89 protein-coding genes, 4 tRNA genes and 2 pseudogenes are annotated in these 90,953 nt (G+C 49.7%); 39 read left to right on the forward strand and 56 right to left on the reverse strand.

What is annotated here, in order from left to right; genetic code table 11:
- Positions 1 to 93: IS3 family transposase (locus tag CSQ88_RS04380; protein ID WP_143449410.1), on the forward strand; the 93-nt coding region annotated here is incomplete at its 5' end.
- Between the two features lie 199 nt (positions 94 to 292).
- A complete protein-coding gene (locus CSQ88_RS04385; RefSeq protein WP_180273523.1) occupies positions 293 to 1,354 on the forward strand; it encodes a GGDEF domain-containing protein in 1,062 nt (353 codons plus the stop codon).
- Positions 1,355 to 1,429: 75 nt separating this feature from the next.
- Here the strand turns inward: CSQ88_RS04385 and dut are convergent, their stop codons facing one another.
- The 4 genes from dut to CSQ88_RS04405 form a co-directional block, all read right to left on the reverse strand.
- Positions 1,430 to 1,879, reverse strand: coding sequence for a dUTP diphosphatase (gene dut / locus CSQ88_RS04390; protein WP_099396890.1), 450 nt, complete (start codon positions 1,877 to 1,879; stop codon positions 1,430 to 1,432).
- A gap of 4 nt (positions 1,880 to 1,883) precedes the next feature.
- The gene (coaBC, locus tag CSQ88_RS04395; RefSeq protein ID WP_099396891.1) at positions 1,884 to 3,065 is read right to left on the reverse strand and encodes a bifunctional phosphopantothenoylcysteine decarboxylase/phosphopantothenate--cysteine ligase CoaBC; all 1,182 of its coding nucleotides are present in this window, start codon (positions 3,063 to 3,065) and stop codon (positions 1,884 to 1,886) included.
- 236 nt (positions 3,066 to 3,301) lie between these two features.
- Complete coding sequence (locus CSQ88_RS04400) at positions 3,302 to 4,411, reverse strand: agmatine/peptidylarginine deiminase (RefSeq protein WP_099396892.1); 1,110 nt, start codon at positions 4,409 to 4,411, stop codon at positions 3,302 to 3,304.
- Positions 4,412 to 4,433: 22 nt separating this feature from the next.
- Positions 4,434 to 5,576 (reverse strand): agmatine/peptidylarginine deiminase, encoded by a 1,143-nt coding sequence (locus CSQ88_RS04405; RefSeq protein ID WP_099396893.1) that lies wholly within the window; start codon positions 5,574 to 5,576, stop codon positions 4,434 to 4,436.
- Between the two features lie 171 nt (positions 5,577 to 5,747).
- Between CSQ88_RS04405 and CSQ88_RS04410 the strand changes: the two genes are divergently transcribed.
- From CSQ88_RS04410 to CSQ88_RS04420, 3 genes are all read left to right on the forward strand, one after another.
- Complete coding sequence (locus CSQ88_RS04410) at positions 5,748 to 6,647, forward strand: LysR family transcriptional regulator (protein ID WP_099396894.1); 900 nt, start codon at positions 5,748 to 5,750, stop codon at positions 6,645 to 6,647.
- A gap of 92 nt (positions 6,648 to 6,739) precedes the next feature.
- Positions 6,740 to 9,460, forward strand: a complete 2,721-nt coding sequence (locus CSQ88_RS04415) for a phosphocholine-specific phospholipase C (RefSeq protein WP_099396895.1) — start codon at positions 6,740 to 6,742, stop codon at positions 9,458 to 9,460.
- A gap of 60 nt (positions 9,461 to 9,520) precedes the next feature.
- On the forward strand, positions 9,521 to 10,168 hold the full coding sequence (locus CSQ88_RS04420) for a PEP-CTERM sorting domain-containing protein (protein WP_099396896.1): 648 nt from the start codon (positions 9,521 to 9,523) through the stop codon (positions 10,166 to 10,168).
- Positions 10,169 to 10,231: 63 nt separating this feature from the next.
- Here the strand turns inward: CSQ88_RS04420 and CSQ88_RS04425 are convergent, their stop codons facing one another.
- The 3 genes from CSQ88_RS04425 to CSQ88_RS04435 form a co-directional block, all read right to left on the reverse strand.
- Positions 10,232 to 10,645, reverse strand: coding sequence for a protein YgfX (locus tag CSQ88_RS04425; RefSeq protein ID WP_099396897.1), 414 nt, complete (start codon positions 10,643 to 10,645; stop codon positions 10,232 to 10,234).
- Positions 10,642 to 11,352 (reverse strand): SIMPL domain-containing protein, encoded by a 711-nt coding sequence (locus tag CSQ88_RS04430; protein WP_099396898.1) that lies wholly within the window; start codon positions 11,350 to 11,352, stop codon positions 10,642 to 10,644. The genes CSQ88_RS04425 and CSQ88_RS04430 overlap by 4 nt, the downstream gene beginning before the upstream one ends.
- 354 nt (positions 11,353 to 11,706) lie before the next feature.
- Positions 11,707 to 12,066: a hypothetical protein gene (locus CSQ88_RS04435; protein ID WP_099396899.1), complete on the reverse strand. Its 360-nt coding sequence runs from the start codon at positions 12,064 to 12,066 to the stop codon at positions 11,707 to 11,709.
- A 122-nt stretch (positions 12,067 to 12,188) separates the two neighbouring features.
- Between CSQ88_RS04435 and CSQ88_RS04440 the strand changes: the two genes are divergently transcribed.
- Positions 12,189 to 12,530 carry a hypothetical protein gene (locus CSQ88_RS04440; protein ID WP_099396900.1) on the forward strand — a complete coding sequence of 114 codons (342 nt, stop codon included), beginning with the start codon at positions 12,189 to 12,191 and terminating at the stop codon, positions 12,528 to 12,530.
- 493 nt (positions 12,531 to 13,023) lie between these two features.
- Here the strand turns inward: CSQ88_RS04440 and rnr are convergent.
- A pseudogene (rnr, locus tag CSQ88_RS04445) lies at positions 13,024 to 15,522 on the reverse strand (ribonuclease R); the annotation flags it as partial.
- A 136-nt stretch (positions 15,523 to 15,658) separates the two neighbouring features.
- On the opposite strand from rnr, the gene CSQ88_RS04450 reads away from it, so the two are divergent.
- From CSQ88_RS04450 to CSQ88_RS04485, 7 genes are all read left to right on the forward strand, one after another.
- Positions 15,659 to 15,743: transfer RNA gene (locus tag CSQ88_RS04450), tRNA-Leu, on the forward strand.
- 88 nt (positions 15,744 to 15,831) lie between these two features.
- Positions 15,832 to 15,916 (forward strand) — tRNA-Leu (locus CSQ88_RS04455).
- A gap of 70 nt (positions 15,917 to 15,986) precedes the next feature.
- Positions 15,987 to 16,071: transfer RNA gene (locus CSQ88_RS04460), tRNA-Leu, on the forward strand.
- A 70-nt stretch (positions 16,072 to 16,141) separates the two neighbouring features.
- Positions 16,142 to 16,226 (forward strand) — tRNA-Leu (locus CSQ88_RS04465).
- 268 nt (positions 16,227 to 16,494) lie between these two features.
- Positions 16,495 to 18,141 (forward strand): response regulator, encoded by a 1,647-nt coding sequence (locus tag CSQ88_RS04470; RefSeq protein WP_099396902.1) that lies wholly within the window; start codon positions 16,495 to 16,497, stop codon positions 18,139 to 18,141.
- A 104-nt stretch (positions 18,142 to 18,245) separates the two neighbouring features.
- Positions 18,246 to 19,373: a hypothetical protein gene (locus CSQ88_RS04475; RefSeq protein WP_099396903.1), complete on the forward strand. Its 1,128-nt coding sequence runs from the start codon at positions 18,246 to 18,248 to the stop codon at positions 19,371 to 19,373.
- Positions 19,374 to 19,863: 490 nt separating this feature from the next.
- Entirely contained in the window at positions 19,864 to 21,471 is a 1,608-nt protein-coding gene (locus CSQ88_RS04485; RefSeq protein ID WP_099396905.1) for a methyl-accepting chemotaxis protein, read from the forward strand.
- Positions 21,472 to 21,562: 91 nt separating this feature from the next.
- Here the strand turns inward: CSQ88_RS04485 and CSQ88_RS04490 are convergent, their stop codons facing one another.
- The 3 genes from CSQ88_RS04490 to CSQ88_RS04500 form a co-directional block, all read right to left on the reverse strand.
- Positions 21,563 to 22,543, reverse strand: a complete 981-nt coding sequence (locus CSQ88_RS04490; protein ID WP_180273524.1) for an ankyrin repeat domain-containing protein — start codon at positions 22,541 to 22,543, stop codon at positions 21,563 to 21,565.
- Positions 22,544 to 22,711: 168 nt separating this feature from the next.
- Positions 22,712 to 24,013, reverse strand: a complete 1,302-nt coding sequence (locus CSQ88_RS04495) for an MFS transporter (RefSeq protein WP_218962996.1) — start codon at positions 24,011 to 24,013, stop codon at positions 22,712 to 22,714.
- Between the two features lie 193 nt (positions 24,014 to 24,206).
- Positions 24,207 to 24,701 carry an aminoacyl-tRNA deacylase gene (locus CSQ88_RS04500; protein WP_257212455.1) on the reverse strand — a complete coding sequence of 165 codons (495 nt, stop codon included), beginning with the start codon at positions 24,699 to 24,701 and terminating at the stop codon, positions 24,207 to 24,209.
- 121 nt (positions 24,702 to 24,822) lie between these two features.
- Here CSQ88_RS04500 and CSQ88_RS04505 point away from each other — a divergent pair, with 121 nt between their 5' ends.
- The gene (locus tag CSQ88_RS04505; RefSeq protein ID WP_099396908.1) at positions 24,823 to 26,271 is read left to right on the forward strand and encodes a YdiU family protein; all 1,449 of its coding nucleotides are present in this window, start codon (positions 24,823 to 24,825) and stop codon (positions 26,269 to 26,271) included.
- 159 nt (positions 26,272 to 26,430) lie between these two features.
- Complete coding sequence (locus CSQ88_RS04510; RefSeq protein WP_374700455.1) at positions 26,431 to 27,846, forward strand: inorganic phosphate transporter; 1,416 nt, start codon at positions 26,431 to 26,433, stop codon at positions 27,844 to 27,846.
- Positions 27,847 to 27,880: 34 nt separating this feature from the next.
- On the opposite strand, the gene CSQ88_RS04515 is transcribed toward CSQ88_RS04510, so the two are convergent.
- From CSQ88_RS04515 to CSQ88_RS04525, 3 genes are all read right to left on the reverse strand, one after another.
- Positions 27,881 to 29,908: a hypothetical protein gene (locus CSQ88_RS04515; protein WP_099396910.1), complete on the reverse strand. Its 2,028-nt coding sequence runs from the start codon at positions 29,906 to 29,908 to the stop codon at positions 27,881 to 27,883.
- Between the two features lie 124 nt (positions 29,909 to 30,032).
- A complete protein-coding gene (locus CSQ88_RS04520; protein ID WP_099396911.1) occupies positions 30,033 to 30,635 on the reverse strand; it encodes a hypothetical protein in 603 nt (200 codons plus the stop codon).
- Between the two features lie 107 nt (positions 30,636 to 30,742).
- The gene (locus CSQ88_RS04525) at positions 30,743 to 31,675 is read right to left on the reverse strand and encodes a histone deacetylase family protein (RefSeq protein WP_337680654.1); all 933 of its coding nucleotides are present in this window, start codon (positions 31,673 to 31,675) and stop codon (positions 30,743 to 30,745) included.
- Between the two features lie 205 nt (positions 31,676 to 31,880).
- Here CSQ88_RS04525 and CSQ88_RS04530 point away from each other — a divergent pair, with 205 nt between their 5' ends.
- The 6 genes from CSQ88_RS04530 to CSQ88_RS04555 all read left to right on the forward strand — a co-directional run bounded on the left by CSQ88_RS04530 (position 31,881) and on the right by CSQ88_RS04555 (position 38,973).
- On the forward strand, positions 31,881 to 32,792 hold the full coding sequence (locus tag CSQ88_RS04530; RefSeq protein WP_099396913.1) for a MoxR family ATPase: 912 nt from the start codon (positions 31,881 to 31,883) through the stop codon (positions 32,790 to 32,792).
- A 74-nt stretch (positions 32,793 to 32,866) separates the two neighbouring features.
- Positions 32,867 to 33,766 (forward strand): DUF58 domain-containing protein, encoded by a 900-nt coding sequence (locus tag CSQ88_RS04535; protein ID WP_180273525.1) that lies wholly within the window; start codon positions 32,867 to 32,869, stop codon positions 33,764 to 33,766.
- The gene (locus CSQ88_RS04540) at positions 33,763 to 35,703 is read left to right on the forward strand and encodes a DUF3488 and transglutaminase-like domain-containing protein (protein ID WP_099396915.1); all 1,941 of its coding nucleotides are present in this window, start codon (positions 33,763 to 33,765) and stop codon (positions 35,701 to 35,703) included. The genes CSQ88_RS04535 and CSQ88_RS04540 overlap by 4 nt, the downstream gene beginning before the upstream one ends.
- A gap of 28 nt (positions 35,704 to 35,731) precedes the next feature.
- The gene (gene hemH, locus CSQ88_RS04545; RefSeq protein ID WP_099396916.1) at positions 35,732 to 36,832 is read left to right on the forward strand and encodes a ferrochelatase; all 1,101 of its coding nucleotides are present in this window, start codon (positions 35,732 to 35,734) and stop codon (positions 36,830 to 36,832) included.
- Positions 36,833 to 36,899: 67 nt separating this feature from the next.
- Positions 36,900 to 37,598: a response regulator transcription factor gene (locus CSQ88_RS04550; protein WP_099396974.1), complete on the forward strand. Its 699-nt coding sequence runs from the start codon at positions 36,900 to 36,902 to the stop codon at positions 37,596 to 37,598.
- Positions 37,599 to 37,647: 49 nt separating this feature from the next.
- Positions 37,648 to 38,973 carry a sensor histidine kinase gene (locus CSQ88_RS04555; protein WP_257212456.1) on the forward strand — a complete coding sequence of 442 codons (1,326 nt, stop codon included), beginning with the start codon at positions 37,648 to 37,650 and terminating at the stop codon, positions 38,971 to 38,973.
- Between the two features lie 51 nt (positions 38,974 to 39,024).
- Here CSQ88_RS04555 and gspK read toward each other — a convergent pair whose 3' ends face one another.
- From gspK to CSQ88_RS04595, 8 genes are all read right to left on the reverse strand, one after another.
- On the reverse strand, positions 39,025 to 39,945 hold the full coding sequence (gene gspK, locus CSQ88_RS04560; RefSeq protein ID WP_099396918.1) for a type II secretion system minor pseudopilin GspK: 921 nt from the start codon (positions 39,943 to 39,945) through the stop codon (positions 39,025 to 39,027).
- Positions 39,942 to 40,541, reverse strand: a complete 600-nt coding sequence (gspJ, locus tag CSQ88_RS04565; RefSeq protein ID WP_099396919.1) for a type II secretion system minor pseudopilin GspJ — start codon at positions 40,539 to 40,541, stop codon at positions 39,942 to 39,944. Before gspJ ends, gspK begins: the two co-directional genes overlap by 4 nt.
- Positions 40,528 to 40,899 (reverse strand): type II secretion system minor pseudopilin GspI, encoded by a 372-nt coding sequence (gene gspI / locus CSQ88_RS04570; RefSeq protein ID WP_180273526.1) that lies wholly within the window; start codon positions 40,897 to 40,899, stop codon positions 40,528 to 40,530. The genes gspJ and gspI overlap by 14 nt, the downstream gene beginning before the upstream one ends.
- Positions 40,892 to 41,398, reverse strand: a complete 507-nt coding sequence (gspH, locus tag CSQ88_RS04575; protein WP_099396921.1) for a type II secretion system minor pseudopilin GspH — start codon at positions 41,396 to 41,398, stop codon at positions 40,892 to 40,894. The genes gspI and gspH overlap by 8 nt, the downstream gene beginning before the upstream one ends.
- Before the next feature lie 37 nt (positions 41,399 to 41,435).
- A complete protein-coding gene (gene gspG, locus CSQ88_RS04580) occupies positions 41,436 to 41,861 on the reverse strand; it encodes a type II secretion system major pseudopilin GspG (RefSeq protein WP_099396922.1) in 426 nt (141 codons plus the stop codon).
- Positions 41,862 to 41,911: 50 nt separating this feature from the next.
- A complete protein-coding gene (gene gspF / locus CSQ88_RS04585; RefSeq protein WP_099396923.1) occupies positions 41,912 to 43,108 on the reverse strand; it encodes a type II secretion system inner membrane protein GspF in 1,197 nt (398 codons plus the stop codon).
- A 155-nt stretch (positions 43,109 to 43,263) separates the two neighbouring features.
- Positions 43,264 to 44,115: a formyltetrahydrofolate deformylase gene (gene purU / locus CSQ88_RS04590; protein WP_099396924.1), complete on the reverse strand. Its 852-nt coding sequence runs from the start codon at positions 44,113 to 44,115 to the stop codon at positions 43,264 to 43,266.
- A gap of 82 nt (positions 44,116 to 44,197) precedes the next feature.
- A complete protein-coding gene (locus tag CSQ88_RS04595; RefSeq protein ID WP_099396925.1) occupies positions 44,198 to 44,560 on the reverse strand; it encodes a hypothetical protein in 363 nt (120 codons plus the stop codon).
- Positions 44,561 to 44,650: 90 nt separating this feature from the next.
- Here CSQ88_RS04595 and trmL point away from each other — a divergent pair, with 90 nt between their 5' ends.
- Positions 44,651 to 45,115 carry a tRNA (uridine(34)/cytosine(34)/5-carboxymethylaminomethyluridine(34)-2'-O)-methyltransferase TrmL gene (gene trmL, locus CSQ88_RS04600; RefSeq protein WP_099396926.1) on the forward strand — a complete coding sequence of 155 codons (465 nt, stop codon included), beginning with the start codon at positions 44,651 to 44,653 and terminating at the stop codon, positions 45,113 to 45,115.
- A gap of 70 nt (positions 45,116 to 45,185) precedes the next feature.
- Here trmL and oppF read toward each other — a convergent pair whose 3' ends face one another.
- The 23 genes from oppF to ndk all read right to left on the reverse strand — a co-directional run bounded on the left by oppF (position 45,186) and on the right by ndk (position 68,684).
- Complete coding sequence (gene oppF / locus CSQ88_RS04605) at positions 45,186 to 46,175, reverse strand: murein tripeptide/oligopeptide ABC transporter ATP binding protein OppF (protein ID WP_099396927.1); 990 nt, start codon at positions 46,173 to 46,175, stop codon at positions 45,186 to 45,188.
- The gene (locus CSQ88_RS04610) at positions 46,168 to 47,160 is read right to left on the reverse strand and encodes an oligopeptide/dipeptide ABC transporter ATP-binding protein (RefSeq protein ID WP_099396928.1); all 993 of its coding nucleotides are present in this window, start codon (positions 47,158 to 47,160) and stop codon (positions 46,168 to 46,170) included. Before CSQ88_RS04610 ends, oppF begins: the two co-directional genes overlap by 8 nt.
- Positions 47,161 to 47,252: 92 nt before the next feature.
- Positions 47,253 to 48,152: an ABC transporter permease subunit gene (locus CSQ88_RS04615; RefSeq protein WP_099396929.1), complete on the reverse strand. Its 900-nt coding sequence runs from the start codon at positions 48,150 to 48,152 to the stop codon at positions 47,253 to 47,255.
- Positions 48,153 to 48,166: 14 nt separating this feature from the next.
- On the reverse strand, positions 48,167 to 49,087 hold the full coding sequence (gene oppB, locus CSQ88_RS04620; protein ID WP_099396930.1) for an oligopeptide ABC transporter permease OppB: 921 nt from the start codon (positions 49,085 to 49,087) through the stop codon (positions 48,167 to 48,169).
- Positions 49,088 to 49,221: 134 nt separating this feature from the next.
- Positions 49,222 to 50,829, reverse strand: coding sequence for a peptide ABC transporter substrate-binding protein (locus CSQ88_RS04625; protein ID WP_099396931.1), 1,608 nt, complete (start codon positions 50,827 to 50,829; stop codon positions 49,222 to 49,224).
- Positions 50,830 to 50,952: 123 nt separating this feature from the next.
- The gene (locus CSQ88_RS04630) at positions 50,953 to 51,981 is read right to left on the reverse strand and encodes a porin (RefSeq protein ID WP_099396932.1); all 1,029 of its coding nucleotides are present in this window, start codon (positions 51,979 to 51,981) and stop codon (positions 50,953 to 50,955) included.
- A 2-nt stretch (positions 51,982 to 51,983) separates the two neighbouring features.
- Positions 51,984 to 52,130 (reverse strand): hypothetical protein, encoded by a 147-nt coding sequence (locus tag CSQ88_RS22905; protein ID WP_180273527.1) that lies wholly within the window; start codon positions 52,128 to 52,130, stop codon positions 51,984 to 51,986.
- Positions 52,131 to 52,741: 611 nt separating this feature from the next.
- Positions 52,742 to 54,037 (reverse strand): adenylosuccinate synthase, encoded by a 1,296-nt coding sequence (locus CSQ88_RS04635; protein WP_099396933.1) that lies wholly within the window; start codon positions 54,035 to 54,037, stop codon positions 52,742 to 52,744.
- 101 nt (positions 54,038 to 54,138) lie between these two features.
- Entirely contained in the window at positions 54,139 to 55,299 is a 1,161-nt protein-coding gene (locus CSQ88_RS04640) for an ATP phosphoribosyltransferase regulatory subunit (protein ID WP_099396934.1), read from the reverse strand.
- A gap of 90 nt (positions 55,300 to 55,389) precedes the next feature.
- The gene (locus CSQ88_RS04645; protein ID WP_099396935.1) at positions 55,390 to 55,575 is read right to left on the reverse strand and encodes a DUF2065 domain-containing protein; all 186 of its coding nucleotides are present in this window, start codon (positions 55,573 to 55,575) and stop codon (positions 55,390 to 55,392) included.
- Positions 55,572 to 56,441, reverse strand: a complete 870-nt coding sequence (gene hflC, locus CSQ88_RS04650; protein ID WP_099396936.1) for a protease modulator HflC — start codon at positions 56,439 to 56,441, stop codon at positions 55,572 to 55,574. The genes CSQ88_RS04645 and hflC overlap by 4 nt, the downstream gene beginning before the upstream one ends.
- Positions 56,442 to 56,453: 12 nt before the next feature.
- On the reverse strand, positions 56,454 to 57,617 hold the full coding sequence (gene hflK, locus CSQ88_RS04655) for an FtsH protease activity modulator HflK (protein ID WP_099396937.1): 1,164 nt from the start codon (positions 57,615 to 57,617) through the stop codon (positions 56,454 to 56,456).
- On the reverse strand, positions 57,604 to 58,728 hold the full coding sequence (hflX, locus tag CSQ88_RS04660; RefSeq protein WP_099396938.1) for a GTPase HflX: 1,125 nt from the start codon (positions 58,726 to 58,728) through the stop codon (positions 57,604 to 57,606). The genes hflK and hflX overlap by 14 nt, the downstream gene beginning before the upstream one ends.
- Positions 58,729 to 58,863: 135 nt before the next feature.
- Complete coding sequence (hfq, locus tag CSQ88_RS04665) at positions 58,864 to 59,133, reverse strand: RNA chaperone Hfq (protein WP_099396939.1); 270 nt, start codon at positions 59,131 to 59,133, stop codon at positions 58,864 to 58,866.
- A gap of 256 nt (positions 59,134 to 59,389) precedes the next feature.
- The gene (der, locus tag CSQ88_RS04670) at positions 59,390 to 60,781 is read right to left on the reverse strand and encodes a ribosome biogenesis GTPase Der (protein ID WP_099396940.1); all 1,392 of its coding nucleotides are present in this window, start codon (positions 60,779 to 60,781) and stop codon (positions 59,390 to 59,392) included.
- Positions 60,782 to 61,912, reverse strand: coding sequence for an outer membrane protein assembly factor BamB (bamB, locus tag CSQ88_RS04675; RefSeq protein ID WP_099396941.1), 1,131 nt, complete (start codon positions 61,910 to 61,912; stop codon positions 60,782 to 60,784). It abuts the gene before it with no gap.
- On the reverse strand, positions 61,912 to 62,544 hold the full coding sequence (locus CSQ88_RS04680; protein ID WP_099396942.1) for a tetratricopeptide repeat protein: 633 nt from the start codon (positions 62,542 to 62,544) through the stop codon (positions 61,912 to 61,914). Before CSQ88_RS04680 ends, bamB begins: the two co-directional genes overlap by 1 nt.
- A gap of 3 nt (positions 62,545 to 62,547) precedes the next feature.
- Positions 62,548 to 63,828 carry a histidine--tRNA ligase gene (gene hisS, locus CSQ88_RS04685; protein WP_099396943.1) on the reverse strand — a complete coding sequence of 427 codons (1,281 nt, stop codon included), beginning with the start codon at positions 63,826 to 63,828 and terminating at the stop codon, positions 62,548 to 62,550.
- Between the two features lie 188 nt (positions 63,829 to 64,016).
- A complete protein-coding gene (gene ispG, locus CSQ88_RS04690) occupies positions 64,017 to 65,294 on the reverse strand; it encodes a flavodoxin-dependent (E)-4-hydroxy-3-methylbut-2-enyl-diphosphate synthase (RefSeq protein ID WP_099396944.1) in 1,278 nt (425 codons plus the stop codon).
- 23 nt (positions 65,295 to 65,317) lie between these two features.
- Positions 65,318 to 66,208, reverse strand: coding sequence for a RodZ domain-containing protein (locus tag CSQ88_RS04695; RefSeq protein WP_099396945.1), 891 nt, complete (start codon positions 66,206 to 66,208; stop codon positions 65,318 to 65,320).
- Between the two features lie 13 nt (positions 66,209 to 66,221).
- Positions 66,222 to 66,959, reverse strand: a complete 738-nt coding sequence (gene pilW, locus CSQ88_RS04700; RefSeq protein ID WP_099396946.1) for a type IV pilus biogenesis/stability protein PilW — start codon at positions 66,957 to 66,959, stop codon at positions 66,222 to 66,224.
- Entirely contained in the window at positions 66,959 to 68,116 is a 1,158-nt protein-coding gene (rlmN, locus tag CSQ88_RS04705; RefSeq protein WP_099396947.1) for a 23S rRNA (adenine(2503)-C(2))-methyltransferase RlmN, read from the reverse strand. The genes pilW and rlmN overlap by 1 nt, the downstream gene beginning before the upstream one ends.
- Before the next feature lie 142 nt (positions 68,117 to 68,258).
- Positions 68,259 to 68,684 carry a nucleoside-diphosphate kinase gene (gene ndk, locus CSQ88_RS04710; RefSeq protein ID WP_099396948.1) on the reverse strand — a complete coding sequence of 142 codons (426 nt, stop codon included), beginning with the start codon at positions 68,682 to 68,684 and terminating at the stop codon, positions 68,259 to 68,261.
- A 358-nt stretch (positions 68,685 to 69,042) separates the two neighbouring features.
- On the opposite strand from ndk, the gene CSQ88_RS04715 reads away from it, so the two are divergent.
- Positions 69,043 to 69,789: an SPOR domain-containing protein gene (locus CSQ88_RS04715; protein WP_099396949.1), complete on the forward strand. Its 747-nt coding sequence runs from the start codon at positions 69,043 to 69,045 to the stop codon at positions 69,787 to 69,789.
- A 73-nt stretch (positions 69,790 to 69,862) separates the two neighbouring features.
- Here the strand turns inward: CSQ88_RS04715 and CSQ88_RS04720 are convergent, their stop codons facing one another.
- Positions 69,863 to 70,210, reverse strand: coding sequence for a GNAT family N-acetyltransferase (locus tag CSQ88_RS04720; RefSeq protein WP_099396950.1), 348 nt, complete (start codon positions 70,208 to 70,210; stop codon positions 69,863 to 69,865).
- Between the two features lie 226 nt (positions 70,211 to 70,436).
- Here CSQ88_RS04720 and CSQ88_RS04725 point away from each other — a divergent pair, with 226 nt between their 5' ends.
- The 3 genes from CSQ88_RS04725 to CSQ88_RS04735 are packed head-to-tail and all read left to right on the forward strand — an operon-like array spanning position 70,437 to position 73,346.
- Entirely contained in the window at positions 70,437 to 71,450 is a 1,014-nt protein-coding gene (locus CSQ88_RS04725) for a phospholipase (RefSeq protein WP_099396951.1), read from the forward strand.
- 53 nt (positions 71,451 to 71,503) lie between these two features.
- Complete coding sequence (locus CSQ88_RS04730; RefSeq protein WP_099396952.1) at positions 71,504 to 72,814, forward strand: peptidylprolyl isomerase; 1,311 nt, start codon at positions 71,504 to 71,506, stop codon at positions 72,812 to 72,814.
- A 1-nt stretch (position 72,815) separates the two neighbouring features.
- A complete protein-coding gene (locus CSQ88_RS04735) occupies positions 72,816 to 73,346 on the forward strand; it encodes a hypothetical protein (protein ID WP_099396953.1) in 531 nt (176 codons plus the stop codon).
- 10 nt (positions 73,347 to 73,356) lie between these two features.
- On the opposite strand, the gene CSQ88_RS04740 is transcribed toward CSQ88_RS04735, so the two are convergent.
- From CSQ88_RS04740 to CSQ88_RS04765, 6 genes are all read right to left on the reverse strand, one after another.
- A complete protein-coding gene (locus CSQ88_RS04740; protein ID WP_099396954.1) occupies positions 73,357 to 73,878 on the reverse strand; it encodes a GNAT family N-acetyltransferase in 522 nt (173 codons plus the stop codon).
- 53 nt (positions 73,879 to 73,931) lie between these two features.
- Positions 73,932 to 74,216 carry a YciI family protein gene (locus CSQ88_RS04745; RefSeq protein WP_099396955.1) on the reverse strand — a complete coding sequence of 95 codons (285 nt, stop codon included), beginning with the start codon at positions 74,214 to 74,216 and terminating at the stop codon, positions 73,932 to 73,934.
- 96 nt (positions 74,217 to 74,312) lie between these two features.
- Positions 74,313 to 75,086: an SDR family NAD(P)-dependent oxidoreductase gene (locus CSQ88_RS04750; protein ID WP_099396956.1), complete on the reverse strand. Its 774-nt coding sequence runs from the start codon at positions 75,084 to 75,086 to the stop codon at positions 74,313 to 74,315.
- Between the two features lie 79 nt (positions 75,087 to 75,165).
- Positions 75,166 to 76,203 carry an ABC transporter ATP-binding protein gene (locus tag CSQ88_RS04755; RefSeq protein ID WP_099396957.1) on the reverse strand — a complete coding sequence of 346 codons (1,038 nt, stop codon included), beginning with the start codon at positions 76,201 to 76,203 and terminating at the stop codon, positions 75,166 to 75,168.
- Between the two features lie 221 nt (positions 76,204 to 76,424).
- On the reverse strand, positions 76,425 to 78,020 hold the full coding sequence (locus CSQ88_RS04760; protein ID WP_099396958.1) for an iron ABC transporter permease: 1,596 nt from the start codon (positions 78,018 to 78,020) through the stop codon (positions 76,425 to 76,427).
- A gap of 251 nt (positions 78,021 to 78,271) precedes the next feature.
- Complete coding sequence (locus CSQ88_RS04765) at positions 78,272 to 79,258, reverse strand: extracellular solute-binding protein (protein WP_257212458.1); 987 nt, start codon at positions 79,256 to 79,258, stop codon at positions 78,272 to 78,274.
- A 518-nt stretch (positions 79,259 to 79,776) separates the two neighbouring features.
- Here CSQ88_RS04765 and CSQ88_RS04770 point away from each other — a divergent pair.
- From CSQ88_RS04770 to CSQ88_RS23300, 12 genes are all read left to right on the forward strand, one after another.
- Entirely contained in the window at positions 79,777 to 80,094 is a 318-nt protein-coding gene (locus CSQ88_RS04770; RefSeq protein WP_099396960.1) for a c-type cytochrome, read from the forward strand.
- Between the two features lie 47 nt (positions 80,095 to 80,141).
- Positions 80,142 to 81,383, forward strand: a complete 1,242-nt coding sequence (locus CSQ88_RS04775; protein ID WP_099396961.1) for a molybdopterin-dependent oxidoreductase — start codon at positions 80,142 to 80,144, stop codon at positions 81,381 to 81,383.
- 8 nt (positions 81,384 to 81,391) lie between these two features.
- Entirely contained in the window at positions 81,392 to 81,715 is a 324-nt protein-coding gene (locus tag CSQ88_RS04780; protein ID WP_099396962.1) for a hypothetical protein, read from the forward strand.
- A 96-nt stretch (positions 81,716 to 81,811) separates the two neighbouring features.
- Positions 81,812 to 82,831: a YncE family protein gene (locus CSQ88_RS04785; protein ID WP_099396963.1), complete on the forward strand. Its 1,020-nt coding sequence runs from the start codon at positions 81,812 to 81,814 to the stop codon at positions 82,829 to 82,831.
- A gap of 79 nt (positions 82,832 to 82,910) precedes the next feature.
- Positions 82,911 to 83,330, forward strand: coding sequence for a nuclear transport factor 2 family protein (locus tag CSQ88_RS04790; RefSeq protein WP_099396964.1), 420 nt, complete (start codon positions 82,911 to 82,913; stop codon positions 83,328 to 83,330).
- 9 nt (positions 83,331 to 83,339) lie between these two features.
- Positions 83,340 to 83,846: an RNA polymerase sigma factor gene (locus tag CSQ88_RS04795; RefSeq protein ID WP_099396965.1), complete on the forward strand. Its 507-nt coding sequence runs from the start codon at positions 83,340 to 83,342 to the stop codon at positions 83,844 to 83,846.
- Between the two features lie 8 nt (positions 83,847 to 83,854).
- Positions 83,855 to 84,670, forward strand: a complete 816-nt coding sequence (locus tag CSQ88_RS04800; RefSeq protein WP_099396966.1) for an anti-sigma factor — start codon at positions 83,855 to 83,857, stop codon at positions 84,668 to 84,670.
- Between the two features lie 244 nt (positions 84,671 to 84,914).
- A complete protein-coding gene (locus tag CSQ88_RS04805) occupies positions 84,915 to 85,823 on the forward strand; it encodes a recombination-associated protein RdgC (RefSeq protein ID WP_099396967.1) in 909 nt (302 codons plus the stop codon).
- A gap of 83 nt (positions 85,824 to 85,906) precedes the next feature.
- Complete coding sequence (locus tag CSQ88_RS04810) at positions 85,907 to 86,569, forward strand: DJ-1/PfpI family protein (RefSeq protein ID WP_099396968.1); 663 nt, start codon at positions 85,907 to 85,909, stop codon at positions 86,567 to 86,569.
- 71 nt (positions 86,570 to 86,640) lie between these two features.
- Positions 86,641 to 87,186, forward strand: coding sequence for a TonB-dependent receptor domain-containing protein (locus tag CSQ88_RS04815; protein ID WP_218962998.1), 546 nt, complete (start codon positions 86,641 to 86,643; stop codon positions 87,184 to 87,186).
- Positions 87,187 to 87,260: 74 nt separating this feature from the next.
- A complete protein-coding gene (locus CSQ88_RS04820) occupies positions 87,261 to 87,464 on the forward strand; it encodes a hypothetical protein (protein WP_099396969.1) in 204 nt (67 codons plus the stop codon).
- On the forward strand, positions 87,461 to 87,592 hold the full coding sequence (locus tag CSQ88_RS23300) for a hypothetical protein (protein ID WP_257212460.1): 132 nt from the start codon (positions 87,461 to 87,463) through the stop codon (positions 87,590 to 87,592). Before CSQ88_RS04820 ends, CSQ88_RS23300 begins: the two co-directional genes overlap by 4 nt.
- Positions 87,593 to 87,700: 108 nt before the next feature.
- Here CSQ88_RS23300 and CSQ88_RS04825 read toward each other — a convergent pair whose 3' ends face one another.
- Together CSQ88_RS04825 and CSQ88_RS04830 are read right to left on the reverse strand one after the other, a co-directional pair.
- Positions 87,701 to 88,774: a hypothetical protein gene (locus CSQ88_RS04825; RefSeq protein ID WP_099396970.1), complete on the reverse strand. Its 1,074-nt coding sequence runs from the start codon at positions 88,772 to 88,774 to the stop codon at positions 87,701 to 87,703.
- A 225-nt stretch (positions 88,775 to 88,999) separates the two neighbouring features.
- Positions 89,000 to 89,206: an N-acetyltransferase gene (locus CSQ88_RS04830; protein ID WP_099396971.1), complete on the reverse strand. Its 207-nt coding sequence runs from the start codon at positions 89,204 to 89,206 to the stop codon at positions 89,000 to 89,002.
- 607 nt (positions 89,207 to 89,813) lie between these two features.
- Here CSQ88_RS04830 and CSQ88_RS04835 point away from each other — a divergent pair.
- The gene (locus CSQ88_RS04835) at positions 89,814 to 90,311 is read left to right on the forward strand and encodes an NUDIX domain-containing protein (RefSeq protein ID WP_099396972.1); all 498 of its coding nucleotides are present in this window, start codon (positions 89,814 to 89,816) and stop codon (positions 90,309 to 90,311) included.
- 311 nt (positions 90,312 to 90,622) lie between these two features.
- Here the strand turns inward: CSQ88_RS04835 and CSQ88_RS23630 are convergent.
- Positions 90,623 to 90,787 (reverse strand): annotated as a pseudogene (locus CSQ88_RS23630) (linear amide C-N hydrolase); the annotation flags it as partial.
- A 44-nt stretch (positions 90,788 to 90,831) separates the two neighbouring features.
- Positions 90,832 to 90,953, reverse strand: a 122-nt coding sequence (locus CSQ88_RS04845) for a transposase domain-containing protein (RefSeq protein ID WP_143449411.1), incomplete at its 5' end; no start/stop codon positions are given.

A 90,953-nucleotide genomic window follows, 5' to 3' on the forward strand; every position in this document is an offset into this window, starting at 1 on the left:
GATTACATCCATTACTATAACCACGACCGAATCAAACTGAAGTTAAAAGGGCTGAGTCCTGTGCAATACAGAACCCAGCCCTTGAGCGCCTAGCTTTTATACTGTCCAACTAATTGGGGTCAGTTCACACTGCATCGCATGAGCGGCTTTTTTTTGCCATGCCGCCCAATCTGATAAATATTTCACCTTTCACCCGCCCCCATCCAACAAACTGACCATGCTGCATAAGCCGTCAGCTATAAAACAGAGCGCATTTTATACAAACGCTCATCCAACTCGCGGGAGTCTGCATATGCCCCTCAAGCCTTTTATTATGCTGGATGCGATGGCCGATCTCACCAGCTTGGATGACAGAGACGCGCTTTTAATCAGCCTTGGCATCAGCCTGCAAGAAATATTCGATTTAGAAAGGGTCGATTTTTATCATTGCCGCCCCAGTGCTGAGCACACGCAAGCCGTCTGGCAAATCAAAAAAACTCTGGGCCTTGCCAATGGAGAAATTCAGCAAGCATGGCAATGGCGGGCACAAAACACCCTGAACAGCGATTCTGCTGACTTTGATCCACTCCTTAAAAGCGCACTTTTCGGCTTAAGCACACCAGAGAGCATTCACTTTCGTCTGGTACGCACGCTTAAAATGAACGATCAGCCCCATGTTTTAATTGACTGCCAGGGCAAGCACCTCTTTAAGCAGCAGGATTTACGCGCCTTGCAAGGCATGAGCCGTATCTATGAAAACCATTTATCCCTGCTTAAATACAGCGAAACAGATACGCTCACAGGCTTACTTAATCGAAAAACATTGGAACGCCAGTTCCAAAAAATCATGGGCTTACAAGAAAACACGCCCGCCATCAGTATCGAAGACGCCCCTGCGGCAGAAGAAAGTAATCGCCGAAGCCAGCAAGAAGATGATTCCTATTTCTTAGCCGTGATGGACATTGACCACTTTAAGCGTATCAACGATCAGTTTGGTCATATCTATGGCGATGAAGTGCTGCTGCTGATTGCACAGCTGATGCAGGCAAGCTTTCGCAGTGGTGATTACCTGTTTCGTTTTGGCGGGGAGGAGTTTGTCATTCTGATGGGGCCGCAGGGTGAAAGCAGCGCCATTTTTGCAGTTGAACGCTTCAGGGAAAGAGTGGAGCAAACCACGTTCCCCCAGGTGGGCCAGGTGACCATCAGCATTGGTTTTACCCGGCTGCTGCATTCCGAAGTACTCAGCACAGTGCTGGGGCGCGCGGATGAAGCGCTGTACCAGTCAAAAAGTAATGGCCGCAATAAAGTCACCATTGCCCCGGTTGATGCACTCAATCTTCATCACCCCGTAAATGGAAGCATTGAGTTGTTTTAAGCCTCCGGCCTGATTTAATCAAAAAACGCAAAACGGAGGCCTCAGCCCCCGCTTTTTTGGCAACACTTAAGCAGCTTAATGTTTGCCTGTACTGCCAAAGCCACCTTCGCCACGGTCTGACCCGGCAAATTCATCGACCAGATTAAATTCTACCTGTACCACAGGCACAATCACCAGTTGAGCGATGCGCTCCATAGGCTGAATCGTGAACGGCACCTGGCTGCGATTCCATACCGAAACAAAAATTTGCCCCTGGTAATCCGAATCAATCAGGCCCACTAAATTGCCCAGCACAATGCCGTGCTTATGGCCAAGACCAGAGCGCGGCAAAATCATAGCGGCAAGGCCCGGATCATCTAAATGCAGCGCCATACCTGTTGGCACCAGCTGGGTCGCCCCTGGAGCCAGCTCCATTGGCACATCAAGGCAGGCGCGTAAATCAAGGCCAGCCGAGCCTTTGGTGGCGTATTGCGGCAAGTTTTCTTTCAACCTGCCATCTAAAATCTTTACATCAATCTGAGACATTTTCTTACCTTTTTTGATAAAGCCGCGCGATATGGGCAATTAAACGGCGTGCCACATCGAGCTTGGGGGCGCGAGTTAAACGGGTTTCGCCGTCATCATCAAGCAAAATAATTTCATTTTCATCCGCGCCCATTGCGTTCTGCACTAAATTTGCAGCCAGCAGCGGCAGTTTTTTGCGCTTACGCTTGGCTTCTGCATACTCCAGCAGGTTTTCAGATTCAGCAGCAAAGCCCACACAAAATGGCGGATTTTCCCTTGCCGTAATATTGGCCAGGATATCCGGATTCGGGCCAAGCTCCAGGGTAAGGATGTGTGCGTCTTTTTTGATTTTTTGCTCAGAAGGATTAAGCACATAGTAATCAGAAACGGCAGCTACACTGATAAAGATATCAGCTTCTTCTACTTCGGCATTCACCGCCTGCAGCATTTCCTCAGCGCTCACCACATCAATACGGCGGCATCCCATAGGCACAGGCAAGGCCGTTTCACCTGATACCAGCACCACATCCGCACCGGATTCCCAGGCCGCACGGGCAATAGCGTAGCCCATTTTCCCTGAGCTGCTGTTGGTAATGCCACGCACGGCGTCGATACGCTCAAAAGTTGGCCCGGCAGTAATCAACACGCGCTTGCCAGTCAATAATTTCAGCTGAAAAAATGCATCAATATGCTGCAGCAACGCTTCAGGCTCCAGCATCCGGCCAAGGCCCACTTCACCGCAGGCCTGCTCGCCCTCGCCAGGGCCCAGAATATGCACGCCATCTGAAATCAGCTGCGCCACATTGCGCTGATTAGGCGGGTTTTCCCACATCTGCCGGTTCATGGCAGGCGCCAATAACAGCGGGCAATCTCTGGCGGCCACCAAAGTAGACAGTAAATCATCGGCAAAGCCATTGGCCACTTTCGCCATAAAATCGGACGTTGCCGGTGCTACCACAATGGCATGTGCGCCACGGGTTAAATCAATATGCGCCATATTATTCGGCGCGCGACCATCCCACAGATCAACAAACACAGGGCGGCCCGATACCGCTTGAAAGGTCACCGGCCCGACAAATTTTGTTGCGGCCTCAGTCATCACCACTTGAACTTCGTAAGACGCTTTGATTAATAAGCGAACCAGTTCAACTGATTTATACGCGGCCACGCCACCGGTTACCCCAAGTACGATGCGTTTTTGGCTCATTGCTAAGCGCTCTCTCAATTAAGTCACAGACGATAGTTTAACTGAGGATAGACCATAAGTACTGTTGGATAGGAGTAAGCCGGTACAAGGCACATGGGGTAAAGAGGCTGAGTCTTCCTGACACATCACCAGAGCGGTCTTCAGCCAGCCCTGATAGTGTACTAAACCTCAAACCACAGAGTAAAACGTGGACACCTGGTCCACAGAGAAAACCATCACATGATTTATCTTTTTTCTTAAGCAGGCTGCTGCTGGGTGGTGCAATGAATGCCACCGCCGCCAGCGGCAATCGCATCAATATTAAGCTGCACTATTTCGCGTTTGGGGAATAAATCGCGCAGGTTATCGCGTGTATTTTTATCCGCCTTAGCATCGCCAAACTCAGGGGCGATCACGGCGTGGTTGCACACATAAAAATTAATATATCCTGCTGCAAAGTCTTTGTTTTCAAATTTCTTACGCACAGAAGACGGCCCTTGCAGCACCACTACATTTAGCTTGCGCCCTTTGGCGTCGGTGGCTTTACGCAGTATTTCTAGGTGGCGTTTGGTCACAGCATGATCATAAGAAGAAGGGTCGCTATCAAAACCCGCTACCACCACACCGGGGCTGGTAAAACGGGCGTAGAAATCGGTATGTCCATCGGTAATATCGCGCCCCGCAATGCCTGGCAACCAGATGATTTTACTGACGCCCAACAAGCGTTTTAGCTCAGTCTCGCACTGGGCCTTGCTCACGCGAGGATTGCGATTGGCGTTCAGCACACAACTTTCCGTAATAATGGCCGTGCCTTCGCCATCCACCTCAATACCACCGCCTTCTAAAATCAAGCGCGTTTCCAGCATTTTGGTATGGCTATATTGGCCAACAAAATCAGCCACTTCCGCATCTCGCTGATGCGCTTGTTTATTGCCCCAGCCATTAAAATTAAAATCAACGGCTGCGGCCTGCCCTTGTTTGTTCCGTACAAAAACCGGCCCTGAGTCACGGATCCATAGATCATCAATTGGCTGTACGATCAATTTAACTCGGCTACTGCATTTACTCACAGCCACATCGTAGTCTTCTTCACGCACTAGCATATTCACGGTTTCATAGACAGAAATCGCAGCAGCGATTGTGGCCAAATTATCCTGTGCGCCAGATTGCAAACGTTTACCCCAAACGTCTTCACTCGGACCAAATGCCATCCAAGTGGCCGCATGTGGCTCTCCTTCATCGGGCATATGCCAGCCGTTATCTGATGCGGCAAAGGCAAAAGAACTCAATGGGCCAGCTACCGCTCCAGCCATCAACAGCCCAGAACCCAATAAACTTTGCTTTAAAAAATTGCGTCGTGTTGTCATTTTTATTCCAATTCAAAAGGGTTTAAGCTGGCTCTTGTTGGGTGGAGCAATGAATGCCGCCACCCCCTGCCGCAATCGGATCAATATTAATTTGCACAATCACTCGGTTCGGAAAGAGCGCCTTCATTTGCAACCTGACCGTTTCATCCGCCTTAGCATCGCCAAATTCAGGAATTAACACCGCTCCGTTCACCACATAAAAATTGATATAGCCTGCGGCAAAATCTTTCCCTGCATATTGAGGCCGCATTTGAGCAGGGCCATTGAGCACATGCACTTGCAAGGGCTGATTATCTGCATCGGTGGCGGCGCGCAAGATCGCCAAATGTTGCTGCGTCACCGCATAGTCAAAAGAACTTGGGTCTGTTTCCAGCCCGCAAACCACCACACCCGGTTTGGTAAAGCGCGCATAAAAATCGGTGTGTCCATCAGTAATGTCTTTGCCCACAATACCCGGCAACCAAATTACCTTACGAATACCTAACAGCGTTTTAAGTTCGGCCTCGCAAGCGGCCTTGCTCAAGCCGGGGTTACGATTAGCATTCAATACACAGCTCTCAGTAATAATCGCCGTGCCTTTGCCGTCAACCTCAATCCCGCCGCCTTCCAGCACCAGCTTAGTACTTAGCATTCTGACGCCCGCCTGCCCTGTCACCACTGCAGCAACTTGGCTATCTCTACTAAATACCTGCTTCTTGCCCCAGCCATTAAAGTTAAAATTAACGCCTGCCCTTTCCCCCTGCTGATTACTCACAAAAACAGGGCCGGTATCCCGCAGCCATAAATCGTCCAAATCCTGCACAATCAGCCGCACTTTAGAGTCCATCTTCTGCTTGGCTAAGGCAAGATCCTGCTGACGTACCAGCATATTCACCGGCTCGTACTGCACAATAGCATTGGCGATACGGGCCAGCGCATCTTGCACAGGGCCTTGCAATGTGCGGCCCCAAATGGCTTCATCGGCAACAAATGCCATCCATGTGGCCTTATGCTGCGCACCCTCGTCTGGCATCAGCCAACTGGCAGCCATTGGGGGGAGCGTTGGCGCAATAGCAACATCGCTATTTTCTCCTCCGCCACCACCACAAGCACTTAGTAATGGCCCAAGTAAAATGAGGCCACCACCCTGAAAACAGCGATTCAAGAATAAACGACGGGTATTCATCTTTTACACTCCTTACTTTTTGCCAATATTTAAATACAAGGCTTAAAACAGCATGGACACAAGCACCAAGGGAGGGATAGCCGTGATCCGCTGGACAAGAATGGATTGTGCATCCATGTCATACTTGATGAATACTGATGTTTATTGCCATAACTAATTAGGTTTTCTCATATGTCTACCCAGCGTATTCCTTCGCTCAAACTGCTGATCGGCTTTGAAGCCGCCGCCCGCCTCGGGCATTTTTCGCGAGCAGCAGACGAGCTTTGCCTGTCGCAATCGGCAATCAGCCATCAGATCAGTGATTTAGAAACACAACTGGGCCAGCCGCTGTTTCATCGGGTAGGCCGTGGTGTGGAGCTGACCGTAGCGGGTAAAGTGCTGCAGCGCAGCGTGCGCCAATCGATCGATATGCTGCAAAACGGCTTAAGCAGCATCGCCACTTATCTTGATCCTGGCCTCGTCAGCCTTGTCTGCCCTGCGCCTCTTTTGCACGGCTGGCTGCAACCCAAACTGGATCTATTGCACGCGGCCCTACCCGATCTTTGCCTTGTGCTCTCTACCGATGAAACCGCGCGTTTTATTGATGAAGTGGATGTGGATATCGCACTGGGTAATCGACCGATTCAAGAAGCGGGCTTATTAGAGCGCCCTTTTTTGCAAGATGAATGGATCACCGTCGGCTCAGCGGCACTCGCCCAGCAGCTGGCTCAGCAGCCACGGGAACAGCACCATTTGCACACAGGCTTGCTGTGTTTAGAAGCCATGCTCACCGATGCTCGCACCGCAAAACTCTTCCGCGAACCACTCGGCCCCTTTCGTAAGCAAGCCATTTACGACGACCCTCGCCTGCTGCTCGACGCCGTACTGCGTGGCAGGGGCATCGCCTGCCTGCCACGCTTACTTGCCAATGACGATTTAGACCAAGGCCGCCTCGTGATACTGCCTGATTACCCACGTCTTGGCGGCCCAAGCTGGTGGATATCCAGAGTAGCAGGGCAGCCACGGGCAGACATTGTGCAGCAGGTGTTTGATTGGCTTTTAGTGCAAGCGTCCATTAGTGCAGAGGACTAAGCCATTTCAAGCAAGGAAAGCTGTCATATTTATGCAAAGCCCATGTCATCTTGACAATCTATGATCCCCAGCTTTTTATGTAAGGATCAAAAATGTTTTCAAAAGACAGGCGAAGTTTTCTAAGCTTTGCAGCGACAACGGCAGGCACTACCGTCGCAGGTGGCTGGCTGCCCGGCTTAATCCAGCAGGCACTGGCAATCCCTGCCAATAACGCCACAGGTACCATTGCCGATGTAGAGCATGTAGTCATTTTTATGCAGGAAAACCGCTCTTTTGACCATTATTTTGGCTCACTCTCTGGCGTACGCGGCTTTGATGATCCACGCGCCATTACCCTGCCAGGCGGAAAACCAGTCTGGTATCAGACTGATGCCAACGGCGGCCATGTTTTACCCTTTCATTTTGATGCTAAAAACACCAGCGCACTGTCTGTAGGAACCAATCACTCATGGAAAGGCTCGCAAGCCACATGGCAGGGCTGGGATGCCTGGGTGAAGCAAAAAACACCGCAAACCATGGGCTACTTTGATCGGGGAGACCTGCCTTTTTACTATGCGCTGGCCGATGCTTTTACCATTTGCGATGCATACCATTGCTCCATTTTTGGAGCAACCGATCCTAACCGTATGTACTCGCTAACAGGCACCAGCCAAGGCTGGCTGAGCAGCATGGGGAGCTTATATAACATCAACGCTGCTGGTTATTACCATGCAGACCCGAAGTACGACAACCTCACTCCGGGCGTCACTCAAAGCGCACCAAACTGGCGTACCTATGCAGAAACCTTAGAAGCCAACAATGTCAGCTGGAAGGTTTATCAGGAATGGGATAATTACGGCGACAATTATCTGGCTTACTTTAAAAATTTCCGTGTGAACGCCGATGGCAGTGCCCTTGGCAGCCAATCGCCCCTTTACCAGAAAGGCCGTGCATTAGCCGCAGGATCGGCTGAAAACAATGCCCCCGGCACGAAGGGCGACTGGCTGGTTAACGCTTTTGCCGATGATGTACGCAATAACCGTCTGCCGCAGGTCTCCTGGATTTGCGCCCCCAATGATTACACCGAGCACTCCCCTAACTCGCCCAATGCAGGTGAAAACCTCACCGCGCGCCTGTTAGCCGCTTTAGTGGCTAACCCGGATGTCTGGTCCAAAACCGTATTTATGCTGATGTACGACGAAAACGATGGCTTCTTTGACCACGTTCCTTCAGATCTGGCCCCGCTGAATGACAATATGGGCAAGACCACGCTCAATGATATTGGCCAGTATGAAAACTATCATGGCGAGCCGGTCGGCCTTGGCCCGCGTGTACCCATGCTGATTATCTCGCCATGGAGTAAAGGGGGCCGGGTGTGCTCACAACTCTTTGACCATACTTCCAAGATTCGCTTCCTTGAAGAATGGCTGGTAAGGGGCCTTGGTAAAAAACGCAGCGATGTACAGTGTGATCTGATTTCACCATGGCGCCGCGCCGTCTGCGGGGATTTAACCTCAGCCTTTGATTTCAAAAGACCCAATAGTGCATGGCCTGCAAGCGTGCCTAAAACGACTGCCTATCGTTTAGTCACAGGCAAGCCCTACCCGCAGCCGCCTGTCAATCAGACACTCCCCATACAAGAGCCTTGCCCAACAGCCACCGGAACCCGTTATGCCTGTGCCCTGCCTTATGAATTATCGGTGGAGGCTTATGTTAATCACAGCAGGCAAGTCGAGCTGACCTTTGGCAACACGGGCCATGCGGGGGCGGCTTATATTGTTTACTCAGGCATTCGCAGCGATGGCCCATGGTATTACACCGTTGAAGCAGGCAAGCGGATCGAAAAAGAAATCTGGAACTGGCAGGCTGATCTTTACGCCTTAAGTGTGCGTGGCGCGAATGGGTTTTTACGTGACTTTAAAGGCAGCCTGAGTGCGCTCTCTGGTAACGCGCAGCCTGAAATTCAAACCACCTATGATGCGCTGAACGGTAATCTGTGGCTGACACTATCCAACGCCAACGGAATAAAAGCCTGCCAGCTCACCATCAGCGACAACGCCTACGGCATCGCCAGCGTAAGCTACAGCCTTGCTCCCGGCCAGACACGTAAAGTGGAATGCAAACTGAAAGCCAGTTTTGGCTGGTATGACTTCAGTATCCGCAGCGATAGTGATGCTCAATACCTGCGCCGTGTGGCGGGCCATGTGGAAACGGGCAGCGCCAGCCGCACTGACCCCATCATTGGCACCAATCGGAATAAAACAGAGATCACTCCACTCACCACCGCGGCCCTCAATATCAGCCGGGGCTCAGCGATTGAATTCAACTACACCGCCCCCAATGGCCAGCTTGATCCACAAAACTGGATTGGCATTTACGCTAAGGGCACGTCGCCAGGCAATGGCAATGCACTGCAATGGCAATACGCTTCTTTAGTTCGCGGCGCAGTCACTTTCAGCAGCCAGGATCTGCCTGCAGGCGATTACACCGTTTGGTATTTATACAAAAACAGCCATGCTGTGCTGGGCGGGCCGGTCAGCTTCAGCGTTCATGCCCTTTCAAGCACAAACGCCAGCGTTAAACAAGGCACAGCGATCAGCTTTGATTACGCTGTGGCTCCCTCAAAACTCAGCAGTAAAAACTGGATCGGCATTTGGAAAAGCGGCATCACACCTGGCACGGTGGGATCAATCCTCTGGCAGTACACCGACAAAGCCAATGACAGTGCCCGCTTTGACACCAGCAAGCTGGCGCCTGGGCAGTATGCGGCGTGGTGCTTATACAACGATGGCTACACCCCGCTCAGTGGCCCCTGTCTGTTTACCGTCATTTAACCACCCGCCGCCCTTTATCAGCAAAGGGCGGCTTTTATCGCTGCCACACAGAGAACATCTATGCGTAATCAACTGAAACACATCACCTTAGGCTTACTGCTCAGCGTATTAAGTTTCGCCGCTTCGGCAGGTATCAGTACATTTAACAGCCGGGATTTGTTTAATGCCCAGGGAAGCATTCATTTCAACAGCAACTTCGATGATTATGCCGAGGGCTTTAATTACCCCGGCACCCCCTTCAGTCTTGGTGACATCACTTACTTCTCTGAAGAGAACCTCACCATAGGCCGTGGCACGCAATACTCTATCGGCAACAGCCAGACTGTTTTATCAAATGAATACTTTTCACCCATCAAAGGAGAAATAGCGTCGCTTACACACTACACCCTGTTTGGATTTGATGCGGCGCTCACACGCGGCCTTGCAAACATCGTTCTGGAAACCAACCTGAGCCGCTATACCTTCGCAGATCTGAGCCTGCCCGATGGCAATAATGGTCTGGGATTTAATGGCTTTAAAATCAATCAGGCAGGAGAGTACTTCACCGGATTCAGCTTTGCTGCTTTGGAATACCATGCTTTAGCCGGCATCAGCAATGTGGCCCTTGGCACCGTATCCCCCGTACCTGAACCAGAGAATATGGCCCTGATGTTGATCGGAATCACTGCCTTTATGGCCCGCAGAGCGTCAAAAAAAGCAAGCACATAACAGCCAGGGGCTCAGCCAGCAACGCCGGGCCCCGCTGATTATTACGTGACAGGCATAAATTCATCACCGCCTTGGTTTTTGCAAAACCGGCCACTGCCAGCGCAGCCAGACCCGCCACTGGCGCAGGCAATCAGCCGGTGCGCTGTCAGGCCAGAGCACCAGATTAATTCGCCGCCCATCCACCATAAGATGCAAAACAATCAGTACGCCCAGCACCCGGCTGGAAGGCAAAAGAGAGGCATCCATCTCTTTGCCATCCATCATAGTCAGCCTGAGCTGCCCGTCAGGCAAAGCCATCACGCTGCAAGGCGCAAGTGGCTTACGATAAAGGCTGCAATACAAAGAAAAGGCCACCACAAGTGTGATGGCCCATAACCATGGAGAAAAAACACAGGCGAGTGCTGCAGCTGCGTGGCTTATGTATATGCAGCGCCGCTCCCAAAGGGAGGCAGTCAGCACAAGCGGCGCGGGGTTCATTCGCTGATTTGAATACTGCCTGAAACATTGGCGGTTAAGCGGCTGTCACCCGACTCAATCGGCGCATCTGCCCTGCCGGACATTTCCATCATAGGGCTGCTTTTCATCATCATGACAGGCTGCGGGCGATGACCGCCTGAAGTATTCACATTCACATTTATCATCTTCCATGCCTTAGCAGAAAAACCCTTCTGAATCAGATCTGCACGTTGCTTAAACGCCTGCAGGCCTTCCGCAATCAAGCCTTCTTCAGCTTTTGCTCGTGCCTCATCCGAAACCCCATAGCTGACATTAGCCAGCTGCATCGGCAAGCCCCCGGCAAGCGGCTGCTGCAGCTGTGCCAATAATTTAGACAGCACAGCAAAATCGCGGGATGAAATACGCAATTCACCACGGCTGCGCCAGCCTTCTTGTTTATTGGTTTTGCCATAAAGCGGGTAAGTGGCATACGCCGTACCGCCGCTTTGTACCACACTTTGCTGCTTAACCAGTTTTAAGCCCGCACCCAGCGTTTGATTTACTTTCTCACTTAAACGAGCCGGATCAGTATCTGTAAATTCAACAAATAAAATGGCACTGGCCAAATCATTGGGTACTTCGCGCGTTACGCTGGCATCCAGATTGACAACATTAAAAACCGGCGCTTCGTTTGCCGCCATTGCGGATGTCATTGCAGCCAGCATTGCTGCAGAAAGAAAATATTTCATTTCAAACCCTCTTCATAACTTACAAGATCAACCCAAACTCTGAACTTTAATCAAAATAAACAAGAAAGGTATAAGTAAAAAATAACATCAAGACGATTATAGCTTGTCCTAAAAAACCAAGCCGCCCACAATACTTACTACATTATTTCTTAATCCGGTCATTCTGGCCTTAAGCACCATCCTTATACTCACACAGGCTTATTTGTAAACTTACTCGTTATAATTACTTTGCTTGCACCGGAACGAGGAAAACAAGGGCTTATTTAAATGCTGCTGCAAAATAAAAGGGCGATAATTCGCCCCTTTATTACACTCAATAAGTAAATATACCTAGCAAAAGCTTTATACTAGTGCCTAGTGGTAGCCATGATCTGTAGGGGTGTTGTGAATATCTTCTGCTACAGCATCCATAACACCCAGATGCACTTCAACATCAAACCATTCCCAGAATGTTTTGAGATTACGCTTCTCTGGCCAGTGCTGCTCTTCAGCAACCCAGGAAGCAAGCTCCATTTCAAATAGTTTTTCAGCAATTTCATCAATGAATGCGATGCCGTCTTCAGTTTCATTCGCTTCAGGGATCAAAATAGAGGTACAGTCACAACGCACTTCTTCTAAAGTCAGCTGGATGTCATTTCCAGGCAACTGATTGAGCCAATCGAGAAAAGGTTGCCGTGGCTTAATGATAGCAACCGAGCGATCGACGATAAACATGCAGAACTCCTTGGTTAAAAGTATATCTTTACCGCAGTGCGGTATTCAGGCACAAGGTTAGCACGACGAGTGCTACGCTGTATTTTCAACGGCAAATAAATCTGCCCATTTTGATAAGCATCATGAATCAAACAACTGATACTCGTTCTCGTAAAAAAGTAAGCTGGCGCGCGGCCATGGTCACGGCTCCCAGTGTTCCGCCTGTCTATGGTATTGCTGTAGAAGTGGCCGAACACAACCTCATTATCCTTGCAGATAAAGAAGTCAAAGTGGGGACTTCCTGCCATGTTTATCTGGATATTCCAGGCACACAAGTCAATAAAAAGAACTACGTCGACTTCACTGGCAATATCAGCTGCACCTCACTGATGGGGCAAGTCAGTATGTTCCGCCATATTGTGCAAATTAAAGAGATCAACACCATACAGCGTGAAAACTTACTTAAAGCACTTAAATCCACCTAAAAAGCCCCGCCAGTAAACAGCCCGCCGTCAGCGGGCTGTTTTACTTTTAGCGCATGACTTACTTTGGTTTGCGCTTATTTGGCGCAGCATCCACACCCTCTGCCGTCACCTCCTTAACAACAGCTGGCTTTGCCCTGGGAGCACGCGGTTTTCTTACAGCGGGTTTGACAACCTCAGGCGCAGAAGGCGGCGTTTTCTGAACCGCCTTAGCCACAGCGGGCTGAGTGACTGCGGGTGCTTTAACAACCTTAGGTACCGCTGCCTTTTTTACAGGCACAGCCTTTGCGGCTGCAGACTGATTGGCTACTGATGTTTTAGCAAGCTCAGGCGCTACTGCTTTTTTTACAGGCACTGCCTTTGCAGCTGCAGGCTGATTCGCTACGGATGTTTTAGCAACCTTAGGTGCAACTGCCTTTTTTACAGGCACTGCTTTCGCAGCAGCAGGAGCTGAAGAAGCCTGCAAATTACCCGGCCCGGAAATCTGACGTACCACTGCTTTTTTCCGCGCATTTTTTGCTGCAGGTTTCGCTACGGCCGTGCTTGAGGACGCTGCTTTCGGGGTAGCCGCTTTAGACCTAGTCACTGCAGTTTTTTTGGCAGACAAATCAGCGGCGGGCTTTGCAGCACTCTTGCTGGTTTTTTTAACAACAGCAGTGCGCTTTGCTTCTGTGACCGTTGTTTCGGCAGGTGAAGGCGGAGCAACCGGCTTACCACCGCGCCTTGGCGCCGGGCTGCGCGGTGGCGCATTACGACGACCTGCAGGCACTTCGGCCACAGGCTTATCACCCCACATGGGTTTTTCTTCAACCAGCATAAAATCAATCTTGCTGGTTTCCAGAGAAACACGCGCAACTTTGATTTTTACACGGCCAGTAATACGATAAACCTGCCCCGTGCGCTCGCCCTTCAGCTCTTTGCGGACTTCATCAAAGTGGAAGTAATCTGTGCCCAGCTCGGAAATATGCACCAAGCCTTCTACAAACACATTATCCAGCAGAACAAAGATCCCAAAGCCAGTGACAGCGGAAATCACACCTTCAAATTCTTCACCCACCTTATCCTGCATGTAATAGCACTTCAGCCAATTTTGCACATCGCGGCTGGCGTCATCCGCACGGCGCTCTGTCATTGAGCACTGCGTACCCAAAGCTTCCCACTTCATGGCTGGTGTGTATTTTTTACCTGCCAGAATAGCCTTAATCGCGCGGTGCACCAGTAAATCCGGGTAACGGCGGATCGGCGAAGTAAAGTGGGTATAGGCCTCGTACGATAAGCCAAAGTGCCCTTTATTATCAGGGCTGTATACGGCCTGAGAGAGCGATCTGAGCAGCATGGTTTGCAGCAGCGGCGCATCTTCGCGCAGCTTGATTTTCTCCAGCAGCACTGCGTAATCACCGGCCGTAGGGTCCTCTTCGCCATCCAGCGTTAAACCCACGCTCTTGATATAAGTGCGCAGATTTTCAAGCTTTTCCGGGGTTGGCCCTTCATGTACGCGGTAAACGCAGTCGTGCTCTTTTTTCAGCAAAATATCTGCCGCACACACATTCGCCGCCAGCATGCATTCTTCGATCAGCTTATGTGCGTCATTTCTGACAACAGGCACAATTTCACTGATTTTGCCCTTATCATCAAAACGCATTTCTGTTTCAACGGTTTCAAAATCAATGGCACCGCGTAAGGCACGTGCGGCAGAAAAAGCTTTAAACAGCGCATAAAGTGTATCGATCTGCGGCAATACATGCTGATATTGCTGAGCCATTTCACCTGCAGGGTGCTGAATCATATCCCACACTTTGGTGTAAGTCAGGCGCGCTTTTGAGTGCATCACAGCAGGATAAAAGCGATATTTTTTAATCTCGCCCTTAGCCGTAATCTGCATATCACACACCATGCAAAGGCGCTCTACATCCGGCATTAACGAGCAAATACCATTAGAGAGTGCCTCGGGCAGCATCGGAATAACCCGGCGCGGGAAATACACCGAATTACCGCGCTCGATTGCGCCCACATCCAGCGCATCTCCCGGCAAGACATAGTGGCTGACATCGGCAATGGCCACGATTAAGCGCCAGCCCTTACCTTTTTTCTCGGCATAAACGGCATCATCAAAGTCTTTGGCCGTTTCACCATCAATGGTGACCAGCGGCAAATCACGTAAATCTTCACGCTCTACCGTATCAAGTACTTTCTTCCAGTCTTTTTTCCGCACTTTGGTGGGTGTATCTTCGCCTTGCAAAATAGCCTCGGCAGAAAATTCATGCGGCAGATTATGCTTACGCAGGGCAATTTCGATTTCCATGCCCGGGTCAGCATAATTACCCAGCACCTGAACCACCCGGCCTACCGGCTGTGAATAGCGCGAAGGCTGGGTGACGAGTTCCACCATGACCACCTGGCCTGATTCCGCGCCCATCGTGCCATTAAGCTCTAATAAAATCTCATGACTAATGCGTTTGTCTTCGGCGGTGACCGTAAACACGCCGTGTTCACCATGTAAGCGCCCCACTAATTTTTCAGTGGATCTCACCAGCACTTCAACAATACTGCCTTCGCGCCGCCCCCGGCGATCCAGACCCATTGGGCGGACTAAAACCCGATCACCATGTAACACCTTGGCCATTTCCTTAGGACCAAGGTAAAGATCGCTACTGCCATCATCAGGCACTAAGAAACCAAAGCCATCGGCATGGCCTTGTACCCGCCCTTGTAAAAGATCGAGTTTATCCGGCAGGCACAGTGCGCCTTTTCGGTTAATCATCACCTGTCCTTCGCGCTCCATCGCAGCCATTCTGCGATGAAACTGTGTTTCTTCTTCTGGAAGGATGGCTAACATGCTCATTAATTCATCAACAAAAATCGGTGCGCCGTGCTCAGTGAGCACTTGCAACACAAATTCTCGTGAAGGAAGCGGAAATTCATAGCGTTCGCGTTCGCGCTCCAGAAATGGATCAGACGCGCGTATGCCTTTGATTTTTTTGGAACGGCCGCTCATAGACGGGGCCTCCTGTTTTGGGATAGTGGAAATTCTTAAAGATTTCTTAGGTTTATTTCTTGACATGGAGTCCGCTTTTAACAATAATCGCCTCCTCTTAAGTGAGGCGCAGCAACATTCTAACGCTTTATAGAGCGCCCAGGTGGCGGAATTGGTAGACGCGCATGGTTCAGGTCCATGTGCCTTCGGGTGTGGAGGTTCGAGTCCTCTCCTGGGCACCACGTTCTAATTGCATTAAATGTGTCTTAGCAAAAACGGTTAATCCGCAATAACTAAGCAGCAGTCACTTTTGAAAAAGCAGTGAGTATTGCCCAGATGGCGGAATTGGTAGACGCGCATGGTTCAGGTCCATGTGCCTTCGGGTGTGGAGGTTCGAGTCCTCTTCTGGGCACCAGTAATATGTAGTAAATGGGTCTGCTTTATAAATGATCCAGCAGTAAGTTATAAACTTTGCTTCAGGCATTGCCCAGATGGCGGAATTGGTAGACGCGCATGGTTCAGGTCCATGTGCCTTCGGGTGTGGAGGTTCGAGTCCTCTTCTGGGCACCAGTAATATATAGTAAATGGGTCTGCTTTATAAATGATCCAGCAGTAAATTGTAAACTTTGCTTCAGGCATTGCCCAGATGGCGGAATTGGTAGACGCGCATGGTTCAGGTCCATGTGCCTTCGGGTGTGGAGGTTCGAGTCCTCTTCTGGGCACCAGCAAGACCAGACCATTACTTAGCTTTAATAGCTCAGAAATTCTGGAAAAACGTACAGGTATCTTACTGGCAAACTCAAAACCAGCCGGTAGCAAAATAACCCAGCAAAGCTGGGTTTTTTTACGTCTGCCACCCCCTCTCTGCCCTATCCCTCATGCCCGGCAACCAGTTGGCGCTCAAAACCCCTTCTTTACATCCATTACGCCCACGCTTTCCCCATAATCAGGTAATGGTTAATATACACGTCAATTTCCTCTTGCCAAACTACGATGACCGACTTAATTAGCAACTCCCGGGCGCTTATCGCCGATGATGCGCCAACTGTTCGTCAGTCCTTACGCATGACACTTGCGCAAGTGGGCATCACCCGCGTAGACACTTCCAGCAGCGTAGGGGAAACCCGCCGCCGGCTGCGCAATGCTGAATACGACGTTATTTTGTGTGATTACGATTTTGGCGAAGGCATGAATGGCCAGGAGCTGCTCGAAGAAATCCGCAAAAATGGCGAGCTGCCGCTCAGCACAGTATGGTTTATGATCACCGCAGAAGCCTCTTATGAAAAAGTGGTGGCCGTTGCCGAAGTGGGCCCTGACGACTACCTGATCAAGCCTTTTTCCGGCTCTCAGCTGATAGAAAGGCTCAATATTGCATGGAAAAAAAAGAAAGCCCTGCAGCTTATTTATGACTGCATTGCGGAAGACAATATGCAGGGCGCCATTGAAGCCGCCCGCAGCCTTCTGGCCAAACCTGAAGTCCCTTATAAATCAGATCTTCTGCGTCTGCTGTCTACCCTTTTGCTGGAAACAAACCAGCTGGAAGAAGCACGCATTTTATTTGAAGAAATTCTGGCCAGCCGTCTTGTTCCATGGGCAAAGCTGGGGCTGGCCAAGGTTTACAATAAACAGGGCAACAAAACCAAAGCCGATCAGCTGCTGCAGGCATCTATTGTGCAGCACAGCCAATACGTTGACGCCTACGAAGAGCTGGCCAATATGTATATGAACGAAGGCCGCCTCGACGAAGCCATGGTGGTCTTTGATAAATGCCTTTCGATTACACCCAACAATATTAATCGCCTGCAAAAAGCAGGCAATTTAGCCAATATGCTGGGAGACAGCGCCAAGGCCAAAACACTGTTAAGCAGGGCGGTAAACTGCGGAGGTAACTCCACCGCCCTTTCTGCCAACACTATTTTGCAGCTGGCGATTGCAGCAAAAATTGAAGACTCACTTGCTGATGCCGAAAAATACCTGCGCATGGTCCAGGAAAGAGTGCGTAAAGACGACTCCCACCAGAACAGAATTTCCGCACAGCTCGCCTCGGCTATTTTTAGCGGCAAAACAGAAGACCTCAGCAAAATAGAAACCGCCATGGTGGATGACGAATTCAGCATGGAGCTGGCCATCAGCTTTATCATGACCGCCCATTTGATTTGCCCTCCAAGCAACGAAACTGAAACCGCCAACAGCAGTGCCCCGCCCTACCGCTGGCTGTCTATCCTCTCCAAACGCTTTGTAACAACCAAAAATATGTCCGGCATACTGGAAAGCACGGCCAACCAAAGACCTGCGTGGAAGCAATTTATTCAGACCACAGGCCAGGAAATTACCGATGTAAACAATACCGGCGTGCAACTCATGCTGAAATCGCGCTTTGATGAAGCGGTTGCCCTGCTCGTTCCGGAGGCACAAAACACCCGAAACTCGCGCCTCACCCTGTCTGCAGCCCACGCCTGTGTTAAGTACCTGAAAGCTGATGCCCCCGCCGAAATGCGGCCATCGCTGCTTAAAACCGCCAGCGAGCTCATCAGCAGGCTGCGCGGGCATGTCGATGAAAGCGTTTACCTCAGCCTGCGCAATGATCTGGATGAATTACTCAGCCCGCCCGGCAAGCCCGCCAAAGAAACCGCCGAATAGGGCGTAAAAACCCTCAATATCAGTGTATTTCAAACCATTGATGGACTCGTTTACCTATATCTATATAATTAAGACATGTTTAATTACTATAGACATTAATAAACATGAGCGAAAAAAGCGCACCCGACTGGCACTTTCAGCGCCCGGAGCTGGCTGACTACTACCTTAAAAGCTTTGCATTAAAGCTCAGCAACAGCCGGGCCTTGTTTGCACGGCGGCGCATGGGAAAAACCGAATTTTTACTGCAAGACCTTGCCCCGCTCGCCAGCAGGCAAGGCTATCGGGTGATTTATATTAATTTATGGGAGTGCCGGGACAACACCAGCGAGGGCGTTGCAACGGCCGTAATTCACAGCCTGCAAAGCAGTGATGGCTTACTTGATCGCCTGAAAAAAATCAGCAGCAAAAAAATTGGCTCCATCAAGCTTAACGCCAAAAGCCCGCTGGCCGAAGGCAGCCTGGAAACCCGCTTTGAGAGCGAAGCAGCCACGTCCAGCCTGATCAGTAAGATGTGGCAAAAAATAGACCAAACCGATGACACCATTTTGCTGCTTATCGACGAGGCGCAAATTTTAGCCAGCGCCAGCAATAACGATTTAGCCGCAGCGCTGCGCGCCGGGCTGGATATTCGCAAGCAAAGAATTCATGTGATATTTACAGGCAGCAGCGAGCACACTTTGCGCGATATGTTTGCCAAATCCAATCAGCCTTTTTACAACTGGGCCCCCGTAGAACCCTTCCCGCTGCTGGATAATTTATTTGTCCAATATATGATCAATGTAAGTAATCATATTCTGGACAGCAGCTACCACCTGAGTATTGAAGACGGCACTTCTGCATTTGATCAGCTCAAACAAACCCCCGAATTATTCCGGCGTTTTTTAGAAGAATATTTAATCCGTCCCTTTTATGGCTGCGAAGCGGCTATAGAAAGAGCGCTGGCTAAAACATATACCGATCAGGGTTTTGACAGTCTTTGGAATGAATTACTTCCTGTAGATCAAATCATTCTGCAATATATTGCAGCAAGACAAAGCGGATTAAGCAGCAAAAGTACACGGCAAAAATTAGGCGAACACTTAGGACTTGGCGAGCTTGCTAACCACACAGTCAATAATGCGCTGGCCCGCTTATTTGAAAAGCAGCATTTATCCAGAGAAGACCGTGGCATATACCGTTTTGAAGATGATCATTTTGAAGAATGGATACAAACCGAACACCCTTTTACATAAAATCAGCGGACTGAACGGCATATTTTTTTATCCATAATATCGGGGATTGCCATGCACACGGGCAATCCCCTCTTATATAAAATACTTACAACAAAATAAAACGATTATTTTAATTGCAAAAAGACTCAAAAAAAACCCCCTTCAATCTAAAATAATCTATTGCAAGAATAACGATGATGCGCAACAAAAAAACACATACACATCTAATTAAGCAATAAAACAAAACACAACCAAAAAAAACGGCCACTTCAAATCAAAAACCACACCCCCATGCCTGACCACAGCAAATACAGAAAAATCAATTCTTACTAAAAAACTTTCTAAAAATTTAAAAAGACAATCTGCCCCTCCTGCGTCAAAAACACATAATTTATTAAAAATACAACACAAAGCCATGCATTTTTTATTTCATGCAAAAAACAAATAGAAATAAATACTAATATATTTAAAAATACCTAACATAATATTTACAGAACAACTGGGGACAGCCATGTCATTACGCTTACGTTTAATCCTCATGAGTACTTTGGGAATCATTGCCATAATGATTACCTGCCTGATTGGGCTCAATGGTATTTACCAGGCAAACCAAACGATGAATAGTATTTACCAGGACCGCGTTGTGCCATTACGCGATCTTAAAAGCGTAGCAGATCTCTACGCGGTGAATATTGTGGATACAAGCCATAAAGTGCGAAATGGCAGCCTGACCGCAGAACAGGGCATTACCCTGATCAATACGGCAGAAGCAGGAATCAGCCGTGACTGGGGCAATTATATGGCCAGCAAAATGGATGGCAAAGAAAGCAACCTGGCTAAGGAAAACGAGCAGCTGATGAAGCTGGCCAATCAGGTCAGCGGCAAACTTAAACAGGCGATGCAAAACAAAGACACGGGCGCATTAGATCAATTGGTTGTTCGTGAAATGTATCCGGCAATAGAGCCGGTATCCGACAAAATATCAGAGCTCATTACCTTACAGCTTGATGTGGCCAAACAAGATCACGAGGCCTCTGAGCAGGCCTATCTGTCCACCCGCACGTATAACATCATGCTGCTTGCCGCAATCACCCTCATCCTGGTTGTGATATCAGCATGGCTGATTCGTGATATCAGCCATGCCGTGCGCAGCACCACACTCTTTGCCAGCATCATTGCCTCAGGCGATTTAAGCAAAGACAAGCCCAGCTCAGGCAAAGACGAGCTGGGCGCATTACTCGACAGCCTTGGAAATATGCAGAGCAGCCTGCGCAGCGCCGTGCAGGAAATCGCCAAAAGCTCCAAAGCCATTGGCAGTGCATCGAATGAGCTAAGCCAGGGCAGCACGCAAACATCTGCAGCCATTGATTTACAGAATCAGGCCTCCGCCTCTCTGGCCTCCTCTGTAGAAGAAATGACCGTCAGCGTATCCATCATCACCGACAATTCAGAGGACGTGAGCACCTCAACCAATATTGCACTGGCGGCCACCCACACCAGCAGCGAAGTGATTCGGGCCACGCAAACCGCACTATCACAAATGAGCGACACCATAGGCTCGGCAACGCAACGCATTCTGCAGCTGCAAGACCGCTCCAACGCAGTAGGCCAGATTGCGCGGGTGATTCGCGATATTGCAGATCAAACTAATTTGCTGGCGCTGAATGCGGCCATCGAAGCCGCACGCGCCGGGGACATGGGCCGGGGCTTTGCGGTTGTTGCAGACGAAGTCAGAAAACTGGCCGAACGCACGACCCAATCCACCCTGGAAATCAACGAAACGATTAACGCCATTCAGACCGGCACCACCGAAGCCGCCACCATCATGAATCAGGCACTTGGCGAAGTGCAGATTGGGGTGCAGCACGCAGGTGAGGCAGCACAATCCGTGCAAAACAGCCATGATGCGGCCCAATCCGTCCACACCGCCATTCATGCCATCGTGGATTCACTGCGCGAACAGCGCCAGGTCTGCAATCTGATCAGCCAGAATATCGAGCGTATTGCGCAGGCCAGTGAAGAAAACAATCTTGCTGTACAAGCCAACACAGATACCGCACAGGAGCTGGATAAACAAGCGCTGATGCTAAATACGGTGGTTGCCCGCTTCAATCTGTAAGCTTTCACTTTGATGCGTTGCAAGGGAATTAAATGGATACTTTTGCAAACAACGCCGCAACAGATTTGCGGCGTTTTGATTTGCAGGGCGGTCATTTACTCGCGGCATGACGATCGGCCCATTCGCTCAGTAAATCATACAAACGATGCTGATTTAATTCGAGCGCCAATGAGCAGGCGGATTCGCCACGCTGATTGCGTAAATAGGGATCGGCACCGTGCTCTGCAAGCCAGAGCGCCGCACTCACTTTTTTATTTACCGCCGCCTTATGCAGCGCCGTCCAACCCTCCTGACACTGAGCGTGAACAGCCAGCATGCCGCACTTTGCAACAAGGAGTTTCATCACCGCAACATGATCGCCTGCCGCTGCCTGCATCAGCGGGGTAATCCCTTTATTACTCGTTTGCTGCGGATTTAAATCGTAAGTCATTAAGAGCGTAACAAGATCAGCATTGCCATTCAGCGCAGCCCAATGCAGCAAAGTATATCCATAGCAATCTGTAACCAAGAGATTGGCATTGAGCTCAATCAGCTCAACGACGATATCAAGCCTGCCCGCAAAACAAGCGTGCATGACAGGCGTCCAGCCCGCATCGTCTGTCTGCTCCACCGGCATCCCCGCACGGACAAATTGTGGCAGCAAATTATAGTGGCGTTGCTCAATGGCCTGATGCAAACCTTTGGAGTTCACACTGAACCCGTATTGAGCCAGAATGACCTGCGCATCCCTGCGTACTTGGGCTTGCAAAGCGGCCTTAGACAGAGGATCAGCCTTTGCCTCCGGATTGACCTTGGCTTCCGGGATATCGCCCCATAACTCCAGCGTTTTCTTAGGAACAGCATCGAGCGCAACTTGCAGACGAAAAATCTCCAGAACGATTTCCCCGGGAAATTCATCCTGCTTTTGCTGACCCTGGAGCAGTAAATCATTAAAACAAGCATCGAGCTGATCCAGCTCCCAGCATTTCATTATTTGCGCTAAAACGCTTGGATAACGCGTCTCCAGCTGAATGGGGAAGTGCTCCGGACTTATATTTTTTCTGAGTTGGTCAATGAGAAACTGGGCATTCATGACACGGCACATTTAATTGTTAACACGACAACATTTAAACATTGATTACGCCGTTTTTACGCCAAAATAATACCAGCCGCACAACACAAAGACAGATTGACATTGTTTTCTAATATACGAGGAAAGGCGCGATACGCCGCAATGGCCAAAACACGCAGGCCTTATGCCTTAGCTGCATTTCCTTTCAAACCCGGAGGGATATTCTTTGCGATACCAATCATTGACTTGCTCGTGGTTGAGTTCAAAAAACTCTTTCGAGCGGGGGATAAATACGAAACAACAGGCGAAGACAGCGGCAATAAGGCTGAACACTGTGTAAACGACGGGTAACTGCCAATGTAATAAAGCAACTCCAGCCAGAGCGGGCCCAATTGCGCCGGCCACTTGTGTGCTCGTCTTATTGACCGAACTGATCCGCAGTCTGAATTCTTTAGGAATCGCCAATGTGCGGTGAGTCGCCCCCACCAGCACCATCAATGTATTTGCAAACCCTGCACACGCGAACGCCACAATAAGGGCCAGGGGCTCGTTGCACAGCCCAACAAAAGCAAGAATGAGGCCTTCTGAAACAGCAGCGAATACCCGTACCCGATAGCGCCCGAATCGATTAATTAAGCGTGTTGACAGGTTAAAACTCCCCAGCAGCATGCCGGTTGAAATGCTCGCTTCACATGCGCCCAGCCAGGCAGCCGATAAGCCAAGGGAATGTATTTTAAGAGGTATAAACAAAATAAATGCAGGGCCAATAAATATCCAGACCAGAAAATTAACTAATGTCCAGCCTCGCTCCAATGGCACAGCCCACTTTGCTCTCATCCCTGCGCGAAATTCACGCCACCATAATTCAATTCCATTTTTTTCAAGAGGAAACCCAATGGTATTTATGGGCAATGGGATTTTGCTCACACTGAATAAAGCAATAATCACCAGAGCTGAATAAACCCAAAGGGTGGCAACCACTCCAGCCGTAGCGAGCAATGCGCCACCTGCAACAGGGCCTGATAGACGACCTAAAGAGGCAGCTCTTTTACGAAGCTGTAATGCCGCAGCTAACTGCTCTGCAGGTACCAGCTCTGGCGTGATCGTCACCGAAGCGCCATCGATAAACGCATTTGCTAAAACAGCAAGCAGCCCTGCAATCGTTACGAGCCATAGCCCGTAACATCCAGCCGTCGCAATGACGCAAAAAAATAAACAGGAAAATACCAGTACCGCCGTGCCTTGCAGCAATTGCTTGCGCTTTGCATAGCGTTCGCACAGTGGTGCCATCAGAGGCTGAAAAAGAAAAGTGGCAATGGCCGTTATGCTTCCATAAACAGCTAAATCCTGCGCATTGCCTTTTTGAATAATCCACCAAGGAATGGTGATATACCCAACCATCAAGGCGCATGTCATGAGCACATCAAAAGCGAGCACCCCTTGTAATGCCGGGTCCACATTTGATAAATGTTTTTCTATTTTATTTTTCATTAAAAGGCCAAAACCAGACCGCAATTAAAAGCCTGATTATGCCTTTTATTCAAAAACATTATAAATATCACAAAGGAAAACTGCATTTTATGGCATGAATGCTACATTGCCCCGGGTTTAAACCTGATTTAATCAAGCTAAGGGTAAAACAGGATTGCTGCTGCAGACCAGACTGGCAGCGCCCTGCCTTAATTTACCGGAGTGCGGCTTCAACGATTTGTGCTTTAAGTATTCGCATTAATTCCGCAGGATTCAGCGAGACCAAATAGCCGCGACGCCCGCCGTTGATATAAATAAGCGGCAAATCAAGAATTGTTTTTTCAATATAAATTGGCATTTTTTTCTTAGTTCCAAATGGGCTTGTCCCCCCCACCAGAAAGCCAGTATGCCTGTTGGCCACCTCAGGTTTACATGGTTCAATTTTTTTACACCCCACCTGACGCGCTAATTCTTTGGTCGATACTTTGCAATCACCGTGCATAAGCACAATCAGAGGCTTTCCTGCTTCGTCTTCCATAATCAGCGTTTTTACTACACAGTTTTCTTCAACATCCAGCTCGCGCGCAGACACCTTCGTGCCCCCATGCTCTTCATAGGCATAGAGATGGCTGGCAAAAACCGCCGCCTGTTGCTTTAAAAACAGGGTTGCAGGGGTTTCAGGAAAATGTCGCATTTTTGTTTTCTCCAATATTTTTACGTCTGAGTAAGTCATCAGGCTGACTGGCGTTTTTCGCTGATTTCCCGCCTCAAAACGAGGTGTAAGCGTTATAATACCCGACTAAATTACTCAGGCTTAGCGCGGTTAATCCATGACAAAACTTACTTTTGACCAAATTTTACTCACACCGCGTTTTGGCCGTCTACCCGGACATTTTTACACTCGCATCCAGCCAACGCCTTTGCCCTCCCCATATCTGATTGCATGGAATGCCGAATTAGCCAGTGAGATGGGTCTTGCCAGTGAAGCAGAGCAAACAGCCAGCCTGGCGGATTATCTCTGCGGCAATCGCTTACCACAGGGCAGCGAGCCGATTGCCAGCGTGTATTCCGGCCATCAGTTTGGCGTCAATGCGGGCCAGCTGGGCGACGGGCGAGCCATTTTGATTGGCGAATATCTGGCGGGCAACGGCCAGCACTGGGAAATGCAGCTCAAGGGCGCAGGCCCTACGCCCTATTCCCGCCGCGCAGATGGCCGGGCCGTGCTCAGATCGTCGATTCGTGAATATTTATGCTCTGAGGCAATGCACGGGCTGGGTATTGCGACTACCCGTGCCTTAGGGATGGCCGGATCAGCGCAGGGTGTATGGCGGGAAAGCATGGAAACCGCCGCAGTTGTATTGCGGGTTGCGCCCACTTTTGTGCGTTTTGGTCATTTTGAGCACTATCGCAATGACATTGATTCACTCAGAGAGCTGGCCGATTGGGTGATACAACATCACTACCCGGCATGCGCCTTTGCCCCTAATCCTTATGTGGCCCTGCTTGAAAACGTCGCAGAGCGCACCGCTGTCATGATTGCAAAATGGCAGGCCACCGGCTTTTGCCATGGCGTCATGAATTCTGACAATATGAGCATTCTGGGGCTCACACTTGATTACGGCCCGTTTGGTTTTATGGATGGCTTTGATGCGGGGCATATTTGCAATCACTCCGACGACAGTGGCCGCTACGCTTACCAGCAGCAACCAGAGATAGGCCTGTGGAATTTGCAGGTATTGGCGCAGGCCTTACTTCCTCTGATGGACAGAGAATCAGCACTGCACGCCCTGCAGCAGTATCAGGGGCATTTTGAAAGCCACTTCGCCGATTTGCTGCGCCAGAAGCTGGGCCTGCTTTGCTGGCAGGAGAGCGACTGGGGGCTGATCACCACGCTGTTTGAGCTGATGCATCGCAGCCGCTGCGACTGGACTTACTTCTGGCGCAATCTGCCACAGCATGGCGCAAAGCTGCGTGACCATTTTCAGGACAGAGGCGCTTTTGATATTTGGTTTACTGATTATCAGATTCGCCTCAGCACCGAAAACCGCGATCCACACGAGCGGCAAGCCGCGATGAACCGGGTTAATCCCAAATATGTTTTACGCAATTATCTGGCCGAGATTGCCATCCGCAAAGCAAGAGACGAAGGGGACTTCAAAGAAATCAAAGCCTTACAGCAATGCCTGATGCACCCCTTTGATGAGCAAACCAATTTTGAACATTATGCAGAGCTGCCGCCAGAGTGGGCGGCACAGATTGGCGTTTCTTGCTCGTCCTAAAAGCAGTAAATATTTTATAAAGAATATTTACTGCAATACGGCTGAAATCAAAACAGGCCAGGGCCTTTTGGGGCATAATCGCGCCGTCATCACTCATTTACCCCTACCATGCCCGATATTTTTAGTGGCCTTGACTATGGCGTTGCCATCAGCCTGGTTCTGGCCCTTGGCTTTGTACTTACCTACGAATTTATTAACGGCTTTCACGATACGGCTAACGCCGTTGCCACCGTCATTTACACCAAAGCAATGCCTCCGCATCTTGCCGTGGTTGCGTCGGGCATCTGTAATTTCTTTGGTGTATTACTCAGTGGCTTAGGCGTTGCCTATGCCATTGTTCATCTGCTGCCTGTTGAGCTTTTACTGAATGTAGGATCGGGACAAGGCCTTGTGATGGTCTTTGCGCTGCTGGCCGCCGCCATCATCTGGAATCTGGGTACATGGTACCTGGGGCTACCCGCATCAAGCTCGCACACACTGATTGGCTCGATTCTGGGCGTGGGCATTGCCAATGCATGGATGACAGACATCCCCCTGCTTGAAGGCATCAACACCCAGAAAGCGATCGACATTATGCTCTCCCTCCTGATCTCCCCTACCGTGGGTTTTCTGGTGGCCGGGGGCCTGTTGCTGCTTCTGAAAAAATTTCGCGCTGATTCGCGCATGCACAACACCCCTGACGAACGCAAAGCACTGGATGGCAAAAAACATCCTCCGTTCTGGACCCGCGTTGCGCTGATTTTATCTGCACTGGGCATCAGTTTTGCACACGGCTCTAACGACGGGCAAAAAGGCATTGGCCTGTTAATGCTGGTTCTGATCGGCATTGTACCGGGTAAATTTGTGGTGGATATGAGCAGCACTACCTACCAAATTGAGCGTACTCACGACGCAGCATTGCATTTACAACAATTTTACAGCCGCAACAGCTACCGCCTGAACGACTACATTGATCAAAGCGCGCAAGACCCGCTGCCGCCACAATTTAAATGTGACTCCAAGCAAACCATGCCCGCCAGTAATGAGCTGGTGACCAAGCTGGCTGGCATTCATAACTACGAACAACTTTCTGAAACAGAACGTATCCGCGTTCGCCGTTTGCTGCTCTGCCTTGACGACACCGCCAAAAAAGTAAGCAAGCTGCCAAGCATCACCTCAACGGAAAAAGCCGATCTGGACCGCTTGCGTAAAGATTTATCCGCCACCACCGAATATGCACCGCAGTGGGTGATTATCGCCATTGCGATGGCACTTGGGCTGGGCACAATGATCGGCTGGAAGCGGATTGTCCTCACCGTTGGCGAGAAAATCGGCAATAAAGGCATGACTTACAGCCAGGGGATGGCCGCGCAAATCACCGCCGCATCTGCCATTGGTATTGCCAGCCTCACCGGCATGCCTGTTTCAACCACCCATGTCTTGTCTTCTGCAGTAGCGGGGACCATGGTGGCCAATCGCAGCGGCTTACAAAGCCAGACTGTAAAAAACATTCTGCTGGCATGGGTGCTGACCCTGCCGGTATCGATGGCGCTCTCTGGCGGGATGTTTATTGCCGCCAGTCACTGGATTAAATAGCAACAAGGCCATGTCTTCTGACATGGCCTTTTTTTTAATTCAAAGGCACACTTTGTGAGGCTTCAACCCCGCTGGGAAACTTCACTTTCACCACCAGTTGTGCATCAGCAGGAATCGGGCAGGCTACGACCGATAAAGTACCGGTAAACTGCGGAACAACCGCAGTACTTGGCACAGTAAAACTACTCAGGCCGCTTAACTGCGCGGGGTTATTAATTGCGTTCCCCAGTGCATCGACCAAAACTGTTTGCGTTATTTCCAAATCAAGCTGTGTTTTAGCCGGTAAAACATTGCCATTCGCATCCCTCAAAGCCAAAGCAAACTGACTGATCAGGCTGCCTGACGCACAAAGCCTGCCGGCACTCAGAGGGTATGTCAGCACATTGCTGCCAAGGGCGCTTGCCGACCAGATCACCACTCTGCTGCTTGATACATGAATCGTTTTAGCAACCGACCCCGGAATACTGACCGAGCGCAGCACGCCGTTATATTGCCCGTCCGGCCCGTTGTATACACCATCACCATTAAAATCAATAAAGGGCTCAACATAGCCAGCACCATCAACGGCCAGCAGTGTCATGGGCGCAGCATGTGCGGTTTCATCGGCGTTTAAAAAAGCCTCGCCCTGATCCGACCAGCTTTCCCCTGTATCAAACACCCCGTTGCCATTCAGATCATTAAAGCTCTCTTCCCCCACCATATGCGCCAGCACGGTCATTCGCCCGGCACCCACTAATTTTTGCCGGTTTCCCGAGCTGACCAGGGTGACACTGCAAGCCCCATTTGCCATGGTGCAGCGCGGCGTAATCGTCCCGATACCGCCCTCAGTCATAAAGCTCACAGCAGAGCCATCAGGCACAGGATTACCAAAGCGATCCGATGCCCTAGCCGTCAGCACAATGCTATTGCCATCAATGGTATAAAACTCCGGGTTCACAATATCTGCCGATAAACTAAAGCCGTTCTGATGCGGCAAACCAGTTGAAATCGTCAGCGCATTAGACTGGCTGCTGATTGCAGGGGCCCCCCGCAGCGTAGCCGTTACCCGCACCACCGTACTCACCGCCCCGGCATTCACCACCACTTGCACGAGTCCTGAGCCTGGCTGACTTTGCGCGGCACTTTGCACCAAGGTGATGCCACCAACCGTGGTATTCAAAGCAAAATCGACCCATTGCCCGCCCAGGGGACTGCCTTGTAAATCTTTCACCTTAAATTGCACCACGGCACTGGTATTGCCGCCTGTTCCGGGCAAAGAAATCAGCTCAGGAACAGCACTTACAAATTCGATATTGCCCGCCGAGGCAGCCAGCACAGACAGCGTGGTTTTGGCCGACCGGCTCACGCCCCCAAGCGTGGCTATTGCGGTAATTTCATCGCTTCCCGCACAGGATTTATCCTGATAAGTACTGGATGCTACCGCCGTTTTTACGCCATTAACCGTACTCACTACCGACAAAACCGGCGAAGACAGCAAGGCCTTGCCTGCATCAGCACAGGGCGAGCTGAAACTTACGCTCACAGGCGTTTCCAATGCCAGGCCTGTGTCACTATTGCTCAGATTGACCGACACCCCCACGCTGCCGCCTGCCGATATGGTACTCAGATCAAGTTTGGGCGTGCTCAGTGCAAAGTTAAGCGACCTGACACTGTAATTAAACGCGGCGCTATACGATTTGCCATCCACATCAATACTGGCATTAATCGAATCTGCACCGGTATTGTCGTTGCTTATCAGCTGAGACTGCGCCCGCCCTGATGCATCGGTTAACACCGTATCGGGGCTGATTTTACTGAGGGAAGATGTGCTTACGCCAAGTTTAACAACGCGGTTACTCAGGGGTTGCCCCTTCGCATCACTCAGCGTTACCACGAGGGCAGAGATGGAATTTGCATAAACCGTTGCGGAGGTCTGCCCGGTACTGTCTTGCAGCACCACAGAAAGCTGAGCCGCACCACTGGCCACAGCCACCGCACTGGCCGCCCCGCTGCTTACATCGCTCGCCCCGCCACCACAGGCGGCCAGCACAGCAAACAACAGAAGTAAAAGTAAGCCCCGCATCTTGCTGTCCACTTATTGTTATCTCAGTGGCATTTATAGCAAAGGTGGCGCACAGAAGCTTGTCAGATTATCGCAAGTAATAAATAAAGGCGCGCCCCTGCCCGGCTTCCGCTTACGGGTTTAATCACCAGCGGCAGTTTTTAATTCTTTTCAAGAGCTCCATATCCACCACAATCATCGGCACACCATCCGATATTTTGGCGATTTTCCTGCTCTCTGGCGGAGCCTCCTCAGCCAGCACATCACGACAATCACGCAAAGCTGATTTGGCGAGCGCCTGCCCGAATGGCGATTGATATTCCACAGCAGAGGCAGGTAAGGCACCACTTTTAAGCGCCTTTTGCCTGTCCTGCCGGTCAGCCGCTACCGCATCTTTCAACGCCTTTTGCGCGAAACTCTGCTCAGCGCCCTGCAGAGCCTCTGCCGAATCGATCACCAGCCCGGCCTCACTATCTTGTTTCCTGACATGCGTTCTGACCGCAGGCGGCGGATTATTTGCTGATAAGGCAGGAGGGGATTGTTGTTGCATCCGGGTAACAGGCGGTAAAAGCGCCTGACTCTTCACAGGCGGACTGAGCGTAACCGATACAGGCACCAGCACTGGCCCGGGCAAAGGCACGGCAACATGGGGGCGCCACAAAAGAAGAAGGCTGTGCAGCAGAATACTCAGCAGCAAAATGGCTGATCTGGATGAGCGCAATGAAGTTGAAAAACCAAACAAGGGCATGCAGCTCCAGCCTTAAGCGATACACGGGTTTACAGATTAATCAGCCTGCTGATGTCCACGGGTATGCTGACGCCCCGGCGCAATTGAGAATCAGATGCCAACAGCGCCTAGATATCCGCCAGTTCTTTAATATGCGCCGCCACACTGCGCCCCAAGGCCGAAAGATCATAGCCGCCTTCCAGAAAAGACACGATGCGCCCGTCGGCATATTGATCAGCCACCTTCATCAGCTGCTTAGTCACCCATGCATAATCGGCCTCCACGAGGCCCATGGTCGACATTTCGTCTTCTAAATGCGCATCAAAACCTGCGGAAATCAAAATTAACTGCGGGGAGAACTCATTTAAAACTGGCAGCCATTTCTCCAGAACCAAGTCACGGAACTGTGCACCCGTTGTGCCGCGCGGCATCGGAAAATTGCGCATATTCGCGCCACGGGGCACATCCCCTGAATAAGGGAAAAAAGGGTGCTGGAAAAAACTCACCATCATCACCCGGTCTTCTTCACAGAAAATATCTTCGGTGCCATTGCCGTGGTGCACATCAAAATCCACAATCACCACCCGCTCCAGACCATATTGATCAAGAGCATGGCGCGCAGCAACCGCCACATTATTAAAAAAGCAAAAACCCATCGCATTATTTTTTTCTGCGTGATGCCCTGGCGGGCGCACCCCGCAAAAAGCATTGCCAGCCTTGCCCTGCATCACTGCATCGACCGCCGCAATACCCGCCCCGGCCGCATGATAAGCCGCCCTCAGGGTAAAAGGATTCATCGCCGTATCCGGATCGGCATGCACAAAGCCATGCGTAGGAGAAATCAGCGCAAGGCGATCCAGGTATTCAGTGCCGTGCACCCGTGCCAGCTGCTCCCGCGTGGCAGCAGGTGCATCAATATGCCATAAAAAATCCCATATCCCTGCCGCCATCAAACGATCTTTAATGGCCTCTAAGCGCTCCGCGCACTCGGGATGCCCCTTGCCCATATTGTGCATCGCACAGGCGGGGTGACTAATATAAGCGCTTGGACCACTACTCACCGGCACTACCCCCTTCAAGTCAGGCTGCCTTCGCCACCTGTTTAATCCACCCTGATTCAGCCAGCAACTGGCCGCATCAATCCTTAGTACACGCTATTCTGACTGTTAGTTTACGCCTTGGGCAAATACACTGGCAACGAAAGCGAATAGACAGTTTGCGATTCATGGTCAACACTGAAGTGATAAATAAACAGGAAGCCATACCATGGCACCACGCCTGCCTGCGGTACTCAAGCAACTTGAAGCCATTATTCTGGGTAAACCTGTGCAAATCCGTCAGGCGCTTTCCTGCCTGCTGGCACAGGGTCATTTGCTGATTGAAGACCTTCCCGGTGTAGGCAAAACCACCTTGGCCCATGCACTTGCCCGCACGCTCGGACTAAAATTTCAAAGGGTTCAGTTCACCAGCGACCTGCTCCCTGCCGACCTGACGGGGGTTTCTATTTATGACAGAGAAAACCAGCGTTTTCAATTTCACCACGGCCCGCTTTTTACGCAGCTGCTGCTTGCAGATGAAATCAACCGGGCCTCACCCAAAACCCAGTCTGCCCTTTTAGAGGCCATGGAAGAAGGTCAGGTCACGGCCGATGGCACAACATGGCCCCTGCCCGAACCTTTTTTTGTAATTGCCACACAAAATCCATCGCATCAGATTGGTACATTTTTGCTTCCCGAATCCCAGTTGGACCGGTTCTTAATGCGAATTGAGCTGGGCTACCCCGATACGCAGGCCGAGCGCGCCATGCTAGCGGGTTCGGATCGCCGCCATTTAATCGAATCATTGGCAGAAGCAATCAGCAGCAGCGATTTACAAGCCAGCCAGCAAATCGTGCGGGATGTTTATATCGCGCCCGCGCTGCTTGATTATGTACAAACGCTGATCGCGGCATCGCGGCAGCCAGGGCGCTTTATGTGCGGCCTCTCACCCCGCGCCGCCTTAGGGCTGTTACATGCCGCCCAGGCATGGGCATGGCTGGATGGCCGTGATCTGGTTTTACCAGAAGATATTCAGGCCGTTTTTCTGCCGGTAAGCCAGCACAGGCTGGTGATGCCAGGCAGCGGCAAAGCGGCCATTGAAATGGTCAGGGCATTAATTTTAGAAACACCCATCCCTTAATAATGCTTAAGCGTCTGAGGCAAAGCCGGCAACGCTGGTTTAACAAACGGCACCCAGCCCAAAGCAGCGCGCTCGTGCTGAAGTATGATCGTATCTATATTTTACCCAGCGGCTTTGGTTACGCCTTTTGCTTTACGGCCATCCTGATTTTGATCGGGGCGATCAATTACCAGCTGAGTCTTGCCTATTTATTTGCTTTTACCCTGCTGGGGCTGGGGCATGCGGTACTACTGCGTACCTTCAGAAATTTACTTAAATTGCGATTACAGCTTTTTGATGCTCCGGCCGTTTTTGCCGGTGAAGTGGCCTCTTTTCCACTTCATATCAGCCACCACAGCAGCTTAAGCCGCCACGCCCTTATTTTTCAGTTTTCAAATCAAAATAAAGTCACCCTTAACATGCTTGAACAGGAAGCCGAGCTGGCCATTCCTCTGCTCAGCCATGAGCGCGGCTGGCTTCTTGCCCCTACTCTGCACTTATCCAGCTTTTATCCCGTGGGCTGGTGCCACGCATGGAGCTACCTCAACAGCCCAGCACGCTGCATTGTCTGGCCCCGCCCGGAAAACGATCCGCCCCCATGGCTTGCCGAAAACAATCAGGGCAGCAGCACAGGACGCAGCGAAGAAGACTTTGCAGGCCTGCGCCCCTACCAGACAGGCGATTCACTCCGCAGAATCGCATGGAAACAAGCCGCACACAGCGAATCGCTGCCTGTAAAATTTTTTGACTCGCAAGGCGCAGCCTCTCAGGTGTTTAGCTGGGGGCAGCTCGCCGGCATGGAAACAGAGGCGCGCTTATCCAGGCTATGCGCATGGATCTTAGTGGCCCAGCAGATGGGCACGCCTTTTGGCCTGTCACTACCGGGCGTGCACATCGCCCCGGCATTGGGTGAATCGCATCAAATCAATTGCCTGAATGCATTAGCCCTGTTTGATGAGCAGCCCCCCCGCAGCGCAGGCGCCGGGCCATCATGAATACGCCGCTTGCCCGCAAACCCATGCAATATCTGATTGCCACCCAGGCGCTGGTGCTGGTGCCGCACGGGATGCAATTCAGCCCATGGCTGACGCTGGCACTGGCGCTGCTTTTGCTGTGGCGCGCCTGGATTGCCTATAGCGGAAAAGCCCTGCCCCCGGCCTATTTTGGCCTAATTCTATCTGTGGGCTTATTTGCATTAATCTGGCTGGATTATCAAACCTTAATCGGCAGGCAAGGGGGCGTGGCCACGCTGGCCAGCCTTGCCACCGTCAAGCTTTTTGAAACCCGCACACCAAGAGACATCAAAGTAGTCAGCCTGTTAGCCTATTTTTTGGTGGGTGCAGGTTTTTTAAGTGTGGCATCCAGCTGGATATTGCTCTGGGCCAGCCTTTCCATGCTGGCCATCACCGGGCAATTAATGCAGTGGCAAAGCCTGCAATCACTACAGACACTCGCTAAACAGCTCTTTTATATGCTGTGTGAAGCACTGCCCTTTGCCATATTCTTATTTGTTTTTTTCCCACGGCTGCCCCCGCTCTGGAGCATGCCCGACGAGCAGCCCATTGCCCGCACGGGTTTAAGCGATGAAATGCGCCCAGGGGACTTCAGCAAACTGGCAAGAGACGAATCCGTTGCCTTCAGGGTAGAGTTTGAGGGCCCCGTACCTAAAGCTCAGGCAAGGTACTGGCGCGGCCCGGTCTTTGATCTCTTTGACGGAGAAGCTTGGCTGCAAGTGCCTGTCACGGTTGCCGGCGGCCCGGCCATCACGCCCCTAGGCCCGGCTATTGGCTACACCATGACCATGGAGCCGCATAATTTAAACTGGCTGCTGGCGCTGGATATCCCCGGCACACTTCCAGACAGCGCGCTGATGAGTAATCGCCTGCAGGCGGTTAACAGCGCCCCCGTCAGCCAGCGCCAGCGCTACCACTTAAGCAGCCATTTACTCTGGCGGACCAGCGAGGACGACACCGTACAAAGTGCATTGCAACTGCCACAGGCAGGTAATCCCCAAGCCCGTGCTCTGGCAGCAAGCTGGCGGGCGCTCCCCCCGCCAGAGCGCGTCAGGCAAGGCTTAAATTTTCTGAAAAATGGCGGTTTCAGCTACACCCTGCAGCCCCCGCTCAATAAAGGCCCCAATGCCATAGACACTTTTCTGTTTAAACATAAGCAAGGTTTTTGTGAACACTACGCCAGCAGTTTTACCTTTTTAATGCGCGCAGCAGGGATTCCCAGCCGGGTTGTGGGCGGCTATCAGGGCGGAGAATGGAATAACAACGGCAAATACCTGATTGTACGGCAAGCCAATGCACACGCATGGAGCGAAATATGGCTGGCGCAAGGAGGCTGGCAGCGTGCAGACCCCACCGCCATGATTTCGCCTTCGCGCATCAGTAACGGGCCGGATATCAGCCTCAATCAGGCCGACAGCCTGCCTTTTATGGAAGGCGCTCCACCCGAATGGATACACCATCTGCGCCTAAACTGGGACAGTCTGGTGAATGGCTGGAATCAGTGGGTGATGGGTTACGACTCACGCAAACAGATGCAGTTGTTCAAAAAGCTGGGGATACCCGATGTATTGTCCGGCGAATTTATCCTGCGCATGGCCCTGGGCAGCAGCATCGTGCTTGCTCTGCTCTTTTTTCTTGCCACCCGCAGCACCGCAGCCAGGCGTGATCCCGCCAGCCGTGCATGGCAAACTTTTTGCCGCCAGCTTGCCCGCAAAGGCTGCCGGCCCCTTCCCCATGAAGGCCCGCTTACATTTGGCCAGCGTGCCAGCTTGCAATTACCCCAGCATCACGAGCAGATTCATTACATCACCCAGCAATACATTGCGGCCCGTTACGGAAAGGATACTGATGCGCTATTAAAGCTGCAGAAAGCAGTGCGTTATTTCTCGTGTAATCAAATTAAACAGAGCCTGTTATGATTCAGAAAAACAATCCGAGCCCATTCCTATGTCTTCATTTCTGCCTGAACCACCCTTTCGCCACGATCAAGCCAGCCGGATCGGCGTACTGCTCGTCAATCTTGGCACTCCCGAGGCACCTGTTCCCGCCGCGATTCGCCCCTATTTACGCCAGTTTCTGTCTGACCCCCGCGTGGTAGAAATACCAAGACTGGTGTGGCTGACCATTCTGAATGCCTTTATTTTGCCTTTTCGCCCCAAAAAAACGGCCGCAAAATATGCAAGTGTATGGATGAGCGAAGGTTCCCCCCTGAAAGTCTGGACAACAAAACAGGCTAAGCTTTTAAAAGGCTGGCTGGGCGAGCAAGGTCACCCGGAGGTTTTAGTCGACTATGCCATGCGTTATGGGCAGCCTTCAATTGCAGCGCAGATGGATAAACTGAAAGCTGCAGGATGTGAAAAATTACTTGTTCTGCCGCTCTACCCCCAGTATTCAGCCAGCACCAGCGCCACCGTCATTGATGAAGTGGGCCGGGTGCTCGCCACCTACCGCAACCAGCCTGCGCTGCGGACTGTGCGCAGCTTTCATGATGACGAAGGCTATATTAAAGCGCTGGCTGGGCAGGTACGCGCTTACTGGCAAGCCAAAGGGCGCGGCGACCATTTACTGATGAGCTTTCACGGCGTGCCGCGCTACACATTGGATAAGGGTGATCCTTACCACTGCTATTGCCGCAAAACCGGCCGCCTGCTAGCAGAAGAGCTGGACCTTGCCGAATCTGAATACACCGTAGCCTTTCAATCCCGCTTTGGCCGTGCCGAATGGCTGCAACCTTATGTGACGGCCACCATAAAACAACTGGGCAAGGCAGGTACAGGCAGGCTGGATGTAGTCTGCCCTGGCTTTGTAGCTGACTGCTTAGAAACACTTGAAGAAATAGCCATCGAAGGAAAACAGGACTATTTACAGGCCGGCGGTAAGGAGTACCACTTCATTCCCTGCCTGAATGATTCCCCTCTTTGGATAGATGCTTTAACCGCGCTGACAAAAAAAGAACTTTCTGGCTGGCTACTTACTGACAACACTGCTATAGACAATACACAACAATGCACATTAAGCAGGGCCCGGGCTTTAGGTGCACAAAATTAACTTGGGTATTGAAGAAATTACAGTTAAACTGCCGGTAAGCTTATTCTTACAAAACGAGGTTCAGAACATGAGCACAAAGCTCTTTCTCGCTGAAGACGACCTAATTCTCGCTGACGCTCTGAAAACCAGCCTGTCTCAGGCTGACTTTCAAGTTGATTGTGTTAACGATGGCGCTCTAGCCTTACAAATTTTACTGCACAATGACTACGAAGTTGTGGTGTTGGACGTTGGCCTGCCAAACATGGATGGCCTGCAAGTTTTAAAAAACGTCCGTCAGCATAAACCTTCCCTGCCTATCCTGATCCTGACGGCTCTTGATGGTCTGGAAGATCGCGTAGCCGGTTTAGATGCAGGTGCCGATGATTATCTGGCTAAGCCTTTCGAGTTCTCCGAACTTGAAGCGCGTTTGCGCGCCCTGCTTCGCCGCAGCAAAATCTTACCGCAGTCCGTGCAGCAACTGGGCAATCTGCGTTTGGATCGCGCTGGCCAGCGTGCATGGTGCAATGACACACCGCTCGATTTATCTGCGCGTGAACTCACCGTATTGGAAATCTTAATGTCCAATATTGATCGTGTGGTCACCAAAGAACAAATCGTAGGTGAGCTGGGCTCAGAAAATGCTGAAGTTGGCCTGAATGCCATCGAAGTTTACGTACACCGCCTCCGCAAAAAACTGGATCCTTGCGGTGTAGTGATCCGTACTATTCGTGGCCTTGGCTATTTACTTGAGAAGCAACCTAGTCAAGCGCAGGATGTTGAGGGGTAAATTCTCAATCAAGCGTCAGCTCCTCCTGTGGTTACTCATACCGCAGGGGGTGCTTTGGCTTGCCGGTGCATTCTTAAGTTATAACGTAGCCCGGCATTATACCAATATGGCGATCGACGACAGCCTACTGCAAACAGCACGCTCGATTGGCCGGCAAATCAAGCCCCAGGACAATGGGCTGATTATTGATTTCCCCCATGCTCTGCAGCTTTTACTGGATGACGACTCAGACGAGCGCCTGTTTTATACGGTATCGCTCAATACAGGCGGCATTATCTTCAGTAATAGCGAGCTGCCCGCGCTGCAAAGCCATTTAAAGCCCGACAATCAAATTGTTTTTTATGATGCCCGCCTTCAAAATGAATCGCTGCGCATTGTTTCGCTCTATTTCCCGGTAGAAATTACCCAGCAAAAAAAGTGGATGCACGTACTGGTAGGCAAAAGCACCGAAGCACGCAGCCAGCTTTCTAAAGAAATCCTGATTGCCATTGCCGCACCGCTGGCCCTCTTGATTTTTGCCATGAGTTTTCTGGTCTGGTGGGGCATAAACCGCGGCCTGCGCCCATTAGCCCGCCTGCAGCGCAGGGTTGAAGAACACTCAGGCCAAGACCCATCCCCTCTGCAGCTGGATAATGAACCTGAAGAAGTGGGCGCGCTCACTTCCGCACTTAATCAGCTTTTAAGCAGTACCAATGAAAGTGTGGCCCGGCAACGCCGCTTTATTGCCGATGCTGCGCATCAGCTCCGCACGCCTCTTGCCGGCTTAAAATCGCAAACCGAGCTGGCCATGCGCGAAACCACGCCAGAAGGGCTAAGCAACCGCCTGACCATGGTACACACCAGCGCCAACCGCAGCATTCACCTTGTTAATCAGCTACTTACCCTTGCCAGATCCGAGCCGGACAGCGCAAAAGGTATGCCGCGCGTCCCGCTGGATTTAGCCAAACTAATACGCGAGCTGACGGCAGAATGCGTGCCACGCGCCTTGGCTGCCGGCATGGATCTGGGCTGTGACACCGATGTATCCGAAGCGCCCATGCACGGCAACTCCGCCCTGCTGCGGGAGCTGTTTACCAATCTGATTGAAAACGCCATCAAATATATCCCGCGCGGCTGTAATATCACCGCTCGCCTGAGCATCGAAGGCGAGAATTACGTGGTTGAAGTAGAAGACGATGGGGCCGGGATTCCAGATACCGATAAAGAGCGCGTATTCGAGCGCTTTTACCGCCGCGAGCAAACCGGTAACGGCTGTGGATTAGGGATGGCAATTGTCAAAGAAATCACCGAAAGGCATCGCGGCAGCATCCGCCTGCTTGATGCCAAGCCACACGGGCTGATTGTGCGCGTTCTGCTGCCGATTAAAGCTGAATAAACCCTCGCTCTCAGCACATTGCTTTATTCGCATTAAGCTCAGCCAGTGACATCAGCGCCTTCTCAGCCAGACAATCCTTGGAATCTGATCGCCCTTGCGCTCCAGCAACGCCTGAAAGCTCATATTAACCCGGCCAAAATGCGCGTCCACTTCGCTGATGAAATAACGGCTTTCTATGGATACGCCATCCAGTGATACGGTAGCTTGCAGGGTCTGGGGCAAGGCCAGTTTAAATTCTTCAATATTTTTAAAATACTTGCCTGAGCGTTTGGCCACAACACCTTGCGCGGCAGACACTGACAGGCCCGGAATAATCGCCGCCAATACTTCCGGCCCGGCAAAATTAACATTCACGGGCGTTGCCTGCGGTAAAACACTGATTAAGGGCTCCAGCCTGGCGATCACTTCGGGCGTGAAGCCGCGAATACGGGACAAGCCCTGAATATCCAGCAAAGCGCGGTTAGCTGCGCGGTAGGGTTCGCCCATCGCCAGATATTCAACATCTTCTGCCCCTCCCGGATAGCGGGTCAGATTATCTGCATCCAGCCAGTCGACCAGCGCATTAGCGATATCAGGCGGCAGGCCCAGCGTTTGTACAAGACGTTGAAAAGCCGCGAATGCGGACTCATTCAATACCCCGTTTTGCACTACATTGTTTAAATTAAAACGCCCCTGCTGCTCTAATAAACGCCCGCCTACCCGGCCTGTTTCAACCGGAATCGCCGGAATCGGAATATTCCATGGCTCAAGCTGATGATCAATCTGATTATTGCGGGCGTCATCCCTTAGGGTGAGCCTTGCCAGGTTAATGGAAGCGCGGGCTATGCCGCGTGCCTCGGCCAGATCAAACTGATTTTCCAGTTGCCGGAACCACAGCTGCTGGCGCCAGGCAATGGCCACCGCTAGGGTGGTCACCAGCGCAGCAGTCAGCACGGCGGTAATGATGGCAACGCCTTGTTGTTTGCGCATCATGGCAGGGTGTATATCCTTTCTACGGTGGTGTCATCGGCGAGCGTCAGCTTAATTTTCACACCCCGTGGCGGCACTTTACTATTGCCTGCGGGCGGCCAGCTGGGCTTCCACTGGCTGGAGGCATCTAAAAAATTCACTTCAAACCCGCGGATATTTTCCAGCAAGGTGTGCACCTGCGGCTCTTCACGCGGCCCCAAATCAAGCGCATTCCACAGCAGCAGCTCTAAGCGGCCATTATTCAAACGATAGGCTACATGAAAAGCATCCCGGTTGCGATCCAGGCGAATCAGTTCCAGTGGCTGATCATCTTTACGCTCCGGTTTATTCGTGCCACGCATTGCAGCCTGCTCTACCCCGCCCTGATCCCGCCAGGGGCGATCCACCGCCTGGCTGACATCCTCTTCCATGCGATCAAACACCAAAGATAAATCGCGCCAGCGCTTTGCCTCGGCATCCAGAGCAGAACGCGTTTGCGCCACCGATTCCAGGCCTTTATATGAAATCAAAGTCACCACGCTAAATACCGCCAGCGCGATTAAGATTTCCAGCAGGGTAAAGCCTGCATGCCTGGGTTTAAACACCTTAATGGGGAACATGAGCAAGATAACTTACCAGAGTCGCTGCCGCGTGCTGATCATCACCGGCAGAAAATACTTTTATTTCGATGCGCCGAAAGCTGCGGTTAGGGGATCCGCCAGTTTCTACGCGCCAGACAAAATCCATGCCCGCTTGTGATTCTTTACCCTCAGTTGAGCCAATATCGGGCCATGCGCCCAAGGCAGCCAGCTCGTTTAAGCGGTTTTGTGCCACCCAGCCTGCTGCCGTGCGGCTTTTCAGCTCTATCGCATTATTAGTGCTTGCCAGGGTTGCTTTCATCGCGGCCCCCATGGCAATGGCTATCACGGCCAGTGCAACCAGCACTTCAATCAGGGTAAAACCTGCATCTTTACGCATGAGGCAAGGCCGCAGGCGCCGAGGCATCCGGCTGGTGAACTTCAACCCGCCCCATCACATCTCCCTGCAATTCCAAGCGGCTGTTATTTAAGCGCAGCTGCAAGCGAAAAGGGGCATTCACACCCGAAGGCTCAAACACCAGACGTTCTCCCAAGCGCTGCTCACGCAAATTAACAGCAAACCCTTCCACCCTGACTTCTTCTAAAACATGCGGATTAAGCAAATCATGCGTGGCAATCGATTGCCAGTTATTTTGAGCATCTTGCAACCAGAACTGATACCCAAAACCATCCGATGACCATGCAATGGCCTGCCCGCTGGTAATGGCCTCATCCCGGGCGGATTCAAATAACGAAGCCAGGCGGCTGGCCTCGCGCTCCACCCTTTGCCCGTCTGATAAATCCAGACGCACCACGGCCAAACCCATAATGATGCCGATAATACTAAGCACCACAAGGATTTCGATCAGGGTAAAGCCACGCTGAACCATCGCTTTCATCGCCCAGCACAAGCCATGATCTGTTGCTTAAAGAGCATCAGTTATCCCAGGAGCCAATATCAGCGTCCGTACCTTCACCACCCTGCTGGCCATCAGCACCGTAGCTCATCACATCAATTTCACCCTTAATGCCCGGGCTGAGGTAAAGATAATCACCCCCCCATGGGTCTTTAGGCAGCTTTTCCAGGTAACCACCGGTTTTCCAGTTGTTTGGCACAGGAGCAGCACTTGGCTTTTCTACCAGCGCTTTTAAGCCCTGCTCGGTACTTGGGTAACGGCCGTTATCCAGCTTATAAAGTTTGAGCGCCTGGACCACAGAACGGATATCTTGTTTAGCGGCCACAACGCGCGCTTCATTCGGGCGATTCATAATCTTAGGCACTACTAAAGCACCCAAAATTGCCAGAATGGTAATCACCACCAAAATTTCAATCAGCGTAAAACCGCCTTGCCTGCGTTTCATTTCATACTCCCCTTTATGAAAGCCATTACGATTTGTTCGTATTCGGCTTTTTATTTAACCAATTGATTCATTTCAAAAACTGGCAATAGAATCGCCAATACAATCACAAGCACCACGCCGCCCATTAACAAGACCATCAGCGGGCCAAGCAGCCCGGTAAAAGTAGAAACGCGATTTTCTAATTCTTGCGTTTGCTGTGCAGCAGCTTTTTCCAGCATATGTTCAAGGCGCCCCGTTGCCTCACCGCTGCCGATCAGATGGATCAGCACGGGCGGAAACATTTTGCTTACCGCCAGCGCACGCGACAAGGTCATCCCTTCACGCACCTGCCTCGCGGCTTCAGCCACCGCATCGCGCAGGGGCAAGCTGCCCAGCACACCACTCACGGCCTGCAAAGCATTCAGAAGCGGCACGCCGCTCCCCACCAGAATCGCCAGAGTAGACGCCAGCTGAGCGGTATTTGCGGTGCGCTCAAAGCGCCCGATCAGGGGAAGCTTTAAACGCCATGCATCAAACTGCCGTCTTACCGCTTGTTTTTTAAGGGCATGCCAGCCTGCTGCCGAGGCAATTGCCAGCAGCACAAAGAAAATCAGCCCCCAATCGCGCACAAACTGGCTGGCCCAAAGCAAAAGACGAGTAAGCAGCGGCAGCGTTTGCTTGGCACTCTGAAACACCGTCACCATCTGCGGCACAACCCAGGTCAAAAGCCCGACAATCACCAGGGCAGAAACAAACATCACTACAGCGGGGTAAATAAAGGCCAGCCCGACTTTAGAGGCCAGAGACGCACGGGATTCAAGATAATCGGCCAGGCGCTGCATCACCGCAGCCGCTTTGCCTGATTCCTCTCCCGCACTGACAATCGTCCGGTAAAGCTCCGGGAAAACACGAGGATGGCGTGTAAGCGCCTGAGAAAGCGAGGAGCCAGCCAGAATCTCGCTGCGCAGCGCAGCAACCAGCTGCTTTTCGCGCTCGACTTCGCTTTGCTCAATCAAAACAGAGAGCGCCTGCTCAATAGGCAAGCCCGCATCTAGCAAGGTGGCCAGCTGGCGCGTGAGCAAGGAGAGCTTTGCCGTGCCTAAGCTGCGCTCACCTTTTGCTCCGGCAGAGGCGATTTCTTCCAGCTCGGAAACCCACAAGCCCTGCTGACGCAACAAACCCTTGGCTAAACGCGACGTTTCCGCCTCGATAACGCCACGCGCAGCTTTCCCGCCCTCGTTCACAGCACGGTAGCGAAAAGCGGTCATACGGAAATACCAGAGAGATAAAGTACCCAACAAATTATCATTTTTATTATTTTGTTCAGCAGTGGTTAATTAGACTAAAGATTTTATAATTCATACAAAAGCCGCCCCCGATTTTATACAATAAATCAAAGGCGGCCCTCATTCTCTTTAAATATTTAAGAGAAAATCACCGTTTTCTTTGCATAAACCAGAATCCGGTTTTCAAGATGGGCCCGTACCGCACGTGAAAGCACCATTCTTTCTAAATCACGGCCTTTCTGAATCAGCATATCTATATCGTCACGGTGCGAAATACGCATGACATCCTGTTCGATAATCGGACCATCGTCCAATACCTCGGTGACGTAGTGGCTGGTTGCACCAATAAGCTTGACCCCACGGGCGAATGCACGGTGATAAGGCTTTGCCCCTTCAAATGCCGGTAAAAATGAATGGTGAATATTAATGACACGCTGCGGATAAGACGCAGTAAATTCGTGACTTAATACCTGCATATACCGGGCAAGCACAATTAAATCAATCTGACTGGCTTCGAGCAATGCACGCTGGGCCTGTTCTGATTCGGCTTTATTGTCTTTAGTTACGGTAATCACATGATAAGGAATGCCATAGTAATCCGCCAGACCACGGCAATCTTCATGATTAGAAATAATCAGCGGAATATCACAGCGCAATTCGCCGCTTTTATGCCGGTGCAATAAATCAACCAGACAATGGTCATACTTAGAAACAAAAATAGCCACTTTGGGGCGGCGGGCAGATAAGGCCACCGACCATGTCATCTGGAAGCGATCCGCGATAGGCTGAAAAGCCGCGGCGAATGCGCTCATATCCAATGAAAAGTCGGTGACATCCCACTCTACCCGCATCAGGAAGAGATTTTCTGTCTCGTCCTGATGCTGATCAGCGTGAACAATATTGGCATTATAGGTATACAGAAAATTGGCAATCGCAGCAGATAAACCTTTTCGATCCGGACAACTAATCAGTAGTGTTGCGGTATTCATTCAGTGACTCTAGTAAAATCTATTCCTAATTCTAACAGCAACACCCGCCTTAAGGCATTAGTCCAGCCATGGCAAAATATGCTCAATGATGATTCTGCTCAGAGAGCCGGTCTTTTTGTTTCTGACGGCACAGCTCAACCATGCGCTCTCCATCTGTTAACAACTGCTCAAACGGGGTGCTGAAACGGTGTTTAGGTATTTTTGCCCGCCAGACATAGCCTTCTTCAGGCACGTCCAGCAGATCCACCGGATAATTAAACATGGCAGCATAAATTGCAGAACCCACACCAGAAATGCGTGCGGGGTTGAAAGATCGGCCATCTGGCCCCATCATCTCGTGATCGAGAGACCTTAATGTAACGGCAATGGTTTCTTCAGGAGACAACTGATCCTGTAAGGCCACACGTACAGCAGCAAGTAAAATTTCTTTTTGAATCAAGTCCATCACTCCCCCAAAATATTTACTATGTTGTTTTATTCTGGGTTTCTATCTGTTTAATACAAGGCGTTTCGCCTGCCACCTGTCAGCCCACATATGTTCCATATCGTCTTATTTCAGCCTGAAATCCCGCCTAACACAGGCAATGTTATCCGCCTCGCCGCCAATACGGGCTGCAGCCTGCATTTAGTCAAGCCACTGGGCTTTGAACTGGATGATAAGCGCATGCGTCGCGCCGGACTGGATTACCACGAGTTTTCCAGTATGCAGATCCACGAATCATGGGCAGATTGCCAGCAATCTTTAGCTGGCCATCGTTTTTTTGCCATGACTACAAAAGGATCGGCACGGCACGACCGCATTATCTACGAGAAAGGTGACGTTTTTGTGTTCGGCCCGGAAACACGAGGCCTGCCAGAGGAAATTCGCGCAGAATTTGCAGCAGACCGCCGCATTCGCCTGCCAATGATGCCGGATAATCGCAGCTTAAATTTATCCAACGCAGTGGCCATCACAGTATTTGAAGCATGGCGGCAAATGGATTTTGCCGGGGCAAGTTAAAAACTTCATCTCTAAAAAAAAGCAGCGCAGAAGAATAAATCTTCTGCGCTGCTTTTTTTTCAGCTGAGCATTAAGCCAGTATACATGCCGCCTGTGTTTGCTCTGTCAGCGCCCGCAACTGAGGAATATCTTTAGAACACTGATCTAATGCCTTAGGGCAACGGGTTCTGAATACACAGCCAGATGGCGGATTAATCGGGCTGGGCAAATCACCCTGCAAAATCTGAATCACCTTATTTTTTTCGCGCTCAGGATCAGGAATAGGAATCGCTGACAAAAGCGCCTGGGTATAAGGATGGCTTGGATGCGAATAAAGCGCGGCTTTTTTTGCCAGCTCCATTTCATGCCCAAGGTACATCACCAGAATCCGGTCGCTGATATGCTTAACCACAGCCAGATCATGGGCAATAAAAATAAGCGCCAAGCCCATTTCGCGCTGCAATTCTTTAAGCAGATTCACAATCTGCGCCTGAATCGACACATCCAGCGCTGAAACAGGCTCATCACAAACGATCAGCTTTGGCTTCATAATCAGCGCACGCGCAATACCAATACGCTGGCACTGCCCGCCCGAAAACTCATGCGGATAGCGATTAATTTGCTGCTCACGCAAACCAACCCGCACCATAATCGCTTTTACCTGAGCCATCACCTCGGCTTCAGAGATATTCGGGTAATGAGTCTTGAGCGGCTCGGCAATAATCTGCGCCACGGTCATCCGCGGATTTAAAGACGCCAGAGGATCCTGAAAAATCATCTGAATATCTTTGCGCGCCTCCAGCCAGTCTGCGCTGCTGGCACCGCTCATTTCCTTACCCATCCATACAATACTGCCGCTGGTGGCCGGAATTAAATTCAGCACAGCACGCGCCAGAGTCGACTTACCACAACCCGACTCACCCACCACGCCCAGCGTTTCACCCGCATAAAGATCAAGCGATACACCATCCACGGCTTTCAGGGTTTTACTTGCTTGCCACGGCCATTTCACGCCCTGACGCACAGAAAAATGAACTTTTAAATCACGAATAGACAGAATCGGTTGGCGTGTATCAGACATGAGCCTCCTCCAGCTTGGTTTCTGCTACCGGCTTATGACAAGCACGCAAAACACCACCTGCACCAACAGGCAGCAATAAAGGCAATTCGCTGTGGCAGCGCGCCACGGCATGGTTGCAGCGCTCACTGAACGGACAGCCAGGAGGCATATGCGCCATATTCGGCGGGTTACCCGGAATAGAAATCAGGCTTTCACTGTCGTCATGATCAAGGCGCGGCAGTGCCCCAAGTAGGCCCACAGTATAAGGATGCGTTGCGTGATAAAAGATATCACTGGCATTGCCCTGCTCCATGACACGGCCACCATACATCACCAGCACTTTCTCACAGAGGCCGGCCACCACACCCAAATCATGGGTAATCATCACAATGCCGGTACCAAAATCACGCTGCAAGTCTTTTAACAGCGCAATAATTTGTGCCTGCACCGTCACATCCAAAGCGGTTGTTGGCTCGTCTGCAATCAGCAGCTCCGGCTCGCACAAGAGCGCCATGGCAATCATCACCCGCTGGCGCATCCCGCCAGAAAACTCATGCGGATACATCATCACACGGCGTGCAGCTTCAGGGATTTTTACCGCATCGAGCAGCTCAATCGAGCGTTTTTTTGCATCGCGGCGACTCATACCCTTGTGCAACTCCAGCACTTCGGTCATTTGGCGCTCAACCGTAAGATATGGATTTAGGGACGTCATCGGGTCCTGAAAAATCATCGCCACACGGTTACCGCGAATCTTATTCAATTGCTGAGCAGGCATCGTCAGCAAATCCTGACCATCAAATAAGGCACGCCCTTGGGTCTTGCCATTTTTAGCCAACAACCCCATCAGGGCCAGTACAGTCTGGCTTTTACCCGAGCCCGACTCACCGACAATACCCAGCGTTTCACCGCGATTGAGCTCAAAAGATACGCCATTGACCGCGCTGACCGAGCCATCATTGGTGGCAAACTGCACACCGAGGTCTTTTACAGATAATAAACTCATGATGCTGCCTTTAATCCAATTTGGTCACGCAAATCATTGCCGCCCAAATAATGAACACCCACAGATAATAAACACACGATATTGGGCTCCGCTTACCGATCTTTCGGGTCAAGCGCATCACGCATGCCGTCACCGATATAATTGGCACAATACAAAGTGGCAGACAGCATGGCCGCAGGGAACAGCAATAACCACGACGTGGTTTCCATTACACTGGCGCCATCATGAATCAGCACACCCCAGCTGGTCATCGGCTCCTGAATACCCAAGCCTAAAAATGACAAGACCGACTCAGTCAGAATCACACCCGGCACGGTTACCGTCGTGTAAATCACCACAATACCAAGAAGATTGGGCACAACATGACGGAAAATGATTTTCCATGTTGGCACACCTATGGCGTGAGCCGCCTCAATGTATTCTTTTGACTTAATGGCTAAGGTTTGCCCGCGAACCACACGAGCCATATCCATCCAGCCAAATACCGTAATTGTTAAAACAACCAGATAAAATTCACGACCTAAAAGGGTAACCATTAAAATGGCAATCAGCAGATAAGGAATTGCATACATCATATCGACGATACGCATCATTACGGAATCTACTTTCCCGCCAAGAAAACCGGCAGTCGCTCCCCATATTACGCCAATCGCAACCGAAGTTAGGGTAGCTAGGACACCAATCATCAGAGAAATACGGCCACCAATTAAACTGCGGACTAATAAATCCCGGCCTAATTCATCCGTACCAAACAAATGCCAGTTTTGTAATGTGGGAGCTAAACCCATTGCACCAAAATCAGTATCTTCATAAGAATTGGGCAATACAAATGGGCCTAAAATACAGGCAATTGTAATCAGCATTAAAATAATGGCGCTGATCACTGCAGCCTTATTTTTAAAGAAACGCCGGCGTGCATCTGCCCAGGGGCTGCGGCCTTCAACAGGCAAGCTTTCCAGCGTAGCGGCGAGTTTTTTATTTCTGAATAACATGACAACCCCGCCTGTTAGTAACGAATTTTAGGATCGAGCAGCGCGTAGGCTAAATCGACTAATAAATTAAGCAATACTGCCACCACGGTCACCAATACAACCAGCCCCAAAACCAAGGTGTAATCGCGGTTACTCGCCCCATTGACGATTAATTTACCAATACCAGGCAAAGAAAATACCGATTCGGTGACAACCGCCGCAGTAATGGATGAAATAGCCAATGGCCCAAGTACAGATACAACAGGCAATAATGCCGGCTTTAAAGCGTGACGAAACACAATCGTTTTTAAAGGCAGACCTTTAGCGCGTGCTGTACGAATAAAATTGCTGCTCATCACTTCAATTAAGCTGCCACGCATCACTCGCGCAATGGTCGATACATTAATAAATGTCAGCAGGGAAAGGGGCAAAACAATAAAGCGAAGATTGAATTCATCCCAGCCACCAGCAGGTAAAATCGGGACCCAGATCGCAAAGATCAGGATCAATACCGGCCCTAATACAAAAGAAGGGATCGTGCTGCCAATATTGCCAATCAGCATCACAAAATAATCAATAAAGCTATTTTGCTTAAGTGCAGCGGTAATACCCAGGCCCACACCAATAATAATTGACAATAAAATAGCCCCGCCGCCAATTGTCAGGGATACAGGCAAAGCCGCAGCAACCAGATCATTAACACTCCAGTCTGCATAACGAAAAGACGCACCTAAATCACCGTGCAATAAACCTTTCAGATAATATAAATATTGCTGCCAAAGCGGCAAATCCAAATGGTATTTGGCTTGTAAATTAGCTAAAACAGCTTCAGACACCTTGCGCTCGGTATCAAACGGGCCGCCTGGTGTTAAATGCAGCAATAAATAGCAGATCGTAATTACTGCCAGCATTGTAGGTATCGTCGCCAAAATTCGGCGGAATGTATAAGCCCACATCGGCATTCCTTCCCTGGTTCTTATGTTTAATCAAACTGCTTTCAGTGTGAGCCGCTCTCTGGCTGCACTACACAGACAAAACAACGCCGCTTTGAGCAATAGCCCAAAGCGGCAACGCATCACAAATTTAAATCTTAATGCTTAATAATATAAAACTCTTTGCTCAGATAACGATCAACCGGGTTCTTGGTTGAATAGCCACCCACATAAGATTTAACCAGGCGTGGCAGGGTATATTGCAATAATGGAATCATTGGATAATCATCCATAATCATTTTTGCAGCCTGAGTCAGCAATGCTTTACGTTTTGCCACATCCTGCTGCTCATTGCCCTGCTTAATTAATTCCTCTGCTTTCGTATTGCAGTTTGCATTATCATTTTGTGAAGAACCACACTGAACCAAAGTCAGGAAAGTTGTGGCATCATTGTAATCAGCCAGCCAGCCATTACGTGCGATTTGGAAATCGCCATCGTGGCGTTTCTTTAATAGCACTTTAAATTCGAGGCTGTCTAATTCAGTATCCAGGCCAAGCTTTGTTTTCCATTCAGAAGAGGCAAACAAAGCCATTTTCTTATGGTAATCATCGGTGTTATAAGTAAATTTAATTTTTGCACCTGGTTTTACGCCTGCTTCAGCCAGTAATTTCTTAGCTTCTTCCACGCGTTTTGCCATTGGCCACTTAACCCAGTCGTAAGTGGTTACATCAGCACCTTCAAGGCCTTTAATCGTCACGCCATACGCAGGAATCTGGCCATCAACCGTTACTTTTTGTGCCAGAATATCGCGATCCAATACCATAGACAGCGCTTTACGCACGCGCACATCTTTCATCATTGGATCTTTATTGTTTAAAGAATAATAACGCAAGCCCAGGATAGGGCCATTCTGAATTTCCTTAGGGAAATCTTTTTTCAGCTTTTCGTACTGACCTGCAGGCAATTGGTAAACGAAGTCGTTATCGCCTGACTGATAGAGTTTTAATTCTGCATTGCCCGCTTCAACAGGCAAATAGGTTACACGAGTTAGCTGTGCATTTTTTGCATCCCAGTATTGGGCATTTTTTTCCAGCACAATCTTGCTGTTCACTTTCCAATCTTTTAATACATAAGCACCATTGCCAACCATATTGCCCGGCTTGGTCCAGTCTTTACCAAACTTATCCACCGTGGCTTTATGTACAGGCGCAAATTGCGAATTAGCCAATACACTTGGCAAATAAGCAATTGGATTAGGTGTTTTTACTTCAAGGGTATATTTATCAATGGCCTTAACACCCAAAGTACCAGGCGCTTTTTTTCCTTCTGCAATTTCTAAGCCATTCAATACAAAAATGCCATATACCGTGCCGTAGGTTGATGCAATTTTTGGGTCAAGGAAACGTTGCCAGCCATATACAAAATCAGCCGCTGTAATCGGGTCACCATTAGAAAACTTAGCGTCTTTACGCAAAGTAAATACCCAGGTCGTTGGGTCTTTTTGCTTCCAGCTTGTAGCTACACCTGGCTGTAAGCGCCCTTCATTATCACTAGTGGTTAAACCTTCAAACAAATCACGGGTAATGTTATTCGCACCAACAGATTCAGCAAGATGAGGATCCAGCGTTTCTACCTCAGACCCATTATTACGAATCATTTCTTGCTTGTCGCTAAGCTTAACGCCCGCAGGCACTGTTGCTGCGAATGCTGCTCCGCCTAAGGCAAGTGAAAGCGCGAATGTCACTGATTTCATAGTCCAGCTCATTGTGTCTCCTTAAAGGGCGATACCCGTTTATGATTTGATTAAATAAACCACTTCTCCGATAACGAAGAAGTGGTTTAACTTACGATACACCGCTTGGACAGTGTTACATAAAAAAACTAAAACTTAGAACAATAAGATCATGCCAGTGCTGATTACTTTGGCATTTGTTTTTAAACCCTTACTTACACTGGTAGAGAAAGTGTTTTCATCTTTATTCTGAATCAGAGCACCTTCAACATACAGCAATGATGATTTAGACAGGTTGTAATCTGTACCCAATTGGAATTGGCCAGCTTTAGCAACAACTTTCTTATCGCCTTGCTTACCTTCGCCTTGGTATACATAACCAATACGTGGAACCCATTTACCTACTTCATATTGCGCCATAACAATCGCGCTATCACGCTTAAATTCACCACCGGCAAACGCGGCATCTTGCTTCGTATTTTGGTAAAGCGCACCAATCTGAAGACCTTCAATCGGGAACACTTTAGCACCGAGTAAATACGAAGTTACTTTTGAATCTGACTTCTCAACCAAGCCACCTGTCACTGTTTCACGAGCAAGGTTTTTCAGGCTGTTGGTACCCGCATAAATGGCAAACTTAGGCTGAGTAAAGCTTACAGTCGCATCGTAGCCCTTTTGGCTGCTGCCAACTTTTGATGTGCTATCAATCACGGCATTTACCGTAGCCGAGAAACCACCCCAAGTTGGTGTTGTGTAAAACGCGGCATTTTCATGACGGGTGCTATAAGTTGCATCTTGGAAAGTGCTGGCTAAAGTCGTGTTGCTTTCAAACAAATCAAAGGTTTCAACCAGCAAATCATATGCACCTTTGCTCTTACCAAAACGCACAGTGCCCAGATCTTTTGTTTCAACACCAATCCATGCTTCACGGCTACCAAATGTGCTTAAACCAGATTCAATTTTCCACAGCAGATTCGCGCCATTATCAAGCTTGTCCGTGCCCTTAAAGCCAACACGGCTACCAATATCTTCAAGAGAGAATTTGTTAGCTTCACCAGTGCCGCTTACAGAATTGCCGTAATCAATCGATTTTTGTGCAATACCGTAAAGTGTTACGTCTGCCTGGGCATAAGAAACAACGCATAAACTTGCTACCGCTACAGCCAAAATTTTCTTAACAGTCATTTTTAATTCTCCTTAAGGTCAATAAGACCACCATATGTGTAAAGAACAATATGCTTTTTCTTTACCTGATGACTAGCCCCTGCCACGTCGCGCTTTTCATCTGCAGCACCAGAAAGAAAATTAAAAATGAAACCACTAATTGCAATCATCCTTATTTTCTAGTTATCAATACAACACCCAATTTAACTCGCACCAAAACAGTGCATAACGCAAACCGTAATCAAGACGCCCACACTACAAAGGCCCACTTTCTCGCATAGCTCACAAGGAACTATTCACATTAACACCACCTTAATGAAAAATTACATACCTATGGCAAAAACCAATAATTGCACCAAATTAGTGCATCAACAACTCATGATGCTCAAAAAAAAGCAAGTAAACAATTTACAAATGCACCTGAACGACGATAAAAATACAAAAAACACCATAAATCACAAACATGCCACACATTAAACAGACCGCCAATCAGATTTAGACGTCTCACACCAAAATAATAAGCACAAAAAATACCAAAAAATACAAAAAAACCCCTAGGCAAATACCGAGTCTTTTTTACAACAAAAAATACAAACTAAAGATTTAAATATAAATCAAGCAACAAAATACCATAAAAAAACATATCAATCACCAAATAAAACCATGAAACCTCAAAAATTTAGTACTAAGATGAAAAAATTTTATACAAAAATTTCACCACCAATCACCAGCCCATAAAAAAACCCGCTTACGCGGGTTTTTTTATGGGTACAAAGAAGCATCAGCCGTTATAAGGATGGCGCAATACGATTGTTTCTGTACGATCCGGGCCAGTCGAAATGATATCCACTGGTGCACCACACACTTCTTCAATGCGCTTCAGATAAGCACGGGCATTTGCTGGCAAATCTTCCAGTTTTTTAACACCGAAAGTAGACTCAGACCAACCCGGCATTTGCTCATAAATGGGCTCACAACGTGCAATCTGTTCCGCACCAACCGGCAAGATGTCGATAATTTCACCATCCAGCTTGTAACCAGTACAAATGCTGATCGTTTCAATGCTGTCCATTACGTCCAGCTTGGTCACACACAAGCCTGATACGCCGTTAATCTGGATAGAGCGCTTTAATGCAGCCGCATCAAACCAGCCACAGCGGCGGGCACGCCCCGTTACAGAACCAAACTCATGGCCACGCGAAGCTAGACCAGCCCCTACATCATCAAACAACTCAGTAGGGAATGGGCCAGAACCAACGCGCGTGGTGTAAGCCTTCACAATACCCAGTACGTATTGCAACATTTGCGGTGCAACGCCCGCACCCGCTGATGCAGCACCGGCCACGCAATTGCTGGAAGTCACATACGGATAAGTACCGTGATCGATATCCAGCAATGTCCCTTGCGCGCCTTCAAACAACAGCGGCTGACCTGCTTTATTCATATCGTAAAGCGTACGTGAAACATCACCCAGCATAGGTTTGATACGCTCAGCGTAAACCAGTGCTTCATCGTAAACCGTTTGGAAATCAACTTCTTCAGCCTTAAAGTAGTTCTTCAGGGCAAAGTTGTACCAATCTAGGTTTTCTTTCAGCTTGGCTGCAAAACGCTCAGGGTGATACAAGTCTTGCAAGCGAATGGAGCGACGAGCGATTTTATCTTCGTACGCAGGGCCAATACCACGACCGGTTGTACCGATCTTCATCTCACCCTTAGCGGCTTCACGCGCCTGATCAATGGCAATGTGATACGGCAAAATCAACGGGCAAGCCTCTGAAATCCGCAAACGGCTTGCAACATCAATACCCGCGGCTTCCAGCTCATCAATTTCTTTAAGCAGCGCTTCTGGTGAAATCACCACACCATTGCCGATAAAACAAGCCTTACCCGCGTGCAAGATACCGGACGGAATTAAACGCAGGACGGTTTTTTTACCGCCTACCCACAGTGTATGACCGGCATTGTGACCGCCCTGAAAACGAACCACGCCTTGTGCGTGATCGGTTAACCAGTCAACGATCTTGCCCTTACCCTCGTCACCCCACTGGGTACCAATCACAACCACATTTCTGCTCATGCCAAACCTCACTATTAAAACCAACGTAACCAAAACACGCGATATCTGAGTACCACGTAATGCACTAAGCGGCACACCCCCTGCAGGAGTGCACCAGGAAATCAAACACGATTATCAGCAAGCAGCGGCAATACTTGCCACTGACCATCTGTCCATTTAAGCTCACGATCAACACTGACTTCGGATGTATTTACACCCAAATCAACCATCACAATTTCACCTGCATTTCTTAAGCTGCGGATTGCCGCAAGCAAGGCCACATCATCTCCTGCCGGGGCTAACACACCAGAGCGTAAAGACGGAAAAGGCAAAGAAGAAAACTCACGTAAATCCATACTAAAACCTGTAGCAGGGCGGGAGCGGCCAAACTTCTCACCCACACTATCATAGCGCCCACCTCGTGCCACCGCATTGGTAAATCCATGGGCATAAGCGGCAAACACTAAACCGGTATGGTAATAACTACTGCGTAATTCAGCCAAATCAAAATGAACCACAATACCGCGCAATTCCAGTGCAGCAGTCAGCTGATCAAGACTGTCAAGTGCAGAGCTTATACCTGGTAATTCAGGCAGCTCAGCACGGGCACGGACAAGCACCTCACTGCCACCATAAAAAGAAGGCAGCAGCAATAATGCAGCCTGTAATTCAGCGGCAATACCCAACGTTGTTTCATGAATGGTCGGCAAATCTTTTTGCTGCAAAGCCGCAAAAACTTCTGCACGGCGATTTCCCACGAGGCCAGCCTCATCAGCCAGAGCATGAAACAAGCCTATGTGCCCAATATCTAAACGCGGCGACTGCAGGCCAGCTAGAGAAAGACTCTCAAACATCAGCTCAATCGCTTCAACATCTGCAGCTACACTGGCACAACCATAAATCTCTGCACCAATTTGACGTGGCTCACGGGTGGACAACACCCCTTCCGGCCGGGTATTCACCACCGAGCCAGCATAGCAAAGCCTCGCCACGCCCTGGCGATTTAAAATATGAGCATCAACCCGGGCCACTTGGGGCGTGATATCTGCACGTAAGCCCATCTGACGGCCTGTTAATTCATCCACAAGTTTGAATGTTTTTAAATCAAGAGCACTGTCATCTTGTGTAAATAATGATTCCACATACTCGATAAGGGGAGGTGCAACCTGCTCGTAACCATAGCAAGCAAAGAGATCAAGCACTTTACGGCGCAAAGCCTCTATTTGGCGGGCTTCGGAAGGTAAAACATCAGAAATATACTCAGGGAGAATCCAGTTGCGCATAGTCATTTGCTTTAAAAAACAAAGCCCTTCAAACAAAGGCCCGCCTGTGCAAATTGCACAGTGCGGGCACACACTTCTTAAAGAGATAGTCTAGCGGGACAATAAGGCCAGCACTAAACCTGCGAGCAAACACCCCAAACCAATTAAACGAATTTTAAAGTCGTCCAACTCTGCCATTTTCTGCATTGTACTACGCCATACGGAAGGAAGCGCAAAAGGCATGATTCCTTCAAAAATGAGCATCAGTGCAAGGGCGGCAAGCAAAGAATCAATCACTTCGCTTTCGGGTTTTTCATATATTTGAAGAATTCTGAGCTAGGATCTACCACCATCACATCGCTCTTCTTCGCAAAACTTTGCTTATAAGCATCCATGCTCTTATAAAACGCATAGAATTCGGGGTTACGACCATAGGCTTCGCCATAAATAGCTGCCGCCTTTGCATCACCCTCACCCTTAATTTGCTGGGCTTTATTGTACGCATTTGCCAAAGTCACTTCGCGCTGACGATCTGCATCCGCCTTAATTTTTTCAGCTTCTGCTGAGCCTTCTGCACGCATCTGATTAGCAACGGCCTTACGCTCAGACTGCATACGCTCATAAACAGAATTAAGCGTACTGTCTTCAAGCTCAACGCGCTTAATACGCACATCAATCACCTGAACACCAATCCGTCCGGCATCTGCATCAGCTACTTTACGCACCGTTTCCATGACTTCATCGCGCTTGCCGGAGATCACATCCTGTACGGTACGCTTACCGAACTCATCGCGCAGCATATTGTTTACCGTATTGCGTAAGCGCTCAACCGCTTTACGCTGATCCACACCCACCGCTTTGTAGTATTTCTCTACATCGATGATTTTCCACTTGATAAAGCTGTCTACTTTAACGTTCATTTTTTCGATGGTCTGAATGCGCGCTGGCGTTTCTTCATCAATCGTTAAAGTACGCTTATCAAAGTAGCGAACTTCCTGGAGCAAGGGTACTTTAAAATTAATACCTGGATTTTTAATCACGCGCACCGCTTCAGAGAACTGAAACACCACGGCGTACTGACGCTGATCCACCGTAAAAAACGAAGCAGATAAAACAAATAAAGCCAACAGTACCAAGGCTAAAGTAGAAAGAATTCGATTCATATTGCTCTCCCCTTAGCGGCCATCGCGCACAGTAGCGCGAACGTTACGATTAACAGCTGCATCGGCAGCAGGCTCAGCCACTTTTGCGGCCTCTGCAGCGGGTGCAGGTGCAGCCGCTGGTGAAGTCATTTGCATCAATTTATCCAAAGGCAGGTAAAGCAAATTGCCATTCGATTTTTGATCGATCAACAACTTGGTTGTGTTCTGGAAAACCTGTTGCATCGTGTCAAAGTACATCCGGTCACGCGTCACTTGCGGTGCTTTTGCATACTCTGCAGCAACCTGCTTAAAGCGGGACGCATCCCCTTCGGCTTGTGATACAACACGGGAGCGATAACCCTCTGATTCTTCGGAAAGACGAGCAGCCATACCACCCGCTTTCGGAATAACATCATTTGCGTAAGCCGTGCCTTCGTTAATCAGTCGTGCCTTATCCTGACGCGCTTTAACTGCATCAGAGAAAGCAGCCTGAACCTGATCTGGCGGCTGTACATCCGAGATATTTACACGAGACACCGCCACGCCCACGCCGTAGCGGTCAAGCAGACTTTGCACGATTTCCTTGGTATCTTCACCAATCTTGCCGCGCCCTTCATTGAGCACGTAATCGACTTTATTCTTACCCACGACTTCACGAATCGCAGTTTGTGCGATCTGCTTAACCAAATCTTTAGCATCACGATCAGTTGTGCGGTTAAAGAATACAAAGTCATGCGCAGATTTAAGGTTGTATTGCACTTCCAGACGCACTTCGAGGATATTCTGATCCCCGGTCAGCATCATGGATTCATCACCCGCACGGCCTTCGCCACCTGGGCTTCCTACTTCCAGACTGCGAATTTCAGTCATATTCACGATTTCACGTGACTCTACAGGCCACGGCAAATGCCAATGCAAACCCGGCTTTTCAACCGTTTCCACATAGCGGCCAAAACGCATAATGACGGCATTTTCGCGCTCGTCAACCACATAGAAACCAGATGCCGCCCACAGCACAGCAACTGCGACGGCAACAACCACAGCAGCACCAGCGCCGCCCCGGCTGCTTCCTCCGGCAGGAGGCGCACCATCACCACCTAAGAGGCGGGATATTTTGCCAGTGATATTACGAATAATTTCATCCAGATCAGGCGGGCCATTACGGCGACCACCCCATTGCGGGTCATTTTGACTCATTAGTTAACTCAGCTGTTTTTAGTGGATGGCTTAAAGCCTCAAGCAGCGCGGCGCGAAGTGCATCGAGCCCTGTCCCTTGGGTAGCACTCAAACGCACAGCGCAAATTCTACCATACTCGTCGTGATCAACACTCGGAGGCATGTCGCGCAGATCAATCTTATTATTGACCATCAATTGTGGAATACGTTCCGCACCAATCTCACTTAATACTTTATTTACCTCAATAATTTGCATATCACGTAATGGATGATTGATATCCACCACATGCAAAAGTAAATCGGCCTGTATCGTTTCTTCTAAAGTAGCATGAAATGCGGCGACTAAAGTGTGGGGCAATTGGCGAATAAAACCAACCGTATCCGACAATACAATCGAATGCTCCGGATCAAGAAACAGCTTTCTGGATGTTGTGTCTAATGTTGCAAACAACTGATCCGCAACATAAATCTTCGATTTAGTTAATGCATTAAATAAGGACGATTTACCTGCATTGGTATAGCCCACAATTGCAACACTAAACTGCCTGTTGCGCTCACGCGAACGGCGCTGGGTTGCCCGCTGCTTTTGCACTGTAGCCAGCTGGTCCTTCAGGCGCTTCACCCGCACGCCTAATAAGCGGCGATCCGTTTCAAGTTGCGATTCACCCGGCCCCCGCATCCCGATCCCGCCTTTTTGCCTCTCAAGGTGGGTCCAGCCGCGAATCAAGCGTGTAGAAATATGCGACAGTTGCGCTAATTCCACCTGCAATTTGCCTTCTGCAGTCCGTGCACGCTGCGCGAAAATATCTAAAATCAGTGTCGTGCGATCCACAACCCGGCACTGTAAAACCTTTTCTAAATTGCGCTCTTGCGATGGTGAAAGCTGATGGTTAAAAATAACCAGCTCCGCCTCATGAACCCGAACTACTTCAGCAATTTCCTGCACCTTGCCAGTACCTGCAAAATAGGCACGATCAGGCCGGCTGCGCTTACCCTCAACCGTTGCAAGAATTTGGGCCCCTGCACTTTCTACCAGCTGAACAAACTCTTCCACACCATCCTGATAATCCACCTCACCAAAATCAAGGCAAACCAAGACGGCTCTGTCTCCACCCTTATGGCGTTCAAACATGCATGACCTTTTAATCAACAAATACCGTGCAAAGCTGTTTTAGCCCAGCACAAAAAACCCCGAAAGACCCAGTCCATCGGGGTTTTTAAACCGTACTGCTTTTACTGAAGCCATTTCAATTAGATCAACAGATCCTCAGGCATCAAGCACAACATCAGTCAAAGGAGGTAACTGACCTGCATGCTCATGCGGGATAGATACCGGACGTGAAGGCACTACAGTCGAAATTGCGTGCTTATAAACCATTTGCGTCACATTATTACGCAGCAAAACAACGTACTGGTCAAAAGACTCAATTTGCCCCTGCAACTTAATCCCGTTTACAAGATAAATGTAAACAGGCACATGCTCTTTACGCAGTACATTCAAGAATGGGTCTTGCAACATTTGCCCCTTGGTGCTCATTATATTTTTCTCCAAATTCTTGTTATATCTTGATAGAGACAGATGGGTCTTACGCTTGTCAGTCCATTGAAAAGCAAAATCTGCTTCGAGGCCATAGTAAAAAATGCTAAAAAACAGGTCTTTTCATAGTAAAACACTGTTATTTCAATATTTTTTAACCCGGTCTTAGCGTATTACTTTGCATTTCGACGGACTGTTATAGTACAAAACGCATTCTATGCCAAGCGTGAAAATTCCGAAATACTTTCAAGCTTTATCAGCGTTTACCGTATTTTTTTGGTTTCGCACCTTTCAGATGCGCCATAGGCATAGGCTTGGCACCCGTTGGCTTTTTCTGCTCAAACGGATTAACGTTCTTTTTAAACTGCACACGCAATGGCGTACCTTGTAAATTGAACATCTTCATAAAGTGATGTTCAAGATAGCGCCAATAAGAGTCTGGCACCTTTTCCAGCGCATTGCCGTGAACAATCACCACAGGTGGATTAGTGCCACCCTGGTGGCAATAACGCATTTTAGGGCGGATTTTACCGGCAATAGGCGGCTGCTGGCGCTCAAGCGCAATTTCCAGACCGCGGATCAGCTTAGGCGTAGGAATCTTAATCATTGCAGCCGCATAGGCTTGGTCAATAGAGCCAAATAATTCGCCCACGCCCTGCCCTTGTAAGGCAGAAATATAATGGAATTTAGCAAACTCTAAAAAGCCCAATTTACGGCTAATTTCACGCTTAATCATATCTTTCTGGAATTGATCAGCGGACTCCCACTTATTGATCGCAACCACTAAAGCACGGCCTGTTTCAAGCACAAAGCTTGCAATACGTGCATCCTGATCAGAGACTTCCTGCGTAGCATCCAGCACCAGCACGGCCACATTTGCATCTTCTACCGCCTGCATGGTTTTAATGACCGAGAATTTCTCGATCACATCCGTAACCTTGCCGCGCTTGCGTACACCTGCTGTATCAATAATCGTGTAATTACGGTCATTACGATCGAACTCAATATAAATTGAATCGCGCGTCGTACCCGGCTGATCAAACGCAATCACCCGCTCTTCACCCAAAATCGCATTCACCAATGTAGATTTACCTACATTAGGGCGGCCAATAACGGCAAATTTAGGGTGATCCGCGTCTTCTTCTTCTTCAGGCTCCGGAAAGTCTTCCAGAATCTCATTAAACAGCAGACGTACGCCCTCACCATGCGACGCAGAAATCGCCACGGGATGACCTAAACCCAGCTCAAAGAAGTCCGCGCATACAACCGAGGCATTCATCCCTTCAACTTTGTTTACCGCAACCCAAACAGGGCAGGTCGACTGACGCAAACGATTAGCAATAATTTTATCTTGCGGAGTAATCCCATTACGACCATCCACAATAAAAACAATGCAATCTGCTTCGTCAACGGCCTGCAAGGTTTGCCTTGCCATTTCAAACATAATGCCTTCATCGACAACGGGCTCAAAACCGCCCGTATCAACCACCAGGTAAGGCTTATCGCCGACCAGACCGTGTCCGTAGTGACGGTCACGCGTCAGGCCGGGAATATCGTGAACAAGAGCGTCGCGCGATTTGGTCAGTCGGTTAAAGAGCGTGGATTTACCGACGTTGGGACGACCAACCAGCGCAATTGTAGGTTTCATTTATTTACTTAAGCCTATTGAAAAAACATTGCCGGATAGCGTTTGCACCAGCAAATGCTCTCCAACCACTAAAGGACTCACCGCAATGCGCGCACCATCTGTAGCCTGCTGCGCGGCAAAGCTGCCGTCTTCTGTATTTAAAAAGTGGGTGTAGCCTGCAAAATCAGCCACAACCAGATACTTGCCCAATACTGCCGGAGCAGTCACTGAGCGGGCTGCCAGTTTGTCCTGACGCCAGACACTGCGGCCACTTTCACGCTCGAAAGCGTTCACATTTCCCGCTGCATCTACCGCATAAACATAGCGATAATCCATCGCCAAACCTGACCAGCTTGATAATTCACGTGTCCAGGCGGCACTGCCGCTCACCGCATCGAAACATGCCACACGCCCCTGATAAGCAACAGCACAAACCAGACGCCCATCAACAACAGGCGGAGCCACCACATCGGTAACCCGTTCAAGCTCAGTGGCACCGTGCGGAATCGCAACAGGGCTATCCCATAACACGCGGCCATCCTGTAGCGACAAAGCTACCAAACGCCCTCCTGATAAACCAGCATAAACCACATTGCCAGAAATAGTGGCGGCAGCATAATTACGCAAAATCAAGGCAGGCAGTTGTTTTTGATATTGCCACAGTTGTTTTCCGTCAGCTGCAGCATATGCACTTACCCGGCCATCGCCGGTTTTAACCACAACAATCCCTTTGGCAACAGCTGGCGGAGCCATAATTTCGCTCGATGCCTGTGCACGCCAGAGAAACTTGCCGCCGCGATCATACGCTAAGACGACACCCTTTACCGAGCCAACGGCAATAACATCGCCACCCAGCCCTACTCCACCCGCTATCGCCTGCTCAGTTTTGATTTGCCAGCGGCTTTTGCCACTGGCGGCATCAAGCCCCTGTAGCTTATCAGGAGAGCCCGCCACAACAATCAAATCACCATCCACCGCAGGCACAAAACGAAACAATGTTTTATCGCCAGCCGAAGCACGCCACTGGCTGGAAACAGACAAGCTTTGTGAAATCACCGGCAAGGGTGCTGGCTCTGGCGCATTGCTGACCGTACTGCAAGCCGATAAGCCCAATAAAGAAACAGCAACAACTAAGCGATAAAGATCTTGCATTAAGAATTCCCCAGGGCTTCCAGTTTCACTTCCACAAACTTCACGTTAGGTGCTTCTTTTGGCAACTTAGCCACGGCTTGTTTATATGACTCACGGGCAGCGGCCTTATCACCCTTAATCAGCAATACATCGCCTTTCGCTTCAAAAAACAAACCTGCAAAACTTGTTTCTTCGTTTGACTTCAGCGTGGCCAGTGCATCATCAAACTTTTTCTGATCCAGCTGCACTGCTGCGAGACGTAAACGGGCCACGTCACGCAAGCCTGCCTCTTTCGCATTCGCAATCACCCACTGCAACTGAGCCACAGCAGCAGGCACATCATTGGCTTCTGCACTGGATTTAGCTAAAAGCAAGGCCGCACGGGGCGCAAAAGCAGTGTCTGAATAGTCTTTCTTTAACTGCTCGGCCGCAGGCTTCATTTTCGCAAGATCTTTAGCCAGTGCCTGCTTATCAAGTTCTGCATAAATGACGCCCGCTTTAGCCGATTGCGAAGCCAGATAGGCATTCCAGCCCTTCCAGCCTGTATAGGCCACCAGAGCAGCCACCAGACCCAAAGAAATCAACTTACCCCAACTGTCCCACCACGCTTTGAATTCCGCAATTTGTTCTTGTTCTTGTAGATCGAAAGCCATGTTTTACTTCCCTTCGTGTGTATTGGAGATAATCATTGCAAGTTCAGCAAGGGCGACCGTGCGTTGTTCGCCCGCGCCTTTACCATTAAGCGTTTTAAGATTTGCAGACTGTGTTTCTGCCTCTGTTTCACCAATGACCACAGCATGCCGCGCCTGACTAGCATCGGCTTTTTTAAACTGAGATTTAAAACTACCGCCACCACAATGCAGGACCACTTTCAACCCTGCAGCGCGCAACTGCTGCGCAGCCGCAAAAGCCAGCCGCCCTGCCGCATCTCCCATATGAACAATATAAGCATCAGGCGCTGCCAGAGGCACAGCCACCGCCTGCTCTTCAATCAGCAGCAAGATGCGTTCAATACCCAGACCAAAACCAACGGCTGGACAAGGCTTACCACCGAGCATTTCAACGAGGGTATCGTAACGGCCACCGCCCGCGATTGTGCCTTGCGAGCCTAAATCGGTAGTAACCCACTCAAATACAGTACGGTTGTAGTAATCCAAACCACGCACCAGACGCGGATTAACACGATAGCTAATCCCAGCCACATCAAGCAAAGCTTTCAAGCCCTCAAAGTGCCGGCTTGATTCTTCACCCAAAAAGTCACTCAATTTTGGCGCATTTTCAGCCATTTCCTGCAAAGCAGGATTTTTTGTATCCAGAACACGCAGTGGATTTGCATAAAGACGGCGCTTACCATCCTCATCCAGGATATCAACAAACTGCTCCAGATAGCGGATCAGTGCTTCGCGATGCGCGGCACGCTCTTCTTTATCACCTAAAGAGTTGATTTCCAAGCTGACATTTTTTAAGCCAAGGCGCTGCCAAAGATCGGCCAGCATCAGCACAATTTCAGCATCCACATCAGGGGTAGCCATACCAAAAGCTTCTACACCAATCTGATGAAACTGGCGGTAACGGCCTTTTTGCGGTCGTTCATGACGATACATCGGGCCCATATACCAAAGGCGCTGGGTTTGATTGTAAAGCAGACCATGCTCAATGCAGGAGCGTACGCAGCCTGCAGTCCCTTCCGGACGTAATGTCAGCTTCTCACCATTAAGCTTGTCTTCAAAGGAATACATTTCCTTTTCAACAATGTCAGTATGCTCACCCACGCCACGAACAAATAAATGAGTTGATTCAACAATCGGCATACGAATGTTTTTATAGCCATAAGCCGCCAGCCAGTCACGCGTTACTTGTTCAAAATAAAGCCATACTGGTGACGCATCCGGCAGAACATCGTTCATGCCTCTGATACCTTGGATTTGATTAGACATTTATTTTTTCTTAATTATGGTTTACTTGAAATGTAAAATACATCACCTGACACTGGTCAAAACAAGGCTGAGCAATCTGACACACCTGCCCGCTTATCACTCAACCCTCTGATCCTTCCTGTTTTGACCAACAACTCATTATTCTTCATTCTGGCCTGCCCAATAAAACAGGCCGCAGCCATGCAGGCTTAAATCGCTTTCAGGGGAATCACTTTAGGGCGTAATTCCTGGCGCTTTGCACCGCCTTCGCCATAACGTGTCTGCACATAATCCAGCACAATCGCTTGGAAAGATTCGCTGATCTGATCTCCCTTCAGCGTCACGGTTTTTTCACCATCCACATAAACAGGGCACACAGGAATCTCGCCCGTGCCTGGCAGTGAAATCCCTACATCAGCCAGTTTGGATTCGCCCGGGCCATTCACCACACAGCCCATAACCGCTACCGTCATGTCGGCCACACCCGGATATTGCAAGCGCCACACCGGCATTTGCTCACGCAGAAAGGCCTGAATGCTGGAGGCTAATTCCTGAAATACGGTTGAAGAGGTGCGGCCACAGCCGGGGCACGCCGTTACAAGCGGTGTAAACGAGCGCAAACCCATGGTTTGCAGAATTTCCTGCGCCACAACAATTTCTGTACAGCGATCACCACCCGGCTCTGGCGTAAGAGAAATACGAATCGTATCACCGATACCTTCCTGCAAAAGCACCGACAAGGCTGCGGTCGAAGCCACAATCCCCTTCGAGCCCATGCCGGCCTCTGTCAGCCCCAGATGCAGGGGATAATCACAACGAGCCGCTAAAGAACGGTAAACCGAAATCAAATCCTGCACATGCGATACCTTGCAGGACAATAGAATCTGATCCGGGCTCAGTCCCCAGCTGATCGCCTGATCTGCTGATTCCAGCGCCGAAACAATCAAAGCCTCGCGCATCACCGCGTCTGCAGGCAATGGCTTATCCAGCTTCGCATTGGCATCCATCAGCTTCACAACGACAGATTGATCGAGAGACCCCCAATTAACACCGATGCGAACCGGCTTTTTATATTTAACAGCCTGCTCGATCATAAACGCGTATTTTTCATCGCGCTTACTGCCCTTACCCACATTACCTGGGTTAATCCGGTATTTGGCCAGCGCCTGTGCACAGTCAGGGTAATCGCGAAGCAGCCGGTCACCATTAAAATGAAAATCCCCTACCAGAGGCACATCGCAACCCATGGCATCCAGATTGGCGCGAATGGTGGACACCTGCGCTGCTGCCTCAGGGCTGTTAACCGTAATGCGCACCACTTCTGAGCCTGCTTTCCACAGCTCATAAACCTGCTGTGTTGTTGCTGCGGCGTCGGCAGTATCGGTATTGGTCATGGACTGCACCACCACCGGATGATCACTGCCCACCCATACATTACCAACCTGAACTTGGCGTGTTTTACGGCGGGGGATTGAAATCGTTGTCATGGTCTGCTTCAGCTAAAAGGGTTTTATTTCAACTCGAACGTCGCTACATCACCACGGGTATAAGTGGTTAAATCGACAATTTGGTTGCGGAAAGTCAGCTTGGTATGTGGTGCATTACCAACTTTCAGACGATAAGGCGGAACACCCGACACACTCCTAGCCATGCCCGGCCTGAGCAGCTCGCTGACTAATTTAGCCCCGGTTGAATCTTGTACCTGTACCCAGGAATCCTGCTGTACAGCAATAGTCAGCTCACCCGGCACAAGCGCCTGCACGGCACTTGCAGGGGCTACAACAGGCGCACTGGCAACTGCTGGCTTGGCAATGGCCACGGCACTTACAACACTGGCGGTTTCAGCTGCCACAGCACTGGCCTGCAAACTGACCGTCTGACTTGCTGATTGAGCGGCGACTTCACTTGCTTCATCCAGCACCACCACTTTGGGCAGTGTCGCCGTAGCAGAGGCAAGGAGCTCAGGCTGAACAGGCTGCTGCAAATACCAGACCACGCCTGCAGCGCCAACCGCTACGCCAATGGTCACTACTGCGCCCAGCAAAAAGGTATTTGCCTTACCGCCCGACCCAAGCAAGACCGAGGCGTCTTCATTTACGCGGGGCAAAGCAGCTTGCTGCCTTTCCTGAGGCAGGCACGTTTCTAAATGCGCCAGCAACGGGGCCATAGGCAAATCAAGGAAGCGGGCGTAATTACGCACAAAACCACGGACAAAAGTATTGCCCGGCAATTCATCAAAACGCTCGCTTTCTATCGCTTCAATTTGACGGGGAGTCAGCTTAAGCTGGGCTGATACTTTATCAAGTGAATAACCCAACTCAAGCCGGCGCGCCTTTAAAGCAGCACCCGCAGTCTGGACAACACTCTGTGGCGCTGAAGAGGAATCAATTATTTCGGTCATACACGTCCGTTAATCAATCATAGGAACCGCTGGATAGGCGGGCCATTTCTTGCGAATCGGGGAATTTCTTGCGTAATTGCTCTGCCAGTTTATTTTCTGACTCTTTATTGCCTGCCTGATGCTCAAGCTGAATACCCAGCCAAAGCAATTCTGCGCTGGCCGGGGCCAGTCTTTGCAGCTCAGAATAATACCGCTTCGCCAGCGCCAAATCTTTCATGCGCATGCCGTATTCAACCAATTTTGCTCTGGCTGCTAAATTATCCGGGCGGATGCGTAATGCGCGTTCAAAATAAATGCGCGCATTAGCTTCGTCACCACTTTTTAATGCACATTGCCCTGCGGCCAATAAGGATTTATCCGGTGTACTGTAAAGCGCATTTTTTTGAGTTGCTAAAAGAAACTGTATTCCTTCTGCATACTGCCCTTTCTGACACAGATACCAGCCATAATTATGATTAATATCCGCATCATTAGGCGATAACTGCACTGCACGGGCAAAAGATTGTCTTGCTGCCTCGTCCTCACCCAATTCAGCATGAATAAGGGCCATCACATTATGAGCGGGAGCATAAGAAGCATTTACCGCAAGGGCTTTATTCACTTCATCAATCGCTACTGCGTACTGCCCTCGCTTTAAATACTCCGCACCCAATTGCGTTCGCAAAGAGGCTCTGTCTTCCTCACCTTCTGCAGCACCTGCAAAAGAAGTAACAAGCAGAGCGGCCGTCATTACGAACATGGGTAATTTCATCAGAGATCGCCATTTTGAGGGTGGAAAATAATGGCCTGGGCATCACCTGCCAGGCGCTTTTCAACGCGGCGGGTCTTATCCAACACCTGCCCGGCAAGCTGACCACAGGCAGCATCAATATCGTCGCCCCGTGTTTTACGCACGGTGGCCACATAACCCGCATTTATCAAAATATCACGAAACCGCATAATTGCATCCCGCTGCGAGCGCTTATAGCCCGAATTGGGGAATGGATTAAACGGAATCAAATTAAATTTACAAGGCACATCACGCACCAGTGCAACCAGCTCACGCGCGTTTTCTACGCTGTCATTAATACCATCAAGCATCACATATTCGAAGGTAATAAAATCACGCGGCGCTTTTTCCAAATAACGTGTACACGCTGCCAATAACTGGTTCAGCGGATACTTTTTATTGATTGGAACAATATCATCTCGGATTCTATCATTAGGCGCGTGTAAGGACACCGCTAATGCGACCGGACAATCTTCACGCAGGCGATCCATCGCAGGCACAATGCCCGAGGTTGAAAGCGTTACGCGGCGGCGGGATAAGCCGTAAGCATTGTCATCGAGCATCAGCTTCATGGCAGCAACCACATTATCGTAGTTTGCCAGCGGCTCGCCCATGCCCATCATCACCACATTAGATACAATGCGGGTATCACCATTTCTGTTGTCTTCTAGGCCAGCATCGCCCAGGCGCGACGCATCCAGCGACATACGACGATTGGCCCACCACAGCTGACCAATAATTTCTGCAGTACTTAAATTACGGTTAAATCCCTGACGGGCAGTAGAGCAAAAACTGCAGTCTAAAGCGCATCCAACCTGACTGGATACGCAAAGCGTACCGCGATCGTCTTCAGGAATAAAGACCGCTTCAACACCATTACCGGTACCCACATCCAGCAGCCACTTGCGCGTGCCGTCTTTGGCAATTTGCTCGGCCATCAAAGCAGGCGGCGTAACGGCCGCGTCTAAGGCCAGTTTTTGCCGAAACGATTTGGCGATATCGGTCATTGCATCAAAATCCGGCTCACCACGCTGATGAATCCATTTCATCAGCTGCTTGGCACGAAACGGCTTCTCGCCATATTGCGCCATCAGGCCGGCCAAACCCGCCGCATCATAGTCCAACAAATTAACTGACATTACTTTCTACCCAATATAAAAATCACTACCCAGCCACTACAGCTGCAAGATGTGCCAAGCAATTTACTTTGCAGCTTACTGCTCAGCACATTACTCACCAGCCAGCCGCCAGACATAAAACAGGCCTGGCGGGCTAAATTAATCAGCGGCTGTAAACTTCGGATGAAGCAAAGAAGTAAGCGATTTCGATTGCTGCATTTTCAGCAGAATCAGAGCCGTGTACTGCATTTGCATCGATAGAATCAGCGAAATCAGCACGGATTGTGCCGGCAGCTGCTTCTTTAGGATTAGTTGCGCCCATCAGGTCACGGTTTTTCAGGATCGCGCCTTCGCCTTCCAGAGCCTGAATCATGACAGGACCGGAGATCATAAAGTTCACGAGATCGTTAAAGAAAGGACGTGCAGCGTGTACAGCGTAGAAGCCTTCAGCTTCAGCGCGGGACAGTTGTTTCATCTTTGCAGCAACAACCTTCAGGCCTGCTGATTCAAAACGATCGTAAATCTTACCAATTACGTTTTTAGCAACTGCATCAGGTTTAACGATTGAAAGTGTGCGTTCGATAGCCATGTAATTCTCCAGAGGGTGGTTTTATAAGCAAAATATTTGCAGCGTATAAAAAACTCGGCTAGCCTGCTTGCAAATCATGCAAGCTATACCGGAAGTCAGATCCATTTTTTATACATAAATTCAATTGCCCGCAGGTAAAACAGTGTCTCGACAACCCTGCTTTACCCGGTAAAAATTGGATTAGCCGAACATTATAACAAATTCAAGCAAAACCGGCTGATGAACTATCCGCTTCCGTGCAAGCAAGTTAAAACTTAAATATTCGGGCAGAGGCAATATCAATAAAAACACGCCTGCCCTGCAATACCTGCAAAGCGATTGAGTAAACACAAATAATAACTCCAAGTGAAATCGGCCAATGAACGACGCTCTCGACCCCATCCTTCAGCAAGAAGCCCAACGAAAATTAAAAGTCCAATTAGCATGGCGGCTCGGTATTGCCGCCACATTAATTATGCTGGCTCTTTTTGGCATTAACTGGCTGGATCGTCAGAAAGACCTGCCACCCCCTGCCAGCACGCCCGAGCCCATTGTTCAGCCAACAGCAGAACCAAAACCGGAAAAAATCGCGCTGCCAACACCAACCGCCAGCGCAGCGGTGGAAGCCAGCAGCGCTTTAAGCATCAGCACACCCATTGCATCCAGCTCGGATTCCGGCGTAATTGCGGGTGCTGCGCATAAAAGCCCGACCACACCCAGCCCCGCTCCCGGTAACAAACCCACACTAAAGCTGGAGCCTGTGCCGCCAGAGCCTGGCAGCAAACCCAGCTCCGTTATCCAAACCACCCCGATTCCTGTTAAAGCACCCGCACCCGTTATTGCGCCGCCCGCCGCAGCAGAGCCTGCTCAAGCCCTGATCACTGCGGCACCACAAGCCGCCTATCCAGCCGCACAGCACACTCGTGACGGCTATACCGTACAAGCCGGCGTTTTTCTGCAGGCACAAAACGCAAACAAACTGCTCAGCCAGCTTAAAGCCGCCGGCATTCCTGCCTACACCGAAACCCGCGTGCAAATTGGGCCGTTTAAAGATAAAGCCAGCGCAGATGCTGCGGCCGCAAAGCTTAAACGGCTGGGTATAGAGCCCATTGTGCGCGGCAATTAGCCCCGCACCGCGCTTTATTTATAGCCAGATACTGAGGCGAGCCACTGCACCAGTGGCTCGCCATCTTCATCAATCAGGCAGGCTCCCCGCTTAAAAATGCAAGGCGTAACAGCGCTGCCACCGCCGCCGTTGCAAAGCCCTGTCCCTGATGCGCAGCCAGCACAGCGTAGCCAATTTCCACCCGTCTTTGCTGCGGCGCCTGCTTGAAACCACAACTTCCCACGGCAAGTAAATCACCAGGGCGCAATATATAAAACGGCCTGGCCCAGGCGGCTGCCACACCCGCCTGCAGCATCTGAGCAGCACGCTCAGCCACAAAAGCAGGCACAAGAGCTGCAGTTTCAACCCCTGGCATGCCCGTGCTTTGGTTCCTTGCAGTCTGCAGATCCTCATCAGTCAGCGGCATCAGCTGCAATGTCATTCATTCCTCTCTTTTTATTTATATCGCATAAATTATTTTGCAAGCCTGGGGTAAGCCCTCAGTTCAATGCACATTGCGCCCTTCTACACTGGTGTTAAACACCCAATTCATTTCGTCATAAATCTTACAAATAAACGCAATCATTGCTTGCTACGCTGCGCCACCGCTTCAGACCCACCCCCATCCACCACCATGACGTCCGCTTGAGTCAGTTACGGAGCAAAAGATGAAATTTGTTTTAACCGCATTCGCCCTCGCTTGCTGTTTATCCGCCCCTGCTCAAGCATGGGATCAAACCACCCACAAGCGCATCGTTCTTGATGCCATGGCCTTTATTAAAAACAACCCCGGCAGCAATCAATATCAAAAATTAGCCACGGGCATCAGCAAGGCAGGCTTTACCTGGGAGCAGTTTGCCGAAACGGTGGGCCAGGGCGCTTACGATGTGGATGACTTTGCTAACACTTATCTCTGTGGCGCCACGACCGGCAGCTGTCAGATCTCACCGGTATACAGCACACTAAAAATCGCGCAATACACCTCTTACTGGCACTTTCAAAACCACACCTCCGGCCCCGATGTGCACGGCAATAAATTTGGCGGCTACAACTACGCCAAGCTGACCGTAGCTGGTGATATCGACAAGCTGGCAAAGACCTGGTTAATTGGTGATTACCTCGACGATGGCGCAGGCGGCTTAAAAGGCTGGTTTGGAGACAGCTCTAAATACAATAGCTACGGGCTGACTGAAGCGCACTACCGCCTGGGTGGCAATTCATCGGCCAATATGTACGCCGACTTTGAAACCATGCCCTTTCAGCCCATCGACAACCTGGGCCAGTACTGGTGGCAGCAATTTCTAACCAAACCCAGCGCACAAACACTGGGCTTTGTCATGCATACCACCGATTTGCTGCAGCCCCACCATACATGGACCACCTCGGCCAATAACCATTCCGGCTGGGAGACATGGGTTAAGGATTATTACGACTCCGAACAACTGAATAACCCTGCCCTGATTACGGCCGCCTTAAAAGACTTTAGCCCGCTTAAAGCCACCGATACCGATATCCGCACGCTGCTTACTGAAGGCGGCACTTATTCTTATAAAAATGGCGGCATTGTTTTATCGTCTACCGATCATGGCGACCGCGTTCGTGTTGCCAGACAAATGATCCCGCACGCCATTGCCATGGTGGTGCATATCTTAAACCGCTCAGCAGAACGCCTCGCTCAGTAATTTAATGCCAGGCAACACGGCCCCGGCCGTGTTGCGCTCCATGGATATTCTCTATGATTAAACAGATCGTCTGGCTGATACTGGCGCTGATCAGCAGCAGCCTCCATGCACAAATCAGCTATCCGCCCAGCCGCATTGCGGCAAAACTGAACGGTGAGGCACTGTTTCAATTCAGCCTGAGCAATATGCAGCAGCTGGGCAGCGACAAACCCCTTAGCGCCGCAGATCAGCTGGCCCAAATGCTGCGCCAGCGTTTACTGGCCGCCGAAGCACGCCGCCTGTATCCGCCCGAAGCACTCCACCCCGCCAGCCGCATTGCCTTTGCCCGCGACACCGCCATCGAAGACAGGCTGGCCTCCTCATTACGCGCCCTCTATGGCAAAGAAATTGAACAAGCGGTCAAAATCCTGCCCGGCAGCACACTTAAAAGCTTGTATACCGAAGAAAACACCCTGACTGCAGCACAACAGCAAGCCGTTTTTGGCCCTAAGCAACAAATCAATCTGGAATACGCCTTAAACCCTGAGCAAATCAATCAGGCCAAAGAAATCACGCTATTACGCTATCAGCTCGCAAATAAAGGCAGCCTCACCCTGTACGACATTTACCACCGGCAAAATGTACAGGGCCGGATCGAGCTATACGCCAAAAATCAGGAATATTTAAATCAGCAAATTCAAATTGCCTTTGCTAACTTATTTACAATAGATTGGGCAAATAAAAAATTTGGCACAGCAGCTGTCAATGATTACCGCCGCAGCTTAAAAGACCAGGAAGACGCCGAAGCCCTGATGAAAATTTATGGGATTGGGGATCAGCACGATCGCAGTGAACACCTGGAACAGCTGGCTAAAAAAACCAGCCCTGCTGAAATAGCCGATTATTATCGCAAGCATAAAAATGAATTCAAGCGCATCGCCAAAGTAAAAGCCCGGCATATCCGCGTAAATAATGAAGCACTGGCCAAAACGCTGATCCTGCAATTAAAACTGGGCGAAGACTTTGCAAGCATCGCCCGGCAACACTCAATGGCCAGCGATGCAGACAAAGGAGGAGATTTAGGCTGGATTACGCATCAGGGCGCATTAAACTGGGTTGAACAAATTGCTTTCAGCCAGACCGATATATCGCAAGCCTTTCGCGCCCCTGTAGGCCCGGATGAAAAAGCCACTTGGGAAATCATAAAAGTTGAGCAGCGCGTTGAAGATTATCAGGCTGCAGATTCAGAATCAGTGCGCTATGCCGCCAGCGCACAAATTGCACTGCAAAAATCCAGAGCGCAATTTAAGCGCCTGCTGGATCAGCAATGGCAAAATGCAAAAATTGAAGTCAACCCATCCATTGGCAAAATCAGGCTGAATTAAAATGAAATATCTTATCTTTACAGCCAGCCTGATTGCCGCTTTTTTCTGGCTGCAAAGCAAGGATGAAAGCGATAAACCAGCCACAGCCATCACCTCAGCCCGGGTAAACGCTTCGGCAGCATCTGAAAGTAAAAAACACTGGCTGGCCCGTTTTTACCCGGAAGCGGGCAATCAAACAGCACAGGCAGCCGAAACTCCCGCCGCCGAAAGCATGGCAGAGGCCCGCATCAACGGTGAATCACGCACCCCGCCCATCATCAGGCAAGCGCAAAACATCGCAGCGACCCCTGCAGAGCTGGCCGATCACGCCGCCTACCAGCAATATGAAGCGCGGCAAAATGTGCAGGAGCTGGCGGCCTTCAGTAAAGCCGTGCCCGCACAGATCGCGCAACTGCAGGAAGATATTCGAAAAGGCAAAGCCCTGGGCATCGCACCCGAGCTTATCGCCCAGCAGGAAAGAAAAGTGGCCGAGCTGCAAGCCATGCGCCAGCAATTGTTAACGGCGCACCCTGAAATCAATACTGGCCAATAAGCCGCGCCTTTTAATTTAACTGCGCCAATCTGCCAGGCACATAAAGCACCAAATGCGCTTCATGAATAAATACCCCATCCACCAGCATGGCGTTTTTTTCCAGGCCGTACTGCTCAAACCCCATGGATTCATACAGTGATTTTGCATTGTAATTTTCTGTATTTACACTCAGGGTGATTTGCACAACTGAGGGGTCAGAATACGCATCATCAAGCAACGTTAATAATAAGCGGCGGGCAATGCCTTTTTTTCGCTGAGCGGCCTGGGTATAAACACCAAATATATTGGCTTTATGCTTTAATTTTGCTGCGCTATTTCGCCTTAATCCGGCAATTGCAATTAAATCAGCCTCTATAAAAACACCATAAACGGCATCTTGCGGATCACTCAGCAGTTGCGCAAAGCTTTCAACACTTCGGGCGCGCACTTCTTCTGCATTGGGCATAAATGAAGATGGGGAATCTTGTACCGCTTCCAGCCGGATCGCTTTAAGGGCTGCGGCATCATGAATCGTCAGCTTTCTAATGAGCATAGCAAACCCTTTTCAGGCCAGAAATAAACCAAACAATAATAACTCAATACCGCCTATATCAGCCCCGCCAATAGCGCGTTGCTCATACCTGGAATAAATTCAATGATTTGATATTCAGCGATTTTATTCTGGAAGAACGGATCTTTTTCAATAATATCTTCCAGCTCTGATTTGGAAGCTGCCTGCGCAATAATCACGCCTCCTGTACGGGGCTCCTTGCGGCCGGAAACTAAAAAATGCCCCGATGCATAATGCTGCTCAAGAAATTGACGGTGCTCTGCAACAAAGCCATCAACTACGTCCAGAGGCTGTACATAATTTAATAAAACAATAAACATAAAGCCCCTTTTAAATCATAAACCGCCTTCAATACAACGCCACAGTCTGTATTTAAATATACTCACCCACATAACAATACTGGCCCAAATACATTTTTATAATGTTCTTGTTTGCCCGCCGTCCACATCCAGCATACTGCCCTGACAATAATCAGAAAGAGGCGAGGCTAAAAAAGCCACTGCAGCGGCAATTTCCTCAGGGGTGCCAAATCGTGTTACACCTAATTTTTTGGACATCGCTTGCGCTGCTTCTTCATAACTGATGTTTTTTTCCTTCGCCGCATTATTTATTCTCAGCTGCAATCGATCAGTGGCAATAGAGCCAGGATTAATTGCATTTACCTTCACGCCTTCAGTAATCCCTTTATCCGCCAATGCTTTACTTAAATTAAGTAAGCCCGCATTCACCGCACCGCCAATTGCAAATTCGGCACTGCCAGTGCGCCCACCTACGCCAACAATATTAACAATTGCGCCTTGATGCCTTCTTAAATGAGGCCATGCGGCTTTTGAACAGCGCACCGTGCTAAAAAACTTTAAAGCAAAACCATCCTGCCAATCGGCCTCGCTTAATTGCAAAAAATCACCACGTTTGGTGGCACCGGCGTTATTAACCAATAAATGAAGCGCCCCGAATTGCTCAATGGCAAAATCAATTAAAGCCTGAGGGGTGGCTTCATTACGTAAATCTGCGGGGAAAATAAGTGCTTCAGAAACACAGGCATCCGCCAGCTCTTGTAATAATTGCGCCGATCTGGCGGCCAGAACCAGCTTTACTCCCTCTTGAGACAGGCGCTCGGCGATGGCACGGCCAATTCCACGGCTTGCTCCGGTAATAATGGCTACTTTGCCGGCTAGTTTTAGATCCATAAACACCTCTGTGCATCCCCTTAGATGCACTCATTATTTCACACAAAGTAAGCTTTTTCATAGCCCCGACAAGCCCAAGCTAGCCCCGCTTAAATGCAATAACGTGGTCAATCTCCAAGCGAATGCCAATATCCTCGCCTACTGCATGATTGTGGTGGCTGGGCACCAGCGATAATACTTTCTGACCTGACGGCAGGGCTAAGGTGTAAAGAAATTGTGCTCCACGAAAAGCCTTAGCCAGCACGGTGGCTTTTGTACTGCTTGCATCGTCATGCAACACATCGTCAGGGCGAACCAGCACATCCGCCGTGCATCCTAGGCAGCAATCCTCCGGCATAGAGCCATCAATCACACCCAGCTCAATTTTTACTTTTCCGCCTTCAGCCACTACGCCGGGCAGCAGCACACCTTCGCCAACAAAATCCGCTACAAAACGATCCAGCGGCTTATGGTACAAATCATAAGGTGTGGCCCACTGGCGAATTTTTCCTTCGGCCATGACCCCTACTTTATCGGCCACGGCAAAGGCTTCCCTCTGATCATGGGTGACTAAAATCGCCGTCATGCCCGCTGCCTTTAAGATGGCGCGCACTTCCTGCCCCAGCCTTTCGCGCAGCTCCACATCCAAATTTGAAAAAGGCTCGTCCAGCAATAAGAGCTGCGGGCGCGGGGCAAGTGCCCGGGCCAGTGCCACACGCTGCTGCTGGCCACCTGATAATTCATGCGGATAACGATGCTCAACATGGCCCAAACCCACCAGTTGCAAAGCATCAGCCACGCGTTTTTCTTGCTCTGCTTTGCTTTCACCTCTCAGGCCAAAGGCAATATTGCCCGCCACAGTAAGGTGAGGGAAAAGTGCGTAATCCTGAAACACCATGCCAATCTGACGCTGCTCCGGCGGCAGCATTTTAGCGGCGCAGCTGACTTTATGGCCTGCCAGCGTCATCTCGCCCGCAGCCGGTTTTTCAAAACCTGCAATAGCTCGCAAAACAGTGGTTTTGCCGCAGCCGGAAGCGCCCAGCAGACAGCCAATTTCGCCCACTTGTAAATGCAGGGACAGATTTTCCACCACGGTGCGCCCGCCAAGGGCAATCGCAAGATCAGATATTTTCAGCATATAAACCCTTAAAACAGACCAGACCAAACAAAATCTAAGTTCTGCAGGCACGGAGAACACAGAGCTAAACAAGAGAGGATACGGAGAAAAACAAAGAGGACTTCTCAGCAAATGAAACTTACATAAAACCCAGGAACATCTTTCACTACTTCGTTTTTCTCTGAGAGCTTTGTGTTCCCCCTCCTTTCTCCGTATCTGCAGACCTTTTTAACTTCCCAACATCAGTCCTCGGTTTTTCTGACCAGCAGAATCACCGGGATCAGGCCCATCAACACAATAAAGAAACTCGGCAGGGCTGCGCGCTCCCACATGCCTTCCGAAGTCATTTCAAATACACGCACCGCCAGGGTGTCCCAGCCAAAGGGGCGGGTCATCAGGGTAATGGGCATTTCTTTCATTACATCAACAAAGGCAATCAGTAAGGCCGTCAGCAGGCCGCCGCGCAGCAGCGGTAAATGCACGCGTCTTAATACCTGCTTTGATGACAAGCCTAAAGACCGGGCAGCATCTTCCTGATTACGGGTAATCCGCTGCATGGCGGTATCGATGGGCGCAAAGGCCACGGCCATAAAACGCGCGGCCAGCGCCAGCAACATCACCGCCAAAGTGCCTTTTAAAACTTGCGTCGTCACAATGCCAAAGTAAGCCAGCAGAGGGATCAGCAAATTATCCAGCCAGGCAATTGGGATAAACACACCGACGGCCAGCACCGTACCCGGCACGGCATAGCCCAGCGTGGCAATGCGTACCAGCCAGCGTGTGTCGTGGTAGCGGCGCTGCGCATAAACCAGGATCAGGCCCAAGCCCGTGACCAGCAGTGCCGCCATCCCGCCGATGGCAATCGAGCGCAAAATAAACCACGGATAGCGCTCGTCAAAATCAATCGCCCAAACGCTTTTTACCCAAACCAGCAGCTGAATGAAGGGAATAACAAACGCGATAAGCAGCACCACGCTGCACCAGGCCAGCGCCAGATATCGGCCAGCACCGTGCAAAACAATCCGCTCTGCCGATCCGCCACGCACCGCATAATGCCTGCGGCCACGCCCCCATTGCTCGGCCACGGCCAGCGCCAGCACAAACAGCACCAGGATGGATGCCAGTTGCGATGCGGCAGGCAAATTAAATAAAGAGAACCACGATTGATAAATTGCGGTGGTAAAGGTGTCGTAATTAAAAATGGAAACCGTGCCAAAATCGGCCAGTGTTTCCATCAGCACCAGGAGCACCCCGCCAATCAGCCAGGGCCGCGCCATGGGCAAAGACACCCGAAAAAACGCCATGCGCCTAGACATGCCCAGCATTTGCGCGGCCTCTATCCCGCGCTTGCCCTGGGTTAAAAACGCGTTTCTAGCCAGCAAATACACATAGGGATAAAACGCCAGGGTGAGCACCAGAATCACCCCGCCGGTTGAGCGGATACGCGGAAACCAGGATGAATCCCCTGTCCACTCTCTTAATAGTGTTTGCACCGGCCCGGTAAAATCCAGAAGGCCCACCTGTACAAAAGCCAGCACATAGGCGGGCATGGCCAGCGGCAGCATCAGGCTCCAGGCAAAAAATCGCCGCAGGGGGAAATCACAGACGGCTGTGAGCCAGGCAAGGGAAACGCCCAGCAGCAGCACACCTGCCGTTACGCCCAGCATTAAAACAGCGGTATTTTTAAGAACACGGGGCAAAACATATTCGGAAAGATGCTGCCAGACTTCTGGCTGCGGATGCAGAAAAGAAGACAGCACCACCAGTAGGGGGATAAGGGTCAGTAAAGCGATCGGCAGCGTGTAAAGCGATCCTTTAGAGAACAATTTTTGCATCATTAAGAAAACCCAAATCCTGAACCACAGAAAACAAAGAGGAGAGCGCGCCCCACGAAAAAAACCACAATAAGCTGGTTTATCGCTACCTTTGGGGGCATGTGATAAGGGCCTGGTTTTTAACGCAGCCGTGCAATTTTTATGAAGAGAAACGGGCAAGACAGAAAATCTGCTTGCCCGTACTATGCAACGGCTCACAATCACTTACAAGGAACAAACCTTATTTGCGAGCCTGGTTGTAACGTTTGATACGCTTAACGATAACCGGCTCTGTCCATCAAACGTACCGCAGTCGATTGCAACTCACCGGCTTTAGATACATTGATCACATTGGATTTAAACGGACCCCAGCTTGCAACCAGAGGGGACGCCTTGATTTTTGGATTAGCCGGGAATTCCATATCTTTATCAGCATAAAGATTTTGTGCTTTATCTGACGACAGCCATTCAAGCAGCTTAATTGCACCTGCCTGATTCTTAGCATAACGCGTTACCCCAGCGCCAGACACATTCACGTGTACACCTTCAGCCTGCTGGTTTGCCCAGAAAATGCTGACTGGCAAATTAGGCTGCGCCTCAATCAGGCGGCCAAAGTAGTAAGTATTGGCAATACCCACATCACACTGGCCTGCTGCAATTGCTTTCAGCATGGCGGTATCGTCCTGAAATACATCTGTCGCCAGGTTATCTACCCAGCCACGGACGATTTTCTCGGTTTTAGGCTCGCCATACTGGGCAATCATCATGCCCACCAAAGACTGGTTGTACACTTTTTTGGAAGTACGCAGGCACAGCTTGCCTTTCCACTTTGGATTAGCCAGATCTTCATAGCTGGATAAATCGGTGGCTTTTACTTTGTTCTTATTAAAGAACATTGTCCGGGCGCGCACCGACAGGCCATACCACTCGCCTTTTGGATCGCGTAAATGCGCGGGGATATTGTCATTTAAGGTATTGGACTGAATCGATTTCAATAGCCCCATTTTAGAAGCCTGCCACAAATTACCTGCATCCACGGTAATCAGGGCATCCGCCGAGGTGTTTTGCGCTTCTGCGCGCAGGCGCTCAAGTAAAGGGCCTTCTTTATCGGTAAGCAGCTTAACTTCAATACCCGTTTCTTTAGTGAATGCATCCAGTAAAGGCTTTAAGAGCTGTTCATTGCGGGCCGAATACAAAGTCACGCTTTCAGCATGGGCAAGAGAGGTAGCAGCAAACAGGGAGGCAAGTACGAGACGCTTCACGGGAAATCCTTCTTTAAAATGTAAACAACACCACAGATGATTAGAAACCATTCTCAATTCGTAACAAGAATGACATAGACGCGCAAAGAAAGGAAGACACAAATCACTTCAAGGACGCGGCCTGAGCCACGTTTTCACCCTGCAACAGATCAAAACTTACACGCTTTCATCACACTGGCAGTGCTCCGGCGACCTGCTGCACGCTCTTTTCTCATCAATTTTAGGAAAGGCTGGCAAACCACGCCGAAAAAGATGCCATCAAATGGGGCCTCAGAGACCCGCCATATCTAAAAGTGCAGCAATCACTGCTGAGCGCAAACGGCTGCTGCAGACCCACTCCCCCTCCCCAAACCCGCAAAGCATTCATTTTTTCTATACGTGTAATTCAAATCATTTAGATATGTTAAATAATCGCTTCAGGCTACGCTGCTGACTTGCTGGCTCAGCTTTTTAAAAAGACGGCCGCAACTGATTTGCACTTCTAATATAAAAGTGAATCACTACACCACGGGATATATATGAACCTACTCAAACAAAGCACATTCGTTTTATCAATCGGCCTGCTGTCGGGCTACTCTTTTGCTGCAGATGGCATGGCGCTGGCACAAAAAAACAATTGTCTGGCCTGTCACTCAGTGGACACAAAAATAGTCGGCCCTTCTTATAAAGACGTGGCGCTTAAATATAAAGGCAATGCGGGCGCTTTAAATATGCTGATGGCCAAAGTAAAAAATGGCGGCGGTGGCGTATGGGGATCGATGCCTATGCCGCCTAATCCACAAATTAATCCGGAAGATATGAAAACGATTGTGAGCTGGGTTTTAAAACAAAAATAAGCTGAAGCAATTCAAAGCAGGCTATTTATCATCACAAGGCGCTCATTATGAAAAAAAATGAACATTCATTTTTCAGCAGAAGAACCCTTCTTAAAGGGGGGCTTGCCTCTGCCGCATCTGCAGGCATGCTTTCCTTTCCTCATAAATCGTGGGCACTTTCATTGCTTGACCAGGGTTTTGAGAACGGGCTAAGAGAATTAGTACCCTATCCGCAAAAACACCCATTACTCAGAATCACCACCCGCCCTGTTCATTTAGAAACCCCTTTTTCATATTTTGACCAAAGCCTGATTACGCCCAATAAAGCGGTGTTTGTGCGTTACCACCTTGCCAATCACCCGCTTAATATCGACGAAAGCACACATATTATAAGTATCAAAGGAAATGTAAGTCATCCGCTTAAACTCAGTATTGCAGATTTAAAACAGCGCTTTAATCAGGTTTCATTCAATGTTGTGATGCAATGCGCAGGAAATGGCCGTGCATTGTTTTCACCCCGCGTGCTAGGTGCACAGCTCGGCAATGGCTCTATGGCCTGCTTTAAAGTGACAGGCGTCAGGCTGGCTGATGTATTAAAGGCAGCAGGTATTGGCCCCAATGCCAAGCAAATTAAATACCGGGGGCTGGACGAGCCGGCCTTGCCAGTTACGCCGGCATTTATTCGCTCTTTGGATATTGATAAAGCATTATCTGATGATGTTTTAATTGCATGGGCCATGAATGGCGAGCCCCTGCCCATGCTGAATGGATTTCCTGTTCGCCTAGTTGTACCAGGCTATTTTGCCCCCTACTGGATGAAGCATCTTTCAGAAATAGAAGTCATCAATACCGAATTTGATGGCTGGTTTGCAAAAGAAGCCTATATGGTTCCGGATACAGAAAACAATGGCATCGCCCCCAACACACCCATTAAAAACAAAATCCCGCTGACCAAACTCAAAGTTCGCTCATTGATTACCAATATCGAAAACGGCAAGAAAATAAAATTAAAAAATGGTGAATTAACGCTGAGGGGAATTGCTTTTGACTGTGGCAGTGGTATTCGTGCTGTGGATTGCTCTGCAGATGGCGGGAAAACATGGCTTCCAGCCACGCTGGGCAAAAACATAGGCCATTATGCTTTCAGGCCATGGAGCATCACCCTGAGGCAATTAAAAAGTGGCCCGGTTAATTTAATGGCAAGGGCAACAGCCAATAGCGGGGAAATACAGCCATTAGAGCAGCCATGGAATCCGGGCGGCTATGCACGCAATGTGGTTGAGCACGTACAAGCGCAGCTTGAATCATGAGGTCCGTTATGAAATATATCAGCCTGACCATTGCATTGTTTGCTTTTATCAACCCGGCACTGGCACTGGAAATAAAACTCCCGGCCGAAACCAGCATGTACCCCGCCAATGCCAACCCGGCTTATGTGACCACACTGCAAAAATGCTTAATTTGCCACTCCGCCGATTACGCTTTATATCAACCCAATTTATCTGAAAAAGAGTGGTTCAAAATCACAGAAAAAATGCGCCTCTCCTTTAAAGCGCCCATTACTCAGCAGGAAGCATCACAGATAGCGGCCTATCTTTTTCAAACTCAACAAGATCGTGTCAGGCCCGCCCAGAAAAAATAATTCACAAGTGATGGAATAAAAATTCGGTGCCATACGTCCACCTTTGTAAGAGGCGCTTTGCATACCGCAAGGCCCTCTTCTTTTGACAGGATCTATATGACGCACCCTTTTCGCAGCACCGCAGCCCATCTGTGTACTGCCCTTTTATCCATGACTTGCAGCTCTGGCGTATGGGCCACTGACACCAACTCCGTAAAATTTGACAGCCAGATCCGTAACAATTCGCTGGCCCTGAGCCCTGATGAAAGCACTGCGGTCGTCTCTTATAGTGAGCGCCCGGAGCTGCTTGTTTACGATCTTAAAAAAGGGGAGCTTCGCCAAACCCTGCCCGGCTATATCACGCCAAGAAATATTGTTTTCGCCCCGGATGGCAAATCGTTTTATGTCTCCGACAGCAGCCTGGGTGAAGTCGTAAAAACAGACACCGCCACCCTGCAAATCCAGTCGCGTATGGCAGCAGGCCCGGGTGCTTTTGGCACGGCGATCAGCAAAGATGGCCAAAATTTATATCTGAATAACCAGGCTTCAAACACTGTCACCCGCTTTGATACCCGCAGCGGGCTGGCGCGCAGTGTGATCACCGGCTTTGCTCAGCCACGCCAGGGTGTAAAGCTAAGCCCCGATGGCAGCAAACTCTATGTCACCAATTTTCTGGGCGACAAAGTCACAATTGTTGACACTAAGACCGACAAAATTGAGGGAGAGATCAAAGACTTCAGCAAGATTCGCGCAATTTCAATCAGCGCAGACGGCAATACACTGTTTGCAGCCAATAGCGGCACACACACTCTAGCGGTTGTTGATATTGGCAAGCGGGAAATCAAAAACCTCGTTGCCGTTGGCCGCGAGCCTTACGGTGCAGCGCTTTCGCCGGATGGCCGGTTTATTTATGCGGGCAACCTGGCCGATCAGACCGTTTCGGTAGTTGATGTTGCCACTCTGCATGTAGCGGCCACCATCACCGGCTTTAAGCAGCCGCGTCAGGCCATTGCATTTACCCGCGACGGCAAACTGGCCTATGTGCTCAATGAAGATCTCAGCATTGCCAAAGTTGACCGGGATAGCCAAAAAATTGTGCAGCAAATTGTTGCCCCCCAAAAATCAGCCTCACTTTAATTAAGCAGTTTAAGCAAAGCGGGCAGCGCCCCGCCCAGCCGGCTGTTTCCACACCCGATAACACAAAGGATTGATCACCATGTTTAAATGCGCCCTTTTACCCGCAGCCCTCATTTTGCTGAGTAGCCACGCTTTTGCCACTCCCGCCGAAGACAGCCGCGCTCACTTTCAAAGCATCGCTTCAGGAGATGTTGCACAACTGATGCAAAGCTATACCGAGCAAGCCCAGTTCAACTGGATAGGTGGCCCTATTGATGGCCTCTATGTTGGCAAAACAGCCATCAGCACGGTATGGAATAAATTCACCCAGGCGCAGGGCACGCAAAAAGTCAGCATCGGGAAACTGGAAGAATCCGTCAACCCCAAAGGGGCAACCGTCACCGCCAACGTTTTCTTTGAAGGCAAAGCCAACATCAAAGTCCGCTATGTACTGTCATGGCGGGAAGGAAAAATTATCAATGAAACATGGCAAATTGATCCACAATTAAATTTTGACTAAGCGCGTTCCATGCAGTGCGACGAGCACGAACTGCTGAATATGCTGCCGCGCCTGCGCAGATATGCGCGGGCGCTGGTGCGGCATAAAGAAGAGGCCGACGATCTGGTGCAAGACACACTGGAACGCGCATGGCTGAAATCCAGCCTGTGGCGAGGGGTTGCTGATATGCGCGCCTGGCTGTTCAGCATCATGCATAATCTGCACGCAGATGGTGTACGCCGCCCGCGCATTCACACGGTTGAGCTGGATGACAACATCCCGGAAATCCCTGTTTCCGCCCGGCAAGGAGAGCAACTGGCGATGCGTGATTTACAAGCGGCACTCAATCAGCTGCCCGATGAGCAAAGAGAAGTATTATTACTGGTGGCGCTGGAAGAAATGGCTTACGCAGATATTGCTAAAACATTAAACATTCCTATCGGCACGGTGATGTCCCGGCTATCACGAGGCCGAGAGCGCTTACGCATCGTACTGGAAACACAAGCTAAACCTGCCCGCTTAAAAATCGTCAAATGAGCCCCCCGATGAATTCAACGCACACGGTGACTGAAGCAGAACTCCACGCCAGTATTGACGGACAGCTCTCCTCAAAGAGGCAGCTTGAAGTTGAAGCTTATCTGGCAGCGCATCCCGAAGAAGCACGGCGCATGCAAAGCTATCAGGCGCAAAAACAAGCTTTGCGTGATTTATATCATCCCGTGCTCAATGAAAAAATATCCCCACGCCTGCAATATGCCGCCAAGCCGCCAAGGCAATGGCATTTGCAAAGGATTGCCGCTGGCATCGTCATTGCAATCAGCAGCGCCGGGTCCGCATGGGTCGCAAGGGGCATGGCCGATGAAAACCTGCTGCAAACCGCCTTTATCCAACCCTCTGCCGGTAATGATGCCCCCCATAAGCTGGCTGGTTTTGCCCGGCGGGCCGCCGTGGCCCATGTGGTTTACAGCCCGGACACCAGCCGCCCCGTTGAAGTTGGCGCGGATCAGGAACAACAACTGGAGCACTGGTTATCACGGCGCTTAGGCACCCCAATCAAGCCGCCCAGCCTGCAATCTGTTGGCTATACACTGATCGGGGGCAGGCTCCTGCCGGGCGAGCGCGGGCCAGTCGCCCAGCTGATGTACCACGATGCATCAGGCCAAAGGCTTACGCTGTATGTCACCCGGGAAATCCCTTCTCAAACCAAAGCCAGCTCCGCCTTTCAATTTGGTCAGGACGGGCCTGTAAACGTGTTTTATTGGGTAGATAAAAGCATGGGTTATGCGATTTCAAGCGGCAGCGCTCAGCCGGATTTACTGCGTGTGGCAAAAGTTATTCATCAGCAAAAAATAATGATGTAAGCCCGCCTGACAAGCAAACTCCAGACGCCTGCCTTTGGCGGCATGCTCCCAAGCATCCCCAAAATAACACGCCGCCATTTGAACCACCTTGCTGCAGGCAAATTTTTGGCTGGACAATCGTCCCGCTAACGCTTAATTTATCGCCCATTGAATACCGTAAAATATCAGCCCTGATCTCTGAGCCGCTTTAGCAAATGCTCAGTAAGCAATCACTCCCCTCACTGCCTTTAATCGAGTTTCTGCCATGCTCTGGTTTCGTAATATTCAGCTCTACCGTCTTAGCCCCGAACATGCCCTTTCGGCCGAATCGATTGCCGAATGCTTAATTAAAAAGCCATTTTTCCCCTGTGGCAGCCATGATTTGATGAGCCAGGGCTGGATTGCGCCTGCACCGCATGTGCCGGATGAATTTATTTTTGCCCGCCAGGATATGGTTTTAGTCTGCTTAAAAACAGAAGAAAAAATCCTGCCTGCCGTGGTGGTTAAGCAAGAAGCAGAAGAGCGTATCCGCCATATAGAGGAAGAAGAAGCGCGCAAAGTGGGCCGCAAAGAGGCCAAAGATATTCGTGAGCGCGTTGCAGAAGAGCTGCGCCCGCGCGCCTTTACCCGCGTCAGCACCCACCGCGCCCTGATTGATTTAAAGCTCAATTTAATTTTAGTGGATAGCGCCGCAGCCGCCAAAGCAGAAAACCTGTTGGTCAGCTTAAGAGATGCGCTGGGCAGCCTGCCAACACGGTTAATTCAAACGCAAATCACGCCACAAACCGCCATGACCAGCTGGCTGGAAAACGAAGTGCCGGTGCCCTTTGAGCTGGATGCCGATTGCGAATTGAAATTCCCCGGCGACGATGGCGCGATTGCCCGCTTTGTTCGCCAGGATTTACATAGTGATGAAGTTAAGCAGCACCTTGCCACCGGCAAGCTGGTCAGCAAAATGGGCATGGCGTGGAATGAGCGCATTGCATTCCAGCTGACTGAAAAGCTGGAAATCAAGCGCATGAGCATGCTGGATGTATTAGAAGACGAACTGAAAGACGCCGATGTGGATACGCAAGACGCGATGTTTGAATCCAGCTTTGCACTGGCTACCGGTGAATTACGCCAGTTTATTCCTGAGCTGATCACTGCGCTGGGTGAAGAGCTGGCCAGCTAAGCCAGCTGTAAATTCTATCTCATGTAAAATATTAGGCCTGACCCTATATTTTTCGTAATCACGAAAAAATCAAGGAGCGATAAATGCAGTATGAAATTTCTATTATCATTTTTGATGAATTTACAGATATCGATTTCTTCTTGATGAGAGATATTCTAGGAAGAACAAGCACAGATTGGAACGTAAGGGTTCTGGGCACAAAAAGCATCCACACCTCTACATTAGGCCAGGCGGTAAAAACTGACGGCCATGTATCGGAGGCAAATAACGCTGATGTCGTTCTGTTTGTTAGCGGTTACAAAGGTGTTCCGGCGGCATTGGAGGACAAAGAGTTTATATCCTCCTTCAGCCTGAACCCGCACAAACAGCTCATTGGTTCCGTGTGTGCGGGTTCATTTATCTTATCCCGCCTAGGTCTGCTAGAAGGCATAAAAGCCACAACGCATCCAGATGCCAAGTCAGGCCTTATGTCTATGGGTGTTGATGTACAGGACAAGGCACTGGTAGTGGAAGGCAATATCGCCACAGCAGGCGGGTGCTTATCTGCGCTTTACCTGACTGGTTGGCTGGCTGAGCGTTTGTATGATGAGTCCAAGCGCCGTGAGATCCACAGGCAGCTTATTCCGGCGGGGCAGGCTCATATTTTTGAGCAGCTCATTAAATCATCCATTGAGGCGGCGACAGTAAGCGAGTCACATGACACAACGCCCCAGCCGAACGCTTTCCACGGTAACCCTCCCTCATAATAATCATAGATAAGAGTTCAATTATGCAATCCCCTTTGGCATAAAGTGGAAGCCGTGATCCAAGCAAAATTGTGCGCGATGATAAGGGGCGCATCAGCACGCTTTATCGCCAGTACAGCAATATGGGCGATCGCGAAACATCAGGCATTGATCTGGATTTACGTCAGCGCTTTAACAGCAAAGACTATGGCAGCTTAAAACTGGGCAGCCAGATCAGCCATGTTTTAAGATTTGCTGAGCCGCTTTCCACTGGCGAGCCGCTCACCGATGGCGCAGGCAGCAACCAATTTGGCTCGATTCCAAAATGGCGCGCCGTCAGCGATGCAACATGGGAAATTGGCGCATGGTCCACCACCCTGACATGGAACTATGTTGGCGGCTACGATCAGGCTTTTGCCAGCGACACCGCCACCGCCACCGCCAAATATGTTGACTCATTCAACACATTTGATCTGACGGCCAGCTGGAAACTCGCCAAAGACACCACGCTGACCACCAAAGTCATCAACCTGAGCAATACCCGCCCACCGTGGGATTCTTCAACTGATTTCTTTGACCACACCCAAGCAGACCCGCGTGACCGCTTTGCTTCGGCCAAGCTGACTTACAAATTTTAAAGAGACCCCTTCTCTGACTTAGCGCTCTATATATGCCCCGCATAATTTGCGGGGCTTTTTTAATGCCATGATTCATGTATCTGGCCGCAGCAGGGGTGTATTTAAACTCTCAATATGTTCAGCAATTTGGGCGTAAATTGCCGGGTGGTTTGCTGGGTAAATATGTGGGCAAAGTGGGCCGCTCCTCCACAGGCATGGCTTTCTCCTTTGCCAGCGCTTGGGGCCGCTATCACGGCGCTATTATGCAGATGGGCACAAGATGGAAACCGCCGTATTGAATGACACTTTTAGCCATCTGCTTGGCCCTGCCAAACAATTGCAAACGCAATACCTGCCGCAGATTGAGCAGCAAGCCCGCAACCTGGATTCCGTTACTGTAATGAAGCTGCTTAAAAATGGGGTTTAAGCTTTGCTTGCTTATTAGTATGACTAAAAAACGCCATCAATCATTGATGGCGTTTTTTGTGTAAAAGAAATATAGTTTTAAGGCACGATCAGAGTAATTAAATAAGCTTTACTTGATTTGTGCTGCCAAGGGCAAGCCACCATATTTGAGCAAGTGATTGATTGCAGTCTTGTTATATAAGACTTCTATTTCAAAATTGCTCGACGGTAAAGCACCATTAAATGGTTGTTCAATGTCTCCCTCTAGCAGCTCATTTTTATTGATGGCATAAAATTCGCTTTTGCCCGAGCTTTTAAGAGCGCTGGGTGGCAGAGTAACAACGAGTAATTGCTGTTGGCCAATGGTTTGTATTTCATAGGGCTGGGCAGGGATGCTGCATTTTTGTTCTGGGTTTTCGTAAGGACTAAATAGCGCACGTTTATTGCTGGTATCAAATTGAATTTGGCAATTGGCGTTATATTCTTTTTTGTTTTTACCTGTGCTGGCATAAAAACTAATGAATTCCTCAATTTTTTTAAATGAGGTTTTATTGCTAATGCTGCTGGAATAAGTAGTTTGTAATGGGGTGCTGCCTGCGTAATACGCTTTAGATCCGGCGGGGAATGCAGGAGCGGGTGTTTTAAAAAGATGGTAGCCGGGGTAATCAGGGTTATTGATATCAGTGGGGTAAATGCCTGTTGGCAAGATATTGCTGATATCTTTTTCAACTGCACTGATTTTGTATTTAATTCCATTGCCATAGTCCACGATCACATCATTGCCATCCGCGGTGCTCTGGCTAGAAGAGCCCGTTAGCGGGCGCCATTGACCATCAATAAGATACAAGGTCGCGCTGGAGCTGAGTGGGCGCTCTTTCCACTGCATAGTGCTGCGGTCATAGTCCAATAGTTGGCTGAGTAATTGTTTACTGCCTTTATCAATATTGATGGTTTCGTAGCTACTTAGGCTGGCTTCGGTTTTACCGTTAACCCAGCTTTGGCTAAGCAGGTCTTTATAAATGAAATTGCTTTGTAAGGTGGCGGCATAGTTGATAATGTTGCCTGAGAATTGATTGGTCAGCGCCTGACTTATGGTAAGGGGCTTATTACTGTTTGATGGATTTGCTGCTTGTTGAGTGTCATCCCCTCCGCAAGCAATCAGTGCAAGCGCGGCGAATGGGCTTAAGTATTTAAGTAAACGCATTACATTCTCAGTTAGTCAAAAAAATGCCATTGTAATTTGAAACCAACTAACGAGTAAGTGTAAATATTTATATTGCATATATTTTCAATAGCGTATTGTTATTTTATTGTAAGTATTCTTGTTTTATTTGTTAGCTATATGCGTAAGCGAAAATGGGAGTGTGTGTCTTGCCTTGGGCCAGTGCCCGCCACATATGTACTTTGGGTAAAAAGCCTGTTGCAATGGCTATGGGCTCACGCCAAAAGGCTGTAAGCTAAGATGCTGGTAAAGACCAAGTGCAACCATATTTTCTTCTGTAACGGTAAGCGTTACGATGCATATTTCTGGGCGGGTGGTGATTGCGGCAAGGGCCGCTTGGATTAACTGCTTTCCTATGCTCTGTCCACGAGTGGATTCATGAACAAACATACCTAGGGTCTGTTGACGTTTCATTCACGGCTGCGTTTGGCCCAGTTTTGGGGCTGAACAAGGAGAAAATTGCGACATGGTACGAGTACCATGAGCGATTTTTAACGCAGTTCCGCCCCAAAAATGGGCTAAAGAGCCGGAAAATGGCCATTCACTGCGTTATGCACCTCGACAATAAGCAGTTATTGCCTTCGCCCTCCTGCCTTGTGCCTGGCCGTTTTCCGGCTCAGTGCAATTGTGAATGAAACGTCAACAGACCCTACTGCTCTTTTATTTATTTCTTTGTTGCTAAATCAAAAAATCTCTTTCACAAATGAAGAAATACTTGCGGGTAAGCCGAGAATGATCGCTGAGAGCTTAAATTCTCCGTATGCTGTGCCAATTGCACGAGCTTTGAAAAGGCATGCATTTTATAGAGCTGCATCAGCACTACAATTTTGGCGCGAAATTTCAAGCGTCATCCCTCGCCACTGAGAACCGCTCTAACAAATCACTGAAGCACTGCGCACTATGTGCACTGGACAGTTTGTAAGTCGCAGTTTTCTGGTTTTGCTGCGCAAAAGTAATCCACAAAACCACAACTTACAAACTGCCGCTTAGCTCGGCCTTAGACCACAGAAGGAGCACCTCGTTGCGCTATTGTCCAAAATGCAGAGAAGAGCTTCAGCGACGCACAATTGATGGCGCTGAACGCTTGGGTTGTTCGTCGTCTTCTTGCGGGTACATTTTTTGGGAGAACCCAACTCCTGTTGTTGCTGCGCTTGTCCAAATCGAGGATAAGTTCGTACTTGCTCGGAATGCTCAATGGCCTGAAGGCATGTTCTCAGTGATCACTGGCTTTTTGGAGAAAGGCGAATCTCCTGATATCGCGGTCGCCCGTGAGACTAATGAAGAGCTGGGAGTTGTTGCCCATAAAATTGAGTTCTTGGGCCATTTTTCGCTGGCTCAGTTCAATCAATTGATCATTGCCTATCTGGTTAAGGCATCGGGCAGCCTCGATCCAGGCCAAGAAATCAGCGAGTTCAAACTTCTCTCCGCATCGGAGCTAAAGGAATTCAATTTCGGCCCGCTTGTGCTCACTTCCAACATCGTGGATAAAGCTCTCGAACTAGCGTCAGCCCATGTTTAGCCGACAGTTCGGTTATCCGTTCACCTGAGGTCTTCATAATAATCATAAATAAGAGTTAAATTACGTAATCTCCCTTGGCACAAAGGGGATTACGTACCCCACAAAAATAGGCAAGCCATACGCAAACTATGCAACCTTTTATAGAGGCATTTTTTACCGCATAGGAGCATATTTTGCGCGACTTAAGCCTTCATCATGCAAGCGCAAAAAAGCCCACGCTTGCGGGCCTTTGCTTGTCAGATATCGACGGGCCTAAGTTTCCAAAGAACAGGCGGTAATCAATTCCCTGTTTTACCCCATTGCGAGGCCGTTCAAGTCATTGAGCGGATAACTTCTTTTTCGTCGTACATAGAAATTGTGGCAATACTATCAGCGGTTAAATCCATTTTCATTAAATCAACCACTCGAATCTGGCTATTCTCATACGTACGGAAATAAAACTTCTTAGCTTTAAGGTCATTGGCTGATGTCCAAAGTGTGTAATCAGTAAGCGCTCAGCCCTCCCACCTAGCCAACTGCTTTAGCCTTCGTTATCTTGTGGGTTCTGATCTTTAACAAATGGCAGCAGCTCGTCAATTCGGCTATTGGGCCAAGTCGGGAGTTTTTCTAATGTTTCTGTCAGCCACATCAGCGGCTCAATCC

Source organism: Iodobacter sp. BJB302 (genome assembly GCF_002735645.1).
GTDB lineage: Bacteria > Pseudomonadota > Gammaproteobacteria > Burkholderiales > Chitinibacteraceae > Iodobacter.

Coding starts and splice junctions, on each gene's coding strand:
- CSQ88_RS04385 (WP_180273523.1), top strand. CDS start 293: ATGCCCCTCAAGCCTTTTATTATGCTGGATGCGATGGCCGATCTCACC.
- dut (WP_099396890.1), bottom strand. CDS start 1,879: ATGTCTCAGATTGATGTAAAGATTTTAGATGGCAGGTTGAAAGAAAAC.
- coaBC (WP_099396891.1), bottom strand. CDS start 3,065: ATGAGCCAAAAACGCATCGTACTTGGGGTAACCGGTGGCGTGGCCGCG.
- CSQ88_RS04400 (WP_099396892.1), bottom strand. CDS start 4,411: ATGACAACACGACGCAATTTTTTAAAGCAAAGTTTATTGGGTTCTGGG.
- CSQ88_RS04405 (WP_099396893.1), bottom strand. CDS start 5,576: ATGAATACCCGTCGTTTATTCTTGAATCGCTGTTTTCAGGGTGGTGGC.
- CSQ88_RS04410 (WP_099396894.1), top strand. CDS start 5,748: ATGTCTACCCAGCGTATTCCTTCGCTCAAACTGCTGATCGGCTTTGAA.
- CSQ88_RS04415 (WP_099396895.1), top strand. CDS start 6,740: ATGTTTTCAAAAGACAGGCGAAGTTTTCTAAGCTTTGCAGCGACAACG.
- CSQ88_RS04420 (WP_099396896.1), top strand. CDS start 9,521: ATGCGTAATCAACTGAAACACATCACCTTAGGCTTACTGCTCAGCGTA.
- CSQ88_RS04425 (WP_099396897.1), bottom strand. CDS start 10,645: ATGAACCCCGCGCCGCTTGTGCTGACTGCCTCCCTTTGGGAGCGGCGC.
- CSQ88_RS04430 (WP_099396898.1), bottom strand. CDS start 11,352: ATGAAATATTTTCTTTCTGCAGCAATGCTGGCTGCAATGACATCCGCA.
- CSQ88_RS04435 (WP_099396899.1), bottom strand. CDS start 12,066: ATGTTTATCGTCGATCGCTCGGTTGCTATCATTAAGCCACGGCAACCT.
- CSQ88_RS04440 (WP_099396900.1), top strand. CDS start 12,189: ATGAATCAAACAACTGATACTCGTTCTCGTAAAAAAGTAAGCTGGCGC.
- CSQ88_RS04470 (WP_099396902.1), top strand. CDS start 16,495: ATGACCGACTTAATTAGCAACTCCCGGGCGCTTATCGCCGATGATGCG.
- CSQ88_RS04475 (WP_099396903.1), top strand. CDS start 18,246: ATGAGCGAAAAAAGCGCACCCGACTGGCACTTTCAGCGCCCGGAGCTG.
- CSQ88_RS04485 (WP_099396905.1), top strand. CDS start 19,864: ATGTCATTACGCTTACGTTTAATCCTCATGAGTACTTTGGGAATCATT.
- CSQ88_RS04490 (WP_180273524.1), bottom strand. CDS start 22,543: ATGAATGCCCAGTTTCTCATTGACCAACTCAGAAAAAATATAAGTCCG.
- CSQ88_RS04495 (WP_218962996.1), bottom strand. CDS start 24,013: ATGAAAAATAAAATAGAAAAACATTTATCAAATGTGGACCCGGCATTA.
- CSQ88_RS04505 (WP_099396908.1), top strand. CDS start 24,823: ATGACAAAACTTACTTTTGACCAAATTTTACTCACACCGCGTTTTGGC.
- CSQ88_RS04515 (WP_099396910.1), bottom strand. CDS start 29,908: ATGCGGGGCTTACTTTTACTTCTGTTGTTTGCTGTGCTGGCCGCCTGT.
- CSQ88_RS04520 (WP_099396911.1), bottom strand. CDS start 30,635: ATGCCCTTGTTTGGTTTTTCAACTTCATTGCGCTCATCCAGATCAGCC.
- CSQ88_RS04530 (WP_099396913.1), top strand. CDS start 31,881: ATGGCACCACGCCTGCCTGCGGTACTCAAGCAACTTGAAGCCATTATT.
- CSQ88_RS04540 (WP_099396915.1), top strand. CDS start 33,763: ATGAATACGCCGCTTGCCCGCAAACCCATGCAATATCTGATTGCCACC.
- hemH (WP_099396916.1), top strand. CDS start 35,732: ATGTCTTCATTTCTGCCTGAACCACCCTTTCGCCACGATCAAGCCAGC.
- CSQ88_RS04550 (WP_099396974.1), top strand. CDS start 36,900: ATGAGCACAAAGCTCTTTCTCGCTGAAGACGACCTAATTCTCGCTGAC.
- gspK (WP_099396918.1), bottom strand. CDS start 39,945: ATGATGCGCAAACAACAAGGCGTTGCCATCATTACCGCCGTGCTGACT.
- gspJ (WP_099396919.1), bottom strand. CDS start 40,541: ATGTTCCCCATTAAGGTGTTTAAACCCAGGCATGCAGGCTTTACCCTG.
- gspI (WP_180273526.1), bottom strand. CDS start 40,899: ATGCGTAAAGATGCAGGTTTTACCCTGATTGAAGTGCTGGTTGCACTG.
- gspH (WP_099396921.1), bottom strand. CDS start 41,398: ATGAAAGCGATGGTTCAGCGTGGCTTTACCCTGATCGAAATCCTTGTG.
- gspG (WP_099396922.1), bottom strand. CDS start 41,861: ATGAAACGCAGGCAAGGCGGTTTTACGCTGATTGAAATTTTGGTGGTG.
- gspF (WP_099396923.1), bottom strand. CDS start 43,108: ATGACCGCTTTTCGCTACCGTGCTGTGAACGAGGGCGGGAAAGCTGCG.
- purU (WP_099396924.1), bottom strand. CDS start 44,115: ATGAATACCGCAACACTACTGATTAGTTGTCCGGATCGAAAAGGTTTA.
- CSQ88_RS04595 (WP_099396925.1), bottom strand. CDS start 44,560: ATGGACTTGATTCAAAAAGAAATTTTACTTGCTGCTGTACGTGTGGCC.
- trmL (WP_099396926.1), top strand. CDS start 44,651: ATGTTCCATATCGTCTTATTTCAGCCTGAAATCCCGCCTAACACAGGC.
- oppF (WP_099396927.1), bottom strand. CDS start 46,175: ATGTCTGATACACGCCAACCGATTCTGTCTATTCGTGATTTAAAAGTT.
- CSQ88_RS04610 (WP_099396928.1), bottom strand. CDS start 47,160: ATGAGTTTATTATCTGTAAAAGACCTCGGTGTGCAGTTTGCCACCAAT.
- CSQ88_RS04615 (WP_099396929.1), bottom strand. CDS start 48,152: ATGTTATTCAGAAATAAAAAACTCGCCGCTACGCTGGAAAGCTTGCCT.
- oppB (WP_099396930.1), bottom strand. CDS start 49,087: ATGTGGGCTTATACATTCCGCCGAATTTTGGCGACGATACCTACAATG.
- CSQ88_RS04625 (WP_099396931.1), bottom strand. CDS start 50,829: ATGAGCTGGACTATGAAATCAGTGACATTCGCGCTTTCACTTGCCTTA.
- CSQ88_RS04630 (WP_099396932.1), bottom strand. CDS start 51,981: ATGACTGTTAAGAAAATTTTGGCTGTAGCGGTAGCAAGTTTATGCGTT.
- CSQ88_RS22905 (WP_180273527.1), bottom strand. CDS start 52,130: ATGATTGCAATTAGTGGTTTCATTTTTAATTTTCTTTCTGGTGCTGCA.
- CSQ88_RS04635 (WP_099396933.1), bottom strand. CDS start 54,037: ATGAGCAGAAATGTGGTTGTGATTGGTACCCAGTGGGGTGACGAGGGT.
- CSQ88_RS04640 (WP_099396934.1), bottom strand. CDS start 55,299: ATGCGCAACTGGATTCTCCCTGAGTATATTTCTGATGTTTTACCTTCC.
- hflC (WP_099396936.1), bottom strand. CDS start 56,441: ATGAATCGAATTCTTTCTACTTTAGCCTTGGTACTGTTGGCTTTATTT.
- hflK (WP_099396937.1), bottom strand. CDS start 57,617: ATGAGTCAAAATGACCCGCAATGGGGTGGTCGCCGTAATGGCCCGCCT.
- hflX (WP_099396938.1), bottom strand. CDS start 58,728: ATGTTTGAACGCCATAAGGGTGGAGACAGAGCCGTCTTGGTTTGCCTT.
- hfq (WP_099396939.1), bottom strand. CDS start 59,133: ATGAGCACCAAGGGGCAAATGTTGCAAGACCCATTCTTGAATGTACTG.
- der (WP_099396940.1), bottom strand. CDS start 60,781: ATGAAACCTACAATTGCGCTGGTTGGTCGTCCCAACGTCGGTAAATCC.
- bamB (WP_099396941.1), bottom strand. CDS start 61,912: ATGCAAGATCTTTATCGCTTAGTTGTTGCTGTTTCTTTATTGGGCTTA.
- CSQ88_RS04680 (WP_099396942.1), bottom strand. CDS start 62,544: ATGGCTTTCGATCTACAAGAACAAGAACAAATTGCGGAATTCAAAGCG.
- hisS (WP_099396943.1), bottom strand. CDS start 63,828: ATGTCTAATCAAATCCAAGGTATCAGAGGCATGAACGATGTTCTGCCG.
- ispG (WP_099396944.1), bottom strand. CDS start 65,294: ATGACAACGATTTCAATCCCCCGCCGTAAAACACGCCAAGTTCAGGTT.
- CSQ88_RS04695 (WP_099396945.1), bottom strand. CDS start 66,208: ATGACCGAAATAATTGATTCCTCTTCAGCGCCACAGAGTGTTGTCCAG.
- pilW (WP_099396946.1), bottom strand. CDS start 66,959: ATGAAATTACCCATGTTCGTAATGACGGCCGCTCTGCTTGTTACTTCT.
- rlmN (WP_099396947.1), bottom strand. CDS start 68,116: ATGTCAGTTAATTTGTTGGACTATGATGCGGCGGGTTTGGCCGGCCTG.
- ndk (WP_099396948.1), bottom strand. CDS start 68,684: ATGGCTATCGAACGCACACTTTCAATCGTTAAACCTGATGCAGTTGCT.
- CSQ88_RS04715 (WP_099396949.1), top strand. CDS start 69,043: ATGAACGACGCTCTCGACCCCATCCTTCAGCAAGAAGCCCAACGAAAA.
- CSQ88_RS04720 (WP_099396950.1), bottom strand. CDS start 70,210: ATGACATTGCAGCTGATGCCGCTGACTGATGAGGATCTGCAGACTGCA.
- CSQ88_RS04725 (WP_099396951.1), top strand. CDS start 70,437: ATGAAATTTGTTTTAACCGCATTCGCCCTCGCTTGCTGTTTATCCGCC.
- CSQ88_RS04730 (WP_099396952.1), top strand. CDS start 71,504: ATGATTAAACAGATCGTCTGGCTGATACTGGCGCTGATCAGCAGCAGC.
- CSQ88_RS04735 (WP_099396953.1), top strand. CDS start 72,816: ATGAAATATCTTATCTTTACAGCCAGCCTGATTGCCGCTTTTTTCTGG.
- CSQ88_RS04740 (WP_099396954.1), bottom strand. CDS start 73,878: ATGCTCATTAGAAAGCTGACGATTCATGATGCCGCAGCCCTTAAAGCG.
- CSQ88_RS04745 (WP_099396955.1), bottom strand. CDS start 74,216: ATGTTTATTGTTTTATTAAATTATGTACAGCCTCTGGACGTAGTTGAT.
- CSQ88_RS04750 (WP_099396956.1), bottom strand. CDS start 75,086: ATGGATCTAAAACTAGCCGGCAAAGTAGCCATTATTACCGGAGCAAGC.
- CSQ88_RS04755 (WP_099396957.1), bottom strand. CDS start 76,203: ATGCTGAAAATATCTGATCTTGCGATTGCCCTTGGCGGGCGCACCGTG.
- CSQ88_RS04760 (WP_099396958.1), bottom strand. CDS start 78,020: ATGATGCAAAAATTGTTCTCTAAAGGATCGCTTTACACGCTGCCGATC.
- CSQ88_RS04770 (WP_099396960.1), top strand. CDS start 79,777: ATGAACCTACTCAAACAAAGCACATTCGTTTTATCAATCGGCCTGCTG.
- CSQ88_RS04775 (WP_099396961.1), top strand. CDS start 80,142: ATGAAAAAAAATGAACATTCATTTTTCAGCAGAAGAACCCTTCTTAAA.
- CSQ88_RS04780 (WP_099396962.1), top strand. CDS start 81,392: ATGAAATATATCAGCCTGACCATTGCATTGTTTGCTTTTATCAACCCG.
- CSQ88_RS04785 (WP_099396963.1), top strand. CDS start 81,812: ATGACGCACCCTTTTCGCAGCACCGCAGCCCATCTGTGTACTGCCCTT.
- CSQ88_RS04790 (WP_099396964.1), top strand. CDS start 82,911: ATGTTTAAATGCGCCCTTTTACCCGCAGCCCTCATTTTGCTGAGTAGC.
- CSQ88_RS04795 (WP_099396965.1), top strand. CDS start 83,340: ATGCAGTGCGACGAGCACGAACTGCTGAATATGCTGCCGCGCCTGCGC.
- CSQ88_RS04800 (WP_099396966.1), top strand. CDS start 83,855: ATGAATTCAACGCACACGGTGACTGAAGCAGAACTCCACGCCAGTATT.
- CSQ88_RS04805 (WP_099396967.1), top strand. CDS start 84,915: ATGCTCTGGTTTCGTAATATTCAGCTCTACCGTCTTAGCCCCGAACAT.
- CSQ88_RS04810 (WP_099396968.1), top strand. CDS start 85,907: ATGCAGTATGAAATTTCTATTATCATTTTTGATGAATTTACAGATATC.
- CSQ88_RS04820 (WP_099396969.1), top strand. CDS start 87,261: ATGTATCTGGCCGCAGCAGGGGTGTATTTAAACTCTCAATATGTTCAG.
- CSQ88_RS04825 (WP_099396970.1), bottom strand. CDS start 88,774: ATGCGTTTACTTAAATACTTAAGCCCATTCGCCGCGCTTGCACTGATT.
- CSQ88_RS04830 (WP_099396971.1), bottom strand. CDS start 89,206: ATGAAACGTCAACAGACCCTAGGTATGTTTGTTCATGAATCCACTCGT.